Consider the following 105,238-nt stretch of genomic DNA (forward strand, 5'->3'; position numbering starts at 1 on the left):
AGGCAGATATCTGCCAAGGATCGGGACTGTGTCATTCAGCGGTCCCTTCTTTCCCATTGTCGCGGACCGCTTTCCTGGCCAGTTCATCCGCTGTTTTATTCTCACTGCTTGGAATCCATTTCATAAAGAAAAGGTCGAACTGCCTGGAGAGGCCCAGAGCTTTTTCCAGAAGACTGCTGTAAAGAGGGTTCTTGACGAATTCCTTCTCGACTGCTGCATTCACAAGCTGGGAATCTGTCCGAAAAGAAACGGTCCTGTAGCCACTTTGCAGGCAAATCTCCAGTGCGTGGATAAAAGCGTGATATTCTGCCTCATGATTGCTCATTTCACCGAGCGGTATGCTATGGCGTTCAACAGTGCCTCCAGCCTTGATGAAAATTCCGGCGCCGCTTGGTCCAGGGTTGCCGGCGCTTGCACCGTCAATATATACTTCGATCATCGCAAATCCTCCATTTAAAAGAATGAAACTTGCTTATCCCGCATGAGAACGGGTAACACTATATGTAAGTTTATCACAGAAACGGTTCTTTCTTATCACCGTGAATGCAAAAAAAGAGTGCCGAGGCACTCTCTTCATTCTATTGGTCGATGGATGTATTCGCCTTATTTGTTTTATGCATTTTCTTGGCAAGATAGCCAAAAGGCGTATCCAGGATGGCAACAAAGAACTTCAGCAGGTAAGTTGTAATGAATATCTGGATCCATTCATTGAAGGGAAAGACCCCTGCAAAAGCAATCCCGGTAAAAACAAGTGTATCAATAAACTGGCTGATGATCGTACTTCCGTTATTCCTGATCCAAAACTGATTGTCTTTGGGGAATTTCCTTTTCAGGAACTGAAAAATATAAACATCCAGGAATTGGCTTGCAAGATAAGCAGCAAGGCTTCCCAGCGCTATTTGCGGAAGAAACGAGAAAATCGTGCTTAATGCACCTTGTGCCATATCAATTTCATGCGGTTTGAAAAGCAGCACCATCTGCATGATCACTGTCATGGACAGAAGTGTCAAAAATCCAAGCCAGACCGCCTTTTTCGCTTCTTCTTTACCGTACTTTTCGTTCAGGATGTCCGTAACAAGGAAGGCGGTGCCATACATGGCATTTCCAAGTGTGGCGGTCATACCGAATATTTCAATTGTTTTTATAACCTGCAGATTGGCAAGTACAGTAGAAAGGCCAATCCAGACAAAAAGTCCGGTTTTGCCGAAAATGCGGTAAAATAATAGGACAAAAGCAAAATTAACTAAAGCAAAAATGAGGCCAAACCATTCGTTAAACATAAGATCCTCCTAGTTTTGATAGTGCGGGAAGTTGCGAACCGCCATATATTAAATTGTCCTTGACCATTATAGCGTGAATATAGAAGGAAAGACACATCTCAGGAGAAGTGAAAGTTTTAGCAATTTTGTGATACTTGTGCACGAACTGGAATAGGCTAAACAAATACTTGATACTGAAGCGAAAGGCGGATACTATGAAATACAAGTTAGAGTGGCTTTATAGGCTGAAAGGAACAGACGGAATCCGGTTCACCTCAGACTGGATGGACGGGGAAACTGCGCTTGAACTCGGCGGAGATCTAGAAAAGGGAGGAAAGGCCCTGGATCTTGAGTTTTTCGATGAGATGGGTACCGGCTGGTCACTGAAGGAAATGAGGAAGCTGCTGGCCGAAGTGGAAGCCGAGCCTCATGACATAACCGTGTACTTTGACGGCGGATTCAATAAAGATACCTATCAGGCAGGACTGGGAGCAGTTATTTATTATAAGCAGGGAAAAAAGAAGTTCCGCATCCGGGCAAATGAAAGAATCAGCGAAATGGAAACCAATAACGAAGCGGAATATGCTGCCATGCATTATGCTGTTACACTGCTGGAAGAAATGGGAGCTCATCATATGACATGCCGCTTCCTGGGTGATTCACAGGTCGTGCTTAAGCAGCTTGAAGGAGAATGGCCCTGTTATGAAGAGAGTTTGAACAGATGGCTTGACCGGATAGAAGAGAAAATAAAAAAACTTGGCCTTGAGCCGAAATATGAGCCTATACCGAGGTCCGAGAATAAAGAAGCGGATAAGCTGGCCAGCCAGGCGCTGGAAGGAAAGCTGATCAACAGCAGAATGCAGATTATATAAGAGCTGGAATATTGTTTTCTGAAGAGGAAAGGAAGGACAGAGTTGGAACGAAAGGATATCTATAAAGAAACAGAAGAGCTTATGGAACAGTACTGCAAAGGCTGCTTTCTCCACAAGTATCACAAAGAAGAAAAAGGGAAGAGGTTCGCTCACCGATTTTGCATTACTCAATGCACGATCGGGGAAAAAATAAAAAAATGCGGCAGCAGACTGTCTTAGAAACAGTCTGCTGCCGCTTTCATTTACCTATGTAAAAAAGGCTGGCAAAATGCCAGCCTTTTTTAATTGGTCTCCAATGGGCCAATATCTATAAGTGCTGATTAAAGTTTTACAACATTAGCTGCTTGAGGTCCGCGGTTTCCTTCAACGATTTCAAAAGAAACTTCCTGGCCTTCTTCCAAAGACTTGAAGCCGTCGCCTTGGATAGCAGTGAAGTGAACGAACACATCGTCTCCGCCTTCAACTTCAATAAAACCAAAACCTTTTTCGTTATTGAACCATTTAACTTTGCCGTTTTGCATGTGAACTTTTCCTCCTAAGCCTTTCAAGACACAGATTGTGTCGAAATAAATATTATCACTAGCAGAATAATTATCTAGTTCTGGAAAACTCAAAAATTATCCTGTTAAATGATGTCTATAATATACACGAAGGAAAATTTCCAGTCAAGGAATAATGCAGAATTTTTACAAAAATCTCTTAAATTTTTTGAATCTTTTGTATTTATGAAAAAAAGGACAAAAAATGATAGGTGGCGTTTCCTGTTTTTGTTAAAATTAAAGCTATAAAATAATTCTGGAGGCAGGGTGAGATGGTGAAAACCTTTAAGGAACCCGGCAGGGAGAAGCCTTTATCTTCAGCAGAAATCGATCGGCTCCTTTTCCAGCTGAAAAGAGACAGGCCAGGACCTCCTGCGTTTGCTTCAGGCTGCATAAGCGATGGAGGAGGCGGGAAGGATACTGCCGGGCTGATCGATCATGCGGTGGGGCAGGTGGAGGATATATTCGCTGGAGCAAGACTAGGGAAGGGTGTTGGAATAACTGCAATCAAAAAAGATATATTGCCTGTCATCCGGACACTTGCTGATATTCCCGGAGTGTCCCATGTTTTCCATCAGCTCGACCGAAAAGACAGATATACCTCGAGCCATGCCGTATGTGTCAGTATGATAGCCGGGATGATCGGACGCTGGCTTGGCATTGGCGGAGCACTGATGGAGGATTTGCTTCTTGGATCCATCCTTCACGATATCGGTAAAATTAAGATTCCGGATGAAATTCTATCAAAACCCGGAAAACTTACTCTATCAGAATATGAAGAAATGAAACTTCATTCTGTTTATGGATATGAAATGGTCAGGGATTTGGATGCTGTAAGCCCGAAAGCAGCCCTTATTGTTCTGCAGCATCATGAAAGAGAAGACGGAAGGGGATATCCGCTGGGCCTGAAAGGAAGGGAAATAGAGCATTTAGCAAAAATTACAGCCATTGCAGACGTTTTTCATGCCATGTCGTCTGCCCGCATTTACCATGAGGCCCTGCCATTTTACCAGGTCATGCGCAAGATGAAGGATGGCGCTTTCGGTTCATTTGAACCTGGTTTTATGCTTATTTTTATCCAAAACCTGATGAACAGCCTGGCCGGTTCTAGGGTCAGGCTGACAGACCAGTCAGAGGGCAGGATCCTGATGATTCACCCATATGATCCTTTATCCGCACTTGTGCAGACAGAAGACCGCCTCATTGATTTAAGATACAGCAGGGGGCTGCAAATCGAACGGATATTATGAATAGGAGAGATTGCTTGTCATTTTCAGCCCTTTTTCTCATAAATTATAAAACAGCCGGCTGCATCCTGAATAAAGTGCAGCCTGCTGAAAAACAAAGAAAAAGGTGAGAAGATGTTCAGGTTCTTGATAGGGAATGAGGAATGGATATTAAGATTTTCCCCGAATATCGAGCTGGATCCTGAAATCAAACAGGCTATCTTCAGTTCGCTCATACAGCTGGGCAAAACTTTTGTGCAAAGTTCTCACGGCGATTCCTTTTCTATCATAGATGAACAAATCGGCATGATCATTTTTACTCTCGAGAAAATTCCGTCCCTGATCCTTACTGTATCACATGTGATTCCAAAAGAAAGATGGTATACCCAGTGCAATCTGTCTATAAAGCCATATCAACCCTAAACCGGCGCAGCCGGTTTATTTTTTTTTATTAAATAGATTGACATATCTTACACTGAGGTTAAAATGTTTACCAAAGGAAACTTTTATGTTTTAGTTAAAAATTTATAGTCCTGTTTAAAAAGTGTGCACATCGCTAAAAGAGGTGCATACAATTTAGGACTGAGGATGAAGAAAAACAGAAGGAAGAGGTGTCGGGATTGAAAAAATGGATGATGTTAGCTTTTGCTTTTAGTCTGATTGTGCTGGGGGGATGCTCCGGGAAGACCGCTGAAAGTGAAGGGGATGGAAAGAAGCTTTATATCACCACAACGATCGGGCAGATAGCCGATGCTGTGAAAATAATAGCGGGGGATAAGGCGGAAGTGCACAGTTTGATGGGGCCGGGCACAGACCCCCATCTTTATAAAGCAACACAGGGTGATATGGAGAAGCTTCAGGAAGCGGATATCATTTTTTACAGCGGTCTGCACCTGGAGGGAAAGATGCTTGATATCTTTGAGAAAATGAATGAACAGAAACCCACATACGCCATAGCTGAATCTATAGAACCAGAGAAGCTTTTGGCTGCAGACGGCAGCAAAGCCTATGATCCCCACGTATGGTTCGATATCGATCTATGGAAAACCGCTCTCAAAAAGGCAGAAGAAGGACTGATTAAGGCAGATCCTGATAATGAACAATACTACCGGGAAAATGCAGATGCCTATTTTGCAGAAATGGATGAATTAAAACGATTTGCGGAAAAGGAAATGGCAGGGATTCCGGAAGAACAGCGTGTGCTGGTTACAGCCCATGATGCTTTTGGCTATTTCGGAAGAGCATACGATATGGAAGTGATGGGCCTTCAGGGATTGAGCACTGATGCCGAATACGGACTCGGCGATGTTCAGGCCCTTGTCGATACACTGGTCACGCGTAATATAAAGGCAGTTTTCGTTGAATCGAGCATCTCGGAAAGATCCATCAACGCGGTCATAGAAGGAGCAAAGGAAAAAGGCCATACCGTTTCTATCGGAGGAGAGCTGTTCTCTGACGCAATGGGAGAGGAAGGGACAGAGGAAGGAACTTATCTGGGGATGTATAGGCATAATGTCGATACCATCGCGAAAGCGCTGAAATAGGAGGAAAGGCCATGAATCCAGTAGAAATAAAAAATCTGACAGTCGCATATCAGAAGAAGCCTGTCCTGAGCGATGTAAGCTTTTCGGTCGGGGAAGGAAGCCTGGTAGGAATAATCGGGCCGAATGGAGCCGGAAAATCTACGCTTATTAAAGCCATACTGGGGCTGATTCCGAGAGCTTCGGGGGAGATAAAAGTATACGGCAGAGAATACCGGCCCAAAGACAGGCTCGTTGGGTATGTGCCGCAAAGGGGTACTGTAGACTGGGATTTCCCGACGAATGCGCTTGATGTTGTCCTTATGGGGCGATACGGCCATGTCGGCTGGTTCAAGCGTCCCAAAAGAGCCGATGTGGAAGCAGCAAGGGAATGCCTGCGCAAAGTAGGCATGGAAGCTTTTCAGCACAGGCAGATCAGCCAGCTGTCAGGAGGACAGCAGCAGAGGGTCTTCCTTGCAAGGGCACTTGCACAGGATGCAAGCGTCTATTTCATGGATGAACCATTTGTCGGGGTGGATGCCGCTACAGAAAGGGCAATCATCAGCCTGCTGAATGAATTGAAGGCCCAGGGGAAAACGGTGCTGGTTGTGCATCACGACCTGCAGACTGTAAAAGAATATTTTGATTCTGTCATCCTGCTCAATATGAGAACCATAGCCCACGGTCCGGCAGATAAAACATTTACAATGGAAAACCTGCACAAGACATATGGCGGCAAGCTGGCCTTCCTGGAAAAGGGCCAAGTGATGGTCGAGCAAAAGTGAGGTGTCTTATATGAATGAACTATTGCAAATGCTGGGCAACGCGAATACACAGTGGGTCCTGTTTGGAACAATGCTGCTGGGTGCAGCAAGCGGAGTGCTTGGAAGCATAGCCCTTCTGAGAAAGCAAAGCCTGATCGGGGATGCTGTTGCACATGCAGCATTGCCGGGGATATGCATTGCTTTTATGCTCACAGGTGAAAAATCTCTGCCTGCCCTCCTTATCGGAGCAGCAATTACCGGTCTGCTTGCCGCCTATTGTATCCAATTCATCACTTCCAGCTCAATTCTAAAAGAGGATAGCGCGATTTGCCTGGTATTGTCTGTATTTTTCGGATTCGGGATTGTCCTGCTGACAAAGATATCCCAATCGCCTGCAGGCAACAAGAGCGGGCTGGATGACTTTATTTTCGGGCAGGCTGCTTCCATGGTAGGGAGCGATGTAAAGCTGATGGCAGGTGCCTCTGCCGTTCTCATCGTGGTGACTTTGCTGTTCTTTAAAGAGCTGAAGGTCCTGACCTTCGATCCTGATTTTGCGAGGGGGCTCGGACTTCCTGCCGGCTGGCTGAACTTTATGTTTCTTACCCTTCTGGCTGGCACTGTTGTCATCGGTATCCAGGCGGTAGGCGTAATCCTTATGGCTGCAATGCTGATCACACCAAGCGTTGCTGCGAGGTATTGGACAGAGTCACTTGGGAAAATGGTCATCATTTCAGGAGGATTCGGGGCCTTATCAGGAATGGCCGGAACCCTTCTGAGCACGCTGGGGCAGGGGCTTGCAACTGGGCCGTTCATTGTTGTTACGGCTACTGGCTTATTTCTGTTCTCTGTCCTGGCTGCCCCGCAGAGAGGACTGCTGACAAAGCTGGCCAAAAGAATCGTCTTTAACAGGAAGACGAAGAGGAGCCAGGTGCTTAGGGCAATGTACAAACTGACAGAATCTGCTTACAGGGAGACAGGGAAGGAACAAATGATCATAGCTGAAAGCAGGATCTCCGATGAGCTCGCTTTCTCAAAATCACATACCATGAGGCTGATGAGCGACCTGTACAAGGAGCATTTAATTGCAAAAGATCCAGGAGGATGGATGCTCACGGACAAAGGCGTTCTCGAAGGTTATATCCTGACGCTGAAAGGACGCATAAATGAACTTTGCCTGATGCACAGTGAAGAATTTAATGAGGACCAGAGGGAAGCGCTGGCTGAAAAGCTGATGGTAAAACCGTCAGATCCGCTTGCCAAAAGAGCGGAGAAACTGCTCTGGCAATATAATATGATGCCGGTCCTTTCACCTTTTCCCCTTCCAGAAAGGAGAGAGAATCTATGAGCTATGAATTATGGATTTTGGCAGTAGGATCACTGGCCGGAATCACCTGTGCCATCACCGGATGCTTCCTGATATTGCGGAAGCTTTCCATGCTTGCCGATGCCATCAGCCATACCGTGCTCCTTGGAATCGTCCTTGCTTTTCTGATCAGCCAGAGCATGAACGGATTTTACATGCTCCTTGGAGCAGCAGCAACAGGTCTGGCAACGGCCTTCCTTGTCCAGACCTTTAACAGCAGCGGCGTTCAGGAGGATGCTTCAATCGGCGTAGTGTTCACCTTCCTGTTTGCTGTAGGAGTAATCCTGGTCTCGCTTTTTGCTGAAAATGTCCACCTGGATGTCGACCATGCATTGATGGGGGAGATTGCTTTTGTCCCTTGGGATGTCGTCCGGATTGGAATGCTTCCAGAAGTCCCGAAAGCCTTTCTGATGCTTGGGGGTGTCCTGCTGTTTAATCTGCTGCTGATTGGATTATTCTACAAGGAATTCAAAATTACATCTTTTGATCCCCAGATGGCAGCAGCGATAGGGATTCCGGTTCTGTTCATCCATTACCTGCTCATGGGAATGGTTTCGATTACAACTGTAGCTTCTTTTGACAGCGTCGGGGCAGTCCTTGTCGTTGCTATGCTGATTGCACCGGGAGCATCAGCATACCTGCTGACAGACAGGCTTGGGACCATGCTTATCTATAGTGCATTGATCGGAGCGGCTGCCGCTGTCGGCGGATATTTCGCTGCAAGCTGGCTGAATGCCTCGATATCCGGAAGCATGGCAGCTGCCAATGGAATACTATTTGCCCTTGTTTTCCTGTTTTCGCCTACTAAAGGGTATATAATGAAAAAACGGAACAGCATGCGGGTCCGTACAGCAGAATGATCATACTCTCTAGTCTTTTGGTTTGCAGGGAGCTTTAAAGAGAGAAAGTTTAATAGTATAATAGAAGAAGCGCCGGGAATGGCGCTTTTTTCTGCTGCCTCAAGCCATATGTACATCAGCAGCTACCCTCAAGCCATCCATCTCCCATAGAACCCCCCATTTATTCAATTCTGAAAAAAGTGCATGATCCCAATCTGACAGGAGCTAAAGGGTGCCTGAACAGCCTGGAATCATGTATAATCTTTTTTTCGGGCCCTGCTGCCATTGAGGTTAGCAGTAAAATAATCAAGTCGGACTTGCGCAGTCCCGAGCAAGGAGAATGAATATGAAACTGATTATTGCAGAGAAGCCTGATCAGGGAATGAAGCTTGCCGCCCCATTTTCATTCAAGAAAAAAGAAGGCTATCTGGAAATCGCTCCGAACCAACTGTTCCCTGATGGTGCTTTCATGACTTGGGCCATTGGCCATTTATGTGAACTGGTTCCTCCCGAGGAATATGATTCTAAATGGAAAAAGTGGTCACTGAGCACTCTGCCGATACTTCCGGAGCAATTTAAGCACCGTGTATCCAAGTCAAAGTGGAAGCAATTCAAAGTCATCAAAGAACTGGTCCACCATAAAGAAGTCAATGAAATCATCATTGCCGGTGATGCAGAAAGAGAAGGGGAAGCCATTATCCGAGTCATTCTGACTCAGTGCGGCAGCAGAAAGCCGATGAAGCGGCTATGGATTTCATCGCTCACCGCCAAATCTGTAACAAATGGCTTTGCCAATCTCCTTGATGAGTCTAAGACAAGAAATATTTATTATGAGGCGCTCAGCAGGGCATGTGCCGACTGGCTTGTCGGTATGAATGCTTCGAGGGCATACACCCTGCTGCTCCAGCAAAAAGGGATCCAGGATGTGTTTTCTACCGGAAGGGTCCAGACCCCGACCCTTGCACTGATTGTAAAAAGAGAAAAAGAAATCGAGAATTTTAAGTCAGAGCCTTTCTGGGAAGTCATGGCTACTTTCAATATGGAAGGAAAGACATATAAAGGGAAATGGCATAAAGATGGGAATTCCCGTCTCGATAATGAAGGGATGGCCAGGAAAATCCAGCAGTTTGCAGAAGGAAAGAACGCCAGGATTGAATCAATCGATAAAGACAGGAAGGAATTCCTGCCTCCTTATTTATTCAATCTCTCGTCCCTGCAGGCTGAAGCAAACAAACTTTACAAATATTCCCCGCAAAAAACATTGGAAATCGCCCAAAAGCTTTATGTGAAAGGAATTATTTCGTACCCTCGCTCTGACTCAAGCTTTGTCACGAAAGAGGAGGCGGCGGCATTTCCTGAAACACTGGAAAAGCTTTCGAAAATGGATGCTTTTAAAGCTTTTTTCCCGCTTCCTGTTTCATCCATACTGGATAATAAAAGATTTGTGAATGAAAAGAAAGTGACAGACCACTATGCCATCATTCCTACAGAACAGGCAGCCGACCCGGCTAAAATGGGTGCCGATGAAGCAAGGATTTATGAGCTGATTGTAAAAAGGCTGATTGCCGCCCATTATGAAAAAGCCATCTTCGATTATACAACCATCCATACATTGGCGGATGAGAGAGCTGCTTTCCTGTCAAAAGGGAAGGAAATGATTCAGGAAGGCTGGAGGAAGGTCCTGTTCAGCAACAAGAAGAGTGCTGCTAAAGATGAAGATGAGCAGGATCTCCCGTCCCTCGAATCCGGCGAAAGAGGGATTGTACAGGATACAGAGGTTAAAGAGAGCAAGACGCAGCCGCCTAAGCGGTATACCGAGGGGCAGCTTATCACCCTGATGAAAACTGCCGGGAAGCATTTGGAGGATTCTGATCTGGTCAAAGTGATGAATCAGACTGAAGGGCTTGGCACTGAAGCTACGCGTGCCGGGATCATTGGCATTCTTAAGGACCGGATGTATATTGATGTCCGCAAGAACCAGGTGTATGCGACGAACAAGGGAAAGCTTTTGATCGATTCAATCGGCGAAAGTGTGCTTGGATCCCCTGAAATGACCGCCAAATGGGAGCAGCGCCTGAATGAAATCGGTGAGGGGGCAGCATCGCCAAAAGAATTTATGGAGCAGGCGAAGAAGCTGTCAATCAAATTAATCAATGATGCGACAGAACAGAGTTCCCGGTGGAGCTTTGATGGATATGACCTGGAGGAATTCAAGGATAGAAGGCCGGGGAAAAAAGGCAAAAGGGGCGGTGCGGGCACGAAGGTCGGCAAATGTAAGCTGTGCGGCGGCGATGTTGTTGACAAAGGGACTTTTTATGGCTGTGCGAATTATAAAGCCTCTGACTGCCGTTTCACCATATCCAAAAAAGTGCTTGGGAAGACCATAAGCCAGGCAAATGTCCGCAAGCTTTTGAAAGATGGGCAGACAGATCTTATCAAAGGGTTCAAAAAAGGCGAAAAGGAATTTCAGGCCAGGCTAGAATGGGGAGAAGGCAGGCTTAACTTCGTCTTTGAAAACAGCATAAAGCAGCAATAAATGCAGGGGAGGGGCACAAGCTTCTTCCTGGTGTTTCGCTTGCCTGACTTGTTTGTCCTCCCCATCTATAGTAAAATTTTTATTGGACAATTTTTACGGGGCTGCATGGTGGAGCTTTCTGTTTGCAGGAAAGCAATGGGCCGGTGACGATTATTTAACAGGACACAGCAGTAAAGCTGAAACCGGATGTGTATTTCTGTCCGGCAAGAAGCTGGTTTTAATACTTAGGAGGTTATCGGATGCCTACTCCAAGCATGGAAGATTATATAGAACAAATATACATACTGATAGAAGATAAAGGTTATGCACGTGTATCCGATATCGCCGAAGCTTTGTCAGTCCATCCTTCTTCAGTTACTAAGATGGTGCAGAAGCTGGATAAAGACGAATATCTTGTTTATGAAAAATACAGAGGGCTGATCCTGACTCCAAAAGGCAAAAAGATCGGCAAAAGGCTTGTATACCGCCATGAACTTCTCGAACAGCTGTTAAGGATCATCGGCGTGAAGGAAGAGAATATTTATGAAGATGTGGAAGGCATAGAGCATCATTTAAGCTGGGATGCGATTGACCGGGTGGGTGACCTAGTCCAGTTCTTTGAAGAAGATCAGGGGAGAGTGGATTCTCTCCGCGAAATCGCCAGGAAAAATGAGCAGACTGAAGGATGAAGACAGAATAAAAAGCGGTAAGGCGTTAAAGGATGCCTTGCCGCTATTTATTATCACATTTTTAAAAGGGATCGAAGGGGTGGTGGTAATAAAGAACTGCCATTTAATTATTTGAGCCCTGTTGATTGGAGTGGAAGGCACGTAGACTCCTGCGGGATTGCAGCGGCAGAGCTGAGACCCCGCAGGAGGTACGACGAGGAGGCTCAGCGCCGCCCCGCGGAAAGCGAAGTGCCTGGAACGCAAATCAACAGACTACATTTGAAAGGCATACTTCATGAAACTTTCTTATTTCTTTTGCCAAAGGCATAGATGAATACGAATATTTCTTAATTTTACCTTAACGGTTATTAAGCCTCGTTTATACCCTTACCCAAAGCTCGGAAAATCCTCTAACAGATTCACCGTGTTAACATTGTTTTCCATCAGGCTGTGTTCCGCCTCTGCAAGCTCGATGAGTCCTTCTTCTGCTTCCATCATTGCTTTTCTGAACGATATGATCCGCCCTCCCGAGGTCTGGAAAGACATAATCTCTCCCAGGTGGTTTCTTTGGACAGCAATTAATTTTTCCGGCTGCATGTAAAGCCCCTCCTTTAATTTCCTTAGTACAAAGGATTACCAGCTGCCCTTATAGAAATACAAGAATGAAACTTTTTTAGAATATATCCGTAATAAAAGTGAGGGATCATCAGGATGGAATTTAATTGGGCCTCTGAAGCAGAAAGGCTTTGGGATGAGAAATCCGGCTCATGGAGCCGGCAGAGCAGGGAAATGTGGGAATCAGGCAGCCGGAAGGAAATTGCAGGCTTCTTCAATCAGCATGTCCCTGCAGGTTCTGCAGTCTGTGACCTTGGATGCGGAGATGGCTTTGGCACACTGAAACTCGCAAATGCCGGCTATAAAGTAACAGGGGCAGATGTTTCAGAGGAAATGATACATAAAGCCATTAAGGTGAATGAAGGAAATGATGCAAGATTTATTAAATCTGATATTGCATCTTTGGATGTTCCTGATCATGCCTTTGATGCAGTGCTTGCGATCAATTCCCTTGAGTGGACTGAGAGCCCACTTGCAGTCCTCAGGGAAATGCAGAGGGTGGTCAGGCCGGGAGGATTTGGATGCGTCGGCATTTTAGGCCCCACTGCGAAGCCGCGGGAAAACAGCTATGAAAGGCTTTACGGCAAGAAAGCTGTCTGCAATACAATGATGCCATGGGAGTTCGAAAGGCTAGCTGCTGAAAACGGATGGAGCAGGACAGCCGGGTTCGGTGTTTATAAAAGGAGTGCAGAACTGATTTCCAAAGGCTCCTTAACAGAAGAATTGCAGCAGGCATTATCGTTTATGTGGGTATTCATGATCAAAAATGATAAATAAGAGGAGGTAGTAGGGATGAGCAGATATTCAATCGAAGAATTCGTCAGCCAGACAAAACAGCAGGATAAAGGAGAAGGCCTGTTTGAGCTTGAAACACCAAGGATGCTTGAGATCAACCTGACAAATCAGATCTGGGCAAAAACCGGTGCCATGGTTTCCTACAGGGGAAACATAAAGTTTGAAAGAGAAGGGATCCTGGAGCACGGTCTCGGGAAAATGTTCAAAAAGGCGCTGACAGGGGAAGGGACGTCACTGATGAAAGCGACAGGGAATGGCAAACTCTATCTGGCAGACCAGGGGAAAAAGATATCAATCCTTAACCTTGGCGGTGAAGCGATTTTTGTGAACGGAAATGACTTGCTGGCATTCGAACCCGGCATCAGCTGGGATATCAAGCTGATGAAAAGGATCGCCGGCATGATGGCAGGCGGGCTCTTCAATGTCCGCCTTGAAGGGCGCGGCATGGTCGCCATCACTTCCCATTATGAGCCGCTGACACTGCTGGTCACACCGGATAATCCAGTGTACACAGATCCAAATGCTACAGTAGCCTGGTCAGGCAGCCTTCAGCCGGAGTTTGTGACTGATATATCCTTTAAGACCTTCCTTGGAAGAGGAAGCGGGGAATCAATCCAAATGAAATTCTCGGGCAACGGTTTTGTTGTAGTGCAGCCGTTTGAGGAAGTCTACTATAGCCAGCAAAGCTGATTGAATGGATGAAATGAAATGGCTGCCTCTAAGAGTGCAGCCATTTTGCCATTCTTTCAGAAGACAGGGCGTTACCATTCATATGGAGTTTCCTGGTATACATAATAGTTCAGCCAGTTTGAAAAAAGCAGATGCGCGTGAGACCTCCATCTGTTCTTTGGAGGCAGCATAGGGTTGTCTTCAGGGAAATAGTGCAATGGCAGGTCTGGCACAAGCCCCCTTGCTTTGTCCCTTTCATACTCATCAGCCAGTGTGAGTGCCTCATATTCCAGATGGCCGGTGACCATAATTCTTCTGCCGTCCTTTGAACTGATGATGAATGCGCCGGCCTCTTCTGATAAAGACAGAAGCTTCAGGGAAGGATGCTCGTTTATTTTTGCAATCGAAACGTCTGTATTCCTTGAATGAGGAGCAAGGAAATGGTCATCAAATCCTCTCAGCAGCTTTATGGAAGGGTCGCAAACGGTATGGGCGTATACCCCGGAGCATTTCCGCGAAAGGATCTCCTTGCCGATCCCATAATAATGATAAAGCGCAGCCTGGGCGCCCCAGCAAATATGCATGCTGGAGGTCACATTCTCTTTCGCCCAATCCATGATCCCAGTCAGTTCTTCCCAATAATCGACTTCCTCGAAATCCAGCATTTCAATCGGAGCCCCGGTTATGATCATCCCATCGAATTTATGATGCCTGATCTCTTGAAAAGTGGTATAAAACTGCTCAAGATGCAGTTCACTTGTATTTTTTGATTCATGTGTCGCTGTTTTAAGGAACGAAATATTTACCTGGAGCGGTGTGTTGCCAAGAAGCCTCAAAAGCTGTGCTTCTGTTTTTTCTTTTTCAGGCATGAGATTCAGGATGATGATATTAAGCGGACGGATGTCCTGCTGCCTTGCCCGGCTGTCATCCATGACAAAGATATTTTCTTTCTCCAGGATCTCACGGGCAGGCAGCAGAGGCGGAATACAAATGGGCACGGGCCTTCCTCCTTGTTTGAATATTCAATTATCTAATTATAAAAGCAAACGGCATGATCAGGCAATGCCGGGCAAAAGATTCATTATTTAAAATTCTATCACTTATTATTGGACGCGGTGGTACAATATAGAAGGAAACTTTGCATATTTCGGGGGGACAAGAATGAACGTGAAACCAAAGGTAAAGTCAGATATCGAAATCGCACAGGAATCAGAACTGAAACCGATCAAAGAAATTGGAGCCGGAATCGGGCTGGAAGAAGATGATTTAGAGCTTTACGGGAAGCACAAGGCCAAGCTCTCATATGAGGCCATGAAAAAGCTGCAGACAAAAGAGTCTGGAAAAGTCATTCTGGTTACAGCCATCAATCCAACTCCTGCAGGAGAAGGGAAGTCTACAGTGACTGTCGGTCTTGGTGATGCCCTGACAAGACTCGGGAAGAAAACCGTGATAGCGATGCGTGAACCTTCACTTGGCCCAACGATGGGAATCAAAGGGGGCGCCACCGGCGGCGGATATGCACAGGTACTGCCTATGGAGGATATCAATCTTCATTTCACGGGGGACCTGCATGCTATTACTTCAGCAAATAATGCGCTCTCTGCCTTGATTGATAACCATCTGCAGCAGGGAAATGAACTGGGTATCGACCAGCGGAGGATTGTCTGGAAGCGGGCAGTCGATCTGAATGACCGGGCCCTGAGAAAGGTGATCGTCGGTCTTGGCGGCCCTATGCAGGGAGTGCCAAGGGAAGATGGGTTTGATATTACGGTGGCCTCGGAAATCATGGCCGTTTTATGTCTGGCATCCGATCTGGCAGATTTGAAGCTGAGGCTTTCCAGGATGGTCATCGCCTATAATGATCAAAAGGAACCTGTAACAGCCGGAGATTTAGGTGCAGAAGGCGCGCTTGCCCTGCTTTTAAAGGATGCTATTAAGCCGAATCTGGTCCAGACGATTGAACATACACCAGCTTTGGTGCATGGAGGGCCATTTGCCAATATCGCCCATGGCTGCAACAGCGCTGCCGCGACAACAGCTGCCTCAAAGCTGGCCGATTATGTGGTTACAGAGGCCGGGTTCGGTGCAGATCTTGGAGCAGAGAAATTCCTTCATATTAAAACAAGAAATGCTGACATCCAGCCTGAAGCAGTGGTGATCGTGGCCACAATCAGGGCGCTTAAGATGCATGGCGGAGTAAAGAAAACAGATCTTGCAGAGGAAAATGCCGCTGCATTGGCAGAAGGATTCGCCAATCTGAAGAAGAACGCTGAAACGATTAAGAGCTTTGGCCTTCCGTTCACTGTTGCCATAAATAAATTTGTAACTGATACAGATCTGGAAGTGAGCACACTGCTTGGACTCTGCGAGAAAGAAGGCTTCCCTGCTGCCCTTACAGAAGTATGGGAAAAAGGCGGGGAAGGCGGACTTGCATTGGCAGAAACTGTCCTGAAGCTTATTGATAAAAAGGAAAGCAGTTTTGCTCCGTTATACAGCCTGTCAGATCCGCTTGAAGAGAAAATCAGGACTATCGTCCAGAAAGTATACGGGGGAGCCGAGGTAGAATTTGCGGGCAAAGCTAAAAAGCAGCTTGCTGATTTTGAGACCTTTGGCTGGGGAAGCCTTCCGGTGTGCATGGCCAAAACTCAGTATTCGCTGTCAGATGACCCTGCAAAGCTGGGCAGGCCTGAAGGATTCACTGTGACAGTCCGCGAGCTGAAGCCTTCCATCGGGGCAGGTTTCATCGTAGCCCTTACAGGAGATGTCATGACAATGCCGGGGCTTCCGAAATCGCCTGCTGCTTTGAAAATGGATGTGGATGAGAACGGAAATGCTGTTGGTCTATTTTAAAAGGGGTGTTCAGCTTGTTTGACCCTACTGCGTATGAAAATATGAAGATCGTCATGGAAGGCCTTCTGTATGATAAGGACCTTGCCGGTCAAATCAGCATAATTGACCGCAACGAGCTGATTAATACCGCCAAGCTTTCGAGGACATTTGAAATCACTTTTCAGGACAGGGAATCTGTCAAAGCTTCATGCACCTTCATCATGCAAGCGGCGCTCGAAAATCTGGCGGCTGAGCTGCATCCCGCCCTCCTGTCTGAAAAGCTCTCAGGCTGCATGATCAGCATCCGATTTTCCTTCAGCCAAAAGAATGAGCCGGAACAGACAGCCGGGATCGACAGGCTCATGAAGGCCATTTGGGGAGAAAATAGAAGCATCACCCAAACAGTTTCCTATGATCCATTACGCAAGCCGGACACTGTGCAGAATATAACGGAAATCACTTTTGGCAGACTCATTTATGAAGACCAGATTGATGATCTTGCCCTTCTGTCCGATCATATGGCCGAATGCCTGAGGAAGCTTGAGGATGTGCTTTTTTAACCAAGAGTTTAAACTGGCATTATAGACTGATCGTGATTACGATAATAGCAGGAGGTGCGATGATGTCTATATATCAATTTAATGCAATGAAAGCAGATGGCTCGGATGTCCCGCTAAGGGAGTTTGAGGGGGATGTGCTCCTCATTGTCAATACAGCCAGCAAATGCGGCTTTACACCACAGTTCAAGGAGCTGCAGGAAATCTATGAACAGCTCCACAGGGAAGGTCTTGAAATTCTCGGATTCCCCTGCAATCAATTCATGAATCAGGATCCGGGCAGCAACGAAGAAATCCAGCAGTTCTGCCAGCTGAACTATGGGGTGTCCTTCCCTATGTTCGCGAAGGTGGATGTGAACGGGAAAAATGCCGACCCTATTTTTCAATATTTAACAGAAGAAGCGCCTGGCATGCTTGGCATGAAGGCTGTCAAATGGAATTTCACCAAATTCCTTGTGAACAAAAAAGGAGAAGTCGTCAAGCGGTATTCTCCCAATACAAATCCCAAAGAAATCCTCGGCGATATTAAAGAAGAATTGGCAAGATAATGCATCCGGTCCTAAACTGGATGTAACAAAAGGCTCTGCTTTGGCAGGGCCTTTTTGCCTGCCATTTTTTCTGTTTTAAAAATTTAGAATTGTCTTTACTTTGATTCTTTAACCTAATACGATAAGAATGGGCGTGCCAAAATGTTCCACCAAGGGGGAACAAGGCAAATAACTGCCCTGATCGAAGGAGGAAATAAAGATGGACAAAGCAGGAAAAATACAAATTCAATGCACCGATAAGATGGAAGGCACGTAGTTAAGAATCGAGGAGGAAGAGACATGGAAAAAGTGATGAATAAGATACAGGTGGTCCCCTACCAGCCTGGATTGGCGGATGCAGTTGCAAAAATGTGGAATATGAGCCGCGATAGCTGGGGCGGCGACAACCGGGTGATGACAGGGGAGCAAGTGAAGACGAAAGAGGAAAACTCGGATAATATCGAACTGTATATCGCCCTGGATGGGGAAGAGGTCGTAGGCTATTGCGGACTTTCAGAATATAAGGAAGATGAAGGTGCGCTTTATATTCCTCTCCTGAATGTGCGGCCTGATTATCATGGCAGAAAAATCGGCAAGCTCCTTGTTCTTGAGGCACTTGGAAAGACTGTGGAGCTCGGGTGGCCGCGTCTGGACCTGTATACTTGGCCAGGCAATACGAAGGCTGTGCCATTGTATAAAAAATGCGGATTCTTTTGGGAAGACAGAGACGACTCCACTCACTTGATGAACTTTATTCCCGCTGTTCTGAATACGCCGCTTTTTAAGCCTGTTTTTGAAAAGCTGGACTGGTACAGTTCAAGCTCGAGGAAAATTGAAGTGAAACCTGATGGAAAAAACGAAAATGGCTTCACTTATTATGACTATGAGTGGGAAGATGAAGGAACTCATGCAAGAGTCCAATTTGAACGTTCAGGAAGGGGCATGCGCCTGATTGAGACAGATGAATTCCTGGCTGAACTTGTTTTAAACAGGCACCAGCTGATTGAGGGGCGGAAAGAGTCCATTTCCTTAAGGATTGTCAATAAATCCGGAAATCCGCTTGCGGTTGAAGCAGCCGGGAAGGACAGCGGGCGCGTGAAATGCAGCTTAACAGCGTCCCTAGTGGTCTCTGGCGAAGAGGTCATCGCAGGAGTGCTGGACATCAGAGAAGGGGAAGCGCCTGACTCCTGGAAGACACACCCATCTGCAGAAGTAGAATTGTCTATAAATGGAAGGAGCTGTTCACTGAAGCTGGGCCTCCATCCTAAAAAGCCGGCCGATGTTACTGCCTCGCTTCTTGGACATTTAAGCTACCAGGGAAAACAGGCAGAGGTTGCTTTCGAGGTTAAAAATAATCTGCCGGAAGATGTAAACGTGGAAATCCGGATTCCGGAAACAGAGAATCTCATTCCTGAATATAAAGAAATTATTCTTGATTTGAAACCGAAAGAGCGGAAAAGCATCTTCCTTCCAGCTGAGGTAAAGAAGCATGGTTTTTCTGAGCACCTGCTGCAGGTGGCTCTAACTGGTTCTAAAGGCGGCCAGTTCCAGTTTGAAAAGAAAGCCGGCATTGCACTGAAGGGTTTTGGCAGCCAATTTGGCGGCGAGACAGAGGAATACTGGCATATCTTCAATGGCAACAGCCAGGTGAATATCAGAAAGCGTGACTATACTGTGAAAGCCGGCCGAAGCGAGAAAATGGATCAGCCATTTGCGTTCTTCCAGCCGAAACTGGGGAAGCCATATACCTCAGAATTCACCAAAAAGAAGCCTGTATCTGCAGAGTGGTATAAAGATGGGGCAGCTATAACCCATAAGCTTGCATTTCTTTCGGAGAATTTGCCTGGAATCAAGCTTAGCATCTTTACATCCCTATATGCTGAAGGACTTGTAAAGAGGTGGATGGAATGTGAAAATGGCAGGGAAGAGCCTGTTGAACAGCTGTATATCTCTCAGTCGATGTACCATGAAGGCAGGGAGATGGTGTTTCCGCTGGACGGGGAAGCAGTTGCGTTTTCAGATATGAAGGAGCTTCTGTATGGAGATGTCAACTTCAGCTCTCTGTCAGGGAATTGGTATTTCGCAGGACAAAGAGGGGAACCGGTAGGGCTTGCCTGGCCGGAAAGCGCCAAGGCGGTGCCGGATAATTGGCAGCTTTCAATTGAATTCCAGACCGGTGAGATCCAGGCGAAAGAAAAGGCGGTCCTCGAACCTGTTTATCTATCAATTGGGGCCTTCCAGTCCTGGGAAGAATTCGCAGCATTTGCAACCAGCTCCCCTTTAGCTGATAAAAAAAGTACAGCCCCTGAGAAGGAGATGATCATCACTTCAGTATGCGGCCTTGATGAAAAATATGCGGCAGACCTGACTTTAATCAATCACAGGCTACAGCCAATTGAAGGGAAGCTCTCCATTTCGGCTGACGGCAGGGTCAAGGCAGCTGAAGAGATTAGGCTTGAGGGAGGAAAAGATTATAAAACCAGCGTTGCATTGGGGGAAAAAGCAGGAATCAGCATTGTGTCTGCAGTTCTTGAGGAAGGCAGCAGCTGCGAAAAAATCGATAGCATCGTTCTGATGCCTGGAGGAGAAGTGCAAATATCATGGGAAGAGAAAGCCGGATTAAAAGTGGCAAAAGCAGTAAACGGGCCAGTGGAAATCAAATCGGCTCCAGGCTTCTATCCTGGACTGTTCTCCATCTCTGTTAACGGAAGAAAATGGCTGGACCACTCTTTCCCTTCACTGCAGGCAAAAGGCTGGTGGAATCCCTGGGGCGGTGGAATGAAGACAATTCCTTCAAAACTGAATGTTTTCTCTATCCTCAAAGGCCAGACAGAGGCGGGGGCAGCTGCGGTCCGGGATAATTCAGGGGAATTGTGGCAGGGACTCAAGGTTACAACAAGGCTTGGAGAGCATCCTGTATGGCAGGGACTTACATTTGCACAATATTATCTCATGCTCCCAGGTGTACCATTGATCGGGTCATTTCTCAGAATAGAGGAAGCGGGCGGCAAGCTCCTTGCCGGTGAGTACGCTGTCACGGATGCTTTCCTGATGGGCGGAAAGCTTGAAGACCTTTCGATCAGGCCGGACGGAGCAGATGAGAATGGCTTTTATACAGCAGGAAAGGGCGAGAATGTTCTCTTTTTGGGGAATGGCTCATCCGTCTGCAGCACACATGCAGAAGAAAAGCTTTATATGGTAGCAAACAGCATGGCTGACCATAATGAGGCATATATGAACAAAGAGGCATGCCAGCTTATATCAAGGCAGCCATTCAGCTCCGGAGGGCGGGATAGCCAGACGAAACCGGTATTCATGCTGTTTGACAGAAGGGATTTATCCGGGAAGCTGCTGGATAGGCTGCAGAAAATCAGTTTCATCAATGAGGAGACAGAATGAAAATAATAGACGCACATATGCATTTTTCACAAATTAAATCTTTTCATGAAACAGCAAGAGACCTTTCGTTTGTTGATTATTCCTATAAAGGGATTTCTGCTGAGTACCGGGATGCAGGTGTCCTGCTCGGAATCGGCATGGGCCTTGAGGAAACAAACGGGATGGGTTTTCCGGACCATGATGCAAGGACGCCGATGATGCTGGACCTGGCTGAATCCCAGCCGGATATAATAGTAGCCTGCGCCGGCATAAATCCATTCAATATGGATTCTGAGGCGCTTGTAAGGCTGGAAGACGTGATTCAGCGCCCCGGGACTGTCGGATTTAAAATCTACCTGGGCTATTATCCTTTTTACGCTTATGACGAAGTATATGAACCAGTCTATAAACTTGCTGAGAAATACAGTGTGCCGGTTGTCTTTCATACTGGCGACACTTATTCAGAAAGAGGGCTGCTGAAGTACTCCCATCCTCTTGCCATCGATGAAGTGGCTGTCAGGCACCGGAATGTCAATTTCATGATGGCTCATTTCGGCGACCCCTGGACCCTGACGGGGGCTGAAATCATCTATAAGAATCCGAACGTATACGCTGATCTCTCAGGACTGATAGTGGGTACGGAAGAAGAACTGAAGAAAAGGAGCGGAGGGCGGTTCCTTGACCACCTTCGCCACGCGATTGAGTTTGCAGATTCATATGATAAATTGATCTTTGGGACCGATTGGCCCTTGATCCCTATAGCTCCATATATTGAGTTTATCAAGGATCTTATCCCTGAAGAGCATCATGAAAAGGTATTTTACTACAATGCCTTGAAACTATTTCCGAGGATCGCGGCTTTTCTGCCGGAAGAATAACAGTGTGCGGCTATCCTTTTTCCTGGGATAGCCGTTTATAAAAAAATATAGAAATACATAATTACCGCAAGGAGGAAACCTGATGGGAAAAGTGGCATGGGTTACCGACAGCACAGCATGCCTGGATGAGGAATTAGCGGCGCACCCGGATGTCTATGTTGTACCGATGACAATCATCATGGATGGCCAGGAGTATATAGAGGGGAGGACCATAAGCGCTGAAGACCTGTTCAGGCGGCTGAAGACACTTTCTTCGCCTCCAAAGACCTCACAGCCTTCTGTGGGCTCTTTTCAGGCTCTTTTTGAAGAGCTTGAAGAAAGCTATGATTCCATTGTGGCTGTCCTTGTATCTGCGAAGCTCAGCGGGACTGTTTCATCCAGCCAGCAGGCAGCACAGCTGGTGAACATACCTGTCTATACAGTCGATTCGGGTATCTTATCTTATCCATTGACGAGGCTGATAAAGGAAGGGATGCTTCTGACAGAATCAGGGATCGAGAGCAGCGAAGCAGCCCGCAGGATCGAGGAAATCGGATCCACATCGGAGACGTTAGTCCTTGTCGGGAGCCTCGAACAGCTTCATCGCAGCGGAAGGATGTCCGGGCTGCAATTCTATTTTGGCAGCCTATTGAGCATTAAGCCGATCATTGCCATTAGCGGCGGGGCACTCAGCATAAAAGAAAAGGCAAGGAGCATCAGGAAGGCCAGGGAACGGATGAAGGCCTTGCTCAAGGAAGCGTATGTACAGCATGGTTTCCGGGAGGTTTTCATTCTTTATGGCCTATATGACAGAGAGGCAAAAGAGTGGATGGCAGATCTAAGGGCCAGCTTTCAGGAAATCGAGTTCAGCGCCTTCCCTCTTGGAGCCACCATCGGGGTTCATGCCGGGGAAAATACCATTGGATTCAGCTGGTTCAACGGACTGAAATAAATCAGTAAGCGGAAAGCCTTGCACAGCAGCAAGGTTTTTTCTTTTGATGTTTTGCTCACATAAAAGGCAGATATAGCTGAGAAGAAACATCCTCCTCCTTTTCATGATAAAATAAGCATCAGCAGGAAAGAGGTGCGTGTTTAATGGAAAAAATAATCTCGCAGGCAGAGCGGTATGTCCGCGCTGAGCTTGGCCGGGATGCTTCAGGGCATGACTGGCATCACATAGATAGAGTCAGGAAAAATGCGTTATATATACAGAGGCAGGAGAAACGGGGAGATGCTTTCATTATTGAAATGGCAGCCCTTTTACATGATATACCCGATGCTAAGCTGAATGCCGATGAGGAAAAAGGATGGGACAGGCTCCGCAGCTTTTTTAGGGAGGCAGGGATTGAAACTGGACTGCAAAGGCAGCTGGAAGAGGTTATCGCCTCTGTTTCCTTCAAAGGGGGCTCCGGCATAAAGGCAGAATCTCCTGAGGCAAGGATTGTCCAGGATGCAGACAGGCTGGATGCCATTGGTGCAATCGGGATTGCCCGGGCATTTGCCTATGGCGGGATGAAAGGCCATGCCCTTTATGACCCGGCACTTTCAGCCAGGGAAGAAATGACACAGGAGGAATATAGGAATGGGCAAACCTCCTCCATCCATCATTTTTATGAAAAACTGCTGAAGCTCCGCGATCTTCTGAATACGGATACAGCTAAAGAGATGGCAAAACAGCGCCATGAATTTATGCAATTATACTTAAATGAATTTTACAGGGAATGGAATGGTCAGTCATGAAGATGATTTCAATTGAAAACTTATCAAAATCTTATGGGGAAAAGCAGCTCTTCCGGGATGTTTCTTTCACGATAGCTGAAAAAGAAAGAGTAGGACTGATCGGCGTCAACGGAACTGGAAAGTCTTCTTTGCTGAAGATCGTGGCTGGAGTGGATGTACCGGATTCAGGGGAGATTGTATGCCCGAAAGATTATAAAGTGTCTTACTCAGAACAGAAGCCTGAGCTGGATCCCCGACTGACAGTGCTTGAGCAGGTATTTGAAGGGGATGCGCCGATATTCCGCCTTTTGAGGGAATATGAACAGGTTATGGCGGGACTCGGAGCTTCGCCTGAGGATACCGGTCTCCAGGATAAGCTTTTTGCTCTTCAGAAAAGGATGGATGAGCTGGATGGCTGGGAAGCGGATGCCAGCGCGAAGGCAATCTTAAGCAGGCTCGGCATCGAGGAATACAGCAGGAAAATCGGGGAGCTTTCCGGAGGGCAGAAGAAGAGGGTTGCCCTTGCACAGGTGCTGATCCAGTCTCCGGATCTTCTAATTCTTGATGAGCCGACCAACCATCTTGATTATGAAACCGTCAAGTGGCTGGAAGAATATCTTAGCCGATTCAATGGCGCGCTCCTGCTGGTCACGCATGACCGTTATTTTCTCGACCGGGTCACAAACAGAATGTTTGAACTGGATGGAGGAAGTCTTTACAGCTATAAGGGCAATTATGCCGCTTTCCTTGAAGCGAAGGCCGTCAGGGAGGAAAACGAGGCTGCTACGATAGAAAAGCAGAAAAATCTTTTCCGCAGGGAACTTGAATGGATCAGAAGAGGTGCAAAAGCCAGGACCACCAAGCAAAAAGCAAGGATTCAGCGCTTTGATCAGCTGGAGGACACCCTGTCTGCTGTCAAAGCATCAGAAAAGCTCGATATGGCTTTATCCGGAAGCAGGCTCGGAAAGCAGGTCTTTGAGCTGAAGGATGCTTTCAAAGCGCTTGGCGGCACGGTTGTGCTTGATGATTTCAGCTTACTGGTCAAGCCGGGCGACAGAATCGGGATTATCGGCAGAAACGGGACAGGAAAGTCCACGCTCCTAAATATACTAGCCGGCAAAATCCCCCTGGATTCAGGGGATCGGATCATCGGCCAGACAGTAAAAGTTGCCTATTATACGCAGGAAAGCGAGGACATGGATGAAAATAAGAGAATGATCGAGTATTTGAAGGAGACAGCCGAGGTCGTGCATACCTCTGATGGCAAAACGATTTCGGCAGCGCAGATGCTAGAGCGGTTCCTTTTCCCGTCAAGCACCCATGGAACACCGATCAGGAAGCTTTCCGGCGGGGAAAAGAGAAGGCTTTATCTTTTGAAAATCCTTTTGTCGGAGCCGAATGTCCTTTTGCTGGATGAGCCGACAAATGATCTGGATACACAGACACTGACCGTGCTTGAAGACTATCTCGACGATTTTGCAGGGGTGGTCATAACTGTTTCTCATGACCGCTATTTTCTTGATAAAGTGGCAGAGCAGCTGCTCATCCTTGAAGGAGGAGGCAGAGTCGGCTCTTACTATGGAAACTATACAGAGTATATTGAGAGCCAGCCGCAGCAGGCAAAGCCAAAGAGCGTGAAGCAGGAACCTAAACCAAAGCAGGAGGCAAAGCCGAAGAAAAAGCGCATGTCCTACAATGAGCAAAGAGAGTGGGACAGCATCGACGGAAAGATTGCCGCGGCAGAAAAGCGCCTTGAGGAAATTGCCGGTGAGATGGCAGAAACGGGCAGCGATTTTATGAAGGCAAATGAACTTCTCGAGGAAGAAGCAAGTTTAAATGAGCAGCTTGAAGAGCTTATTGAAAGATGGAGCTATCTGGCCGAGCTCGCAGAGGGCTGAGAGCAAGCAGAGGGCCGGCAATGGGCTGGTCCCATATGTTAAGATGAAACAAATTCTATCGAATCATGAGGAGGAACCATCATTGAAAATAAAATCAATTGAGCCTACACCAAGCCCGAATACGATGAAAATCATCCTTGACGAAGAATTGCCTATGGGCAAAAGCAATAATTATAAAAAGGACAAGACAGATGGAGCGCCAAAGGTTGTTTTGGATATCCTTCAGATAGAAGGAATCAAAGGGGTATATCATGTAGCAGATTTCCTCGCGGTTGAACGAAATGCAAAATTTGACTGGAAAGAGCTTCTCCCTCAAGTCCGTAAGGCATTCGGAGAGGAAGCAGAAGAATCAGGCGGCGAGGCAGCCTTGAATGAGCATTATGGCGAGGTAAAAGTCCAGGTGCAGATGTACAAAGATATCCCGATGCAGATCAAACTGACTGATGGAACTGAAGAGAAGCGCTTTGGACTGCCGGAAGCTTACGTGCAGGCAGTGCGTGAAGTTCAGCAGCCTGATGATAATGTTGTTATGAGCAGAAAGTGGAAGGAATTTGGTGTCAGGTACGGGGATATGGACCAGGTCGGGCAGGATATTCTTGAAGAATTGCTGGCAGCCTACCCTGAAAGCAGGCTGAAGAGCCTTATCGAGCAAGGCAAGCATGGCGCAGCTGCAGACAGCAGGCCTGCTAGGACAAAAAGGAAGCTGTCGCCTGAGGATCTTGACAGCAGTGATTGGCGGATACGCTATCAGCTGATGGAACAGATGGAAGATCCGGGGGTGGAGGATTATCCTGTCCTCGAAAGGGCGCTTGAAGACGAAAAGGCTTCAATCCGCAGGCTGGCAGCCGTTTATCTCGGGATGATCGAAGACAAAAGTGTTCTTCCATATCTATATAAAGCTTTGAAGGATAAAAGTGTAACTGTAAGGAGAACGGCGGGTGACTGCTTATCAGATCTTGGTTTTCCTGAAGCAGAGGAAGCAATGATGGATGCCCTCCAGGATCCGAGCAAGCTTGTCCGCTGGCGTGCAGCCATGTTCCTGTATGAAGAAGGTACTGAAAAGTCGCTCCCGGCATTAAAGGATGCTGAAGAAGATCCTGAATTTGAAGTCAGCATGCAGATCAAGATGGCCATTGAGCGGATTGAACAGGGTGAAGAGGCCAAGGGTTCTGTGTGGAAGCAAATGACCGAAGCCAGGAACCAAAACAGCTGATCTTTAAACATACTTTAATAGATAAGATGAAAGGGTCCTGGACAAAACGTTCAGGATCCTTCTTCCTTATTTCCTGAGTTGTACTGTGTTGCTTTAGTGCTAATCTGCTTTTTAGCAATAAAAAATCATTAAATTTTGTGAAAATTATTGCAATTGCTGAAAAAGTCCTCTATATTGAAAAGAAAATCTTTCAGGAGGGCTCATAATTGGGAAGAGATCTTAGAATAAAAAGCCATGTAATCAGCGAGGATGAAAGGCGCGCACCAAACCGGGCGATGCTGCGGGCAGTAGGGTTCACGGATGAAGATTTCAAAAAGCCGATGATCGGCATTGCAAGCACATGGAGCGAAGTGACTCCGTGCAATATACATATCAATGAACTTGCTTTCAAGGCGAAGGACGGTGCCAGGGAAGCCGGGGGAGCTCCGCTTGTATTCAATACGATTACTGTTTCTGACGGAATCTCCATGGGAACAGAGGGGATGAGGTATTCCCTTCCGAGCCGCGACCTGATTGCTGATTCCATTGAAACGGTCGTTGGGGGTGAAAGCCTGGACGGCTTTGTTGCCATTGGAGGCTGCGATAAAAATATGCCCGGCTGCCTGATGGCCATCGCAAGGATGAACCTGCCTGCTGTTTTTGTGTATGGGGGCACAATCAAGCCTGGCAAGCTGCAGGGACAGGATATCGATATTGTGTCAGTATTTGAAGGGGTAGGACAGTTCAATGGCGGGGCCATTGATAAAGCTGGACTCAATGAGATCGAATGCCATGCTTGTCCGGGGGCCGGCTCCTGCGGCGGAATGTACACAGCCAATACGATGGCAAGCGCTATCGAGGCGCTGGGAATGAGCCTTCCGGGCAGTTCCTCCAATCCGGCAGAAACAGATGAAAAGCGGCAGGATTGCCATGAAGCAGGAAAGGCAGTCTACCGCCTTTTGGAGCAGGATATCAGGCCAAGGGATATTCTTACGAAGGAAGCGTTTGAGAATGCAATTACTGTCGTGATGGCTTTGGGCGGTTCCACAAATGCCATCCTCCATTTGATGGCCATCGCCCATTCTGCTGAAGTGGATCTGTCACTTGAGGACTTCAACCGCCTTCAGAAAACGGTCCCCCATATAGCCGATTTAAAGCCGAGCGGAAAATATGTCATGCAGAATCTCCATGAAGCAGGAGGAGTCAGTGCAGTTATGAAAATGCTGCTGAGTGAAGGGCTGCTTCACGGCGATTGTCTGACTGTGACGGGCAAGACGCTCGCTGAAAATCTGGAAGAAGCAGAAGATCTGAAAGCTGGCCAAAAGGTCATCTACCCGCTTAATGCCCCTCTTCGGGAAAACGGGCCGCTTGTAGTCCTGAAAGGCAATCTTGCCCCGGAAGGCGCCGTAGCGAAGGTATCCGGCCTGAAGGTCACCAGGCACACCGGGCCTGCCAAGGTGTTTGATGATGAGGAGTCTGCTACAGATGCTGTCCTGAAGGGTGACATTCAGGCTGGTGATGTACTGGTCATCAGGTACGAAGGGCCAAAAGGCGGGCCTGGCATGCCGGAAATGCTTTCTATTTCGGGCATCCTCGTAGGAAAAGGTCTTGGCGAAAGTGTGGCCCTGCTGACAGACGGGCGTTTCTCGGGAGGTACCCATGGCCTTGTGGTAGGACATATCGCTCCGGAAGCACAGGTCGGCGGACCGATTGCCCTAATACAGACAGGTGACAGGATTACTATTGACAGCACCGAACAGACACTTGAAGTGGATGTCTCTCCTGCTGAACTGGAAGAGAGGAAGAAATCCTGGGATCCGCCGCCGCTTTTAACCCGCGGAGCCCTGGCTAAGTATACAAGGCTCGTTTCCTCCGCTTCAAGGGGGGCTGTCACTGACCATTTTGAGGAAGAGCCTGCTGCCAGGCCGCTTAAAGTGTAGAGTGCCCTCCAATTGCAATCAGAGCTGATGTTATAGTATGCTATCATTGCAAACGTTTAAAGGAGGCAATCAAACATGTCTATGGCATATGAAGAATATATGAGGCAGATGGTAAAGCCGATGCGTGCAGAGCTTACACGCGCAGGCTTCAATGAGCTAACAACAGAAGATGAGGTTGAACAGTTTATGGAAAGTACAGAAGGGACAACGCTCGTGGTTGTTAACTCTGTCTGCGGATGTGCGGCCGGACTGGCGCGTCCTGCTGCGACCCAGGCTGTTATGCATGCTGAAAAGAAGCCTGATCACCTTGTCACTGTATTTGCCGGGCAGGATAAAGAAGCGACAGCAAAGATGCGTGAATATTTCGATGGGATTGAGCCTTCTTCACCAAGCATGGCTTTAATGAAGGGAAAGGAAGTTGTACACTTTATCCCGCGCCATGATATTGAAGGCTTCCCGATGGAGACCATCATGGAAAATCTTCTGGCTGCATTTGAGGAAAACTGCTGAACAACACAGAAAGGATGCCGTAAAAGGCATCCTTTCGCATTGTTTGCCTTTTCTCAAAAGAGAAATATCTTGGTGACAAAAAGAGATTATTACTATTCAGTCAGGAAGGTAGAAAAGATGTTTGTAACTACAGCGGGCAGGACAAGCCCTGGCATGATCCAGGCGGCAAAAGAAGCGGCAGCTGAACTTGGCGTCGCCTTTCATCCCCGAAAGAGCCATTCTGTCTCTTCACTGCAGGAGCAGTGGAAGGATGATTGCATCGTATATGGCAAAAACAGGCTCGAATTATTTTCATATGGAAAAAGCTCACCGTACTTCTTTCATCCGAATTCCGCAGCATTCAGGATAAAAAGGCTGATGAGAGGCGAGTCTGACCCTTTTTTTGAAGCAGCGAAAATCGAGCCCGGGGACACAGTGGCGGACTGCACGCTCGGCCTTGCTTCAGACAGCATCATCGCAAGCTATGCAGCCGGTCCTTCCGGTAAAGTGACCGGTGTGGAAGGTAATCCCTTCCTTGCTTATCTCGCAGAGAAGGGGCTTAAAACCTGGAAATCCGGAGTTCCGCAAATGGATGAGGCGATGGAGAGGGTCGAGGTCATCAGTGCTCTCTCCCTTGACTACTTGAAGGGCAGGCAGGACCAGTCCGCAGATATTGTATACTTTGACCCCATGTTCGAGGAAAAACTGTTGGACTCCGACGGAATCAAGGAACTGGCTAAGTTTGCTGTGTATGGGCTGTCCGGGGAGCTGATAGAAGAAGCCAAAAGGGTTTCGCGGAAGAGGGTCGTCCTGAAAGACCATTTCCGGAGCGAAAGATTCAGCACCTTCGGCTTTGAGGTTTACCGGCGGAAATCTTCCCGCTTTCACTTTGGAGTTCTGGAAAGAAAAAAATAAGCAAGCAAAATAAAAACCAAGGCACAGGGATTCCCCTGCGCCTTGGTTTTTATTTTGCATACATTTTAATCCGTTATCGACAGGAATACAAAATATCCCAGCACCATCAGGCTTACAGCAACAAAAACAATTTCCCACTCCATTATTATCCTCCTCGGACTATATATTCATTTACCATTAGTCTTATATTATCCCCAATATTTTCTCCCTTTAATCTCATTTTTCTAGGAAACTTTCTTTTTTTTCAAAAATTTTTCTCCCCAATTTTTCTTTTTTCCTAAAAAAAGAGTATAATATTTTCTAAGTAAGCATCAGGCTTTTAAGAATGCTGGAGGGTACTAGTATGAAGATATCCATGGCAGAGAGAATGGAAGCATTTGGGGAAAGTGTATTTGCAGAACTGTCCCGTATGAAGAAAGCGAAGATCTCAGCAGGTGAAGATGTGATCGATCTGAGCATCGGCAGCCTTGACCTGCCCCCTCCGTTATTTATCAGGGAGGCGATCGCTGAGGGAGCGCTGGACAGCACCCAGTACGGCTACTCCCTTGCAGGGACAGAAAGCTTTTTGCAATGCAGTCAGCTCTTATTACCAGAATAATCACGGTGTATACATAGATCCCAAGGAACAATGCTCCCTCCTTATGGGCTCCCAGGATGGTCTCGTCCATCTGCCGCTTGCTTTGTGCAGCCCGGGCGATTATATACTGATGCCCGATCCAGGATATACCGCATATGCAGCGGGTGCCGCCCTGGCAGGGGCAAAGATATATTCAATGCCTCTCATGAAAGAAAAGCAATTTCTCCCGGATTTCTCAGAAATACCGGAAGAAATAAGGAAAAAGGCGAGGATGATGATCTTGAACTTTCCCGGCAATCCTGTGCCAGGCCTTGCGACTGAAGCATTTTTCAGGGAGGCAATAGAGTTTGCCAAAAAATACGAGATTGTGATATTGCATGATTTTGCATACTCTGAGCTCTATTTCGAAGAAAAACCGGTAAGCTTTTTAGCTGTCGAAGGCGCATTTGAAACAGGGATAGAAATGAATTCCCTTTCTAAGAGCTTCAACATGGCAGGCTGCCGGATTGCCTATGCAGCTGGGAATGAAGACATCATCCGCATGATCTCAGACCTGAAATCCCATCTGGATTACGGTGTATTCCATCCCATCCAGACCGCGGCTGCCAGGGCTCTTGAGGATCAGTCGGGTTTCCTGGCCGAATCAAGAGAGGTCTACAGGAAACGCAGGGATGCCCTAGTAGAAAGCCTTCGGGAGGCAGGATGGGATATCGACAGCCCGAAAGGTTCGATGTTCCTCTGGGCAGAAATTCCAAACGGCACCAGCTCCAGGGAGTTCAGTATCCGCATGCTGGAGGAAGCTGGAGTGGCTGTTACACCGGGAAGCGCGTTCGGTGCGGCCGGCGAGGGATTCGTACGGATTGCACTCGTTCAGCCTGAAGGCAGGCTCCGGCAGGCCGCTCGGAAAATAAGCTCTTCCGGCATATTAAAAAAGAAATCTACCGCATGAAAATAGCCTTTTATGAGGAGGGATAAAAATGCCTAAGTGGCTGCGCAAATCGTTTGTGGTGATGGTAACCATCCTTACCTTTGGGCTGGTTACGCCATCACAGGCATTTTTGTATGATAATGCAAACCAGGACAGGTCCCCTAAGCGCGATGTCCTGGAGGCACAGGCAGAAGGACTGGACCTTGCTGCACCTGAGGAGGATGAGGAATCGATCAGGCAAAGGTTCATCCAGACTGCTGTCCAGGAGGCGGAGAACCAGTCTTATATTAAGTTCGGGGGAAAGATCAAACCCGTCATAGAAGATGAGTTCCGTGAAGTCATCCTGCCGAATATTGAAAAAGCAGTGGAGGAAACAGCTGCAAGGATACCAGGGAGCGACCTGGGCAATCTGGAAATTACCGAATGGCCAGGCGGGGGCAACTCGGAAAAAATCTTCCATATTGTCAACCGGCAATCCAATGAAGATGTCCTTCGTTTTCATGTCAGGAGGGACCATCCGCCCCAGGAGGGATACTGGTTCAACTTCCACTACCATACCTCTGAGGATGCCTTCCAAAAGCATCATGAGCTGGGCTCCATCTACTGGAATAAAAATACTCCGCCAAAATGGCTGAGCTGAGATTTGAAATGTAAGCAAAAATATGAAAAAATATGCTTGTAGTTTTGAAACTTTTTAAAGATTGAAACGTAAGCATACTATCACAATAATTGGAGGTAGAAAAAATGGCAGTTAGTTTATCAAAAGGACAGAAGGTAGATTTGACAAAATCCAATCCGGGCCTCACAAATGTAATCGTAGGGGTAGGCTGGGATGTAAATAAGTATGACGGAGGAGCAGACTTTGACCTTGATTCCTCGGTTTTCCTTCTTGGGGAAAACGGCAAGGTTACTTCTGAGGCGGATTTCGTTTTCTATAATAACACAACAGGCGGAAACGGCTCTGTCGTACATACCGGAGATAACCGGACAGGCGAAGGAGAAGGCGATGATGAGCAGGTAAAGGTTGAGCTCGGTGCTGTACCGGCAAATGTCCAGCGCATTACATTCACTATCACAATCCATGATGGCGAGGCGCGCAGCCAGAACTTCGGGCAGGTTTCCAATTCTTATGTCCGCATCCTTAACGGCGAAACAAATGAAGAGCTGATCCGCTATGACCTTGGAGAAGACTTCTCCATCGAGACAGCACTTGTTGTAGGCGAACTGTACAGGCACGGCGGAGAGTGGAAATTCAGCGCGATCGGGTCCGGCTATCAGGGCGGCCTTGGTGCACTTGCAACTGACTTTGGCCTGCAGATTGGATAATCCCTTTTTTATTATTGATCTTTGAGACTCGGCTCTGCCGGGTCTTTCGTTAGCACTTATATAAGGTAATGGAGGAACTTCAAGAGATGACAATTTTTCAAGGTTTTATAGATACATATGCCGCATTCTTTGACTGGCAGATGTGGGCGGAAGTTCTAAGCGACCCTGTTAGCTGGGGACTTATCGGAACACTCGTAATCCTGGAAGGACTGCTTTCAGCCGACAATGCACTTGTACTGGCTGTTATGGTAAAACACCTTCCGCCGGAGCAGCGGAAAAAGGCTCTATTCTACGGATTGCTTGGGGCATACCTCTTCCGTTTCATTGCAATTGGAATTGGGGTATTCCTGATTAAGCTGTGGTGGGTAAAGATTTTGGGAGCCGGCTACCTGGCATGGCTTGCTATTAAATATTTCATTGATAAGAAGAAAGGCGTCGGCGATGATGAGGAGCTTGAAGGCCTCAATCAAAGCGGTTTGCTGATCCGCCTGTTTGGTACTTTCTGGGGAACAGTAGCAGCGGTAGAACTTATGGATATAGCTTTCTCAGTTGACAGCGTCCTGGCGGCATTTGGAGTCAGTGATCAAATCTGGGTACTTCTTCTCGGCGGAATGCTAGGGGTCCTGATGATGCGTGGTGTAGCAGGAGTATTCCTTAAGCTGATCGATAAAGTGCCTGAGCTGGAAACAAGCGCATATGTGCTGATTTTGCTCATTGCTGTGAAGATGCTCCTTGGAGTATTCCATATCCACATTGATCATATCTATTTCTTCCTTCTGCTGATAGTAGTCTTCGGAGCGACTTTCATCGTCCACTTTATGAATAAAAAGAAGGCTGAGCAGGGCCAGAAAAGCAACTGACAGACGTATAGAAACAAGGAAAGGGAACTGACAATTGTCCGCTCCTTTTCTTTTTATCCTTTTTTGGCAGTTTGAAAGCTTCTTAGATTGGACAAATATGCTTAGGGGGATGCTTGAATAATCCTTTAAGACAAGCATTCCCCTCTTTTACTATGCATGAATAGGAGAATTAAAATGAAATTATTTGCTGATTTGGAAGACAGGGAAATTGACAGGCTCTTTTATAAAAAGCCGGGGTCCTTCTCTAAACGTTCCCCGAAAGAGCTGTTGTCCTATTGCTTAGGCGCAACGCTCTATATGCCTGCAACAAGGCCTAATATTCATCAGGATCTGCTCTCAAAGAAGCATTCTGGCCTTACTTCCATGGTGATCTGCCTGGAGGATGCCATTGGCGATTCAGAAGTGGAGCAGGCTGAAGAAAGCCTGCTGGCTGAACTTAAGCTCCTTCATCAAGAGCTGGGGAAGGGATATTTCCAGGAGGATGATCTGCCGCTTATTTTTATAAGGATCCGCAGCCATGGACAGCTGGAGCGGCTGTTTTCCAGGATGGGACAGGAAATAAGCATGCTGACAGGAGTCGTCATTCCTAAATTTGACCCTGTCGAAGGAGCAGAATCACTGGCAGAAATCAGCCGCAGGAATAGAGAAGGCCACGTTCTATATGCAATGCCGATTCTGGAAACAAAGAAAATCATCCAGAAAGAAACAAGAGTCGGAGAGCTTCTGGACATAAAAGCGCTTCTTGAACAATATAGGGATATTATTCTTAATGTCAGGATAGGGGCGACCGATTTTTCCGGTCTATACGGCATCAGGAGAAATTCGGATAACACGGTATATGATATTGCGGTCATACGGGACTGCATTGCTGATATTATAAATGTTTTTGTGCGTGCCGGCAGCCAGTTCACAGTATCAGGGCCGGTCTGGGAATATTTCTCCTCAAAAGATAGAATGCTAAAGCCCCAGCTGAGGCAGACGCCCTTCCTGGAGAAGTACGGGGAAGCAGGCATCAGGATGAGGACCGGACTGATCGATAAGCATATGGATGGCCTGATCCGTGAAATTATGATGGATATTGCCAATGGCCTGACAGGAAAGACGATCATCCACCCTACCCATATAAGGCCGGTGCAGGCTTTGAATGCCGTTACCCTTGAAGAGTACGAGGATGCCAGGAATATTGCTGCCAGTGCAGAAGGCAGCATTGGCGTCATGAAAAGCGCCTACTCTAACAAAATGAATGAAATCAAGCCGCATTTATATTGGGCGCAGAAAATTCTTTTAAAATCTGAAATATACGGGGTGCTTCATGAAGAATACTCATACATTGACCTGCTCGAAAAAGAAGTATTTGCTTCCAGTTATTGAGGGGCTGAACGTTGAACTTGACATAACTGAAAATCCATATAACATACCTGTTAATCATTTTTTTACAATGGCAGCCCGCATCAACAAGAAAAGGTCATTCCTTTTTGTGAGCAAATTGCTGGGGAAGCATCTCCCCATCCATCCGGAAAAAGGGCTGATCACGGGAGAGCTGCTGGCCGCACGTTATGCAGAATTAAAGGAAGGCTTGCCGCTGCCGGAAACCGAAGAGCTTCTGCAGGCCTTTTTGCTGGATCCGGGAGTAAGCAGGCCGTCCATTCCCTTTGTTGATAAAAAGTACAATCCGGTGATCATCGGCTTTGCAGAGACTGCAACCGCGCTTGGCCACAGCTTTTATAATGCTTTCAAGGCAGCAGGGTATTTTCATACTACAAGAGAAACACTTCCTGAAGCGGTTTCCATAATAGACTTCGAGGAAGAGCATTCTCATGCAACCTCCCATCGCTGCTACGCGGACAGGGAGCTTCTTGACAATCAGCGTGAAGTCATCCTGGTTGATGATGAAATGACCACAGGCAAAACGGCAGTCAATATCATCAGATCCATCCAGGCAGAATTCCCCCGCAGTGAATATACTGTCGCTTCCATATTGGATTGGCGTTCACAGGAAAATCAGGCAGCATTCCAGATGCTTGAAAAAGAACTCGGAATCACGATCAACAGTGTAAGCCTCTTAAAAGGGGAAATGCAGGCTGCAGGAGAACCTGTCATCCAAACGAATATAGAAGACAGAAAACGGGATGCAGGCGGCTCCAGCATAAGCTTCATCAATCTTAGTGAATCGGGGCTTTCTTTTGAAAAAGCCGGGAGTCCTTCAATCACGCTTGGAGGCGGGATCTGCAATATCCCCTATCTCAAAGGAACAGGCAGATTCGGGCTCCAAAAGGGAGCAGAAGAGCCTGAAAGGGACCTGGAGGCTGCAGCCGCACTCCTGGCTAAGAGCAGAAAAGGAGATCATACACTTGTCCTGGGAACAGGAGAGTTCATGTATATCCCTATGAAAGTGGCATCGCAAATGGGGGAAGGGGTCTTTTTTCAGTCCACCACACGAAGCCCTGTCCATGTTCTGGACCGGGAAGGGTACGGGGCAAGGGAAGGATTGTCATTTCCCAATCCTGAGGATGCTGATATCAGGCAATTTGTCTATAATATCACTCCCGGAGTTTATGATGACCTCTTTATCCTCTTTGAACGGGAACCGAATCGGGAAGCGCTTGTCCCATTGCTGGAAGAATTGAAGAAAACAGGGATCAAGGATATAAAAATCGTTTATTTTAATGGAGGGAACAACAATGGCTGAAACAGCAGCAGAAACTTTTGGCTCCTACAGCACGGAAGATGTCATCTTTCTGCTGAAGGACCTCAGTGCATATGAACTGGAAGGGGCAACTGAAAACAGGGAAAAAAAGATTCAGTCAGGCCAGCATTACAGTGAAACGCTTCCGATTGAATACATCCCTCCAGCCCACTATTTAGAGCTGTTCTGGAAAACACTTGAAGACTATAAGGAGAAGGTGGCGCTTTGCACTGCGGTGACATCGGAAAAGCTGCTCAGCAGAAGAGGGGACAAGATTGTCCTTGTTTCACTTGCAAGGGCCGGCACCCCGGTCGGGATCCTGATGAAGCGGTATATAAAGCAGATATACGGGACAACCCTTCCCCATTACAGCATTTCCATCATCCGTGACAGGGGCATTGATGAGAATGCCCTGAAATACATAATAGAAAAGCATCCTGGCTGCAAGATCCAGTTTGTCGATGGGTGGACAGGCAAAGGAGCTATCTCAATTGAATTGACGAAAGCATGCAGCAGCATGAATGAAAAATATGGCTGGAATCTTGATGACACCCTTGCCGTCCTCGCAGATCCAGGCTATTGCACCAGCCTGTATGGGACAAGGGAGGACTTCCTGATTCCAAGCGCCTGCCTGAATTCAACTGTTTCCGGACTTGTCAGCAGGACAGTGCTCAATGACTTAATCGGGCCTGAAGATTTCCACGGTGCCAAATATTACAGCAGCCTTGCAGAGGCGGATGTTTCCAATGAATATATCAGCATAATAGAGGAACAATTTGATTCCGTTATGGAAGAGGCGAAAAAAATCTGTGATGGCTATTCTGCTGAAGCTGAATCCGAACCTGATTTCAGGGGGATGGAGGAAGTAATGGCAATCAAAGAAGAATATGCTATTGAAAGCACGAATTTTGTTAAGCCCGGCGTTGGTGAAACAACACGTGTACTGTTAAGGAGAGTCCCCTGGAAAATTCTGATGAGGGACCCGGAAAGCCCTTATGTCAGGCATATTAAACTCTTGGCAGAAGAACGCGGGGTGGAGATCGTCCGGTACCCTGACATGAGCTATACATGCTGCGGACTGATCAAAAAGGTTGGCGGCCAGTCATGAATATGTTTGCAACAGATCTTGACAGAACAATGATTTATTCAAACAGAGCGCTTGAAGAGCTTGGCTTAGAGGAGGATCTCCAACTGTCAGCTGCCGAGATGAAGGAAGGGCAGCCTGCTGCATTCATGACTTCAAGGTCGCTTAACCTGTTAAGGGAACTTGCAGAAGAAGCACTTGTTGTGCCTGTTACAACCAGGACATATGAACAGTATAAAAGAGTAGGGATATTTGGAAAAGATATCCCTGTCTCTTATGAGGTCACTTCAAATGGAGCCCAAATCCATTATAAGGGGAAACTTCTGGCTGAGTGGACTGAGCTGGTATATAAGCGCCTTAAGGAAGAGTGCGCGCTTCAGGAGGAAATGGCTGAGTTTGCTGAAGGATGCAGATTTCCCGGAACTTTGAAAAAAGCAGGGGATTCTTTCTTTTACTATATCCTCCAGGAGCGCATCAGCCTTCAGGAAAAGAAAAAACTCGAAGAGGATGTCCGCCGTCTCGGGTGGCGTATATCCCTGCAAGGCAGGAAGCTTTACTTTATTCCTATTCCTGTCTGCAAGGGAGAGGCGGTTAAATTCATCAGCAAAAGAGAGGGAGCAGATATTCTTGCCGGTGCGGGAGATTCCCTTCTCGATTATGATTTCCTGAAGGTATGCCACCATGCTTTTGTCCCGGATCATGGAGAGCTTTCTATGGAGATGCCTCATGGATTCACCTGCAATTTTTCGGAGAACAGGGGAATACTTGCCGGAGAAGAAATCCTCCTGAAGGCATTCAGGCTGCTTCTTGGCCGGGAAGCTGCCTTCAGCGGTAATCCTGCCTCCGGCCGGACTGCCCTTTTATAAAGAAATGAAGCAATAACAGGAGCAGGCTCCCAAATGCATAAAAAGCAAGAAAAACCGCAAGCGCATAAGACGGTGAGTGATGAAGCGGGTATGTCATGATGGCGAGCACGGCTGACCAGAGCAGGAGGTCAATGAATTGGTAAGCGCCGGAAGTCATGATCTGGCGGACAGCTTCCAGTTCATTCCTGCAGCTTTCATAGGAGGGCCTTTTAATCAGGAAGCGCAAGGGATCACCTTCTTTAATTATTTGTACTCAACTATATGCAGGGATAAGCCCGTTGGTGATTGTGCAGGGGAAGAGTGAATATAACTTGTTTTAATCATATTAATATTGAAACTTTTTTCAGCCTGATCCGTATATTCTAATAGAGCTAAAAGCCAGTGCTGAAGGCTATCGTTGTTAAAACATGCACCTGATATGATATGATGAAAGAAATTTACATAAGCCATTAGGGCTAAATCTTTCGCTCCTAGAGGGAAGGGATAATCATGTATCCAACTTATAATAGATTAAAGGTCAATCTGCTGCCTGTGTCTGCGGACAATTGGCTGTCTGCCATTAAAAAGCGCAGCTCAGACCGCCCGCAGTACCAGGCAGGCGACGGCATTATCCAGATCAGCCAGGTTGCTGCAAGGTTTCTGGGCATTCCTGCGGATGAAGATGAATACTATAATCAGCTTTATGATTATATACACTCACCAGATAATGGACTTATCCTTTTAAGCAGCGATACTCTTGATAAAACGATCGACAACCAGCATTTTCAGGCCATTCAAAAGGTATTGAACATCAACAGGGAGCAGAAGCTTTCAATCAACCGCTTCATCGCCTTCCTTGATGGTGAGCAGCTGCTCCTGAAGCCTGATAATCCCCTTGTCCACAGAAAGGTAAGGGAGGCATTCACTAAAGTCATTGAGATGTTTGCCGGGGGGGAAAAAGAAGGCCTTGAAAGCCCTGATTTCCGAAGGGTGCTTGTAGATCTTGTGAAATGGTCTTTTAACCATCTCTCCCAGCCTCTAAGCAGCAGCAATCCGGAAGAAAGCATGCCGAAATTTCTTTGGTATGGAGAAGCAAGCAAGAGCCAGCAATATTTCCTGTCATTCATCTTTTTTCTCGGCTGCGATCTCGCGGCTTTCAGCCCGGACGGCCAGGATGTCCTTGCGCTCGCAGATCCGGGGAAAGAAGAAACATTTGTTCAGCAGTATCCTGAACAGAAGGCAGCTGAACCTTTTCCCGTGGAGAAAAGGAGAAGGAAATCAACGGTGGCTTATAAAGCCTCAAGAGAAATCGAAACCATTCTTAACCACGAAGGCTCTGGCCTTTATAAGCCATGGCAGCTGAGGGACTACAAACCTTCTGCTGTAACGCTCAAAACAACTTATGATGAACTGTTCATCCTTGCCAAAGAAAAAGCGATGATCAGGCCGAATTTTGAAGTCAGCGGCGGAGAAGTGAAAATCCCTTCCATCTTTTCGAAAATCAACGGAGTGAGCAAAAGCCGGAAGGAATATTGGGACCGCTTGCATGCTCTTGCCGAGAATGACTGCAGCTTTCTGATCAGGCAGTTCCCTTTTTCAAACCCCCTGACAAGCGACTTCCGCTTTCATTACAGAAATGCGCTTGGAAAAGACGGGAAGCTGGATCCTGACATTGTCATGGGCTCGCACTACTGGAAATACGGCCATCTTCCTGGGGGCCTCCAGAAAGGGATTTCCCATGCAATCAGAAATCTTTGCGCAAAGCCGGAGTTAAAGCCGAGCCATAATGAGAGTCAGGAAGAAATCAGCATCTATTTATTTACACAGGCAATGCAGATGCCGGCCAGCATCCTGAAGCTTCTGCAGAAGTTTGACTACTCTCAGGATGTGCCCAAGCTGATCCTCTATAACAATGAAATGAATGGTACGATGACAAGGAGCGATGCAGCCCTCCTGCTCCTCCTGAACCAATTTGGAGTTGATATCATCGTGTATAATCCTCCGGGACACAATGACCTTGAAAACTATGTCAATGAAGATGTCTTTGATTCGCACTGGCTGGAAGAAGTGGTCTTTGACCAGGACTATAAAGAGCCTTCACTGATCAAGAAAGTGTTTCTGCAAGGGCTGCTGAAAAATTTGAAAGGAGACTGAACCATGAATGATCCGCAACAAGCTAGTGCAGGACTGGTTACCCAGGATCCCGCTGATATGCTTACAGAAACGAAGGTGCCGGAAATAAAACTGGCGCTGAGGCAGGAAGCGGAAGTGCAGAACCTCGCCAGATCGATCGATGAACGCGATCAGATTCAAATACTGGAATTCGGGAAAGAACCAGCGCAGCAGATCTCCCGTTTCTCTGACCAGATTCTCGGCAATATGAGGGCTACCAAGGTGGAAGACTCCGGTGTCCTCCTGAAGCAGCTGGGGAAGATAATGGACAGGTTCGACAAGAAGGATTTTGAACAGACTTCAGGCGGATTGTTCGGAAAGCTGTTCAAGCGCGGGGAAAAAATGATTGAAAAGCTCTTTGGGAAATATCAGACAATGGGCAAAGAGATTGACAAGGTGTATGTCGAGATCTCCAAGTATCAGAGTGAAATGGTGGACTCCACCAATATGCTTGAGCAGATGTATGATCAAAACTATCAATACTATCTCACACTTGAAAAATATGCAGTTGCAGGCGAGATGAAGGCAGAGGAGCTTAAAAGCACACAGCTTCCGCAGCTGGAGTCAAAAGCAGCATCCGGGGACCAGATTGCCTCCATGCAGGCAGATACGCTCCGCAATAGCATCGATCTGCTAGAGCAGCGTGTCTATGACCTGGAAATGGCAAAGATGGTGGCCCTGCAGACAGCTCCCCAGATCCGCCTTCTCCAAAGAGGGAACACCAAGCTGATCGGGAAAATCAATTCAGCGTTCGTTACAACCATACCGATATTTAAAAATGGTCTGATCCAGGCGGTTGCGGCAAAGCGCCAGAAGCTGGTTGCCGATTCCATGAGCGAACTTGACCGCAGAACCAATGAGATGCTCGTCCGCAATGCCCAGAATATTTCAAATCAAAGTGCAGAAATAGCCAGGCTTGCCGGAGGTCCGAGCATCAAGATTGAAACGATTGAAGAATCGTGGAACATCATCATGAAGGGGATGCAGGAAACGAAATCGATTGAAGATGAAAACAGGCGACTGAGGGAAGAAGGGACCAAGAGGCTCGAACAGCTCCAGGAAAACTTCAAAAATATGAAAAATCAAGGCTGATGGCGCTTTTTTCAGCCTGACACAGGGCTGTTAAATATAAATAATACAGAAAAGTAAATTTATGAGGTGAAATGAATGGCGATTAATTTGCAAAAAGGACAAAGAGTAGATCTGACAAAAGGAAATCCGGGATTATCGAAAATTATGGTCGGCCTCGGGTGGGATCCTGTTGAAAGCAAAGGGGGAGGCGGACTTCTCGGCTCTCTTTTCGGCGGCGGCGGAGGCGCCAATGTCGACTGTGATGCTTCAGTCATCATGCTTGGGGAGAATGATAAATTAAGGAATAACAGCGATGTCATCTATTTCGGTAACCTGAAGAGTTCAGATGGCAGCGTACAGCATACCGGCGATAATCTGACTGGAGAAGGAGATGGAGATGATGAGCAGATCAATGTGGATCTTAGCCGTGTCCCTTCCCACGTGCAGAAGCTTGTTTTTGTAGTGAATATCTATGATGCGGTTAAACGCAAGCAGCATTTCGGCATGATCCGCAATGCGTATATCCGCATTGTGAATCCAATGGGCAGGGAAGAGCTCATCCATTATAACCTTACTGACGATTACAGCGGCAAGACAAGCCTGGTAGTCGGAGAATTATACAGGCATGGAACTGATTGGAAATTTGCCGCAGTCGGAACAGGCACCAATGCACCAGGGCTGTCTGATGTGGTTCGTTCTTATACTTAATAAGCTGGATGGTTTGTTATAATAGAAAACTTTTAACAGAGGTGAAGAAAATATGAGCATCAACCTTTCTAAGGGACAGCGCATTGATTTGACTAAAAGCAATCCGGGTTTGACAAAAGTAATCATCGGGCTTGGCTGGGACACAAACCGCTATTCCGGGGGCGGCGACTTTGACCTTGATGCGTCTGCATTCCTGGCAGATGAAAACGGGAAAGTCGTCCAGGACCATGATTTTATTTTTTATAACAATCTTGTCCATCCAAGCGGCTCTGTGGAGCATACAGGGGACAACCGGACAGGGGAAGGCGAGGGCGATGATGAGCAGATCAAAATCGACTTCAGCAAGGTCCCGGCCCATGTCCACCGCATTGCCATCACTGTCACAATCCATGATGCGGAGAGCCGCAGCCAGAATTTTGGCCAGGTATCCAATTCTTTTGCCCGTGTAGTGAATGAAGACACAAACCAGGAAGTGCTCCGTTTTGATCTGGGAGAGGATTTCTCCGTTGAAACGGCCGTTGTCATCTGTGAGCTGTACAGGCATGGAGGCGAATGGAAATTCAATGCTGTCGGAAGCGGATTTTCGGGCGGGCTGGCTGCACTGTGCAAAAATTTCGGCCTTGCCGTTTAATTCTATATACCCGAAAGCCCGGCATACTGCCGGGCTTTTACTTTTGGAAAAATTGAGAAATAACGCTTGTTATGAAACTGGTTTCATGCTTTATGATTTTCTTATGAAGAAAAGGGCGCTGCTTATCATCAGCCGGCGTGACGCTTTAGGCGGCGTAACGGCATTAGTGAGCAGAAAGCTCTTTTCTCTAGAAATGAAAGAATTGCATTGACAATATAAAAGGTACTGGAATATAATTCATTTAATCATTTTTATGAATCCATTAAGCTGGGAAAAGGACATGAATCATTTCCGCTGCTTCTGACAGAGAAAAGGGCCGCCGGCTGAAAGCCCTTAGGAGAAAGAAATGAATTTACCGCCTCGGAGCTATCATGGGGAAAGGCTGGATGTCAGCTAACCATGGTCGGGAGACCGTTATCTTTTTGAGCGCCGCATGCGATGCATGAGGCGGAATTAGGGTGGAACCACAGCCGCAATTGTCCCTTGTACAGGGAGGATTGCGGCTTTTTGTGTTATAAACAAATATAATATTGCGAAGAAAAGGACATGAATCATTTCCGCTGCTTCTGACAGAGAAAAGGGCCGCCGGCTGAAAGCCCTTAGGAGAAAGAGATGAATTTACCGCCTTGGAGCAATCATGGGGAAAAGCTGTGTGTCAGCTAACCATGATCGGGAAACCGTTATCTTGTTTGAGCGCCGAATGTTATGCAGGAGGCGGAATTAGGGTGGAACCACAGCCGCAATTGTCCCTTGGTACAGGGAGAATTGCGGCTTTTTTTATTCAAAAAATTTTTGGGAGGAATTAAAATGTCAATTAAAGCAGAAGCAGAAAAGAGAAATCACAGAAAGCTGGGGGCTGAGCTAGAATTATTCATGTTCAGGGAAGAAGCACCAGGGATGCCGTTTTATCTTCCAAAGGGAATGCAGGTAAGAAATATACTGGAAGACCTTTGGAAACAAAAGCACCATAAAGCTGGCTATCATGAGGTCAAGACACCAATCATGATGAAGCAGGCATTATGGGAGCAGTCAGGGCACTGGGACCACTATCATGAGAATATGTATTTTTCAAAAGTTGATGAATATGATTATGCGATTAAGCCAATGAGCTGTCCAGGTGCTGTATTGATTTACAGCAGCAAGAGAAGGAGCTACCGTGAACTGCCGCTCCGCTATGCAGAACTTGGTCTTGTTCACCGCCATGAGCTCTCGGGATCCTTAAACGGGCTTTTGCGGGTGCGTTCCTTTACACAGGATGATGCACACCTGTTTGTAAGGGAAGATCAAATAAAAGAAGAAGCCGCAAAGGTGCTGGAGCTGGTACACGAATTTTATTCGCTGTTCGGCTTTGAATATAAGGTCGAGCTGTCTACTAGGCCGGAAGAATTCATGGGTTCGGAAGAAACTTGGAACCTGGCAGAAGCCTCTTTGGAATCGGTCCTGCAGGAAAGGGGCATTCCTTTTGAAATCAATTCCGGGGACGGAGCATTTTATGGGCCGAAAATTGACTTCCATATTACTGATTCACTGGGAAGAAGCTGGCAATGCGGCACTGTCCAGCTTGATTTTCAAATGCCGGAGCAATTCGGCTGCCAGTATATCGGCGAAGACAATCTGGCTCACAGGCCAATCATGATCCACCGTGCCATCTACGGTTCGATTGAAAGGTTCCTGGCCATTTTAATCGAGCATTATGCAGGGGATTTTCCTTTCTGGCTTTCACCGGTCCAGGCCATGGTGCTTCCGGTTTCTGAAGCACATATCGGCTATGCACTTGAAGTCAAAGCCCGACTTGAGGAGGCTGGCTGCCGGATTGACATTGACAGCAGGGCAGAGAAGCTCGGCCTCAAAATCAGGGAAGCCGAGCTTCAGAAGGTTCCTTATATGATCATCATCGGTGAGAAGGAAATAGAGCAGGGAGGAGCTGCCTTGAGGAAAAAAGGGGCAGGAAACCTGGGAGTATTACACCTGCAGGAACTGCTCGACAGGTTTAGGGATGAAGACAGACCAGGAGGTAAGTAAGAGGTAAGACGGGGTCTTCCAGGCCCCTTTTTTAAAAAGTCTCAGATGAAGTTGAGAAAAAATTAATGGCGCATTCATTCAGCTAAGCTGAAAGCCCTGAAAATACCCTTCCTGCCGCACAACTTTAAAACTTCCTGAAATTGCCCATGAATCGCGGCCTTTTTACCCGATATGATATGCTATAATATTTTCATATATACATAGATAGCAGGCAGCAAACGGGGCTGGAAGCGTCTGAGAATGGACAGAAGGTGATAGCATGAGAATCAGGCTTTTTTTTCTGCTTATTGTAGTAGCTTCCCTGGCGCTTATGGGCAATTCCCAGGCGGCAATGGGAGGTATAAAACTGAAAGATTTCCCTGGCAACTCAGAGCTTGTCAAGTCCCTGTCACTGCATTCGGGACAAGATCTGGGCAGGATTATTATTCTTCCTTTAGAGGAGTTCGATCAGAAGGAAGCTGCAAGGATGATAGAAAGACTGGATCATCTCCCCTTATCATTGCTGTCTAAAATCAGGCAGGAAGGCATCTCGCTTAAGCTTTTTACAGGGCAGCTCACAGATAATCCCACAGCAAGCCATCTGGCAGGCTTGACACCCAGGGGTTATCAGAATAAAGAAACGACCTGGGATGATGTACCCGGAATAGGCGGGGGACGGACTGTGCTTGTAAAGATTGGCTATAGCGGCAAAGGCATGGGGCATGGATCGGTCAACCTGGAGCTTCATGAGCTGGCACATTCGGTTGACCGCTTTGTCTTGAGCGAGATTCGCTTTAATAGAAAGTTCCAGGGTATATGGAAAGAGGAGAAGGCAAAGCTGTTTCCAGGCCAGCCTTACTTCCTTACATTCCCTGAAGAATATTTTGCTGAAACGTTCGCCATGTATTATATGGGAGGAGAAGAGCGCCTGCGCTTAAAAGAAAAAGCTCCGCTCACCTGGCAATTTTTCAGTACACTTAATTAATAGATTCATATGAGGAGGTCAATGGAATGGAGCAGTATTTACAGCTTTGCAGGCATGTCCTGGAAAAGGGTACAATCAAAGAAGACAGGACGGGAACCGGCACAATCAGCACTTTCGGGTATCAGATGCGATTCGATCTGAAGGAAGGCTTCCCATTGGTCACCACAAAGAAGCTGCATCTCAGGTCGATCATCCATGAGCTTCTTTGGTTTCTGAATGGAGACACCAATGTGAAATATCTTCAGGAAAACGGGGTCAGGATCTGGAATGAGTGGGCCGATGAGGAAGGGAATCTCGGACCTGTATATGGCCATCAATGGAGATCATGGACCGGTGCGGATGGTAAAACGGTTGACCAGATCAGTGAGCTGATCAGCTCAATCAAGAGTAATCCTGATTCTAGAAGGCTGATTGTCAATGCGTGGAATGTGTCTGAAATCGGCAATATGGCGCTGCCTCCCTGTCATTGCCTTTTCCAGTTCTATGTAGCGGACGGCAAGCTGTCCTGCCAGCTTTATCAGCGGTCTGCTGATGTGTTCCTGGGGGTGCCGTTCAATATAGCATCTTATGCCCTCCTGACACATATGGTCGCCCATGTGTGTGATCTGGAGCCGGGTGAATTCATCCATTCGTTCGGGGATGTCCATATTTACCGTAATCATCTGGAACAGGTGAATCTGCAGCTTTCAAGAGAGCCGTTCAAGCTGCCCCAGCTGAAGTTCGCCCGCAAGGTTGAGGATATCTTCAGCTTTAAATATGAAGATTTTATCCTGGAAGGCTATGAATCACATCCTCATATTAAAGGAGTTGTCAGTGTTTGATTTCACTGCTATGGGCCATGGACGAAAATTCGGCCATCGGGAAAAATAATGATCTGCCCTGGCGCCTGCCGGAGGACCTGAAATACTTCAAACGTGTTACGATGGGCCACTCGATTGCCATGGGAAGGAAAACCTGGGATTCGATAGGCCGCCCTTTGCCTGGCCGGGAAAACATCGTGCTGACGCGGGATCGTGGGTTCACCTGCGAGGGCTGCACCGTTTTCTATTCTTTTGATGATTTTCTTGCAGAATGCAGCCAAAAAAACGATCAGGAAATTTTCATCATTGGAGGGGCAGAAATTTTCAAAATGGCCCTTCCATCTGCCGACAGGCTTTATCTGACAATGATCCATCAAAAGTTTGAAGCTGATACTTTCTTTCCGGAAGTTGATTGGAAGGAATGGCAATTGGAGAGCCGGGAAAATGGGAAGAGCGATGAAAAGAATCCCTACGACTACGAATTTTTGGTTTACACAAGAAAAGAACAGCCATAAGGCTGTTCTTTTCTTTAGATTTCTTCCAGCTGTTCCAGCATGCTGCGGAATTGGCTTGGATCACAGAAATCCTCTTCGCGGAAATTGTTTTTCACCCATTGAAGCAAGTCTGCTCTATTATTGAAAACTTCACCGCTTGTATCGGCCTTCCTGATCATATAGCGGCCATTATCTTCATCGGCCGTTACTTCCACAGGCAGCCTGCTGTCAAAGCTGCAGAGCGAAAATTCCATTGTGTCCGCCCTCCTTTGGCTTTTTAATTCTATATTCCCTTAATCAAGAAATAATGACCAGCTCGGCAATCTTTTCAATAGTATATGCATAATAAGGACGCCGACTCTTTTTTTTGAAATATAAAAAAGGTAAATTTTTTGACTATTCTGTTGATTAATGATTCTGCCGTGGTATAATGTACAAATTATAACGGCAGAAATGAGGGTAGGATATGGAACAGAAATTAATGAAGAAAAAATGGGTGCAGCTGGAGGATATACTGATTGCATACCAGCAGCTTAAGGATATCGTTGCCCATACGCCGCTGCAGAAAAATGACCGGCTGTCAGAAAAATATAATTGCAATGTGTATTTAAAAAGGGAAGATCTCCAGCATGTAAGAAGCTTCAAACTGCGGGGTGCCTACTACAGCATGAAATCACTGGGAGAAGAGAAGCTTGCTAAAGGGGTTGTTTGTGCGAGTGCGGGCAATCACGCCCAGGGTGTCGCTTTTTCCTGCAGGCAGCTTGGGATCAAAGGGAAAATTTTTATGCCGGCTACAACTCCCCGGCAAAAGGTGAGCCAGGTTGAATTGTTTGGAAGGGGCCATGTGGATATCATTTTGACAGGGGATACTTTTGATGACTCTTATAAAGAGGCCGTAAAATGCGCAGAGGATGAGCAGATGGCTTTCGTCCATCCCTTTGATGATGAGAAGATCATTGCCGGACAAGGCACTGCTGCTGTTGAGATACTGAATGACTGTGAAGAGCCGATCGATTTTGTTTTTGCCAGCATAGGCGGCGGCGGATTGATGGCCGGCCTCAGTACATATTTCAACAGCGTCTCGCCCCTGACAAAGATGATCGGGGTTGAGCCTGCCGGAGCAGCTTCCATGAAGGAGTCCTGCCTTTACGGCTCTGTGACCCCGCTTGCTGATATCGATAAATTTATTGACGGTGCAGCAGTTAAAAGTGTCGGGGAAAAAACCTTTGATATTTGCAGCGAGCTGGTGGAAGATATTGTATTGGTCCCTGAAGGTAAGGTCTGCACCTCGATTTTGGAGCTGTATAATGAGCATGCAATCGTAGCAGAGCCTGCAGGCGCCATGCCGATTGCCGCCCTTGATCTGTATCGTGAGGAGATAGCCGGCAAGACAGTTGTATGTGTTGTGAGCGGCGGAAATAATGATATCGGGCGGATGCAGGAGATCAAGGAAAGATCCCTTCTATATGAAGGGCTTCTGTGCTATTTTATCGTAAATTTCCCCCAGCGGGCTGGTGCACTGCGGGAATTCCTCGATGAGGTCCTCGGGCCTACCGATGATATTACAAGATTTGAGTACACAAAGAAAAACAATAAAGAAAACGGGCCGGCACTGGTCGGCATTGAACTAAAGGATAAAGAAGACTATGCCGGCCTGATAAAAAGGATGAACAAAAAAGCCTTCGCATTTACAGAAATCAATAAAGACAGCAATCTTTTCCACCTGCTGATTTAAATGCAGACCCCGTGCACTGCGGGGTTTTTAAATTTGCAGAAACGTTCTTTATAAAGTACAATTTTGTTATCGGAAAAGTTTGGAAGTTTCTTCTTTTGGAGAATGGGAGATTATGATAATAAATCAAGAAGGATAGGAAGCGGTGAGTCCATGAGGGGTATATACATCTATTTAGGGATATTGAACGCGCTGGATGCACTGGCCACCTGTCTGGGGCTGAATGCAGGGCTGATAGAGGAAGCAAATCCGGTGATGGGGGGATTGTATGAAAAAGGGCCGCTTCTCTTCCTCCTGGTCAAAATATCATTCAGCGCGCTGCTGGGCTGCTTTGCTTATATAAAATATTTGCCTGAAACGAAATTACTGAAAAACCTGCTGCTGCTCTCTTCTTTTTTATATACCGCTGTATGCCTTCTCCACTTATATTGGATAGCAAGCCATATATGATGAGGAACCTGCTGCCCTTTTTGAAAAATATCAGGAACAGCGCATATTTAGACACACTTCGGGACCATGATGAGGTATAATATAACAAACGGGTGAAAAAGAGGATTGATATTTTGCTATTCAAAAGCCTAGAGTTCAAAAATGCTGTTGGACAGAAGGTTAAGGTCATTGAAATTCCAGTATTGGAGGAAGATAGCCCAAATTTCTTTATGATCCAATTCCGTTTAAAAACATTCATCTCGGCCGTTCACAAAGACACCAGCAGGAGAAGTGTGTACTCATTCAGGGAGTATTTGAAAAGAGTCCTGAAATGGAAGGATTATGAACACCTGTTTAATGTAGTTGAATTAAAAAATAATGCTTAATTCCTTGCGCCGGTTTTTCCGGCGTTTTTATTTTGCCCGAATCACTGCATCAAAGAAACTTCAGCTGGCATTTTAACCGCTTTCTATTTTATTTGCTGTCCAAATCCATGTATAATAACATTCATAAGTGCATTGTTGGGAAGTGATATTTTGGCAAAGGTAAAGATAGTGACAGATTCAACAGCAGACCTGCCGGCAGCACTTGCAGCCGAGCTTGGCATTGAAGTGGTGCCCCTGTCGATTACTATAGATGGCGAAACCTATCTGGACAGGATTGATATAACCCCTTCTGAATTTATGAAAAAAATGAAAACTTCTGCAGAACTGCCAAAAAGTTCGCAGCCGCCTCCGGGAAAGTTCGTTGAGCTTTATGACCGTTTTGGGGCAGAAGGCTATGAAGTATTGTCGATACATATGACAGGCGGGATGAGCGGCACTGTTCAATCAGCAGAAAGTGCTGCAAAGATGTCTTCCGCAAAGGTAACAGTAATTGATTCCCGATTCATTTCAAAAGCACTTTCTTTTCAGGTAACAGAGGCTGCAAAGATGGCCGGCGAAGGGCTTGGTCTGGAAGAAATAATAGACAAGATTGCAAAGATAAGAGAGAAAACTCATTTATATGTTGTCGTGGATACTCTTGAAAATCTTGTTAAGGGCGGGAGAATAGGCAAAGGTAAAGCGCTCATTGGCTCCCTGCTGAATATCAAACCGATCGCATCGCTGGAAGGTGGAGTTTATACACCTGTAACGAAGGTAAGAAGCTATACACAGGTAGCTAAATATCTTGTAAAGCAATTTGCTGAAGATGTTAAAGGCAGGACAATAAAAGGGGTAGGCATCTGCCATGCAGAAGGCCTTGACCTTGCAATGAAGGTCAAAGAGGGGCTCGTTGAATTGACAGGCTATGAAAATGTCGAAATAGAGGAAACGACCCCAATTATCAGCACGCATACAGGTCCGGGTGCAATTGGCTTTATGTATTATTATGACTGAAGAAAAGCTGGATATCTCCAGCTTTTTTTCTATTTTGGACAGCACTTCAGCTTACTCTTTTAATAAACCCTTCAAAAAAATGCCATTATAGACAGGTGGCTGCAATATCTTAGATAGGGGGGAGATGCAATGGCCAAAAATAAAAATGTCCTGTTTTTCAGTGACTTTGGAATAGATGATTTTGTGGCAGCTATTTATGCACTGTTTTCTGAGGAAGTCAATATCGTTGGAATTGTTGCAGACTATGGCAATATCTCCAGACTTGATGCGCTGAGAAATGCAGCTTATCTGCGTGAGGTCACCGGCATTGCTGATATTCCTGTGTTCAGCGGTGCAGAGCTGCCGCTGACAGGAGAGAACCCTGTCTATTATCCTGATGTCCATGGACTGGAAGGCCTCGGCCCGATTACGCTGCCTGAATATGAAGTGAAAGGGGAATTTTTTGAGAACTTTGATGGCATTAAAGAAATAATAGCCAAGTACGAGGACGACATTATCATAGTGAATGTGGGAAGGCTTTCTTCCCTTGCTACCGCATTTATTTTATATCCCTCTTACATGTCCAGGGTGAAGGACTTCTATATTATGGGCGGGGCCTTTAATGTTCCCGGTAATGTCAGCCCGGTGGCAGAAGCCAATTTCTACGGTGATCCTTATGCAGCCAATATTGTTATCAGGCAGGCCCCTAAGCAGATTCATATATTTCCGCTTGATGTGACCATGTCAGCTATCGTGACTCCTATGCTTATAGACCGGCTGGATGAATACTACCAGGAGATAAACAGCAAGCCGGGATTGCTTGTAAAGCCGATGGTTGACTATTATTATGAATTTTATAAAAAAAGAGACCCTGAATTAAGCGGAAGCCCGCTTCATGATGTTTTTACGCTTTGGGCACTGACTGACGGCGCTGTGATAGAGTATAAGGATTTGCCTGTCATCATCCAGGTTGATCAAGGGGAAGGCCAGGGGCAGAGCATTGGAGATTTCCGCAAATATATAGAAAAAGCAGAATACCCTGTGCACAAAGTTGCCATTTCCTTTGATTATGCAAGATTCATCACCAGCTTCTACACGACGATGAAAAATCACTATAGCGATCAGCCGCAATCATAGAAATATAGCAGTTTACAAAGCCAGCCTCTATTCTATAGGGCCGGCTTTTTTTCTATTTCAGGCCCTTTTCCTGTTTGGCTGGAACAGCTTTCAATGTCATGCTGATATTTTACCTTTATTGGGAAATGCTATAAAAAAATAAAAAAGGTGTTCATTATGTTCAGAAGCAGACGAGGAAAAAACATTATAAAAGATCAGAAACAGATCCGCTCTCATTCATTGACAATCGATGAGCTGCAAAATGAACTCAGCCGGGAACTGAATGAAAGCCCTGATTTGCATGTCCGCATGCTGCGGAAGGAAGAGCAGAAAATAGCAGTGATATTTATAAAATCGCTGACAGATTCATTAATTTTAGATGAAAGGATCCTTTTGCCGCTTCAAAAAGCAAAAGGTCCTTTAGACCCTGAGGATATATCCAACCTTCTCCCGATAGGGGAGCTGAGCTCCGCAAACCTACTGAAAGAAATCTCAGCGGCTTTATTGAACGGCAATACCTATATCTATATAGAAGGCCAGCCATTTGGAAGCCTTGCTGGCACCGGCAAGACGGCAGAAAGATCAATTGAGAAGGCCGAGACAGAATCTCTTGTCTATGGCCCGAAGATCTCTTTTACGGAATCACTTGAATCGAATGTCAATATCATCAGGCGGAATCTGAATGGTGCAAATCTATGCATTGAGGATTTAAATGTGGGCGGGAGGAGCAAGCTCAAAGCAAAGCTCTTCTATATCAAGGATATAGCAGACGAAGACAATGTACGGACCTTCCGGCAGCGTATCAGTGACTTGGAGTCCGACTATGTTCCGGATACTACTGTTCTTGCCCAGTATATTGAGGATAACAGCTGGTCGGTCTTCCCCCAGATTCTGACAACGGAACTGCCTGACAGATTCTGCATTTCGCTCATCAAGGGACAGGTGGGAGTCCTTCTTGACCGGAGCCCGAGCGCCTTATATGGGCCGACCACTTTTTTCAGCTTTTTTGAAACGACCGAGGATCTTTATATGCGCTGGAATATGGGGACGTTCCTGCGCCTGCTGCGCTTTTTGTCCATCTTTCTTTCAGTCCTTTTGACACCGGCTTATGTGGCTGTATTGACTTACCATTATGAGGTCATTCCTTCGCCATTGCTTGTTTCTTTGGGACAGTCAAGGTCAAACGTACCATTTCCTCCTGTATTTGAGGCCCTGCTTCTTGAGTTTATCATTGAGCTCTTAAGGGAAGCCGGTGCTAGGCTGCCGACGAAGGTCGGCCAGACTATGGGTATCGTAGGAGGTATTGTCATCGGGCAGGCTGCGGTTGAAGCGGGTTTTACAAGCAATATATTGATTATTATCATTGCCCTAAGTGCCCTTGGATCCTTTACAGTCCCAAGTTATTCAATGGGAACAGCCATCAGGATCATCCGCTTCCCCATTATCATCATGGCCGGCTTATGGGGCGGAATCGGGATTATGATTTCTTTCTGCTTCCTGCTGATTCATCTCTTGAAATTATCGGCTATCGGCAGGCCGTATCTGGCGCCCATTTACCCGCTGAGATGGAAAGATGTCCGCTACAGCATGGTTCGCTTCCCGCTTCAGTATTTGTCAAAAAGGCCAGAGATGAATATGACTGAAGATCAATCAAGATATCCGTCGCGCAAAGCATCGAAAACAAAAGATGTGGATGAGTAGGGAGGTGTGAAGGTGAAGCCCCAGGTCAATATAAAGCCAAAAGAAAATCTCCTATTTGACGCTTTTTTTATGTTTTTCCTTATCCATACCATCCAAACAGGGGTAGGGATTGCAGGGCTTCCGAGGATTGTCTATCTTGCTGCCGGTCATGATGGCTGGATATCCATCATAATAGCCGGCCTGCTTGTCTCAGCGGTCATCTTTCTTTCTGTCATGATGCTGAAGCAGTATGAAAGCGCAGATCTGTTCGGAATACATTACGATGTATTTGGCATCTTTTTAGGAAGGCTTGTTAATATCCTCTATACCTTTTATCTTATTTCGGGCATCTATGTTATCGTGATGAATTATGTTGAAATAGTCCAGGCATGGGTTTTTCCTGATCTGTCCACCTGGTTCCTGGCGATGATTCTTTTGCTTTTGTCCATGTATGCAGTGATGGGCGGGGTCCGCATTGCTGTCGGCTTTTCCTTCATGTCATTCCTGCTCACGTTCTGGATTGTACTGATTATCATCATACCAGCGAGAGATTTCGATTATACCCACTTATTGCCCATCCTGAATAAGGGCTATGCAGAGATTTTAAAAGGGGTCTACAAAACATCTCTTTCCATAATTGGATTTGAGATGCTCCTTTTCCTGTACCCTTTTATCAAAAATAAAAAAAGGGCCCATTTATATACACAGCTTGGCGGCTTGTATACAACACTGCTATTTGTCCTTGTTACAGTCATTTCCATTGGCTTCTTTGGGGAAAAAGGGCTTGAAAAGACAATTTGGCCGGTGCTCTCCATGTTCAAAATCGTCCGTCTCCCCAATCTTGAACGTTTTGAATTCATCGCTGTTTCCTTTTGGATGCTGATCATACTTCCCAATATCTGTTTATATCTCTGGGCAGCTTCAAGAGGGATGAAAAGGGTATTTCCCGGTATGAAACAAAAAACCTTTATTGTCCTGATCGCAATCCTGGTGTGGAGCTGCAGTTTCCTTGTTAAGGCGAGATACCAGATGAATATTGTATCCGATTATATAGGCATGGCTGGATTTTATATAGGGATCTGCTATCCCGCATTGCTCTCGATGCTTGTTCTGCTCAAAAAGAAACTGACAGGGAGGAGGAAGCAAAATGAAAATGGTGCGTAGGCTCCTGATAGCAGCTGCCCTCCTCCTCCCAATTGCCGGGTGCGTGAAGACAAAGCAGCTTGAAAGACTTGGGCTCATCACAGCAGTTGGCTATGACGATAAGGGGGATATTATTGAAGGGACCGTGGTGCTGCATACCTTTGAGTCCAAGGAGGAAAATGTCACGCAGATCATTTCAGCTTCCGGCAACACGAGCAAGGGCATTCGCCAGAAGCAAAATATTAAAACCTCACACAATCTTGTATCAGGACAGCTGAGGGTTGCGGTGTACAGTGAGGAAACAGCGGGAAAAGGGCTCATCCAGCTCGTGGACACATTGAATCGCGATGCCACAATCGGAAACCTGGTTTACTTGACGGTCAGCAAAGGGACAGCAAAAAACCTGCTGAAAAAGGCAGGGGAAAAAGAGAAGACCAATCTTGGCACCTATCTGTATAATTTAATCAAACAGAACATAAAAGACGAGTTAATCATCTCGCCAACGCTCCATGAATTTAATCACAGCTTTTTTGACCCGGGAAAGGACCCTGTCCTCCCTATCTTGAAGCTGGAGGAAGATAAAGTGATTATTTCAGGGATGGCTGCCTTTAAAGATGATCGGATGGCAGGAGAGATTGATATTGAAAAGTTATTCTACCTGAAGACATTAGAAGACAACTATGAGTCAGGGAATCTTGAGCTTGAGATTCCGAAGGAGAAACTAAAGGAGTATATTATTCCTTTAAGCAGCGAAACGGAAGAACAAAAAGACGACCCGCTGTTCATTACGATCGATGATATCAGATCGTCAAAGAAAATACGTCTGAAGGACATGGAAGATGTTACATTTGCCATTGATGTAAAGCTGGATTCCCGGATACTTGAGGTGTCAAGCGATATGGATCTGGGCAATCCCCACGTAATCAAGGCGCTGGAAAAGGAAACAGCAGTTAAAATCAAGCAGGAGATGGAATCGATGCTGAAAAGGCTCCAAAACATGGAGTCCGATCCCATCGGCTTCGGAAATATTTACAGTGCCCATCTTCAACGTGAAAAGCGTATGACAAAAGGTGAATGGCGGAACCTATACAAAAAGGCAGAATTTGAAGTCAATGTGGAGAACACAATCATCAGGACCGGCGTTATCGATTGAGCAGGAGCTGCAAAATGAGTTCACTGATTTGTCAAATCTTTTTCTTTCTTCTTTCTAATTCGTCTGCTAGAATTATGGCTATCTGATGAAGAGCAGGTGATCATATATGAAAAAAAAGCGGGTGTCGATATTCACCCTCGGTCTGATGCTGCTGATCATTCTTTCAGCCTGTGGCCAGAAGGGTATCGAAAATCCTTATAATTGGACGGTTCAAGACTTTACATACACCAACCAGGCTGGGGAACAGACAGGACTTGCTGACTTGAAGGGAAAGGTATGGATTGCAGATTTTATTTTTACAAGCTGTGAGGATGTCTGCCTTCCAATGACCTTCAATATGTCGAAGCTTCAGGATAAGGCAAAGGAAGAGGGCATTGAAAATCTTCAGTTTGTTTCCTTCAGTGTCGATCCTGCCGTTGATACGCCGGAAACCTTGAAGGCATATGGGGACAATTTTGAAGCAGACTATGACAATTGGAGCTTTCTGACGGGCTATGGACAGCAGGAAATCGAGGATTTTGCGAAGGAAAGCTTTAAGACGCTTGTCGTGAAACCGGAATCGGATGACCAGGTGATCCATGGGACCGAATTTTATCTGATAAACCAGGAAGGCAAAGTCCTTAAATCTTATACAGGGCTGAAGGATATACCTTATGAGGAAATCATTAAGGATATTAAATCGATTCAATAAGCGAAGAGGCGGCCCCTGCTGCCTCTTTTTCTGTCCCGGTGAAGCTTCCAGCCCTGATTGGTTTCGATTGAAAGCAAACGTGTTATAATAATTATACTAGAAAAGGCAGGTGATTAGATGAAAAAGACATTCACCTTACTTGTTTTGGCCGCTCTCCTTCTTTCCTCCTGCAGCGGGGCAGGAAACTCATCCCCTAAAAATCTGGGAATGAAGGATATTAGCATTGTTGAAAAGGAAATGGTGCCCAATGACTTTATTCCCCGTGATATTCATGTGGTCTCAGTTGGGGATTCGCTGACAGAGGGTGTTGGCGACAGCACTGGAAGGGGAGGCTATCTGCCTTACCTCGAAGAACAGCTGGAACAGGAAAAAGGAGTCTCGCAGACTGAGTTCCTTAATTTTGGAGTTAAAGGAAACCGGACAGACCAATTGCTGAAAAAGCTCAAATCATCGGAAGTCCGATCTGCCATTTCGGAAGCAGACCTGGTCATTATCACGATCGGCGGAAATGATGTCATGAAAGTTGTAAGGCAGAATTTCTCCAATTTGAATGTCAGCGATTTTACGGGCCAGAAAGCCCAGTATGAAAAAAATCTTAAGGAAATCATCGATACAGTACGGAGTGAGAATTCCGAAACCCAGATTGCACTGATTGGACTATACAATCCATTTTATAAATGGTTTTCGGATATAACGGAAATATCTGATATTATGGACAACTGGAATGAAGCCAGCAGGGAGATTCTTTCCCGCTATGATTATACTTATTTTGTTGATATAAAGGATATATTTGAAAATAAGGCAGAGGATTTGCTGTACACAGATTATTTCCATCCGAACGACAAAGGGTATGAGCTTATTGCTGACAGAGTCTACAGGCAGATTGGCCGGGAGGCGCTCGAGGTGATTGCTGAGCAGTAGAAATATACAGTTAGGAATGAGGAGAATTGACTTGAACAAAAAAAACAAATGGAAGGTCCTGTTTTTCCTCTTATTGGGGATTGTGATTGCCTTCATAGCCCTGTTTTTCGTTATGATTAATCTACCGGCAAAAGATGAAGCGATTAATACCACAGAGGTGGATGAAGACGGGTATGTTCCATTTCACCTTCAGACTAATAAAAGAGACCTCAACAGAATCATTGCCCACTATATTGCCAAGGAGGGGCTGGACGGCCCCATTGACTATGAAGTGATTCTTGATGATGAGGTTGAGCTTTATGGGAATCTCCCGGTTTTCAGTCAAAACCTGGAAATGAAACTGACTTTCGAGCCTGAAGCACTGGACAACGGCGATGTTGTCCTTAGCCAGAAATCCATTGCTGTCGGCCAGCTGAACCTTCCGGTATCTTATGTGCTGAAATTTGTCCGCGACAGATATCAGCTGCCAGAAGGAGTTGTCATCCAGCCAGATAAAGAGCAGATATATGTCTCCCTTCAGGATATGAAACTGAAGAGTGATCTGAAAGTTAAGGTGGATGAGTTTGACTTAAAAAAGGATGATATCCGCGTTACCTTATATGTTCCTACTAAATAAAAAAACTGGCTGATTTTTCAGCCAGTTTTTTCGTTCCAATAAGAGATTGATAGCTGCAAGGCAATATAACCGTGCTGGCAATGGCCGGCAGGGTTTCAATAATGGCAGGACATGGGTTTTGGTCATCCCTCAATAATAAGGGCTTCAAGCGGCGGTTCCCCGGCTGCTGTACCCACTGCAAGGATGGTGTACACTTTATTCGGCTGCAGCTTGACACCGGGAAGGGAAAGGACTGTATTGCTGGAACCTGCAACCCTGACTTCGAGATCGACTGTCATCGGAGTCAGCCCTAAATATTGAGTCGCCTGCCTGAAAGAGATGTTCGGGAAAATGACATCTCCTTTTTTGACGGCAATATCGACAGCCGGTGCGTCCGGTGAAAGGTGAATGAATCTGGCTTTTGTTTCGCCGGCCGGTACAGAAGGCTGATCTTCGAATGCCAGCAGCTTCAATTTGGCAGCCGGTCCTGCTGCTGCCAGCGTGTAGGATTTTCCGCCTTCCACAGTGACTTTTTTACTGAGAACGGTTGAAACCATATCACCGGCAGGATAGATATCTATCTGGTATTTTCCGGCCGGAAGGGATAAATAGCCGCTGACATCTTTGTAAGGGAAATCCTTCAATATCCTGTTGCCATTTACATAAATATCGACGTTGGGTGCATCAGGGGAAGCATGCACAACCCGGACCATAGCTGGCTGCCGCATGCTTCCATAAGACTGGGAGGCTTCCATTCGCATGCTTTGTACGGCCCTTCTAATATATTTCAGATGCTGATAATAATAGGCAACATGCAAAGCAGGATCACTGTACTTATAATACTTGGCAAGAAGATCGTATTTACTTGCCTTGGCAAAATCATCATGATGATCTCTGTTAAAAGACATACCTTTCCGCTCCTATCCTCAAATATTCTCAGAGTATGATATGCCTCCAAGGATAGGTGTGTGCCTAGCGGAATTTTCAGAAAGGTGTTTACAGCCGATGATAAAAAGAATATAATGGTAACAAATACAAGCGAAAGCGGGTGAAGTGCTATGGGAAAATTATTATTTGCAAGAAATGAGATTGTATTTTCAATGAGCACGGCCCGGAGAGTAGCTGTATAAACCTGAGAATAGTTCTATTCTTTTTTTATGCTGACTAAAACCATGGGCTGTGTGCCAATGGTTTTTTATTATGTCAAAAAACAAATAAAACGGTCAGCATGGAGGAAATAATGAATACAAACTTAAAACAAATCGGCTTTGATGCACATTTTGAAACAGAGTTTCATAATCTCGCAACGGAAGGGCTTATTCCCGGCAGGGTGGCTCTTGAGCATAAAAGGATGTATCGTGTATGGACTGAAGAAGGAGAGCTGCTTTGCGAGGTTTCAGGCAAATATGCCTTTGCTGCAGGCAGCAGGGAAGATTACCCCGCAGTCGGTGATTGGGTGGCTGTGAAGCCAAGAATAGGAGAGCAAAAAGGGACCATACAGGCCCTATTGCCGCGGATAGGCAAGTTTTCCCGTAAAATGGCTGGAAATACAACTGAAGAGCAAATTGTGGCAGCCAATGTTTCAACCATCTTTCTTGTCAATTCGCTGAATGACGACCTGAACCTCCGGAGGATCGAACGTTATTTGCTTCTGGCATGGGAGTCAGGTGCAAATCCCGTCATCATCCTAACCAAAGCAGATCTATGTCAAGATGCGGATGAGAAAAAGTCGCTCGTTGAATCAGTCAGCATGGGAGTGCCTGTGATTCCGGTCAGTGTTATGTCTGAATCGGGGATTGCAGAGCTCCGTCCCTATATCGGCCATGGATCAACAGTTGCCCTGCTTGGCTCTTCTGGTGTAGGCAAATCAACACTTACCAACTATCTCATGGGAAAAGAAGTGCAAAAGGTGCAGGAGATACGCATGGATGATGATAAAGGAAAACATACGACAACACATAGGGAGCTGTTCCTTCTTCCTGACGGAGGTGTACTTATCGATACACCGGGCATGAGGGAGCTTCAGCTCTGGAATAGTGAAAATGGGCTGTCCGAAAGTTTTACTGATATTGAAGCACTCGCGGATTCCTGCCGGTTCAGGGACTGTTCACATGAGGATGAGCCAGGCTGCGCTGTCCTGGGCAGCATACAGGATGGAGCATTGGAAGAAAGCAGGCTTGCCAGCTATAAAAAGCTTCAGCGTGAGCTGGCATACCTCGACAGAAGGATGGATAAAAAAGCCCAGTCGGATGAAAAGAAAAAATGGAAGAGCATCCATAAGCAAGTAAAGCATAGAACCAGGCATTAACTTTAGAATGGCCGATGCTATTCCGGTCAGCTGCATATACCCGATATTGAAAGCCTCCTGAGTTCAGGTGGCTTTTTCCAATTGCGGCTTAATGTTTAAATTAGAGCAAAACAGCTGCCTGTCGCCAGATCAGTGCAAAGCGCTTGCACTCACCCGGCATAATCGGATAATCTAGGGAGGATAGCTTTAAAACCCTGTTTTAAAGGGAATAAGAGTAAGGTGAATGTAACGCTGGAAAGAGGTGTCTTCAAGTGAATGAGAAGAAATTCGAAAAGGCTGTTTTTGCCGGAGGCTGTTTCTGGTGCATGGTCAAACCATTTGACCAGGAGCCCGGAATTGAAAAAGTAGTTTCCGGATATACAGGAGGTACGGTGGAAAACCCAACCTACAGGGAAGTTTGCTCCGAAACGACAGGGCACTATGAAGCTGTTGAAATCACTTACGATCCTGAGGTCTACTCTTACAGCAGACTGCTTGATGTCTACTGGCAGCAGATTGATCCAACCGACCCTGGCGGCCAGTTCTTTGACAGAGGCCAGTCCTACCAGACTGCCATCTTCTATTATAATGATGAACAGAAGGAGCTTGCAGAGGAATCAAAGAAGCAGCTTCAGGAGAGCGGCCGGTTCAATAAGCCGATTGCGACAAAGATACTGCCCGGCAAGGAATTCTACCCTGCTGAGGACTATCATCAGGACTATTATAAGAAGAACCCGGACAGATACGAATCATATCGCGTCGGCTCGGGACGAGATGCGTTCATCCGCAACAACTGGAGGGACATAAAATGAAGAATAAAGAAAACCTTGAAAAGAATCTGACTCCGATGCAGTATGAAGTGACGCAGAACAATGGCACAGAACCGCCGTTCCGGAATGAATACTGGAACGAATTTAATGACGGTATCTATGTGGACATCGTTTCCGGCAAGCCGCTGTTCAGCTCAAGAGATAAATATGATGCAGGGTGCGGCTGGCCGAGCTTCACCAAACCGATTCAGGATGAAGAAATCATTGAAAAAGCGGATATGAGCCATTTCATGGTCCGGACGGAAGTGCGGAGCAAGGAAGCTGATTCCCATCTTGGCCATGTGTTTGATGACGGCCCCGGGCCAAATGGGCTCCGCTATTGCATCAATTCTGCTGCGATGCGGTTCATCCCGAAGGAAAAGCTCGCAGAAGAAGGATATAAAGAGTATGAAAAGCTTTTTGGCGAGGACGAGAAAAAATAATTGGCGGTGTTTGAATGTTCAAGAAATTATTTGGTAAAAAAGAAGAAATTACCGAGGTAGTGCTGAAGGCGCCATTGACAGGGAAGGCGGTTGATTTGGCCGAAGTGCCGGATCCTGTATTCTCAGAAAAAATGATGGGAGACGGACTGGCAATTGAACCTTCTGAAGGCACTGTCGTTTCACCTGTGGATGGGGAGGTTGTACAAGTGTTCCCGACAAAGCATGCGATCGGTTTAAGAGCTGAAAATGGAGCGGAAATTCTGATCCATATCGGTCTTGAAACGGTATCAATGAAAGGGGAAGGCTTTGAAACCCACATTTCCGAAGGCTCAAAAGTGAAAACCGGGGACAAGCTAGTAAGCTTTGATATTGATCTGGTTAAAGAAAAGGCTAAAAGCACGGTCACTCCTATAATCATTACCAATGGAGATGCTCTTTCTTCCATTGAAAAGAAACCTTTAGGAGCCGTAAATCGCGGGGAGACTCCTGTTATCACTGTTATTAAATAATGAAAAAGAAGCCGTTGGAAGACGGCTTTTTTCTATTCAGAAGCATTTCCCTTATGGGTGGCCATGCCTCCGGATAAGATGAATTTCATCGCATCCTCCGGCTTTACATCAATGATCTCTACCTTGTCCTTTGGAATCAGGAATGTGAAGCCTGCCACCTGAAATGTCTGCGGGATATAGACAGCAATATCATTTTTCAAAGGCTCATAGAAATGTTCCAGATTTTCTGCTGTTATGAAACCGATGCTTTTCATGCCGGTGCCTGGTATGGTGACAATAGCCACTTTGGAAAAGGCACGCTTTTCACCTAGAAAAGAATTGATTGTATCTTTAATGACAGAGTAGATGGTCTTAACCAGCGGAATCCGATCCAGTATCCTGTCAATGAACCTGATCACGCTGCCGGTAATGAATTTGGTTGACAGCCAGCCCAATATCGTAATGGCTGCAGCTGTAGCCAGCAGTCCCACACCGGGAATATAATCTTCCTTCAAATAGGGCTTCAGGGTGCTGCCCAGAAGATTATCCAGGAACATGAATAATTTGTATATGACGAATATCACCAGAATGATTGGTACAATTGTCAGAATACCATTAATAAAATTTTTCAGAAGGCTTTTCATTTTATTTTCTCCTTTACAATTGTTTCCTCCGCAAAAAAAAACTGCCGCATGGCAGCCCAGTGCTCTTTATTGTTTTTCCGGCACGATTATCGAGGATATGCTGACAGACGAGTAGGTCAATAGACTCTGGAGGCTCTGTTCGCCCTTCACGACAAATCTAATGGTATGCGGTCCGTCAGGCAGCCCGCTTGCTGCATATAGCGCCCTTTTTCTCTCAAATGGCCACCAGGTGGAAAGGGTGGTATAATACTGGCCGTCTATAAAGACATCCAGCATGCCGCCTTCGTTACTCCTCAATACATTTACACCCACAAAGGTGCCTTTAAATTCATATTCCAGGAAACTGCCCTTCGCTGAGCTTTTCAGAAATCCGTTTTGATACCGGAAATCCCCTTCCATCTTTCGGGCATAGCTTTTTCTGTCCATGGAAAAATCGGCAGCATCGTGGATGGGTGATACCAGTGAAGCAATAGCAGGGTTGGCTTCTGTAAGTGAGCTGATGACAGTAAAAAGCTCTTCAGCATAAAATTTATAGCCTATTCCATTTGGATGGATCAGATCTTTGGTCAATTGTTCATCTGCGAGACCTGACTTTTTAAATACATCTCTCATATTCACATTTTTTGCGTGATAATGGTCCGATATTCTCTTGATTTCATTCGTAAAAAGTTCGTTGTCCAGCGGACTTTCCGTAATGGTAATTATTTCGCTTGCGGGATATTTCGTTTTCGCTTTTCTGAGAAGCATTTCATAAAAATAGGAAAAATCCTGTTCTGTCATATACTTGCGGTCATTTTCCCCGAATACAAGAAAAATCAGGTCGATGCTTCCCTGATGTTCTGTATGCTGCAGCTTGTATATACCTTCAAAAGCAGTTGCACCGCTTTGGACGACTGAAACTCTTTTATAATCATTGTGGAACTTTGCCTTTAGCAGCTCCTCAAGCTGGGCAAACCAGGTAAGCTCCTTCTTTTCGGCTCCTGAGCCCCTGCCGATGCTGTCTCCGATGATCATATAACGGATATCTTCATTTTGTGCCAATTTTTCATAGACTGTCGCCTCTGCTTCGTCCGCCCTTGAGAAAATCTGCAGACTCCAAAGAGAGACTGCCGCCAAAATCAGTGAGATAACAGCCATTAATCTTCTTTTCTTCTTCATCGGTGTCTCAAGTTCCCCCTGATGGTCGATTTTACTTTTTCATACTATCCTGCTCCGGCTGGCCCCGTGTGTCCTATGCTTATACGTGAGCAAGCGCCCTCCACTTTTCTTTTTATAATAACTCAATGAATGTTATCTTAAAAGAGTTTTTAAGCAGGTTTGGGCATGGAGAGTTAGTTTTATGAATAATATGGGCGAATGCACATACGGGTCAAGTACCTAATACATATGGTGTATGGAAAGAGAAACAGAGAAAACGAGGAGTGATTCGAAATGAATTATGGGTACTCAGGCTACGGGTGCGATCCATGCTATAGCGGAGGATATGGATATCCGGCATATCCGGTTGCAGGCGCGCAAGGCGGCTATGCAGGGTTTGCGTTAATAGTTGTTCTGTTCATTCTGTTGATTATCATCGGCGCAAGCTGCTACGGTAAATGGTAAAAAGGAAAGGATTGCCTCTGCGGCAATCCTTTTCTTTTCGCATATTCAGATTTTGAATTTAGAGACCAAAGCCCTCAGCTGCTCTGCCTGCCTTGACAGCTGTTCCGAGGAGCCGGCTATCTGGGACATTGCAGCAGAACCTTCCTCAGCTGCAGCAGCGGAAGAGTCAGTGCTGGCTGCTGTTTCCCTGGCAATCGCTGAAACTGAATCAAATGCGGCTGTGACTTCTTCTGCCAGGCTTCGGGAAGCAGTTATCTCAGAAGCCATCTTTTCAATATGTCCGGCTGTTTCCTCAGCCTTGACCCTGATTTTCTTAAGCGAAGTATTCGTTGACTCGGAAATGATGACGCCCTGTTTTACTTCCTCTGCACCTTGCTGATTTCCGGCAATGATCTTTGCGATTTCCTCCTGGATGGAACCGACGATAAGCGTTACTTGCTTGCCCGCCTGCTGGGACTGCTCGGCCAGCTTCCTGACTTCATCGGCTACCACAGCAAATCCTTTGCCTGATTCTCCGGCCCGGGCAGCTTCAATGGCTGCATTGAGTGAAAGGAGGCCTGTCTGATCGGCGATATCTGAAATTGTGCTGATAATGGAATTGATATCAGCCGATTTTCTTCCAAGTGCTTCGATCAGCACTGTATTCTGCTGCATCCTCTTTTCAATCAATCTGATTTTGTCAGAAGCGAGCTGGACATTCTGCTGCCCCTCGTCTGCAGCCATCTGCATGGATTGAGAAGCTGAACTGACCGAATCCGCACTCTCCTGGAGGGATGCTGATGCCTGATTGAGCTTTTCCATTGCGATAAGGGAAGCAGACATTTTACTATTGGTTTCTTCTGAACCGCTGGCTATCTGGCCTGCACTGGCAGCGATCTGTGAAATTGTTTTGGATGTTTCCTCGCTGGAAGCATACAGCTCCTGGCTGCTGGATGAAACATTGTCGGCCAGGGAGGATACTTCCCTTACCAGCCCCGCAATTCCTTCTATCAGCATATTGGCATCAGAAGCCAGCTTTGCCAGCTCATCTTTGGACTTTACCTCGATCCTTTTCGTCAGATCTCCGCCAGCCTGGGCGATCTCAATCATGGATAAGCTGATTGCACTTGAGCTCCGTTTAATATTTCTGGATAAAGTAAATCCAAACAGTGCCGAAAGCAGAAGTGCCGCAACGGCAAGTACCATGGTGCCAGTCTGTGCAGCTGACACCTGGCTGTTCAGATGAGCAATCCTTTCTTCAGAAGCCTTCAGCTCATCTTCCTCAAAAGACTGAATCTGGCTCTTCAGCTTATCCATTGTTTCTTTGCCCTTTGCTGATTCAACAAGCTGGGAAGCCTCTTCTTTTGAAAAATCCCTGCGTGTTTCAATCACAGTATCAATCCAGACGAGCCATTCTTTGTATGTATTTTCAATTTCAGTGATCTTTTTCATTCTTGCTTTGCTGCCGGCACTCAATTCCTTGAGCGTCTTCAGATTGTTATCAACCATATTTTTGCCATTTCCATATGAAGCAAGAAACGACTCCGAGCCTGTGATAACAAAACCGCGTTCCCCTGTTTCAATATCTGAGTAGGCTTTGGACATTTGCTGGAGCTGTTTGTGGAATTCCATATCATGCCCGATGATATAATTCGTTTCTTTTTTCAGATTGTGAATGCTAAAAATAGACCCTGCAGATAGCGCAGCAATGACGACCAGCAATATTCCAAAGGATAGATTGACCTTCCCTCTGATCGTTTTAAAATATGAAATCACTTTTTTCATGATGAACGCTCCCCTCTAGGTAAAAAGACCTTTTCAGGCTCATAGATCAAAAGACTGCCAATATAGAAAATTATAGCAGGTTTTAGAGGGGGACTCTGCAAAAATTAGCGAAATTCAGAAAAAAATCTGCAGCAGGTTTTTTTCTCTTATTTCATAGTGAGCTGAAGTCTTTCTTGTTTGCCATCCAGATTGATCAGAACGGTAAAATTCTCTTCAATGTCAGCAGGGAATTTGACGTGTTCAAAAACATGTTCTACAGATGATTCTTCTTTGCTTGAAAAATCGGTTTGATAGGCTGCTTTAGAATGGCCGGGAAGTGAAACCCAAAAGACAAGCTCTTTTTCTTCCTGGATTTCTTTACCGTCATACATCAGTTTAAGAGTGATTGTGGCCTCGCTGATTGTTTCATCTGCCTTTATTTCCATCTCGCCGTCCCAGTTCTTGCTTTTCCCCTCATATGTGTAATAGGAAGGTGTTCCGCATCCCGCAATCAAGAATAGAAATAAACTGGCTGCAATCATGACTTTTTCCAGGCCCATTTCAATTCCTCCTTTGTATCTGAACACTGTAATCTTTTTCTATTCTTACCCCCGATGGAGAATTTAAATGACATGTCCATCCTGAAATTAAAAATAAATAAAGAAGCCATGCACTTAACATGGCTTCCTGTTTACATCTCAATCGGGCATGATTGTCACAATCTGTGCAATTCTGATAAAAAAGATTTCATCTCCAGACTTAACAGCTATATGATCCGGCTTTACATCCATCAGTCTTCCCCGCAATGTATCTTTCACCGTTTCGACAACGAGATTCCTGCCCAATACACTTTGAAGCGTCTGATAAACATAAGGGTCAAAATGAAAAACGGGGGCGGGCGACTGCATTTGCTGACCCATCATATTTACATCTGCAGGAATGTTTCTATGATACTGCATTTTTACATCTCCTCCTGTTCAGTTAACAATATGCACTGGCCAGGCATCCGGTGCCCGGAATGATGCATGAGAGTGGTGATCGGGGAATTTATTCAGAAAGATTTCCGGTGGACATTCATATAATGAAGCGAGCGGGGCAGCACACGCGAGACCAGTGAGTGAATGGGGGAAGCGACATTGAATCAGCCGTCGTTTTTGATAAAACCTATGCTGGATGCCGATTATCCAACGATTGAACGGGGCAGAGGCATCTACTTATATGACAATGAAGGCAAGAAATATCTGGATGCCTGTTCAGGAGCCGTGACAGCGAACATCGGTCACGGAAACGAAGAAGTGATCCAGGCAATGATGGAACAGGCTAAAAAGGTTTCATTTGTATACAGATCCCAATTCACCAGCGAAGCAGCTGAGAACCTTGCCGGGAAAATAGCAGAAACTTTGCCGGGTGATCTGAATTGGTCATTTTTTGTGAACAGCGGCTCAGAAGCCACAGAAACTGCGATGAAAATAGCCATCCAATACTGGCAGGAAAAAGGGATAAGAACAAAGACAAAAATTTTATCCCGATGGGTCAGCTATCACGGCATCACATTAGGAGCGCTTTCCATGTCAGGCCATCCGGGGAGGAGGGCAAGATTTGTCCCTCTCCTGGAGGATTTTCCTTCCGTTCATCCGCCATACTGCTACCGCTGTCCATATGGACTGGAGGCGCCTCAATGCGGACATCTGTGCGCAGCAGAACTCGAAACGGCGATTAAACGCATTGGAGCCGATCGGATTGCAGCTTTCATTGCAGAGCCGGTCATCGGGGCAGCGGGAGGAGCAATTTCCCCTCCAGACGGCTACTATAAAGTCATAAAAGAAATCTGCGAGAAACATGATGTTTTATTCATAGCCGATGAAGTGATGACAGGATTTGGACGGACCGGTACGATGCTCGCCTGTGAGAGCTGGGGGATCCAGCCTGATATAGCGGCTTTTGGCAAAGGCATGGGAGCAGGCTATGCACCGATAGCAGCTGCTGTAGTCTCCGACAAAATAATGGAGCCTATTATGGCAGGAACAAAGTCAATCATGAGCGGACATACATTGAGCGCCAATCCGCAATCTTGCGCTGTTTCTCTGGCAGTGCTTGAATATCTGGAAAAAGAGCAAATCATCCCAGAGGTGGTCAGGAAGGGTAAGTACCTGAGTGACCATCTCCGAAGACTGGAGAAGAAGTACAGCTTCATTGGCGACATCAGGGGGAAGGGACTGCTTCTTGGTGTAGAACTGGTTAAGGACAAAGTGTCAAAGGATCCATTCAGCCGGTCCCTGATGGCAGGACAAAAGCTGGTCAGTGCTGCCCAGGAGCAGGGCATCCTGCTGTACCCCGCCGGTTCAGGGATAGATGGCATACATGGGGATGCGGTCATCATTGCACCTCCTTTGAACATCACCATGGAGGAGCTGGACGAATTGGCAGCACTCCTAGACAGGGCTTTGTCTGAATTCCACAGAATCATTGAACAGGAAAGCCTGAAGGGAGGGGGCTCATGAACAGCTCCTTTAATAAAATTGTGACTGCAGCAAAGGCAATGAATGATTTTCATGATGGCCTGTCCATAATCGCAGGAGGATTCGGAGGAATTGGCACGCCGCCGACCCTCATAGAGGAATTGATAGAAAAAGGGACAAAAAATATCACCCTTATCTGCAATGATGCCGGATTTCCCCACATAGGCGCAGGAAGGCTTGTTACATTGGGGAGGGTCAAAAAATTGATTGCCTCGCATATAGGCTCCAACCCGGAGGCTGGCCGCCTGATGAATGAAGGCAAGCTCGAAGTGGAGTTCTCACCCCAGGGAACGCTTGCTGAAAGGATCAGGGCTGGAGGTGCCGGCATTGCCGGAATATTGACAGATATCGGCATATCAAACGAGATGGTTTCAGCAGGGAAGGCAACTCATACTATCAGCGGGACAGAATATCTAATTGAAACGGCAATCACAGCTGACGTCTCAATTGTGTATGCAAAAAAGGCGGATCCGTTCGGCAATCTTATATATGACAAAAGTGCACGGAATACAAACCCCCTGGCAGCCATGGCAGGGAATAAGACGATTGCCGAGGTGGAGGAAATCGTCCCTTTAGGCGCTATTGATCCGGATGAGGTCATGACGCCAGGAGTATTTGTGGATTATATTGTTCCTTCAAAGGGAGTGAACTGGAAATGGGCATGGGAATAGATAAACGCAAAAAAATGGCCAGGAGGGCAGCGGAAGAAATCAGAGACGGAATGATTGTCAATTTAGGAATCGGCATTCCTTCCCTTGTGCCTGATTTTCTGCCGGAATCCATAAGTGTTATGTTTCATGCAGAAAACGGCATAACAGGGATGGGCCCAAGCCCTGTTAAGGGTCAGGAAGATCCCCATCTCTGCAATGCGGGCGGCTTTCCGGTGACCAGCGTTAAGGGGGCTTCATATTGCGACAGTACCATAGCTTTTGGGATGATCAGGCGCGGGAGGGTTGATTTGACTATTCTCGGCTCACTGCAGGTCAGCGGGAAGGGAGATCTGGCCAACTGGATCGTTCCCGGCAGGAAAGTACCTGGGATGGGAGGGGCGATGGAGCTTGCACAGAAAGCGAAGAGAGTCATTGTTGTTATGAATCAGACGGATAAAAATGGCATGCCGAAAATCCTTGAGCATTGTACACTCCCGCTGACATCGCCTTCCTGTGCATCGCTCGTCATAACTGAAATGGCCGTGTTTGAAATTAAGGGAACAGGAATGGTCCTGAAGGAGCTGTTTGCTCCCTATTCAATAGAGGAAGTGAAGAGCAAGACAGGCTGCAGGCTGCAGGTGGCAGAGGATTTGAGAATAATAGTTTAGCAGGCGGGGGAGGCGGTTTTATTGAGTGAGAGTGATGGAAGCGTAAAAGAGTGGCTGAGCAAAAACAGGTCTAAAGGAATCAGGCTTCTCCAAAGGCTTGTCCAGGAACCAAGTACTAGGGGAAATGAGGCCGGTGCCCAGGCTGTGATCATTGAGAAGTGCCGGGAAATGGGGCTCGAGCTGGATATATGGGAAATCGGCAAAGATGAGCTGCCCGCACATCCCCTATTCTGTTCTGACAGAAAGGACTTCAGCGGCAACCCGAATGTAGTGGGAGTCTGGAAGGGGACCGGTGGAGGCAGGAGCATCATTTTGAATGGCCATATCGATGTGGTTCCTGAGGGCAGCAGGGATGATTGGAAATATGACCCCTACAGCGGACAAATAAAGGATGGGAGGCTTTATGGCAGGGGGGCGACCGACATGAAGGGCGGAACAGTATCCCTGCTGCTGGCGCTTGAGTACTTGATAGCGGCGGGGAAGGAATTGAAGGGAGATGTCATTTTTCAGAGTGTTATAGAAGAAGAAAGCGGAGGGGCCGGGACGCTTGCCGCTGTGATCAGGGGTTATAAAGCAGATGGAGCGATCATCCCTGAACCGACAAATATGAAGCTTTTTCCAAAGCAGCAGGGCTCTATGTGGTTCAGGATTACAGTCAAGGGCCGTGCTGCACATGGCGGCACCCGCTATGAGGGTATCAGTGCGATTGAAAAGGCCATTGCAGTGATAGCTTCTCTCCAGGAACTCGAGAAAACGAGAAATGAGCGGGTTGCAGATCCTTTATACAAGGGAATACCTATCCCGATTCCGATCAATATCGGAAAAATCACGAGCGGGGAGTGGCCATCCTCTGTACCGGATACCGCCGTCATTGAGGGAAGGATAGGGGTTGCTCCTGAAGAAGATATGAAGATGGCAGAAAAAGAGCTGGAAACGGTATTAAACTCCTTATCTGAAAAAGATGGCTGGTTCATTGAAAATCCCTGCAAGGTCGAGTGGTTTGGAGGAAGATGGCAGCCTGGGAATCTGGACATTGGCCATCCCCTGATGAGCGTGCTGTCAGCCAGTTTTGAAAAAGTGGCAGGGGAGAAGCCCAAAATAGAAGCATCTCCATGGGGTACAGACGGCGGGATCCTTTCCGGGGCCGGCGGGACGCCTGTTATCGTATTCGGTCCGGGAACTACAGAGGCAGCCCATGATGCGGATGAATCCATCTCCCTGGATGATATGTTCAATGCTGCGGAGATCATTGCCGAGTGCATCATGGAGTGGTGCAGCTGACATTAGTCTACAGAGGAAGCCGATTGATGGGATTTTTCAGCTCAAGAATTTATACTTAAGCTACATTGTCTTTAGGAGGTAATGATATGAAGCAGGATTTATGGATCAATGGCAGTTTTGAACCGGGAAGTGAATACAGGGAGCTTAGAAGCCCTTATAATCAGGAGAAGCTGGCAGATGTGGCGGCGGCTGGAAGCGAAGAAATAGAGGCAGCCATTGCTTCTGCAGAGAAAGCATCAAAATTGATGGCCGCAATGCCTGCGCATAAAAGGGCTGAAATTCTTGAGAATGCAGTCCAAATACTCAAGGATGAAAAAGAAGAGTGTGCAAGGATTATTTCGCGGGAGGCCGCGAAGCCGATAAAAGCAGCACGGACAGAGGTGGAAAGGACTATCACAACATATGCATTTGCAGCACAGGAAGCCAGAAGGCTGTACGGTGAAACCATCCCGATGGATGCGGCGCCTGGAGGTGAGGGGAGGCTCGCCTACACGGTAAAAGAGCCGCTGGGGGTCATTGGTGCGATTACACCCTTCAATTTCCCGATGAATCTTGTTGCCCATAAAGTCGGACCGGCGATTGCGGCTGGCAACACAGTTGTCCTGAAGCCGGCGAGCCAGACGCCTTTAAGCGCGTATAAGATTGCTGATATTTTCCATCGTGCAGGGCTGCCTGCAGGTGGACTGAATGTAATTTCCGGCAGCGGAAAAACGATCGGCGACAGCTTCCTCTCAGACAAGAGGATCAAGATGATCACTTTTACGGGAAGCCCTGAAGTAGGCACTTATATCAGGGAAAACGCCGGGCTGAAAAAGGTGACCCTCGAGCTGGGTTCAAATTCAGCCGTCATTGTGGATAAAGATACCGACCTTGATAAGGCAGTCCCGCGAATTGTATCAGGAGCGTATGCCTTTCAGGGCCAGGTCTGCATTTCTGTGCAGCGGATCTATGTCCATGAGGCCATTTTTGAAGAATTTACTGAAAGGTTTGTCCATGAAGCAGGCAGACTCCAGGCAGGGGACCCGCTTGATGAGACGACCGATGTATCTGCCATGATCTCCCTCGATGATGCAGAACGGGCAGAATCGTGGGTGAAAACCGCTGTGGACGGGGGAGCAAAGCTAGCTCTCGGCGGAAGCGGGGAAGGTTCTGTTTTCCAGCCGACAGTTCTGCTGGACGTTGATAAAGAACAGAAAATCTCCTGTGAAGAGGCATTTGCCCCTGTTGTCCATATTAACCGCTTCTCAGGTATAGATGAAGCGATCGGTTATGTGAATGATTCCCAGTATGGGCTCCAAGCAGGCATTTTCACAAAGGATATCAATGCAGCGCTGAAGGCCGCACGCGAGCTTGAAGTCGGCGGCGTGATGATCAATGATTTTCCAACCTTCCGTGTGGATCATATGCCATACGGCGGCGTCAAACTGAGCGGGACCGGCCGGGAAGGAATTAAATATGCAGTCGAAGAAATGACAGAGCTTAAGCTTGTCAGCATTAAATATGAATAACCGTCAAACATGGACGGCTGTTAAGAAAAGGGGCGCTCGGTCAGAGGGTCCCCTTTCTGTAAAGGAGGAGGAATATGGAGCAGTCATCAGTAAGAATTATCAGGCAGGACAACTTTTCTCTCGAGGTTTTCATTGACCCGTATAATAAGAGAATCAGAGTGGATGACTGCCTTGGAAACCGTAAAAGTGCGCTTTCGTTCGCATACGGTTTAAGAGAGGAGATCCAGGCAGAAAAAATGATAATTAAAGCCAGGGCAGAGGAGACAGATTTTTATCTGGAGAACGGCTTCCAGGCTGAAGGCAAGATCGACGGCTATTTTTTAGGCTCTGACGCTTTTTTCATGTCCAAGTATTATAAGAGCAGCAGGAGAAACAATCCGCACTGGGCTGATGAGGATGAGGTCGCAGAGAAAGTGCGCAGCCTCGAAAGAACCGGCAATGATTCCAGTCTTCAGCCTCCATTCCGGCTTGTACGCTTCAAGCCGGCAGATGCCCGTGAACTGGCTGAGCTGTATAAGTCGGTATTTCAAATTTACCCCGTTCCCATGGATGACCCCCGGTATATCGAAAAGTCGATGGAAAACGGCACAATGTTCCTGGGAGTGAAACACGAGGGGAAAATCGTGAGCGCTGCCTCCGCAGAAATCAATTCTTTCTACCGAAATGCAGAATTGACAGACTGTGCCACATTGCCTGAATTCCGAAAGCATGGATTGATGAAAATACTGATTGGCAAACTTGAGGAAGAGCTGGCCTGCCAGGGAATCTTTTGCGCTTATTCCATCGCCAGAAGCCTTTCATATGGAATGAATGCAGCTCTTCATCAGCTTGGGTACAGCTACAGGGGCAGGCTGGCCAATAATTGCTATATCTTTGATAAGCTTGAGGATATGAATATCTGGGTGAAAAATCTTGCCATGATGCCAAAAATCCGGCACTAGACTGACAATTTTCCGGCACCTTTTCATATAGATGAATAAGGGGGTTGGACGTATGAAAGAACAAGTGCTTACAGCGATTTTGAAGGGGATTGACGAAGGCATTCATGCTGTGGATATAAACGGGATTACTATTTTTTATAATGAAGTTGCTGCTTTGCATGATGGCATGGGTATGGATGAGGTGCTTGGAAAGCCGCTGCTTGAAAGCTTTCCATCTCTGAGCTTGAAGTCAAGCACCCTGCTCCAGGTAATGAAAACAAAACAGCCGATATACGATCAGTCCCAAAGCTATATCAACCTCCATGGCAAGAGGATTGAAACACTGAACACCACGCTTCCCATTTTTGTGGAAGGAGAGCTAGTAGGGGCTGTGGAAATTGCTAAAGATTATTCCCGGCTGAAGATATTGTCCGAAAGGCTCCTGGATCTTCAGAAAGCAAGCGTGCCAAGTGAAAAAAACCTGCGGCCGGCAGGAAGCACAGTATATACCCTGGATGATCTGCTGACTGGAAATGGGCTCTTCAAAGAGCTGAAAATGGAAGCCTTAAAGCTTGCTGCCTCTTCTTCTCCCATCCTCGTATTTGGGGAAAGCGGATGCGGCAAGGAGCTGTTTGTCCAGGGAATCCACCATGCATCAGCCAGAAGGGAGAAACCATTCATAGCACAGAATTGTGCTGCTATCCCTGAGACGCTCCTTGAAGGAATCCTTTTCGGTACAGCGAAAGGGAGTTATACGGGAGCCGTTGAAAGACCCGGGCTGTTTGAACTGGCAGATGGGGGGACGCTGTTCCTCGATGAACTCCATACAATGCCGGCGCTGCTGCAGGCAAAGCTTTTGAGGGTGCTTGAGGACGGTGCTGTCCGGCGTGTCGGCGGATCCAGAAACATAGCCACTGATGTCCGGATCATCGCGGCCATGAATATACACCCGCATGAGGCTATGGAGCAGGGGATCCTCCGGCATGACCTTTACTACAGGCTCAATGTGTTTACATTCGAACTGATCCCTCTGCGAAAGAGGCCTGAAGATATCGGGCTTTTGGCGTCCCATTTCCTTAATTCCTTTAACCGTAAGCTCGGGAAAAATGTAAAAGTGATCGGCAGTACAGCAGCAAAGTTCTTCAGCAGCTACCACTGGCCGGGAAATGTAAGAGAATTAAAGCATACGATTGAGTATATGGTCAATGTTTCTAAGGGAAGCGAGCTTACTGAAGAGGATCTGCCAGCCATGCTGAAACAGATGAGGAGCAAAAGCGGAAGCAGGACAGTGGCATTATCCTTAAAAGAGCGTGTGCAGGCAGCAGAAAAAGAGATCATTGAGGCTGCAATAGCCGGGACAGGAGGGAATATCCTGCAGGCTGCCAGGCTCCTGAATATCCCGAGGCAGACGCTTCAATATAAGCTTCATAAGCATCAACTGGGAAATGCCGAATAACCGGCATTTCTTTTTATTGTTCTCCCGCTCGTGCTGCTGTGCATAAGGATTAACAACTGGCATGGAAATTGCATGTAATACAGTATAAGGAAGCTGCAAACTTTACCATTAGCTGGGAGGAATTGAAAATGAAGCTGGACTTATATAAAGCAGAACGCCATTGGAAGGATATAGAGCTTTGGAAGGATGTAACAGAAGAGCAATGGAATGACTGGCTTTGGCAGCTCACCAACACGATAAGAAACCTGGAGGATTTGAAAAAAGTCATCAATCTGACGCCCGAGGAAGAAGAGGGCGTAAAGATTTCCACTAAAACAATCCCATTGAATATTACACCATATTATGCATCCCTGATGAATCCGGATGATCCCCGCTGTCCTGTCAGGATGCAGTCTGTCCCGATTTCTCAGGAAATCCATAAAACAAAATATGACCTGGAAGACCCCCTCCATGAAGACGAAGATTCACCTGTGCCCGGATTGACGCACCGCTATCCTGACCGGGTGCTGTTCCTTGTCACCAATCAATGCTCCATGTACTGCCGCTATTGTACAAGGCGAAGGTTTTCCGGCCAGATCGGCATGGGTGTTCCTAAAAAGCAGCTGGACGATGCGATAGCTTATATCAGGAACACACCTGAAGTCCGAGATGTGCTCATCTCAGGAGGAGATGGACTGTTAATCAATGATAAAATCCTGGAATATATATTGAAAAACCTGAGGGAAATCGATCATGTGGAAATCATCAGGATCGGTACCAGGGCTCCGGTCGTTTTTCCCCAAAGAATAACAGAGAATCTGTGCAATATCTTAAAGAAATACCATCCGATCTGGCTGAACACTCACTTCAATACGAGCATTGAAATTACCGAAGAAGCTAAAAAGGCCTGCGAAATGCTCGCCGATGCGGGAGTGCCTGTCGGCAACCAGGCAGTCATTCTGGCGGGCATCAATGACAGTGTCCCGATCATGAAAAAACTGATGCACGACCTTGTTAAGATCAGGGTGCGTCCTTACTATATCTATCAGTGCGATTTATCAGAAGGCATCGGCCATTTCAGGGCGCCTGTTTCAAAAGGACTGGAGATTATAGAAGGACTGAGGGGGCATACATCTGGCTATGCTGTACCTACTTTTGTGGTCGATGCACCTGGGGGCGGCGGGAAGATTGCACTGCAGCCGAATTATTTGATATCCCAAAGCGCTGAAAAGACAGTGCTCCGCAATTTTGAGGGAGTCATAACCACTTATCCTGAGCCCGAGAATTATGTCCCGGGCAGAGCAGAGGACTATTTTAAAAGAATTTATCCTGATATGGACCAGAAGAATAGCCATACAGGAATATCGGCACTCATGAATGATTCACAGTTCAATCTTGTTCCTGAAGGCCTGAGGAGGCTGGACCGCAGGGAAGAGTACCAGCAGGATCCGGGGCACCATTCCCTCAAGGATAAACGGGAAAAGCGCGATGAATTAAAAGATAAGAAATTTGAAGCGCAGATGAAGAAGTGGGGACAGCAGGAGAAGGGAGAGGAACCATCATGAATTGTGATTGGTGCTCATCTGATGAAACGGCAAGGCAGACAGCTTCGGTCTTTTGGGAACTGCCTGATGGAACAAAAGGGATTGAGATAAGAGAAACACCCTGCATTGTCTGCAGTGGGTGCGGAATGGTATATCACGAAGAAAAGATCATAGAGGAGATCGAGGACCAGCTCTTTTTAATAGATACTAAAAAGCTTGAAAAATCGCTTACTTTTGAAGAATTGATGGCTAAACCGAGGTTTCTTAAAAGAAATTATTTCAAATTTGATTAAGAAGAGAGGAAAAGGCCCGGGATGACCGGGCCTTTTGGACTTTAGAATTGCTTTTGTTAAAGCAGCGAAACGGTGGCCTTTGCTGTTATTGAAATGCCTGCAGCTGTTTATTGCTTTTCTTCAAGCATTTTGTACATGATCCCGTCCCTGACCGTTTTATCGCAATAAACGAAATGGGGAGACCGGACAGTTTCCATCATCTGGCTTACAATCCCAATGGCTGGGAGAATGATATCTCTTCTTTTTTTGGACAACCCCTTTACTTTTGAACGCTCATCTACATTCAAGGAGGAAAGCTCAGAGAAGATGCTGCTGATTTCATGGAGCTTCAATTCAGCACCTCCAAATTTCGCGTTATGTATTCTGGACAGGTTTTTTGCGCTTCCGCCGATTCCGATAATGGGGAGGCCGGCGTTTTTCAGCCAGGGAAGGGTCTGGATGCTGTCCAAAATATAGCGGCGCAATTGAGTTAATTGATTCTCAGTCACTCTTTTTCCCTTAGTATAGGCTTCATGAAGATTGACAGCACCAAACTGAAAACTGTGATAATGAACCATTTCCCTGTTTCTGAAAAGGGTAATTTCCGTGCTTCCGCCGCCGATATCAAGAGTGATCCCCTCAACCGCATTCATTGAATTAACCACACCTAGATAGCCGTAGCGGGCTTCTTCATATCCGCTTATCACAGAAATGGCAATGTCCGTCCGGGCAGCGATTTCAGCCAGAATCTCTTCTTGATTAAGTGAATTGCGGATAACAGCAGTAGCATAGCCGGTGATGCGACCTGTCCCGTATTTTTCAGCTCTCTTCTGGAATTCCTTAAAGATGGTGATGATAAGCTGGATGCCTTCCTCTGTCAAAAAGCCCTGCTCATTTAAATGATTGATAAGCCTTGCTGCGACCTTGACCCGCTCTACTTCATGAAATATCCGAAGATCCTCATTGACATTGTAAATGGCCATTTGAATGGAATTGGACCCTAAATCGATCAGGGCTATTGTCTGGTTGTTCAAAAAAAGGACACTCCTTTGATGACTTTTATACATTCAATTTTATATGAAAACACTTAAGTCGAATGTAAAGCTATTGTAAATATACAGTACTGCAGTAGCTTAAACAGCAAAAGGCAGAGTGTAGTCTTTAAAACCAGGATATTTAAGACGCAGCCTATCTTGAGACATTAAATGTGAAAGCATGAATGTATAATTTACAAAACTTAACACTATCACTCTAGTTATTTACATCCTTATTTGCTAATTTTATCCTTGTCGAAGATTGCAGAAGGGGATGTAGAACCATGTGCATAAACCATGAGAAACCTGATATTTCTAATTTGGATAATCCTTCCTATTACAATAATCGCGAGCTGAGCTGGCTGGATTTTAATAATAGAGTGCTGGAAGAAGCAGAAGATAATCAAAATGCGTTATTGGAACGATATAAATTCCTTTCTATATTCAGCTCAAATCTGGATGAGTTTTTCATGGTCAGGGTAGCTGGTCTGCTGGATCAGGTAAAAGCCGGTTTCAATAAACCCGAAAACAAAGCTGGGCTGACCCCAAAAGAACAGCTGAGCGCCATTTCTGAAAAAACACATACCCTTGTTAAAAAGCAAGATGAAATATATTGTAATGAGCTTACTCCCCTTTTAACAAAAGAACAGATAGAAATATCCAGAATTAAAGATGTCCCATCAAAGGACTTGGCTTTTCTTGAAAACTTCTTTGAGGCATATGTTTATCCTGTTCTGACTCCCATGGCGATAGATGCTTACCGCCCTTTCCCGATGCTGTTAAACAAATCATTGAATTTAGCTGTGATCATAGAAGAAAAATCGCCGGATAAAAAGAAGCATCTGAGCCTGGATGGAAATCTGGTCATCGTACAGGTACCGTCTGTAATCGACCGCCTGGTGGAGCTGCCTCAGAAAGGGCAGGCCAGGAAGTTTGTGCTCTTGGAAGAGGTTATTATTTATTGCATCCACAAACTGTTTACGGGATATAAAGTGCGCTCTGCCACTCCATTCAGAATTACCCGCAATGCCGATCTCGCCATTCATGAAGACGAAGCGGAAGACCTGCTGCAGGAAATTGAAGAAGAGCTTAAGAAACGGAAAAGAGGTGCAGCGGTCCGGCTGGAATATCAGCAGGCTGAAAACAGCAGTCAGGTCATTGAATTCCTAAGGAAAGAGCTGGAAATACACGGGAAGGATATCTATCCTGTCGAAGCCCCCCTGGATCTGACTTTTCTTTTTTCATTTTGTAAAAAAATCCAGGCAAGCCATGAGCATTTGGCGGCGCAGTCCTTTATTCCCCAGCCTCCGCAGGATTTAGAGGGTGAGGGTGGAATATTTGAGAAAATCCGGAAAAGGGATGCTCTGCTGCATCATCCTTATGAATCTTTTGAACCTGTGGTAGATTTCATGAGGGAAGCCGCAGATGATAAAGATGTACTGGCAATTAAGCAGACTCTTTATCGTGTCAGCGGAGATTCACCGATCATTGAAAGCCTGAAGCGTGCGGCCGAAAATGGGAAGCAGGTGACGGTGCTTGTGGAGCTGAAGGCCCGCTTTGACGAAGAAAATAATGTCCAGTGGGCAAAGGAGCTGGAACAGGCAGGCTGTCATGTCATTTATGGCATGACACTTCTGAAAACGCACAGCAAAATTACATTGGTAATCCGAAGGGAAAAAGGAAATATCCAGAGATATGTCCATTTGGGGACAGGAAACTATAATGATGCGACCGCAAGGATTTATACAGACATGGGGCTGCTTACTTGCAATCATCAGCTTGGAGAAGATGCTATTAACTTTTTCAATTATCTGAGCGGCTATATGGAGAGGCCATCCTATCAACAGTTATCTGTTTCACCTTTCGGCATCAGAGATACTTTCATCAGGCTCATTGATCAGGAGATAGAATTTCACAGGAACTATCAGAATGGAAGAATCATAGCAAAAATGAATTCTCTGACTGACAAGAAAATCATTAAAAAATTGTATGAAGCCTCGATAGCCGGGGTTAAGATAGATCTTATCATCAGGGGGGTCTGCTGCTTAAGGCCCGGCATTGCGGGTGTCAGTGAAAACATCAAGGTCCTTAGCATTGTGGGTACATTCCTTGAACACACCAGAATCTTTTATTTCAATCATCAGCAAGCTAAAAGGGTTTACCTTTCTTCGGCAGACTGGATGACCCGTAATATGGAAAACCGTGTTGAGATTCTTTTTCCCATTCTGGAGGAGCGGCTTAAAGCAAGGATTTATAGTGTACTTGAGGTTATGCTGAAAGATAATTGCAAAGCAAGGGAACAGGACCATGATGGCCGTTATCGCTATGTGGACCGGAAAAGCGGCGAAAACCGTATAAACAGCCAGCAGCTGTTATGTGAAGAAGCTGTCCAGTTTAAGCTTTCGTCGAAGACTGCAGACAGCTATCCACCTGCACATCGTCCACGACCGGCTTCACTTGCAGAATCTTACTTACTGAAGCTGAAGGAGTTTATTCCATTGCTTAACAGATAGAAAAGATTCACCATTCATACATGAATAAGGCAGTCGTTTCCCCCTCAGGGTCCTATAATAAAGATGGAAAAAACTTTCAGCGGGGGGATTTTTATGCGTTATGCTTTGCTGATTATGCTTGTGTCTTCCATGTCTGTCCTTTTCATTTGCGGTTATTTCACAGCAGTCATAAAAGTGAAGTACGGGAAAAGCTGGCTTCATGCCGTACCTGCAGCAGTGGCTGTCCTGATGTTCAATATCATTTTTGCACTGGTTGAAATGGCAAAGGCGGGCAGATGGGAGTGAATAGCGAGATTGTCTTACGGGGGCCCGGCCTTTTTGGCACTTGGGCAACATCTATCCTGTAAGCAAGTCTGTCTTTGTGGACGAACCGGCAGGCATCCTTTATAGTAGACGGTATAAATGTTGAAATTGCGTGCGGCTGTTCAGCCGGCGCTTATTATACCAGAGAAGAAAGGGAGTACCATGTCGAAATCCTTTTATCATTTCCTGATGAAATACCGTCATCCTGAGCCAAAGGACAGCATCAGCTCTTTTGCCAATTCCGCGTTTGAAGACCATAGCTTCCCAAAGACATCATTTGATTATGATGAACTCAGCAGCTATCTGGAAATGAATGGCCACTATCTGGACAGCATGGCCATCTTTGATGAAGCCTGGGAGCTTTATCTGGTGTCCGAAACAAAGAGATAAGTTTATTCTTACTGCAAGGGGCTGCTTGATAAGCGGCTCCTTTTCTTATTTTTGAACTTGGCGGCATATGGGCAATTTTGGGACCGAATATCTTCTTCCTGCATATGATATCGTAATTAATACTCACGACGATCATTGAGAGGATGGAGGATATGGAAAAGAAGAAAAAGCCAAGATTTAATATCGGTGATACAGTCGTGATCACGATGTATGGAACAGTCGGCAAAATAACAGATGTTAAATGGCTGGACGGAATGCATGTATATGAAGTGAATAAAAGCGAGGGCCTGTTTATGGAATCCAGCCTTCAGATGCTTTCTGAGTATGAAGGAAATATAATGGAGAAAGAGCATATAGATATTGAATATAAATTTTTGTTCGGCGATCTGGTGCAGGTGAAAGGCTATGGTTCAGACCTGTTTAAGGTGGTGGGGTTCCGGACTGAAATCTGGCGCTATAAGGAGGATGCCTGGGAGGATGTCATTTATGAGCTTTCCAGGATCAATGACGGCGAATGGCTGGAGGCCGGGGAAGAAGAGCTGACCCTGCTTGCGGATGCAGAAAGCGCCGACACTTTCATCCAGAAGCTTGGGCTCCTTTATCTAATCAACAAGCAGCAGAAGCCTGTTAATCTGAAGAAGCAGCAGGGTTCTGTGAAACAGATGGAAAAAGAGTTCCTGGAAAGCCGCAAAGAGAAAAAGCAAATGATTGATGGCCTGCTTGATATTTACAATGATTACCGGATCCTCTTCCAGCTGTTCGGCGACGATGAATACAGGCATATCATGCAGGTGATCTTGCGGAAGCTTAAGCATCTGACCGGTGCTGACGGAAAAAAGCATGCCTAGCACTACAAGCCGGAAGCGAGGTATAAATAAGCAAGATAGGGAAGCCCTCCTGCCAGAAGGATCAGGAACATAGATGAGAGTATTTTTTCAAAGAGATTTACAATCATGCTGTTTTCCTGGTTAACATCTTCTTTTACATCATCCACAAACGTTCTGAGCCTATTCATGCCATCCGCCTCCCGACTTTCTGATATAACATTGTATGGCTTGTCCCTGGGAGATATGCTCACAGGTGATAGAATAAAAGTTTTTCTCATATTGTGCATGAAAGTAGGAAAAGCATCATACATTCTGAAAAAGGGGGCGTTGCTGTGAGAGAAATCGAAGTTTTTATAGATACGGAGGAAATAGCAGAGTTTTTCTTTCATGAGCTTGTTAAAAGGGGATACGTTCCTGAGGAGATGGAGCTTGAGGATCTGGCGGATATAACCTTCGAGTATTTGCTGGATAAGTGCATCATTGATGAGGAAATTGAAGAATAATAGATGACGATAAGAGTGGAAGCTGGCGCCGGATAGAGCGCCAGTTTTCTTTATTATGCAGCGATATCCAGAGGTGTTAAGGGATTACTTGATGGGCAATCAAGTCTGCAGCTGAAAGTAAGGCATGCTGCTTTAGAAGCTTCCGCGTTAAATCATAGTCCTTGGTTTCCGGCAAGGCATCCAAATGATAGAGGCAGCTTTCCTGCTCTTTTATAAACCAGTCTGTTTTCCTGGTGAAATAATGCTTCTTGTCCTTCCATGCCTGATCCAGGGCAGGACTGTATAGCATTCCGGATTCTTTACTGGCAGAATATCTGCTGCTCCAATAGTCGGACCGTGAAGCAGTATGGGGAGTTCCCAGGGCGAATTCTTTTATCTTTCTGTGGTGTTTTTTATGGAAAAGGATCTGGTATAGAGATTTGCCTGTGGTTATGCGGGCATCAGCAGATCTGAAATCCACTACAGAGACCCCGAGCAATGCAGAGGTATTTGCCTTCTTCAGCGGGAATACAACTGTTGTGAAACCGAGTTTTTCCTGAAGAAGGAAAGGCAGATCATCCAGTATGCTGGAACCTGAAGTCCTGATGACCCTGTCTTCCAGCATTTTTTGTTCGTTCACGATCATCGCTGCTGTAATCACAGCAGAAGAGCCATGCTCATAAAAATGATCCCAAAAAGGCTTCATCCAGCCTGATACATGAAATTTGGGGAGCAGGTGAAACAGAGGGATTCCCATTCTCCTGCTGTATTCTAAAAGCAGCAGCTGCGGGTACGCATCCTGGAAAATATAAGCATTGCAGCGCTCAAGAAAAAGAAAGTAACGCTCCCGGTCTTCTTCCGTGAGAAAACTGTCCAGATAAGAGCTCTTTATGTCTGTCATATAAAAGCCGCCGTTCCTTGATACCATATGGGCAAGGAATGCCCAGTGGAGATCGGGGTTTCGCCTGTAAAACAAAAGATAGGCTTGTGTTCTCGTAATATTATTGCGGTTATATTTTTCCGTTTCTCTAGAAATAGCCGCTGCAACCTTCTTTTCTTTTTCTGTCAAAATATAAATCGGCGTATCTGTTTTGGCCTGGCGGATTAGTGCCTGTTCAATGCTGGCCATCTCCCGTCCGCTAAGCAAAGTTTTCTCAGGAATGGCAGGCCCGCTGCGGCGATTCAACATATTTCTCAGCCATGCAGGATAAAATTCAGCAAATATTTTCATTTTGCCTCCCCGGATATGAAACTTTATGATCAGCCATACGTATTAAAAAATCATCAGGCTGAAATGAACGCATATCGTTATATTAAATGTATTAAAGTACTTTCGGCTTCATGTATGCAGCTTCAGCAGTCTAATTGAAATAGGGGGAAATAAGATGTCATTCTTTAACAAAGTGCTGGCAAGTGTAGGTGTAGGTTCTGCTTCTGTTGATACGAAATTGGAGCGGGACTCCTTTTATCCGGGTGAAATGGCCAAGGGTGTTATTGAAATCAGGGGAGGGAAGACAGAGCAGAAAATCGACCAGATTTACCTGGCTCTGAATACAACTTATATTAGAGAGGCAGATGATAAGAAATATACAGCTGCAGGTGTGATCGATAAATACAGGATTGCTGAGACACTGGTGATCCAGCCGAATGAAACGCGGGAAATTCCTTTCTCTATTCAAATCCCTGAGGATTCACCTCTGACATTGGGAAGAACGAAGGTATGGATTTCAACTGGCCTGGACATTAAAAATGCGGTAGATCCCGGCGACAAAGATTATATATCCATTAAGCCGAACAGGCTCATGGACGGTGTGTTCCAGGCAGTTTCCGATCTTGGCTTCAGGCTCCGGGAAGCAGAATGTGAAGAAGCGCCACGCAGGCTGCGCGGCAGGCTTCCATTCATACAGGAATTTGAGTTCGTTCCGGTTTCAGGGCCCTTCAGGGGCAAGCTTGATGAGCTTGAACTGGTATTCCGTCCTGCCGGCGGCGGCCAGATGGAGCTGATGCTGCAGGTTGACAGGAAAGCAAGGGGGCTCGGAGGTTTCCTTTCAGAAGCACTGGAAATGGATGAAACCAATGTGAGGCTGAGAGTTTCAGATTATGATCTCGCTGGCATCAGACAGCAATTGGAAAGTACCATTGTACGGTATTGCTGAAGAAGAGCTGAGAGGGATCAGAGCTGTTATCCCGTATTGAAGGAAACAATGAGTCACCAGAATTTTTGACGTCATACCGTTAAAAAAAGATTGAAAAGGTATTAGAAACGAAAATAGTCCTTTTGTACAACCAAAGTTTAAAAACCAGTTGATTGGAGTGCACGGCACGCAGACTCTTCATAAAATGCATGTGCATTTTCTTCATTCGATGTTCAATTCGGAGAAGAGGATTCAACTTCCCGCGGGAAGCAGCCGCAGGGCTGAGAACCCGCATGAGCGAAGCGAAGAGAGGCTCAGCGCCGCCCCGCGGAAAGCGAAGTGCCTGGAACGGAAATCAACAGCCCTATTAACATCAAAAAAAGATGGCAACTTAAACAATATTCCTGCAGTATTTGACGATGGAAAACCATCGTCTTTTTTATGCAGGAAAACCTTCAATTCTGCTCATGGGTCTACAAAAGAAAAGAGCCGTTCAAAAGTGCTGGCGTATTGTAAGGAACTGTCTGGATAAAGGTCAGAAATGATGCCGTTGACCTTCAGGCGCTGCATGGCTGCAAATTGCTGCTCCTGAGTGACCGTCCACGAATTGACTTTGTACCCAAATGATTTTGCCTGTGTGACAAAGGACTTAGATAAGAATGCATGATGAACAGACAAGAAATCGGCAAAACTTCTGTATGAAGCAAGCTGGAACATATCGAGCGGCTTGCTGACCAGTATTCCTGCCTTAACTTTCGGGGAAAGGGTGCTGAATGTCCGGATATCAGCAATATTGAAAGACTGCACCATTAAGAGATCAGGATCGACGCCTTCCTCAAGTGTTTGGTTCAGCAAGACAGCAACCTCTTTTGCCAGGTTTGCTTCACTTCCTGCCCCCTTCATTTCGATAAGAAGACCGATCTTCCCTCCGAAACGCTTTACCACTTCTTTCAGCAGAGGGATTTTTTCACCTTTATACTGATCGCTGAACCAGGAACCTGCGTCAAGCTCCTTCAGCTGGCTGGCAGACAGCTGTGTTACGAGTCCTTCTCCTCCTGTTGTCCTGCCGACATCTCCATCATGGATGACCACTGGCTGATGGTCGCTGCTAAGCCATACATCCAGCTCAATAAAATCAAAACCTAGTTCATAGGCTTTTTCAAAGGCTGCCATCGTATTTTCAGGAGCAATTTGGACAGCGCCCCGGTGGGCAATGGACTGAAAAGGGGCAAGCGGCTGGAATGCAAAGCTCAGGAAGGATACAAGGATGCCGAGAAGCAGGGATCCTGCAAGTGTGTTTTTTTTACGAAAAGGATAGAAGCATAACTCTTTGCGGTAAAGCCGTTCAAAGGCACTTGATGCCGGCAGATGAAAGAAAATAATGAATAAAAAGTTCCAGAATCGGGAGAAGCAGAAGCAGATTCTTCCTGGAAGGGCAGTTTTCATTGCAATATGGCCCCTCATATCATTTCCCCCTTCGGCAGGCTGGTTTATATATAATATGCGGAAGCAAGCTTGTACGGAAATGGTTTACGACAGAATTTTCTGAAAAACGATAAAAAAAGAAAATGTTCTTTGAAGGAATCGACAGGACGAAAATGTAATAACAGAAGTAGAAAATATAGAGCTGCTGACGAAAAGGATGGGTCTGGCATAGGGAATTAATAAAGGAGGCTTGCTTCATGCTGAAGGAATTAACGTTGCCGATGTTAAAGCAGAAGGATTATGATGTGACGATTTTCCAGACACCGGAGTTCCGGCAAAAGAAAGGGTATAAGCAGGTGTACAGGCTGCCTATAAAGGGTGCGTCACATGAGGAGTGTCTTGATCACGCTTTCAGGAGTTTCAATGTTCCCGATCGCATGCCGGCTGACTTCAGCGGACGATTTCTGTCAACAGGGGATATTGTCTTTATTGATGAGGGCAGAAGGGGTCAGTTCTACTACCAGCTCAAACCCGGCGGCTGGGCGCAGGTGAACCGGGTGCATATCAGATAGAAAAAAGGATGAGCAGCAGGAGAAAGTCCCCTGCTGCTTTTGCTTTTTATTTTTTTCGTCTTTCGGCAGAATTCTCTTTGCCATGGGCCTCATGTTCAGCCACGATAGCTTCAGGCGGGATATGATTGTTTTTCTTTGGTGAATTGATGCGGCTGCGGTGTTTTTTTCCCACTGGCGCTTCTCCTCCTCTGATATCACATGAACTATTGTTTATGCTTCCTCCGGACTGTTTTGGAGGTATGCGGTTCAGTATTCGAACGTGAAGATGGATTGGTTTCATTCGCGTGCTGGACAGCCTGTCTCAGCTTTTTGCTCATCGGTTCTTGCGGCATGTTTATCCCTCCTTAGGAAAGACTAATATTAGGTTGCCCGGGGCAGAAAAAAACATGCTGGCATCACTTGGTTTTCCAGCATCAGCGGAAATATGGTATAGTGTGATGTGAAAGCAGTTGCAAACCATGCTTCAGAAAAACATTGGAGGTACAAAACATGAGTGTACATATCGGTGCAGAAGAAAATCAGATTGCAGAGACGGTTCTGCTGCCAGGAGACCCTTTGCGTGCAAAATATATAGCGGAAACATTCCTTGAAGATGCTGAATGCTACAATGAAGTCCGGAACATGTTTGGATATACCGGAACTTATAAAGGAAAAAGGATTTCTGTCCAGGGGACCGGAATGGGGGTTCCTTCCATATCCATTTATATTAATGAACTGATGAACAGCTATAATGTCCAAAACCTGATCAGGGTAGGTACATGCGGCGCCATCCAGAAGGATGTAAAAGTAAGGGATGTTATCCTGGCTATGAGCGCTTCAACTGATTCACAGATGAACCGCCTTACCTTTGGAGGCGTGGATTATGCTCCAACCGCTGATTTTGACCTTTTAAAAAGAGCCTATGATGCAGGTGAAAAAAAAGGCCTGAACCTTAAGGTTGGCAATGTTTTCACAGCAGATATGTTCTATAACGACAATTCAGAGCTGGAAAAATGGGCGAAATACCAAATTCTTGCAATAGAGATGGAGACAGCTGCCCTCTATACCCTTGCAGCAAAATTTGACAGAAAGGCATTGTCAGTCCTTACAGTCAGTGATCATATCCTTACTGGTGAAGAAACTACTTCACAGGAAAGACAGACAACTTTCAACGAAATGATCGAGGTTGCACTGGAAGCTGCGATTAAATAATGGTTAAATACGATGCCCCATGCCGGGCATCTTCTTTTTTTGCTGATATCAATACTATCTATGCTTTCGGATGCAGTGCAAAAAGTGTTAAGATAAACATATTGTGAAATACTAACATTGGTACAACAATAGGACAGGTGAAAGAAATGAAGAAAATAGTGATCATCGCAGCAGCTGTTTTTATCCTCGGGGGATGCAGCAGAATGGAGCCTTTTGTCAGCAAGATTCCCTTTTGGCCTGAAGGCGGGCAGGCTGCGGACAGCCCTTCTGATAAAAACAAAGAAACCAGTGAGGCAGCACCGTCAACGGATGATGGACAGGCTGCAGCTGAGGAGGAAGAAAAGTCTGTCCCGGACGGCCCTGTTCTGGAAGCAGCCTTTTTCAATCAGATAACCGAAACAGAAGGTAAAAAAGTGATTCAAAATCCTGCCAATATCATGGCGCTTGTAAATAAAGAGTTTATGCTGCCCGGCAGCTATATTCCGGAAGATCTTGTCCGTCCAAAAGTTCCATTTTCTTTCGGGGAACAGGATATTGAAAAGAGCTATATCCGCAAGGATGCTGCAGCTCATATGGAAAAGATGTTTGCTGCAGCAAAGCAATCCGGGATTGAATTGTTTGCCGTTTCCGGCTACCGTTCATATGAAAGGCAGGCAGTGATATTGGATGCTGAAATCCAGCGGGCCGGGGAAGAAAAGGCTGTCCAGGCTGTAGCCATGCCCGGCAGCAGCGAACACCAATCCGGCCTGGCGATGGATATATCCAGCAGAAGCGCAAAATTGGAGCTCTCTGAAGCGTTCGGCAACACTGCAGAAGGAAAGTGGCTTGCTGAAAACGCCCATAAATTCGGATTTATCCTACGTTATCCGAAAGGAAAGGAAAGTATAACAGGCTATCAGTACGAGCCTTGGCATTTCCGCTATGTCGGTCCGGCAGCGGAGGAGATTTATGAGAAAAACCTCACTCTCGAAGAGTATTTCAGCATTGTAAAGAAAATATGATCATCACTCCCTGTTTTTACTTGCCCTGATTGGGGAATAGAATGACTGCAGTACTGACAGAGGGAGGAAGAAAATAATGAATAGAACAACGATGACTGTACCTGAAATGACATGCGATCATTGTGAAGAATCCATAAAGAACGCCCTCCTTTCACTTGACGGAGTTGCCGGGGTGTCAATAGCACTTCAGGGAAAAACAGTAGAGGTCGACTATAATCCTGAGCAGACATCGGAATCTTTAATCAAGGAAGCAATTGAAAATGAAGGGTATGGAATTGCCTGATTGGTTTTTGGGGATGGCATGGAAGCAGGCCATCCCCTTTTAATTGGCCTGTTCAAAAAAGCCATCTTTTATTCATAAATTTTTCCGTTTTTGTACATATTTCTTTGTTAATTTACTTTATAAAATGTTATTCTAATTTTTAAGGGTCTAAGGACTTCCTTATGGAGACGAAAGTGGTGAACAGCTTGGATAATAATCATTTAGACCAGGAAAATTCAGACAAGCAGCCTGATTCCGGATACATCCGGATGAAGAAGTTTCACTTTGTCATGCTGCTGTTTTTCATAGTGTTCCTGGCAGCGGGGATTACAACCTTCGCGCTGGCATTCGGAGATGAAAAAGCTGTCAGCATCGGCAATGAACGAAACGAATTTGATAAGCTGTATTCTGCTTATGATACATTGAAAGGCAGCTACTACAAAGATGTGGAGCAGAATACGCTCATAAACGGGGCTATTAACGGGATGGTTGAGTCCCTGGAAGATCCCTATTCAGACTATATGAATGAAGAAGAAGCAGCAAGCTTCCACCAGAGCATCTCTTCTTCATTTGAAGGCATAGGTGCAGAGATTCAGGAGCAAAACGGGCAGATCATCATTGTTTCCCCGCTCAAAGGCTCCCCGGCAGAAAAGGCTGGCTTGAAGCCCAATGACAAAGTCCTTTCTGTAGATGGGAAAAGCCTCCAGGGCAAGAGCTCAACAGAAGCAGTAACACTGATACGCGGCAAGAAAGGTACCAAAGTGGAGCTTGAAATCCAGCGCGCAGGTGCTGATGAAGCTACGAAAATAAGCATCACCAGGGATACTATCCCGCTTGAGACCGTTTATGGGGAAATGATGGAGGATGGAATTGCAAAAGTCCAGATCACCACTTTCTCTGATAACACATCGAAAGAACTCATAGATGTATTGAACGATCTTCAGAAGCAGGGAATGAAAGGCCTTGTCCTTGATTTAAGGCAGAATCCGGGCGGATTGCTGAACCAGGCGATCAGTATTTCCAGCCTGTTTGTGCCGGAAGGAGAAATATTATTCCAGATCGAAGACAGGGAAGGCAATCGGGAAGTGGTAAAATCCAATTCTGAAGGCAGCCCTGACATCCCGCTTGTGGTGGTAATCGACAAAGGCAGTGCGAGTGCTTCGGAAATACTGGCAGCGGCTGTGCACGAGTCTGCAGGTGTCCCTCTTGTTGGTGAGAAGTCATTCGGAAAAGGCACAGTACAGCGTGCAGAAGATTTCACGGATGGATCCAATATGAAATTCACAACGGAGAAATGGCTGACGCCGGAAGCGAACTGGATCCACGAAAAAGGAATCGAGCCTGATTATAAAGCAGAGCTTCCTTCTTATGCATCGCTTCCGTTTATCAATCCTGAAAGCGAACTGAAGGTGTCTTCTTCTTCCGCTGAAGTGAAGGCTGCACAGGAAATGCTCAAGGCACTTGGCTTTGAACCGGGCAGGACAGACGGATTCTTTGATGAAAAAACAAAGCAGGCAGTCATCCAGCTCCAAAAAGCCCATAAACTTGAGCAGACGGGTGTCATTACAGGAGATACCACCGTAAAGATGATGGATCTCTTAAGAGAAAAGCTTCTTAAAAACGATACGCAGATTCAAAAAGCAGTAGAAGTGCTTAAGAAAGAACTGCAGTAAAATATTAAATGGAAAGGACCGGCCTGCTGGCCGGTCCTTTTCATGCTGCTTAGACGAGCCGGAATTTTACAAATATTAACCAGGAGGTATAGGGCTGCCCTCCGATGCCCGAGAATGAAAGTAAACGAAAATGGAGGCAGGCCAGTGAGGAAAAAACTATTGCTTATCATATGCGTCACCATCCAATTGACTGCATGCTCCTTGCCCTTTGACAATGGAGCCGACGAGGCAGCCCCCGGCATACCGGGGACAAGCGGAAAAGAAGATACAGTAAATGGACAAGGTGCAACAGACACTACATTCCTCCTGATAGGAATAGACAGCAGGGGAGAAGCACACTCAAGGTCTGATGCAATCATAGCGGCAAGATATATGCCTAAAGAGAAGGAAATCAAGCTGATTTCTTTAATGAGGGACAGCTATGTGGAAATACCGGGCACCGGAAGGCGCACCAAACTTAATCATGCCTATTATGAAGGCGGGAAAGAATTGCTTAAAGAGACAGTTGAGGCGAATTTCGGGCTGAAAATCGACTATACTGCCATCATAGATTTCAAGGGCTTCATTGCTGCAGCAGATCTGATTGCTCCTGAAGGGCTGGAGCTTGAGGTTTCAAAGGAAATGGCAGAGGATATGAAGCTGGATATGCAGCCGGGGAAGCAAACCCTTCATGGAGAAGAAATTTTGTCATATGTCCGCTTCAGACATGACGGAGAAAGTGATTTCGGCCGGGTTGAGCGGCAGCAGGAGGTCTTAGCTGCCCTTAAAAATAAGCTAACTGAAAGATTCAGCAGTATAGAGGGAGTCCTTGATTTCCCGGCGGTCGTTCTTGAGGCAGCCCAGTATATAGAAACGGATATGGATGCCGATGAGGCAGTCCCCTTGGCCGTATCCTATCTGCTCAATTCCGCGGAGAATGTTCAGACATTGAGGATTCCAGTCAGTGACAGCTTTGAAAATAAACTTGTCGATGAAGCAGGAGCAGTGCTTGAAATGGATTTTGAAGAAAATAAACAGGCAATCCAGCAGTTTATTGGAGAAAAACAATAAAGGGCAAGATAATAGACGAGCCATGCCCTTTATACATATCCTGGGTAATCTGCAAGCTAAAATAAGCCTTAACAGCTTTTTTGCTTTCAAACAGGGCAAAGTTTAGGTAACATATGATTGGAGCGTTAACCAATTTTGTCAGGAAGTGAACATGCTGAAATGGTAAATAAAACAGAAGTATATATATTATCGGGATTCCTCGGCAGCGGAAAGACCACTTTATTGAAAAGGCTGCTGCTGCAGGAAAAAAAGGATGGCCGGAAGACAGCTGTTATGATGAATGAGCTTGGAAAGGTATCCATTGATTCGGAAGCAGTTGACGGGGAGGTCCCGTTGAAAGAACTGCTTGGCGGATGCATCTGCTGCAGCATCCAGGATAAACTGGAATCCCAGCTGCAGTCGCTGCTTTTGGATGAAAAACCTGAAGTGATTTATATTGAAACGACCGGCGCTGCCCATCCTGTGGAAGTGCTTGATGCAGTGCTGTCGCCGCTGTTCGCAGATAAACTGCTGGTTAAAGGCATCATGACTGCGATTGACGGGATGAGATGGCTTGCCCGGAAGTCGCTGAGCCCGCAAGTTCAGCAGCTGCTCATAGAGCAGGTGCGGCATGCCGACCTGATCCTGGTGAATAAATCAGATGAAATGAGCAGTTCAGAACAAGCCTCTGCAGTCATGGATATCCAGTCTTTCAACCAGCATGCGGTGCCTATTCTTACCACCTACTCCAAGGTTTCCGCCGACGCGGTACGGGGGCTTAAGACGAATAGGAAGACTGGGGCTGAGAAAGCCTCCCTCAAGGATCTGAACCTTGGATCCTATGTCCACACCTTCAAGGGCCCGGTCAGCCAGGAAGCATTCGAATCTTTTTTGAGAGAGCTTCCTGATTCGGTCTTTAGAATAAAGGGATATATTAAGTTTTCGGCTGAGAGCTATCCTTTCCTGTTCCAATTTTCTTATGGAATGCCTTTATATATGAAGGAATATATGAATATGCCCCTAAACATGGTATTTATCGGCGAAAATATAGACTGGGAGCAGATCAGCCGGAAATTAAAGGATATGGAGTAAATGATATAATATCACTGAAAGATCATTTAGGCCATATAGGGAAAGGACGATTTTCTTTGAAACAAGCAGCAGAACTGGAAAGAGCATTCCGGACTGTTTTTCGGACTTTAAGGCAGGAAGTGAATAAGCTGATGGGCGATGAAGTCACCAGCAATGAATTCACTGTGCTGAAACTAATAGCAGACGGACCTAAGATGGCTTCTGCCATTTCTAAAGAGCTGAATGTATCGGCAAGCCACATTACGAGTGTAACTGATTCTCTTGTCAGGAAAGGCTATATGACCAGAAGCCGTTCCGAAAACGACCGGAGAGTGGTGGAATTGGTGCTTACAGGAACCGGCCAGGAACTTGTTGAAAAACTGGAGGAAAAAAAATCTGCCTATTTGCAGGCAAAGTTCCGCTCTTTTACTGAAGAAGAGCTGGATCAGCTGGTAAAGCTGTTTCAAAAACTTATGTAATGATTGATAAGAGCCCTGCGCGCGCCCGCCAGGCTCTTTTTTTGTTTCATTTTAAACTGTCAGGATGCGGCGCCGCGCATAAAAGGAGGCTTGTGTGGGACACTTTTCATTGAGGGCCGCATGACCCATCCTACAAAGAGAGAAATCGAGTGATGATGATGAAGTTCTTAAAACAGCCGGCAGTCCTTATTCTCGCCAGCTTTCTTCTTCAGGGATCCATTTTTTATGCTGATGCATCCGGCAGGCCAGCTCCACTGGATTGGTCAGAAGTCAATGAGCTGCTTCCAAGATTCAGCACATTTACTGTTGAGGATGTTGAAACGGGAAAGAAATTTAAAGTGCAGCGAAGGGCAGGAAGCCGCCACGCAGATGTCCAGCCCTTGACGGCGAAGGATACAGCCGTGATGAAGGAAATTTATGATGGAAAGTGGAGCTGGAGGCGGAGAGCCATCATTGTAAAATCCGGAAAATTGAGAATAGCGGCTTCAATGCATGGGATGCCCCATGGAGCCGGGGCACTTGCCAATAATTTTCCCGGCCACTTCTGCATTCATTTTAACGGAAGCACCACTCATCGAAGAGATGAGATGGACTTATCTCATAAATTGATGATTTTGAAGTCTGCAGGCGAACTGGAGGCATACACCGGAAATGCAGGACCGGAAGAAGCAGCTTCAGCATTCATTGCAGGTCTGAAGCAGCAGGACGAAGATATTGCGGGCATGCTTTCTCTGCAAAAGCTGCCATGGAAAAAAATCCTCCCGGCTATTGAAAATGTTCAGCTGGAAAGTGCTTCCGGCGGCTTCAGCATGGAAGAAAAGCAGAACCAGCTTGTGGATGTTTCCGTTGAAGTTGACTGGTATATAAAAAATGAAGGAAAAAGGCATTACAAAGGAAAAATCGAAATGATAAAAATGTCAGCTTTCGACGGCTGGAAAGTAAACGCGCAAAAATTCCTGGAAGAAAACCGCCTATTCGAAAGATAAGCGGTTTTCTCTTTCCGCAGCAATAAAAGCAAAAAGGGATGCTATGGCATCCCCCATTCTTATTTCATCTCTCCAAACTTCGCAAATGTCTTCTCATCCTCTACCAGCCCGCAGGCTGCGCACTGCACCCTGACTTCAGGCCCTTTATAAGCCATATGGAAAGGGCTCAGCTGTTCTTCAGCGTATTCTTCCAAGACAATGCCCGAGCCGGGATCAAGCTTTACTGGCTGTGCTACCTGCCTGATGATATTGAATCTGCTTCTATTGGTTTTGCAGTTCGGGCAGCGGTAAGGTGTCCCCATGAACATCCTCCTTTCATTCTTCCTGCAGATTTGCCGGTGAACGTATTTTTTGCCATTGCAGTCTTCTTTATGCATATATAGTAGGGGTATACTAGAAACGATGGTAAGACAAAGGCAAGGAGAGATAGAAGATGAATAATGATTATGCTTATTTGCTTGGCCAGTACAGGCAGCTTTGGAACAACCGCAGGCTTGAAGGTACCGGCTCAGCGGAGGATATCTTAAAGGAAGCAATCCGGAGAGAGCTGAAAGATGAAAATGCCCATCCGCGTGCCAGAAAGCGGGTGGCGGAAAAGTTCTACCTGGCAGTTAAGAGGCTAACTGACTCTGATATGCCCAATGAAGATAAACTTTTTCTGATAGACATTCATTGTCAGGTGTATGAACAGATCAGATCTTAAGTTTTTTAGCGGCATATGCCCTGCTGTCGAGAATGATCTAAAAATATGATCAATAACTTTTCACAAATATTTCACAGTACAAGGATATAATCTTCTTATACATAGCAGAAAAGGGGAACAATCATGAGGGCAATTGCACTTACGCTGGGATATGCGTGCATGCTGCTGATGCTGGCAGCCTGCAGCTCTGAACAATATCCGCCAATTGCAAAGGACAAAATGGTGGCGGCAACCGTCAACATTAAAGATATGTCTTTGACCTTCATTGATTTGGATATATTGGATGAAGCGGCGACATGGGATTTACAGAAGCCTTATACGGGCGGCTTAATCCTCCCTGATGGAGATTCCTTGTTATTGTACGGCAAACAGCTGGACACCGTTGATTTATATTCATTAGAAAAAGGGGAAAAGATCGGTGAATGGCCGGCAGGTACCGGGATAGTCAATGGCAGGCTCCTTGCAGGCAGGCAGGAAATTGCTTTTGCAGACCAGGAAAAAGATCAAGTCAGGTTCTATGATTTGAATGGCAAGGAAACAGGAGCTGTTAAGACAGAAGCCGATCCCTTGACCATCCTCGAAGAAAAGGAAAAAGGGAAACTATTTGTCTCAAGCTTCAAGCAGGAAATCATGACTGTCATAGATATAAATCAAGGCAGAAAGATATCATCTTTCAAAATCCATCCTTCTGCAGCAGGAGCCCTGATCAGGGAAGAAGAGGGAGAACTTTGGATAGGCGGCCATGGAGAAGGGGCAGAAGCTGAGAAAGACATCCATGTTTACAGTCTGGAAACAGGCAGGCTGGCAAAAACGATTCCTGCCCCAACGATGCCGGTAGGCTTTGCAGAGCTGAAAGGATCTATTTTTGCTCTCAGCCACGGCTCCAGTACACTTTATAAGGTGGACGGCGGCGGTAAGGAGGCAGGCAGCATCCAGGTCGGAGCCAATCCTTTTGAAATGCTTCCTTTCGGAGAGTATCTGATTATTGCGGGCTATGACAGCAATGATGTCCATCTGATTGATCCGGGGCCGCTTCAGGTCATAAAGACGATCAAAACAGGAGAAGGGCCATTCCAGATCATACTCCGGGGGGATGTTGGAAATGAATGATTTAGAAATATTGATTGTGGATGATGAAGAAGATATGCGTCACCTGATCGGGATGTATTTGGAAAATGCCGGCTTCAGCTGCCGTTATGCTGCAGGAGGAAAAGAAACGCTGGAAGAAATACAAAAAAATCTTCCTGACCTCATTCTTTTGGATATCATGATGCCAGGTGAAGATGGATTCTCAGTGTGTGAGAGGGTGCGTGCCCAATATGAAGTACCTGTCATTTTTTTATCTGCAAAAGGGGAAGAGTGGGATAAGGTCAAAGGACTGCAGATCGGGGGAGATGATTATATCGTCAAGCCTTTCAGCCCTGGGGAACTGACTGCCCGCATACATGCAGTCCTGAGGAGGAGCGGCAGCATCAGCGGCGCAGATTCAAATATAACCTCCGCCGGAAAAATAACGATAGACAAAAAGGCGCGGAGCGTGAAGGTGGAAGGCAGCTATATCATGCTCACACTCAAAGAATATGAACTGCTGATGTTCTTTATCGGCCACCAGTCCCATGCGCTGAGCAGGGAACAGCTTTTAGAGCAGATATGGGGAATGGATTATCTGGGGAGCTTAAGGACGGTGGATACCCACATTAAAACACTAAGAATGAAGCTTGGTGCAGGAGATTATATAAAGACGGTCTGGGGAATCGGCTATAAGTTTGAGGTGCCCCTCGAATGAAATACTTCTCAGGCAGCCTGGCAAGGAAAATCTGGCTGGCGATCATGGCCGCCATTGTCATCACCATCGTTTACTCATATTTTTTGTCCTATTTGTTTTATGAAAACCTTTATGTCTCACATATTGAGGAAGAGCTGCTGCAAGAGGGCGGGCGCCTGGCCTCGCAGTACAGTTCAGGCCCGATTACCGAACAATATAAAGAAAAAGTGGAATGGTATAACCAGGTATCTGATGCGGAAGTGTTTGCTGTCAGCAATCCGAGGGAGCTGAGCGCCTGCCTCCCATTTGATATTGATTATGACACGCTGATCGGCCCTGAAGAAAGAGAACGGCTTCTTAAAGGAGACCATATCCTTAAAACCGGGTATGAGGAGCGGTTCGGCAGAAGAATCATGGGAGTTATTATTCCCTTGCTTGACGAAAACAGACTTGAAGGTATTTTATACTTATATATCCCGGTGGAAAATATCTCAGAAGTCACAAAGGATTTTGCCTACTGGTGGGTAGCGGCTGCTTTGCTGTTTCTTGGAGCTGCCTTCATCTTCGGGACAAAAATAATCAGTAAGCTGACACACCCGCTTGCAGATATAAAAAAGGCAGCGGAAAGAGTGTCTTCAGGAGATTATTCAAGCAGGGTCCAGATTCAATCCGAAGACGAAATAGGGCGCCTTGCCAGGGCATTCAATCAGATGTCATCCTCCATCCAGAAGGAAGATGAAAGAAAGAAGGAGTTTCTGGCTGATATTTCTCATGAGCTCAGGACACCTATCAGCTATATTAAGGGCTATAGTGATGCAATATTAAAAGGGATTGCGGATAAAGATGATAAGTATCTTCATCTTATCAATAGAGAATCGGTCCGGATGGAAAGGCTTGTCGGAGACCTGCTTGATTTATCGAGGCTGGACACCGATGAGTACCAGCTGTTCAGAATGCCTCTTCCCCTTGCTCAGGTCATTGAAGATAGCCTGGTGCGGTATACCCCAGCTTTGAGGGAAAAGAAAGTAGAGCTGCGGACAATGCTTGATCCGGACATCATTATAATGGGTGATGAAGGAAGAATCGGGCAGATCGTGCAGAATATCATGGACAATAGCATCCGATATACAGGTAAAGGCTACATTGAAATTACCCTGAAAGCTTCCAATAGGGACTGCATTCTTACAATAATTGATACAGGAAGCGGAATCCCGCCGGAAGATCTTGAAAGTATCAAGCAGAGGTTCTACCGGGTCAATAAAGCCCGAACCCGGGATGATGGCGGCACTGGACTCGGCCTTGCCATTGCAGAAAAGCTCATCCAGCTGCATCATGGATCCATATCAATAGCGAGCAGTCCAGGAGAAGGGACAACGGTAACCATAAAATTGCCAATGCTAAAGGATTAAATTGGAAACCCGGGATATTTCCGGGTTTTTTCAATTTAAATCATACGAATTTCTTTTCACATTTGTCATTCCAGTGTAATAAAAGTAAACAAAGGATGACCCCTGAAAATGTGTCAATAAGACTTCTTTATCATATGTTTGGAAAAAAGATATGTTCACTTCCACTTTACCAATTATTATCCATACAATAATATTCCAGCCATTAACCCTAAGATATCTTGATATAACAGGCTTTTCCTGCTTAATTAGTCCCAAAGTCAGTATGCGCAGCCTATGGATGCACTTACAAACTGCTAATATGTAAAATCCTCCCTCTAATATTACAAAAATCGTATGCTATGATATTACTGCAAGCAAGAGAGCAACAAAAAACAAACTACGATTATCAGGGAGGATTTCATACATGAATAAAAAAGTGATCTTTTCAGTAGCAGCGGCAGCAGCATTGCTTGTATCACCAGGATTGAATAAAGCAGATGCAGCATCTAATTGCCCGACTCCACAGCAAGTGAAAGTAAATTACTCTGGAAACCTGAATAACGAGCAGATTAACAGCCTGCTTCAAAAATATATGAAACAATACAATATTAACTGGGAAAGCGTACAGGTAAACAAGCAGCCGGCCAAAGCAGAACAGCCGAAACAGGAAGCACCTGCACCAGCCAAAACAGAACAGCCAAAACAGGAAACTCCTGCACCGGCAAAAGCAGAACAGCCTAAGCAGGAAGCACCTGCACCTGCACCAGCTAAACAGCCTGCACAAGCAGAAAAACAGCCTAAAGCTGCACCATCAGCATCACAAGTAAGTGCGTTTGAGCAAAAGGTAGTCGAACTGACTAACCAGGAACGCGCAAAAAATGGTGTGCCTGCCCTTAAGCTTGATACAGAGCTCAGCAAGGTTGCACGCGAAAAGTCTAATGACATGAAAACAAAAGGCTACTTTGACCATAACAGCCCAACTTACGGTTCTCCGTTTGATATGATGAAGAAATTCGGCATCTCTTACAGAACAGCCGGTGAGAACATTGCAATGGGCCAGCGTTCACCTGAAGAAGTAGTAAAAGCATGGATGAACAGTGAAGGCCACCGCAAGAACATCATGAACGCCAACTTCACACACATCGGTGTAGGCCATGTGGCAGAAGGCAACTATTGGACTCAAATGTTCATTGGAAAATAATATAGCATTCAAAAAAAGGAGACAGCACCTGCTGTCTCTTTTTTTTGAACAGTTTTAGACTTTCCTAGGGAATGACTGTCTTATACGTCTTAATCTCACTCATGCTGCGGCCCGAAAGGTTTAACAGTAAATGCGGGTGCTTTTCCTTCATGATTTTTCCGAAAAAGGATACAATACAACCTAGAGTTAATATAGATAGGGGATTTCTATGGATATCAGAAAAGCAGAACCAAAAGATATAAGCAAAATAATGGGAATCGTAAAGAAAACAGTAGAAATTATGAGGCAGGAAAATAATGATCAATGGACAGATGAATATCCTGCAGAAACTGATTTCCTTAATGATATCAAGAACGGAACAATGTTTACAGCAGTGATGGATGGAGAACCCGCCGGTGCTATAACATGCGATCAGGTCCAGGCAGAGCAATACCGCCAGGTTTCCTGGCAAAAGGCCGCTGGTGAATGCTATGTGTTCCACCGCCTCGTTGTAGATCCTGAAATCAGGGGAGCCGGGATTGCCAGCCGTCTCATTTCATTTGCTGAACAGCATGCTGTTCAGCAGAATGTGCCATATATGAGAACTGATACATATTCACTTAACAAGAAGGCCCAAAGACTGTTTGAGAAAAACGGATACAAAAAAGCCGGTGAAATCTATATGGACAGGGAGCATCCGTTCTTTTGCTACGACAAACTTCTTTAAGCATGCCGGAAGTTCAAGTATCCATCTGGAAAGGAATATCTACAGCTTCCTCATCCTCATGTATGGGTATGATAATGACAAGAAGACCTTCTTCAAAAGAGGTTTTGATCTCTTGCCGTATGACCTGATATGGAATGGATAATTTCTTCTCAAACTTCAGGCTGGGGCGCTCTTTTATCAAATATTCCCGGTTGGGGAGAAGAGTCATATATTTACCTTGAATAATGATTTCCCCCTTAGCCAGTTGAACCTTGAAATTCTCCCTTTCAATGCCTGGAAGTTCTGCTTCAACAATGATGGTGTTTCCGGATTTGTAGACATCACATCGGGGAACGGATCCCTGCTGGCCGAAAAATAAAGAGCCGGGATTGGATGGCACAATCTGCCCCTCCGGATTCTTTTTGCTCAGACTGCCCAACAGCGGATCATTCTGGACCTGGGTGCTCCATTCCAGAAGATGCCTGAATTGTTCCAAAGACATAGCTTGTAACCTCCTTTAATGAATGGGAGCTCAGAGCTAAAAGGAAAAGGTTAAAGGATTTCAGTTACTTCAATCTCAGAAAACTGCATATCAATATTCTTGGGTATCCTGACTTCCAGCATGCTGTCTTTGAAGCTCGCAGAAGAGCCTTTCCTTTTTACAATGGCAGGAAGGGTAATCGTATGCTTATTTTCAAACTCAGGAATATGCTCCAGGATGATCTGGTTTGAAGTATGATAAAGCTTCAGCTGTTTGAGCCAGGATTCATCTTTTATTCCGATCCTGACAAAAACATAATCATGTGTTTCGTAGACAGAGGTATCGAGTTTGGAAGAGCCGGGAGGAGAGGGATCAGGGTTCCCTTGCTGAAATGGGCTGAATCCCTGCATCATATTCTGTGGCCCTCCCATTCCCTGCGTCGATTGGGGAAAAAGCTGGCCCATCATATTCTGAACATATTTGTCAATCTCGTCAGGCTTGAGCTGCTGCATCGTTTTTTTCATGTCTTTGTTAAACGGGAAAAGGTTCCAGGGAAACATATGATACATCCTTTCCTAGTGAGGCGTATATGCCCCATGTTCGGTATATGCTGATGTATTATATGCAGGCAGCAGCCTAATCGTTAATTTTCACGCATACAGCAAACCAGCTGCCAGTCCAATTGCATATATTTTCTGCCAGCCTCTTTTTATTTGCATATCTCAAGGGTTCTTCATAGTATAGTGATTAAGAGAGCAGAAAAAAATATTGCGGGGTATGTATCTTGGTGAATGTAAAGACGGCTTTAATAACCGGCGGAGCGGCCGGCATCGGAAAAAGGACAGCCATTGAACTGGCAGCTAATGGGGTTTCGCTTGCAATCAATTACCGCAGCAGCCGGGAAAAAGCTGAGCTGCTCGCAGAAGAATTGACTGAAAAATATGGGACGCAAAATATTGTTGTCCAGGGTGATATCGCTTCTGCAGAAGACTGCCTGCGCATTGCTGAGAAGGCACTGGATTATTTCGGCTCAATCGATATCCTTGTCCATAATGCCGGGCCATACATACATGAACGAAAAAGAATGGCTGATTATTCCCTTGAAGATTGGAGCTATCTGATGAATGGAAATGTAAACGCAGTCTTTTGGCTGACAAAGCTCCTTCTGCCGGCGATGAGAGAAAAAGGCTGGGGAAGAGTCATTACCATTGGATTTGATAGAGTCGAAACGGCGCCAGGGTGGATTTACAGATCAGCTTTTGCTGCAGCAAAAACAGCGGCGGCATCCCTCACAAGGACTCTTGCCCTGGAAGAGTCTGAGAACGGGATTACAGCCAATATGGTCTGCCCCGGTGATATCGTAGGTGAATGGAAAGAGAAGGAAATCATTCAGGCAAGAGAATTGATCGGAGATTTGCCCGAAAATGAAAGAGATGCAACCGGAGAGGATATTGCACGGGTCATTTCGTTTTTAAGTGATGATAATTCCGCCTTTATAAATGGGAGCATTATTCCTGTCACAGGCGGAAGGGATATACTGGGAAAAGCATACAGGCTTGATGGCTAAGAAGGGCACATTGCTGAAGGCAATGTGCTTTTTGCTGCAATATTTGTGCCAATAAAAGAGAAAGTTTGAGAAAACCTGCTGCAGAAACGAGTACATATAGTTTTGAAGGTGGAAGGATGATAAAATAGTAGGAAATAACTATAAATTTGATGCAGGTGCTGTGGCATATGGACATATATAACAGGTTTCTTAAAAAACTTCTAATCAATTACATATTCGGCTCTTTGATTGCAGTGCTGGCAATCGGTGCAACCTTTATCTTTACAACCATTGATGCCAGGGGATATGACAAAGCCCTAATATGGCTGATTCTGGCAGGGTCAATGGTCATCATGTTTTTTACGGAGGGCTTTTTCTTCAGGCAGCATATCAGGCCCATTCGAGCTGTGTTTCTTTCAGATGGAATGGATGCGGAGTCTGTCAGAAAAGCTATCCTGAGGCTGAAGCAGTTTCCAGTCCTAACGGTCAAGCGGATTATGCTGCCGCATCTGCTTGGACTGACGATACCGGCAGCATCTGCTTCACTTTATCTGATCTCAGCCGGAGAGCTCAAGCTCTCCTATTATATGGTGCTTTATGCCGCCATTGCCGCTTTTCTTGTTGCCAGCATGCACGCCCTAGTAGAATTCTACTTGACGCTTAGGGCGATCAAGCCGGTGCTGGCCCATTTCAAGGCGGCCAATAAAAGCGGGTGGCTTGTTCAAGAAACTCCGTCCACCATTCCTATCAAAAAGAAATTCCGTTTAACAGTCCTTGTGATCGGTGTCCTTCCTGTCCTGATTTTCATGGTAGCTGCCCAAATCAAGCTGGAAGGAATGGGGATGGAAACGGCCGTTTTTTGGCAGTGGGCGGCTGTTGTGATCTTCATTACAGTTTGCTATGCCATGCTGACCGCGAAGTATATGGCGGAGGATATTGAAGAGCCGATTTCACGCCTTCAAACGCTGATGTCCGAGGCGGAAAATCAGAACTTTGCCTACTTGAAGGATAATGTGTATACAGACGAATTCTCTGAGGTATTCACAGGTTTCAATATTATGATAGCAGCCCTGAAGCAAAGGGAAGAGACGAACCGGCAGCTGCTTGAAAGCTTCATGACTGTCCTGTCTGCAGCACTTGATGCGAGGGATCCATATACTTCCGGCCACTCAATGAGGGTGGCATCATTCTCCCGCGACATAGGGAAGAGACTTGGTCTTCATGATGAGGAACTGAAGCAGCTTTATCAGACTGCTCTTCTCCATGATATTGGAAAAATCGGTGTCCCGGATGGTGTTCTGCAAAAAGAAGGCAAGCTGAGTGACGAAGAATTCGAGTACATAAAGGCCCATCCGGTTATAGGTGAAACGATTTTAAAGCAGGTACAGCCGGCAGGCGAGGTGGCTTCATTGCTCCCCGGGATCCGTTCCCATCATGAAAGAATCGATGGAAAAGGCTATCCTGATGGACTTCAGGGGGAAGAGATACCTTATTTTGGCCGGATCATCGCCGTAGCAGATTCTTATGATGCCATGACTTCTGACAGACCTTACCGCAAAGGGATGCCGCCGGAAAAAGCATTGCATATACTTGAAAGTGGAAAAGGCACACAGTGGGATCCACAGGTGGCAGACGCTTTTATTGAGCTGGCCAGAAAGATGGTGCAGACTGAGGCATCCTGATCTTTCAGGTTCTCTATGGGCTATATAAATAACCCTTAAGGTCCTTCATACATGACAAAGGCCGCACCAGATTGGTGCGGCTTTATTGATGCACGCATATTCTTCCCGCATAATGAAAGAATTTATGATGAACGCAGCAATGCCTGCTCTTCCTGAATAATTCCGCTTCCGGACTGTACCCCCTCTGATTGGACCACCAGAGTCCGTGTAGGGAAAGCCATGCTGACTCCTTCCTCTTCCAGGATTAGCAAGATCCTGAAATTAACGTCTTCTTTGATGGAAAGATAATCTGCAAAAGACGTCACATTCGTGAAAAAGTACAGGTAAAGATCCAGGCTGGAATCATTGAAGCGGTCAAAGCGAACTATGATTGTATCGTTATGGATTTCCTCATGCTCAATGAGCATCAGCTCAATCCGCCTTGCGATTGCCTGGAGCTTTTCTCTTGAAGTGGAATACGTAACTCCCAGATGAAAGGCAATCTGCCTTTTTCCCATTTTAGACCAGTTAATGATCGGCTCGTTGGCAAGGGTCGAATTGGGAACCGTCACAAGAGCCTGGGCAAAAGTACGTATCTTCGTGCTTCTAAAGGTAATATCCTCTACTGTTCCCTCGACGCTGGGAGTCTTAATCCAATCGCCTATTGTGAATGGCTTCTCGGTTACGATTACTATCCCTCCAAAAAGGTTGGAAACTGTTTCTTTTGCAGCCAGGGCAAAAGCCAGGCCTCCAAGACCCAACCCGGCAATGAAGCCGTTGATATTGAAACCCCATTCTTCAGCAATCATACTTCCGCCAAGAACAATGACAAGAGTCTTAGCCATCTTAGAAACAAAAGGGACGACCAGCTTATCGACATTAATGTCGAGTTTGCTCATCAGTTTAGGGAAGAGCACCGTAGTCATGCTGCTTAAATTGAAAAGGCCCCAGGCTGCAATCACAACGAAAACTGACCGGAACAGCTTTTTTTCTGCTGTATCGCTGATCAGGTCATAAGGGAAAAACTGCAAAGCCAGCTGAAGCCCGATAACGACAAACAGCCATCTGACAGGCTTTTGGAACGAATTTAGGATGGAAGAGGCTGTGGTGATGCCTTTTTTATCAGTATAATCAATAATCAGCTTGAAGATATATCTTGTAAACACTTTTCGGAGCAGCAAAAATAAAATCAGGATTCCGGCAGAAAGGGCAAACTTTGCCCAAAAATCATCGGTTAACAGGTAAGTCATCATTTTCCTCCTTGATGTAAAACTAAGCAGTGATAAACATTAGAACACTTTACCACTAACTGCGGAAAAATTTAATAGGTTGAAAGACGTAACTTTTAATAAGGCTCTTTACGCATTGATTGTTGCTTTATTGCCATTCTTATAAGAGGTGAAAAATTACATTTACAGGAAGGGAAATGCTGCTGGTGCTTGCCAGAATTTAAAGTCATACAACGTCAATTTTATACGTGAGGTATAAAAACCGCTATTTCTGGATCATTCAAGAAAATCTATTTAGGAACAATCGCGACCAGCCATAAAGAGCGGACCTTACAGGACCTGAATGAGGGAATCGGGGACAGGCTGAAAAATAAGCGGAGAAATTCCCCCTGATTTCAAAGAAACTCTAAAAACAGCTGCAATAGTCGGAGAAATTCCGGCGATCGATTAAAAAACAGAAAA

General features: G+C 46.0%; 111 protein-coding genes and 1 pseudogene (1 of these 112 cut by a window edge). 88 read left to right on the top strand and 24 right to left on the bottom strand.

Annotation, left to right across the window (positions count from 1 at the left end):
• From ABU165_RS03755 to ABU165_RS03765, 3 genes are all read right to left on the bottom strand, one after another.
• On the bottom strand, positions 1–35 hold the 5' portion of the coding sequence (locus ABU165_RS03755) for a DMT family transporter (protein ID WP_311224697.1). 889 nt of this gene lie to the left of the window's left edge; only the first 35 of its 924 coding nucleotides appear in the window; the start codon lies at positions 33–35; its stop codon lies off the left edge, out of view.
• Positions 32–439 (bottom strand): reverse transcriptase-like protein, encoded by a 408-nt coding sequence (locus ABU165_RS03760; protein WP_094767189.1) that lies wholly within the window; start codon positions 437–439, stop codon positions 32–34. The genes ABU165_RS03755 and ABU165_RS03760 overlap by 4 nt, the downstream gene beginning before the upstream one ends.
• A 139-nt stretch (positions 440–578) precedes the next feature.
• Positions 579–1,280, bottom strand: a complete 702-nt coding sequence (locus ABU165_RS03765) for a queuosine precursor transporter (RefSeq protein WP_101550135.1) — start codon at positions 1,278–1,280, stop codon at positions 579–581.
• 194 nt (positions 1,281–1,474) lie between these two features.
• Between ABU165_RS03765 and ABU165_RS03770 the strand changes: the two genes are divergently transcribed.
• Positions 1,475–2,131 carry a ribonuclease H family protein gene (locus tag ABU165_RS03770; RefSeq protein WP_022544110.1) on the top strand — a complete coding sequence of 219 codons (657 nt, stop codon included), beginning with the start codon at positions 1,475–1,477 and terminating at the stop codon, positions 2,129–2,131.
• A 42-nt stretch (positions 2,132–2,173) separates the two neighbouring features.
• Entirely contained in the window at positions 2,174–2,350 is a 177-nt protein-coding gene (locus ABU165_RS03775; RefSeq protein ID WP_009791750.1) for a zinc-finger domain-containing protein, read from the top strand.
• Positions 2,351–2,451: 101 nt separating this feature from the next.
• Here ABU165_RS03775 and cspD read toward each other — a convergent pair whose 3' ends face one another.
• Positions 2,452–2,652 (bottom strand): cold-shock protein CspD, encoded by a 201-nt coding sequence (gene cspD / locus ABU165_RS03780; protein ID WP_009791749.1) that lies wholly within the window; start codon positions 2,650–2,652, stop codon positions 2,452–2,454.
• 290 nt (positions 2,653–2,942) lie between these two features.
• Between cspD and ABU165_RS03785 the strand changes: the two genes are divergently transcribed.
• The 8 genes from ABU165_RS03785 to mntR all read left to right on the top strand — a co-directional run bounded on the left by ABU165_RS03785 (position 2,943) and on the right by mntR (position 11,586).
• Positions 2,943–3,920, top strand: coding sequence for an HD-GYP domain-containing protein (locus tag ABU165_RS03785; protein WP_009791747.1), 978 nt, complete (start codon positions 2,943–2,945; stop codon positions 3,918–3,920).
• Positions 3,921–4,031: 111 nt separating this feature from the next.
• A complete protein-coding gene (locus ABU165_RS03790) occupies positions 4,032–4,319 on the top strand; it encodes a hypothetical protein (RefSeq protein WP_009791745.1) in 288 nt (95 codons plus the stop codon).
• Between the two features lie 197 nt (positions 4,320–4,516).
• The gene (locus ABU165_RS03795) at positions 4,517–5,440 is read left to right on the top strand and encodes a metal ABC transporter solute-binding protein, Zn/Mn family (protein ID WP_101550133.1); all 924 of its coding nucleotides are present in this window, start codon (positions 4,517–4,519) and stop codon (positions 5,438–5,440) included.
• 11 nt (positions 5,441–5,451) lie between these two features.
• Complete coding sequence (locus ABU165_RS03800) at positions 5,452–6,201, top strand: metal ABC transporter ATP-binding protein (RefSeq protein WP_009791617.1); 750 nt, start codon at positions 5,452–5,454, stop codon at positions 6,199–6,201.
• A gap of 10 nt (positions 6,202–6,211) precedes the next feature.
• Positions 6,212–7,525, top strand: coding sequence for a metal ABC transporter permease (locus ABU165_RS03805; protein WP_022544107.1), 1,314 nt, complete (start codon positions 6,212–6,214; stop codon positions 7,523–7,525).
• Complete coding sequence (locus ABU165_RS03810; protein ID WP_101550132.1) at positions 7,522–8,403, top strand: metal ABC transporter permease; 882 nt, start codon at positions 7,522–7,524, stop codon at positions 8,401–8,403. Before ABU165_RS03805 ends, ABU165_RS03810 begins: the two co-directional genes overlap by 4 nt.
• A gap of 325 nt (positions 8,404–8,728) precedes the next feature.
• Entirely contained in the window at positions 8,729–10,918 is a 2,190-nt protein-coding gene (locus ABU165_RS03815) for a DNA topoisomerase III (protein ID WP_101550131.1), read from the top strand.
• A 239-nt stretch (positions 10,919–11,157) separates the two neighbouring features.
• The gene (gene mntR / locus ABU165_RS03820) at positions 11,158–11,586 is read left to right on the top strand and encodes a transcriptional regulator MntR (protein ID WP_009791612.1); all 429 of its coding nucleotides are present in this window, start codon (positions 11,158–11,160) and stop codon (positions 11,584–11,586) included.
• A gap of 366 nt (positions 11,587–11,952) precedes the next feature.
• Here mntR and ABU165_RS03825 read toward each other — a convergent pair whose 3' ends face one another.
• On the bottom strand, positions 11,953–12,162 hold the full coding sequence (locus ABU165_RS03825) for a manganese transport transcriptional regulator (RefSeq protein ID WP_009791610.1): 210 nt from the start codon (positions 12,160–12,162) through the stop codon (positions 11,953–11,955).
• A gap of 114 nt (positions 12,163–12,276) precedes the next feature.
• On the opposite strand from ABU165_RS03825, the gene ABU165_RS03830 reads away from it, so the two are divergent.
• Both ABU165_RS03830 and ABU165_RS03835 read left to right on the top strand, forming a co-directional pair.
• Positions 12,277–12,957 (top strand): class I SAM-dependent methyltransferase, encoded by a 681-nt coding sequence (locus ABU165_RS03830; protein WP_009791609.1) that lies wholly within the window; start codon positions 12,277–12,279, stop codon positions 12,955–12,957.
• A gap of 15 nt (positions 12,958–12,972) precedes the next feature.
• Positions 12,973–13,665: an AIM24 family protein gene (locus ABU165_RS03835; protein WP_009791608.1), complete on the top strand. Its 693-nt coding sequence runs from the start codon at positions 12,973–12,975 to the stop codon at positions 13,663–13,665.
• Between the two features lie 71 nt (positions 13,666–13,736).
• Here ABU165_RS03835 and metA read toward each other — a convergent pair whose 3' ends face one another.
• Positions 13,737–14,642 (bottom strand): homoserine O-acetyltransferase MetA, encoded by a 906-nt coding sequence (gene metA / locus ABU165_RS03840; protein ID WP_009791607.1) that lies wholly within the window; start codon positions 14,640–14,642, stop codon positions 13,737–13,739.
• A gap of 163 nt (positions 14,643–14,805) precedes the next feature.
• Between metA and ABU165_RS03845 the strand changes: the two genes are divergently transcribed.
• The 20 genes and pseudogenes from ABU165_RS03845 (at position 14,806) to ABU165_RS03940 (ending at position 38,272) form a co-directional block, all read left to right on the top strand.
• Positions 14,806–16,494 (top strand): formate--tetrahydrofolate ligase, encoded by a 1,689-nt coding sequence (locus tag ABU165_RS03845; protein WP_318059488.1) that lies wholly within the window; start codon positions 14,806–14,808, stop codon positions 16,492–16,494.
• A gap of 14 nt (positions 16,495–16,508) precedes the next feature.
• Positions 16,509–17,033, top strand: coding sequence for a hypothetical protein (locus ABU165_RS03850; RefSeq protein ID WP_022544105.1), 525 nt, complete (start codon positions 16,509–16,511; stop codon positions 17,031–17,033).
• A 62-nt stretch (positions 17,034–17,095) separates the two neighbouring features.
• Entirely contained in the window at positions 17,096–17,578 is a 483-nt protein-coding gene (locus ABU165_RS03855; protein WP_022544104.1) for a glutathione peroxidase, read from the top strand.
• A 279-nt stretch (positions 17,579–17,857) separates the two neighbouring features.
• Positions 17,858–20,956, top strand: a complete 3,099-nt coding sequence (locus tag ABU165_RS03860) for a GNAT family N-acetyltransferase (protein ID WP_318059487.1) — start codon at positions 17,858–17,860, stop codon at positions 20,954–20,956.
• Entirely contained in the window at positions 20,953–21,813 is an 861-nt protein-coding gene (locus tag ABU165_RS03865) for an amidohydrolase family protein (RefSeq protein WP_009795668.1), read from the top strand. The genes ABU165_RS03860 and ABU165_RS03865 overlap by 4 nt, the downstream gene beginning before the upstream one ends.
• Before the next feature lie 82 nt (positions 21,814–21,895).
• On the top strand, positions 21,896–22,744 hold the full coding sequence (locus tag ABU165_RS03870; RefSeq protein WP_101549790.1) for a DegV family protein: 849 nt from the start codon (positions 21,896–21,898) through the stop codon (positions 22,742–22,744).
• A gap of 143 nt (positions 22,745–22,887) precedes the next feature.
• Positions 22,888–23,532, top strand: a complete 645-nt coding sequence (locus tag ABU165_RS03875; RefSeq protein ID WP_094767200.1) for an HD domain-containing protein — start codon at positions 22,888–22,890, stop codon at positions 23,530–23,532.
• Positions 23,529–25,409, top strand: a complete 1,881-nt coding sequence (abc-f, locus tag ABU165_RS03880; RefSeq protein ID WP_101549787.1) for a ribosomal protection-like ABC-F family protein — start codon at positions 23,529–23,531, stop codon at positions 25,407–25,409. Before ABU165_RS03875 ends, abc-f begins: the two co-directional genes overlap by 4 nt.
• 82 nt (positions 25,410–25,491) lie before the next feature.
• Positions 25,492–26,622, top strand: a complete 1,131-nt coding sequence (locus ABU165_RS03885) for a conserved virulence factor C family protein (RefSeq protein WP_022544103.1) — start codon at positions 25,492–25,494, stop codon at positions 26,620–26,622.
• A gap of 206 nt (positions 26,623–26,828) precedes the next feature.
• A complete protein-coding gene (ilvD, locus tag ABU165_RS03890; RefSeq protein ID WP_101549785.1) occupies positions 26,829–28,541 on the top strand; it encodes a dihydroxy-acid dehydratase in 1,713 nt (570 codons plus the stop codon).
• 75 nt (positions 28,542–28,616) lie between these two features.
• Entirely contained in the window at positions 28,617–29,051 is a 435-nt protein-coding gene (locus tag ABU165_RS03895; protein ID WP_022544102.1) for a BrxA/BrxB family bacilliredoxin, read from the top strand.
• Positions 29,052–29,168: 117 nt separating this feature from the next.
• Positions 29,169–29,945 (top strand): class I SAM-dependent methyltransferase, encoded by a 777-nt coding sequence (locus ABU165_RS03900; RefSeq protein ID WP_318059630.1) that lies wholly within the window; start codon positions 29,169–29,171, stop codon positions 29,943–29,945.
• A 343-nt stretch (positions 29,946–30,288) separates the two neighbouring features.
• Positions 30,289–31,471 (top strand): annotated as a pseudogene (locus tag ABU165_RS03905) (LL-diaminopimelate aminotransferase).
• A gap of 28 nt (positions 31,472–31,499) precedes the next feature.
• Positions 31,500–32,090, top strand: coding sequence for a YpjP family protein (locus tag ABU165_RS03910; RefSeq protein WP_094767205.1), 591 nt, complete (start codon positions 31,500–31,502; stop codon positions 32,088–32,090).
• A 104-nt stretch (positions 32,091–32,194) separates the two neighbouring features.
• Positions 32,195–32,776, top strand: a complete 582-nt coding sequence (locus tag ABU165_RS03915) for a TerD family protein (protein WP_009795629.1) — start codon at positions 32,195–32,197, stop codon at positions 32,774–32,776.
• Positions 32,777–32,862: 86 nt separating this feature from the next.
• A complete protein-coding gene (locus ABU165_RS03920) occupies positions 32,863–33,636 on the top strand; it encodes a TerC family protein (RefSeq protein WP_022544100.1) in 774 nt (257 codons plus the stop codon).
• 174 nt (positions 33,637–33,810) lie between these two features.
• Positions 33,811–35,007, top strand: coding sequence for an HpcH/HpaI aldolase/citrate lyase family protein (locus ABU165_RS03925; RefSeq protein WP_009795631.1), 1,197 nt, complete (start codon positions 33,811–33,813; stop codon positions 35,005–35,007).
• Positions 34,949–36,325, top strand: a complete 1,377-nt coding sequence (locus tag ABU165_RS03930) for a phosphoribosyltransferase family protein (protein WP_318059486.1) — start codon at positions 34,949–34,951, stop codon at positions 36,323–36,325. The genes ABU165_RS03925 and ABU165_RS03930 overlap by 59 nt, the downstream gene beginning before the upstream one ends.
• On the top strand, positions 36,318–37,430 hold the full coding sequence (locus tag ABU165_RS03935; RefSeq protein ID WP_318059485.1) for a cysteine protease StiP family protein: 1,113 nt from the start codon (positions 36,318–36,320) through the stop codon (positions 37,428–37,430). The genes ABU165_RS03930 and ABU165_RS03935 overlap by 8 nt, the downstream gene beginning before the upstream one ends.
• Positions 37,427–38,272, top strand: a complete 846-nt coding sequence (locus ABU165_RS03940) for an HAD family hydrolase (protein ID WP_148949169.1) — start codon at positions 37,427–37,429, stop codon at positions 38,270–38,272. The genes ABU165_RS03935 and ABU165_RS03940 overlap by 4 nt, the downstream gene beginning before the upstream one ends.
• Here the strand turns inward: ABU165_RS03940 and ABU165_RS03945 are convergent.
• The gene (locus ABU165_RS03945; protein ID WP_094767208.1) at positions 38,232–38,498 is read right to left on the bottom strand and encodes a hypothetical protein; all 267 of its coding nucleotides are present in this window, start codon (positions 38,496–38,498) and stop codon (positions 38,232–38,234) included. The two genes, ABU165_RS03940 and ABU165_RS03945, sit on opposite strands and share 41 nt — an antisense overlap.
• 263 nt (positions 38,499–38,761) lie before the next feature.
• Between ABU165_RS03945 and ABU165_RS03950 the strand changes: the two genes are divergently transcribed.
• The 8 genes from ABU165_RS03950 to ABU165_RS03985 all read left to right on the top strand — a co-directional run bounded on the left by ABU165_RS03950 (position 38,762) and on the right by ABU165_RS03985 (position 47,134).
• A complete protein-coding gene (locus tag ABU165_RS03950) occupies positions 38,762–40,405 on the top strand; it encodes a YceG family protein (RefSeq protein ID WP_094767209.1) in 1,644 nt (547 codons plus the stop codon).
• 57 nt (positions 40,406–40,462) lie between these two features.
• On the top strand, positions 40,463–41,515 hold the full coding sequence (locus tag ABU165_RS03955) for a toxic anion resistance protein (RefSeq protein WP_371931546.1): 1,053 nt from the start codon (positions 40,463–40,465) through the stop codon (positions 41,513–41,515).
• Positions 41,516–41,590: 75 nt separating this feature from the next.
• Positions 41,591–42,202: a TerD family protein gene (locus ABU165_RS03960; protein ID WP_009795638.1), complete on the top strand. Its 612-nt coding sequence runs from the start codon at positions 41,591–41,593 to the stop codon at positions 42,200–42,202.
• 52 nt (positions 42,203–42,254) lie between these two features.
• Complete coding sequence (locus ABU165_RS03965; RefSeq protein WP_009795639.1) at positions 42,255–42,833, top strand: TerD family protein; 579 nt, start codon at positions 42,255–42,257, stop codon at positions 42,831–42,833.
• Between the two features lie 807 nt (positions 42,834–43,640).
• The gene (thrS, locus tag ABU165_RS03970) at positions 43,641–44,855 is read left to right on the top strand and encodes a threonine--tRNA ligase (protein WP_094767211.1); all 1,215 of its coding nucleotides are present in this window, start codon (positions 43,641–43,643) and stop codon (positions 44,853–44,855) included.
• Positions 44,856–45,114: 259 nt separating this feature from the next.
• On the top strand, positions 45,115–45,819 hold the full coding sequence (locus ABU165_RS03975; RefSeq protein WP_101549780.1) for an anthrax toxin lethal factor-related metalloendopeptidase: 705 nt from the start codon (positions 45,115–45,117) through the stop codon (positions 45,817–45,819).
• A gap of 26 nt (positions 45,820–45,845) precedes the next feature.
• Positions 45,846–46,640 carry a thymidylate synthase gene (locus ABU165_RS03980; RefSeq protein WP_101549778.1) on the top strand — a complete coding sequence of 265 codons (795 nt, stop codon included), beginning with the start codon at positions 45,846–45,848 and terminating at the stop codon, positions 46,638–46,640.
• The gene (locus tag ABU165_RS03985; protein WP_009795644.1) at positions 46,637–47,134 is read left to right on the top strand and encodes a dihydrofolate reductase; all 498 of its coding nucleotides are present in this window, start codon (positions 46,637–46,639) and stop codon (positions 47,132–47,134) included. Before ABU165_RS03980 ends, ABU165_RS03985 begins: the two co-directional genes overlap by 4 nt.
• Before the next feature lie 14 nt (positions 47,135–47,148).
• Here the strand turns inward: ABU165_RS03985 and ABU165_RS03990 are convergent, their stop codons facing one another.
• The gene (locus ABU165_RS03990) at positions 47,149–47,367 is read right to left on the bottom strand and encodes a hypothetical protein (protein WP_009795645.1); all 219 of its coding nucleotides are present in this window, start codon (positions 47,365–47,367) and stop codon (positions 47,149–47,151) included.
• Positions 47,368–47,579: 212 nt separating this feature from the next.
• Here ABU165_RS03990 and ilvA point away from each other — a divergent pair, with 212 nt between their 5' ends.
• From ilvA to ABU165_RS04045, 11 genes are all read left to right on the top strand, one after another.
• Complete coding sequence (ilvA, locus tag ABU165_RS03995) at positions 47,580–48,848, top strand: threonine ammonia-lyase IlvA (RefSeq protein ID WP_129611955.1); 1,269 nt, start codon at positions 47,580–47,582, stop codon at positions 48,846–48,848.
• A 150-nt stretch (positions 48,849–48,998) separates the two neighbouring features.
• Positions 48,999–49,295: a DUF5658 family protein gene (locus ABU165_RS04000; protein ID WP_148949172.1), complete on the top strand. Its 297-nt coding sequence runs from the start codon at positions 48,999–49,001 to the stop codon at positions 49,293–49,295.
• 113 nt (positions 49,296–49,408) lie between these two features.
• The gene (locus ABU165_RS04005) at positions 49,409–49,660 is read left to right on the top strand and encodes a YpmP family protein (protein ID WP_022544097.1); all 252 of its coding nucleotides are present in this window, start codon (positions 49,409–49,411) and stop codon (positions 49,658–49,660) included.
• A gap of 150 nt (positions 49,661–49,810) precedes the next feature.
• Entirely contained in the window at positions 49,811–50,653 is an 843-nt protein-coding gene (locus ABU165_RS04010; RefSeq protein WP_022544096.1) for a DegV family protein, read from the top strand.
• A 129-nt stretch (positions 50,654–50,782) separates the two neighbouring features.
• Positions 50,783–51,769 (top strand): nucleoside hydrolase, encoded by a 987-nt coding sequence (locus tag ABU165_RS04015; RefSeq protein ID WP_009795651.1) that lies wholly within the window; start codon positions 50,783–50,785, stop codon positions 51,767–51,769.
• Positions 51,770–51,925: 156 nt separating this feature from the next.
• Positions 51,926–53,449, top strand: a complete 1,524-nt coding sequence (locus tag ABU165_RS04020) for a spore germination protein (RefSeq protein WP_101549775.1) — start codon at positions 51,926–51,928, stop codon at positions 53,447–53,449.
• 12 nt (positions 53,450–53,461) lie between these two features.
• On the top strand, positions 53,462–54,592 hold the full coding sequence (locus ABU165_RS04025) for a GerAB/ArcD/ProY family transporter (RefSeq protein WP_257964223.1): 1,131 nt from the start codon (positions 53,462–53,464) through the stop codon (positions 54,590–54,592).
• Positions 54,576–55,724, top strand: coding sequence for a Ger(x)C family spore germination protein (locus ABU165_RS04030; protein WP_318059484.1), 1,149 nt, complete (start codon positions 54,576–54,578; stop codon positions 55,722–55,724). The genes ABU165_RS04025 and ABU165_RS04030 overlap by 17 nt, the downstream gene beginning before the upstream one ends.
• A 106-nt stretch (positions 55,725–55,830) precedes the next feature.
• Entirely contained in the window at positions 55,831–56,415 is a 585-nt protein-coding gene (locus tag ABU165_RS04035; protein WP_094767213.1) for an SCO family protein, read from the top strand.
• Positions 56,416–56,532: 117 nt separating this feature from the next.
• On the top strand, positions 56,533–57,336 hold the full coding sequence (locus ABU165_RS04040; protein ID WP_318059483.1) for an SGNH/GDSL hydrolase family protein: 804 nt from the start codon (positions 56,533–56,535) through the stop codon (positions 57,334–57,336).
• 31 nt (positions 57,337–57,367) lie between these two features.
• On the top strand, positions 57,368–57,952 hold the full coding sequence (locus ABU165_RS04045) for a YpmS family protein (RefSeq protein ID WP_022544094.1): 585 nt from the start codon (positions 57,368–57,370) through the stop codon (positions 57,950–57,952).
• 122 nt (positions 57,953–58,074) lie between these two features.
• Here the strand turns inward: ABU165_RS04045 and ABU165_RS04050 are convergent, their stop codons facing one another.
• Positions 58,075–58,839, bottom strand: coding sequence for a DUF4397 domain-containing protein (locus ABU165_RS04050; protein WP_009795660.1), 765 nt, complete (start codon positions 58,837–58,839; stop codon positions 58,075–58,077).
• A 320-nt stretch (positions 58,840–59,159) separates the two neighbouring features.
• Here ABU165_RS04050 and rsgA point away from each other — a divergent pair, with 320 nt between their 5' ends.
• The 4 genes from rsgA to ABU165_RS04070 all read left to right on the top strand — a co-directional run bounded on the left by rsgA (position 59,160) and on the right by ABU165_RS04070 (position 61,979).
• Positions 59,160–60,239 carry a ribosome small subunit-dependent GTPase A gene (gene rsgA, locus ABU165_RS04055; RefSeq protein ID WP_101549772.1) on the top strand — a complete coding sequence of 360 codons (1,080 nt, stop codon included), beginning with the start codon at positions 59,160–59,162 and terminating at the stop codon, positions 60,237–60,239.
• A 251-nt stretch (positions 60,240–60,490) separates the two neighbouring features.
• The gene (msrA, locus tag ABU165_RS04060; protein ID WP_101549770.1) at positions 60,491–61,030 is read left to right on the top strand and encodes a peptide-methionine (S)-S-oxide reductase MsrA; all 540 of its coding nucleotides are present in this window, start codon (positions 60,491–60,493) and stop codon (positions 61,028–61,030) included.
• Positions 61,027–61,470, top strand: coding sequence for a peptide-methionine (R)-S-oxide reductase MsrB (msrB, locus tag ABU165_RS04065; RefSeq protein WP_009795663.1), 444 nt, complete (start codon positions 61,027–61,029; stop codon positions 61,468–61,470). Before msrA ends, msrB begins: the two co-directional genes overlap by 4 nt.
• Before the next feature lie 14 nt (positions 61,471–61,484).
• Positions 61,485–61,979, top strand: a complete 495-nt coding sequence (locus tag ABU165_RS04070) for a PTS sugar transporter subunit IIA (RefSeq protein ID WP_148949173.1) — start codon at positions 61,485–61,487, stop codon at positions 61,977–61,979.
• A 32-nt stretch (positions 61,980–62,011) separates the two neighbouring features.
• On the opposite strand, the gene ABU165_RS04075 is transcribed toward ABU165_RS04070, so the two are convergent.
• Together ABU165_RS04075 and ABU165_RS04080 are read right to left on the bottom strand one after the other, a co-directional pair.
• On the bottom strand, positions 62,012–62,602 hold the full coding sequence (locus tag ABU165_RS04075; protein ID WP_009795665.1) for a DUF502 domain-containing protein: 591 nt from the start codon (positions 62,600–62,602) through the stop codon (positions 62,012–62,014).
• Positions 62,603–62,668: 66 nt separating this feature from the next.
• The gene (locus ABU165_RS04080; protein ID WP_224952013.1) at positions 62,669–63,760 is read right to left on the bottom strand and encodes an SGNH/GDSL hydrolase family protein; all 1,092 of its coding nucleotides are present in this window, start codon (positions 63,758–63,760) and stop codon (positions 62,669–62,671) included.
• A gap of 273 nt (positions 63,761–64,033) precedes the next feature.
• Here ABU165_RS04080 and ABU165_RS04085 point away from each other — a divergent pair, with 273 nt between their 5' ends.
• Positions 64,034–64,204: a YjcZ family sporulation protein gene (locus ABU165_RS04085; protein WP_009795448.1), complete on the top strand. Its 171-nt coding sequence runs from the start codon at positions 64,034–64,036 to the stop codon at positions 64,202–64,204.
• A gap of 45 nt (positions 64,205–64,249) precedes the next feature.
• On the opposite strand, the gene ABU165_RS04090 is transcribed toward ABU165_RS04085, so the two are convergent.
• The 3 genes from ABU165_RS04090 to ABU165_RS04100 form a co-directional block, all read right to left on the bottom strand.
• Positions 64,250–65,968: a methyl-accepting chemotaxis protein gene (locus ABU165_RS04090; protein WP_318059482.1), complete on the bottom strand. Its 1,719-nt coding sequence runs from the start codon at positions 65,966–65,968 to the stop codon at positions 64,250–64,252.
• Positions 65,969–66,114: 146 nt separating this feature from the next.
• On the bottom strand, positions 66,115–66,507 hold the full coding sequence (locus ABU165_RS04095) for a hypothetical protein (RefSeq protein ID WP_022544091.1): 393 nt from the start codon (positions 66,505–66,507) through the stop codon (positions 66,115–66,117).
• Positions 66,508–66,645: 138 nt separating this feature from the next.
• Positions 66,646–66,906 carry a YuzF family protein gene (locus ABU165_RS04100; protein WP_396349953.1) on the bottom strand — a complete coding sequence of 87 codons (261 nt, stop codon included), beginning with the start codon at positions 66,904–66,906 and terminating at the stop codon, positions 66,646–66,648.
• Between the two features lie 162 nt (positions 66,907–67,068).
• On the opposite strand from ABU165_RS04100, the gene ABU165_RS04105 reads away from it, so the two are divergent.
• From ABU165_RS04105 to ABU165_RS04145, 9 genes are all read left to right on the top strand, one after another.
• A complete protein-coding gene (locus ABU165_RS04105; protein WP_129611950.1) occupies positions 67,069–68,448 on the top strand; it encodes an aspartate aminotransferase family protein in 1,380 nt (459 codons plus the stop codon).
• A complete protein-coding gene (locus ABU165_RS04110) occupies positions 68,445–69,137 on the top strand; it encodes a CoA transferase subunit A (RefSeq protein WP_094767218.1) in 693 nt (230 codons plus the stop codon). Before ABU165_RS04105 ends, ABU165_RS04110 begins: the two co-directional genes overlap by 4 nt.
• Positions 69,122–69,784: a 3-oxoacid CoA-transferase subunit B gene (locus ABU165_RS04115; RefSeq protein WP_009795454.1), complete on the top strand. Its 663-nt coding sequence runs from the start codon at positions 69,122–69,124 to the stop codon at positions 69,782–69,784. The genes ABU165_RS04110 and ABU165_RS04115 overlap by 16 nt, the downstream gene beginning before the upstream one ends.
• Before the next feature lie 21 nt (positions 69,785–69,805).
• Complete coding sequence (locus tag ABU165_RS04120) at positions 69,806–71,065, top strand: peptidase (protein ID WP_101549761.1); 1,260 nt, start codon at positions 69,806–69,808, stop codon at positions 71,063–71,065.
• An 86-nt stretch (positions 71,066–71,151) separates the two neighbouring features.
• Positions 71,152–72,573 (top strand): aldehyde dehydrogenase family protein, encoded by a 1,422-nt coding sequence (locus tag ABU165_RS04125; protein ID WP_129611949.1) that lies wholly within the window; start codon positions 71,152–71,154, stop codon positions 72,571–72,573.
• Between the two features lie 74 nt (positions 72,574–72,647).
• Positions 72,648–73,514, top strand: coding sequence for a putative beta-lysine N-acetyltransferase (gene ablB / locus ABU165_RS04130; protein ID WP_318059481.1), 867 nt, complete (start codon positions 72,648–72,650; stop codon positions 73,512–73,514).
• A 52-nt stretch (positions 73,515–73,566) separates the two neighbouring features.
• Complete coding sequence (locus tag ABU165_RS04135; RefSeq protein ID WP_318059480.1) at positions 73,567–74,949, top strand: sigma-54 interaction domain-containing protein; 1,383 nt, start codon at positions 73,567–73,569, stop codon at positions 74,947–74,949.
• A 128-nt stretch (positions 74,950–75,077) separates the two neighbouring features.
• Positions 75,078–76,493, top strand: coding sequence for a lysine 2,3-aminomutase (kamA, locus tag ABU165_RS04140; protein ID WP_022544089.1), 1,416 nt, complete (start codon positions 75,078–75,080; stop codon positions 76,491–76,493).
• Positions 76,490–76,765: a YokU family protein gene (locus ABU165_RS04145; protein ID WP_009795460.1), complete on the top strand. Its 276-nt coding sequence runs from the start codon at positions 76,490–76,492 to the stop codon at positions 76,763–76,765. Before kamA ends, ABU165_RS04145 begins: the two co-directional genes overlap by 4 nt.
• A 107-nt stretch (positions 76,766–76,872) precedes the next feature.
• Here the strand turns inward: ABU165_RS04145 and ABU165_RS04150 are convergent, their stop codons facing one another.
• The gene (locus tag ABU165_RS04150; protein WP_022544088.1) at positions 76,873–77,778 is read right to left on the bottom strand and encodes a Ppx/GppA phosphatase family protein; all 906 of its coding nucleotides are present in this window, start codon (positions 77,776–77,778) and stop codon (positions 76,873–76,875) included.
• 284 nt (positions 77,779–78,062) lie between these two features.
• Here ABU165_RS04150 and ABU165_RS04155 point away from each other — a divergent pair, with 284 nt between their 5' ends.
• The 4 genes from ABU165_RS04155 to ABU165_RS04170 all read left to right on the top strand — a co-directional run bounded on the left by ABU165_RS04155 (position 78,063) and on the right by ABU165_RS04170 (position 81,832).
• The gene (locus tag ABU165_RS04155) at positions 78,063–80,291 is read left to right on the top strand and encodes an RNA degradosome polyphosphate kinase (protein ID WP_276319929.1); all 2,229 of its coding nucleotides are present in this window, start codon (positions 78,063–78,065) and stop codon (positions 80,289–80,291) included.
• A gap of 93 nt (positions 80,292–80,384) precedes the next feature.
• Complete coding sequence (locus tag ABU165_RS04160; protein ID WP_035403356.1) at positions 80,385–80,576, top strand: hypothetical protein; 192 nt, start codon at positions 80,385–80,387, stop codon at positions 80,574–80,576.
• Between the two features lie 180 nt (positions 80,577–80,756).
• The gene (locus ABU165_RS04165; protein WP_022544087.1) at positions 80,757–80,984 is read left to right on the top strand and encodes a YozE family protein; all 228 of its coding nucleotides are present in this window, start codon (positions 80,757–80,759) and stop codon (positions 80,982–80,984) included.
• A gap of 152 nt (positions 80,985–81,136) precedes the next feature.
• Entirely contained in the window at positions 81,137–81,832 is a 696-nt protein-coding gene (locus ABU165_RS04170) for a hypothetical protein (RefSeq protein WP_022544086.1), read from the top strand.
• A 2-nt stretch (positions 81,833–81,834) separates the two neighbouring features.
• Here the strand turns inward: ABU165_RS04170 and ABU165_RS04175 are convergent, their stop codons facing one another.
• Positions 81,835–81,999 (bottom strand): hypothetical protein, encoded by a 165-nt coding sequence (locus ABU165_RS04175; RefSeq protein WP_022544085.1) that lies wholly within the window; start codon positions 81,997–81,999, stop codon positions 81,835–81,837.
• Positions 82,000–82,143: 144 nt separating this feature from the next.
• Between ABU165_RS04175 and ABU165_RS04180 the strand changes: the two genes are divergently transcribed.
• Positions 82,144–82,314, top strand: coding sequence for a YozD family protein (locus ABU165_RS04180; RefSeq protein ID WP_009795467.1), 171 nt, complete (start codon positions 82,144–82,146; stop codon positions 82,312–82,314).
• Between the two features lie 76 nt (positions 82,315–82,390).
• Here the strand turns inward: ABU165_RS04180 and ABU165_RS04185 are convergent, their stop codons facing one another.
• Positions 82,391–83,524 carry a DUF2515 domain-containing protein gene (locus ABU165_RS04185; RefSeq protein WP_094767221.1) on the bottom strand — a complete coding sequence of 378 codons (1,134 nt, stop codon included), beginning with the start codon at positions 83,522–83,524 and terminating at the stop codon, positions 82,391–82,393.
• 154 nt (positions 83,525–83,678) lie between these two features.
• Between ABU165_RS04185 and ABU165_RS04190 the strand changes: the two genes are divergently transcribed.
• The gene (locus tag ABU165_RS04190) at positions 83,679–84,449 is read left to right on the top strand and encodes a sporulation protein (protein ID WP_094767222.1); all 771 of its coding nucleotides are present in this window, start codon (positions 83,679–83,681) and stop codon (positions 84,447–84,449) included.
• Between the two features lie 444 nt (positions 84,450–84,893).
• Here ABU165_RS04190 and ABU165_RS04195 read toward each other — a convergent pair whose 3' ends face one another.
• Positions 84,894–85,892, bottom strand: a complete 999-nt coding sequence (locus ABU165_RS04195) for a glycerophosphodiester phosphodiesterase (protein WP_094767224.1) — start codon at positions 85,890–85,892, stop codon at positions 84,894–84,896.
• A gap of 218 nt (positions 85,893–86,110) precedes the next feature.
• Between ABU165_RS04195 and ABU165_RS04200 the strand changes: the two genes are divergently transcribed.
• Entirely contained in the window at positions 86,111–86,425 is a 315-nt protein-coding gene (locus ABU165_RS04200) for a YodL domain-containing protein (RefSeq protein ID WP_009795472.1), read from the top strand.
• A 46-nt stretch (positions 86,426–86,471) separates the two neighbouring features.
• Here ABU165_RS04200 and ABU165_RS04205 read toward each other — a convergent pair whose 3' ends face one another.
• Both ABU165_RS04205 and ABU165_RS04210 read right to left on the bottom strand, forming a co-directional pair.
• Positions 86,472–86,597 (bottom strand): hypothetical protein, encoded by a 126-nt coding sequence (locus ABU165_RS04205; protein WP_009795473.1) that lies wholly within the window; start codon positions 86,595–86,597, stop codon positions 86,472–86,474.
• Positions 86,598–86,628: 31 nt separating this feature from the next.
• Positions 86,629–86,757: a hypothetical protein gene (locus tag ABU165_RS04210; protein ID WP_009795474.1), complete on the bottom strand. Its 129-nt coding sequence runs from the start codon at positions 86,755–86,757 to the stop codon at positions 86,629–86,631.
• A 157-nt stretch (positions 86,758–86,914) separates the two neighbouring features.
• Between ABU165_RS04210 and deoD the strand changes: the two genes are divergently transcribed.
• From deoD to ABU165_RS04250, 8 genes are all read left to right on the top strand, one after another.
• Positions 86,915–87,616 carry a purine-nucleoside phosphorylase gene (deoD, locus tag ABU165_RS04215; protein ID WP_009795475.1) on the top strand — a complete coding sequence of 234 codons (702 nt, stop codon included), beginning with the start codon at positions 86,915–86,917 and terminating at the stop codon, positions 87,614–87,616.
• A 146-nt stretch (positions 87,617–87,762) separates the two neighbouring features.
• Complete coding sequence (locus ABU165_RS04220) at positions 87,763–88,617, top strand: M15 family metallopeptidase (protein ID WP_022544083.1); 855 nt, start codon at positions 87,763–87,765, stop codon at positions 88,615–88,617.
• 76 nt (positions 88,618–88,693) lie between these two features.
• Complete coding sequence (locus ABU165_RS04225) at positions 88,694–88,900, top strand: heavy-metal-associated domain-containing protein (RefSeq protein ID WP_022544082.1); 207 nt, start codon at positions 88,694–88,696, stop codon at positions 88,898–88,900.
• A 248-nt stretch (positions 88,901–89,148) separates the two neighbouring features.
• Positions 89,149–90,552, top strand: a complete 1,404-nt coding sequence (locus ABU165_RS04230) for a lmo1851 family serine protease (protein ID WP_198018101.1) — start codon at positions 89,149–89,151, stop codon at positions 90,550–90,552.
• A gap of 144 nt (positions 90,553–90,696) precedes the next feature.
• Positions 90,697–91,602, top strand: a complete 906-nt coding sequence (locus ABU165_RS04235; RefSeq protein ID WP_318059479.1) for an LCP family protein — start codon at positions 90,697–90,699, stop codon at positions 91,600–91,602.
• Positions 91,603–91,761: 159 nt separating this feature from the next.
• Positions 91,762–92,673, top strand: coding sequence for a CobW family GTP-binding protein (locus tag ABU165_RS04240; protein WP_318059478.1), 912 nt, complete (start codon positions 91,762–91,764; stop codon positions 92,671–92,673).
• 56 nt (positions 92,674–92,729) lie between these two features.
• Positions 92,730–93,131 (top strand): MarR family winged helix-turn-helix transcriptional regulator, encoded by a 402-nt coding sequence (locus ABU165_RS04245; RefSeq protein ID WP_009795483.1) that lies wholly within the window; start codon positions 92,730–92,732, stop codon positions 93,129–93,131.
• A gap of 152 nt (positions 93,132–93,283) precedes the next feature.
• Positions 93,284–94,117: a hypothetical protein gene (locus ABU165_RS04250; RefSeq protein WP_009795484.1), complete on the top strand. Its 834-nt coding sequence runs from the start codon at positions 93,284–93,286 to the stop codon at positions 94,115–94,117.
• 59 nt (positions 94,118–94,176) lie between these two features.
• Here ABU165_RS04250 and ABU165_RS04255 read toward each other — a convergent pair whose 3' ends face one another.
• Positions 94,177–94,419, bottom strand: a complete 243-nt coding sequence (locus ABU165_RS04255) for a hypothetical protein (protein WP_022544079.1) — start codon at positions 94,417–94,419, stop codon at positions 94,177–94,179.
• A 131-nt stretch (positions 94,420–94,550) separates the two neighbouring features.
• Here ABU165_RS04255 and ABU165_RS04260 point away from each other — a divergent pair, with 131 nt between their 5' ends.
• From ABU165_RS04260 to ABU165_RS04285, 6 genes are all read left to right on the top strand, one after another.
• On the top strand, positions 94,551–94,820 hold the full coding sequence (locus ABU165_RS04260) for an NUDIX hydrolase (RefSeq protein ID WP_224952003.1): 270 nt from the start codon (positions 94,551–94,553) through the stop codon (positions 94,818–94,820).
• Between the two features lie 123 nt (positions 94,821–94,943).
• Entirely contained in the window at positions 94,944–95,930 is a 987-nt protein-coding gene (locus ABU165_RS04265) for a YncE family protein (RefSeq protein WP_224952002.1), read from the top strand.
• Positions 95,923–96,606 carry a response regulator transcription factor gene (locus ABU165_RS04270; RefSeq protein ID WP_022544077.1) on the top strand — a complete coding sequence of 228 codons (684 nt, stop codon included), beginning with the start codon at positions 95,923–95,925 and terminating at the stop codon, positions 96,604–96,606. Before ABU165_RS04265 ends, ABU165_RS04270 begins: the two co-directional genes overlap by 8 nt.
• Positions 96,603–97,994 carry a sensor histidine kinase gene (locus ABU165_RS04275; protein ID WP_094767229.1) on the top strand — a complete coding sequence of 464 codons (1,392 nt, stop codon included), beginning with the start codon at positions 96,603–96,605 and terminating at the stop codon, positions 97,992–97,994. Before ABU165_RS04270 ends, ABU165_RS04275 begins: the two co-directional genes overlap by 4 nt.
• Positions 97,995–98,397: 403 nt before the next feature.
• Positions 98,398–99,174 carry a CAP domain-containing protein gene (locus ABU165_RS04280; RefSeq protein ID WP_009795491.1) on the top strand — a complete coding sequence of 259 codons (777 nt, stop codon included), beginning with the start codon at positions 98,398–98,400 and terminating at the stop codon, positions 99,172–99,174.
• A gap of 208 nt (positions 99,175–99,382) precedes the next feature.
• Positions 99,383–99,880 carry a GNAT family N-acetyltransferase gene (locus ABU165_RS04285; RefSeq protein WP_318059477.1) on the top strand — a complete coding sequence of 166 codons (498 nt, stop codon included), beginning with the start codon at positions 99,383–99,385 and terminating at the stop codon, positions 99,878–99,880.
• Between the two features lie 13 nt (positions 99,881–99,893).
• Here ABU165_RS04285 and ABU165_RS04290 read toward each other — a convergent pair whose 3' ends face one another.
• Together ABU165_RS04290 and ABU165_RS04295 are read right to left on the bottom strand one after the other, a co-directional pair.
• Positions 99,894–100,361 (bottom strand): Hsp20/alpha crystallin family protein, encoded by a 468-nt coding sequence (locus tag ABU165_RS04290; RefSeq protein ID WP_009795493.1) that lies wholly within the window; start codon positions 100,359–100,361, stop codon positions 99,894–99,896.
• Positions 100,362–100,411: 50 nt separating this feature from the next.
• A complete protein-coding gene (locus ABU165_RS04295; protein ID WP_022544076.1) occupies positions 100,412–100,900 on the bottom strand; it encodes an Hsp20/alpha crystallin family protein in 489 nt (162 codons plus the stop codon).
• Between the two features lie 227 nt (positions 100,901–101,127).
• Between ABU165_RS04295 and ABU165_RS04300 the strand changes: the two genes are divergently transcribed.
• Together ABU165_RS04300 and ABU165_RS04305 are read left to right on the top strand one after the other, a co-directional pair.
• Positions 101,128–101,907, top strand: a complete 780-nt coding sequence (locus ABU165_RS04300; protein WP_035403376.1) for an SDR family oxidoreductase — start codon at positions 101,128–101,130, stop codon at positions 101,905–101,907.
• Between the two features lie 167 nt (positions 101,908–102,074).
• Positions 102,075–103,568, top strand: a complete 1,494-nt coding sequence (locus ABU165_RS04305) for an HD-GYP domain-containing protein (protein WP_035403379.1) — start codon at positions 102,075–102,077, stop codon at positions 103,566–103,568.
• A gap of 122 nt (positions 103,569–103,690) precedes the next feature.
• Here the strand turns inward: ABU165_RS04305 and ABU165_RS04310 are convergent, their stop codons facing one another.
• Positions 103,691–104,800 carry a mechanosensitive ion channel family protein gene (locus ABU165_RS04310; protein ID WP_009795497.1) on the bottom strand — a complete coding sequence of 370 codons (1,110 nt, stop codon included), beginning with the start codon at positions 104,798–104,800 and terminating at the stop codon, positions 103,691–103,693.
• Positions 104,801–105,238 lie beyond the last annotated feature (438 nt).

Origin of the sequence: Cytobacillus sp. T106 (genome assembly GCF_040492155.1) — a bacterium.
GTDB lineage: Bacteria > Bacillota > Bacilli > Bacillales > Cytobacillaceae > Bacillus_AB > Bacillus_AB infantis.

Excerpts from the sequence above, each read along its gene's own strand:
- ilvA (WP_129611955.1), top strand. The coding sequence starts at position 47,580 with ATGGAACAGAAATTAATGAAGAAAAAATGGGTGCAGCTGGAGGATATA.
- ABU165_RS04165 (WP_022544087.1), top strand. The coding sequence starts at position 80,757 with ATGTCGAAATCCTTTTATCATTTCCTGATGAAATACCGTCATCCTGAG.
- ABU165_RS03870 (WP_101549790.1), top strand. The coding sequence starts at position 21,896 with ATGGGAAAAGTGGCATGGGTTACCGACAGCACAGCATGCCTGGATGAG.
- msrB (WP_009795663.1), top strand. The coding sequence starts at position 61,027 with ATGAAGAATAAAGAAAACCTTGAAAAGAATCTGACTCCGATGCAGTAT.
- ABU165_RS03810 (WP_101550132.1), top strand. The coding sequence starts at position 7,522 with ATGAGCTATGAATTATGGATTTTGGCAGTAGGATCACTGGCCGGAATC.
- ABU165_RS04125 (WP_129611949.1), top strand. The coding sequence starts at position 71,152 with ATGAAGCAGGATTTATGGATCAATGGCAGTTTTGAACCGGGAAGTGAA.
- ABU165_RS04290 (WP_009795493.1), bottom strand. The coding sequence starts at position 100,361 with ATGTCTTTGGAACAATTCAGGCATCTTCTGGAATGGAGCACCCAGGTC.
- ABU165_RS04230 (WP_198018101.1), top strand. The coding sequence starts at position 89,149 with ATGAAGAAGTTTCACTTTGTCATGCTGCTGTTTTTCATAGTGTTCCTG.
- ABU165_RS03930 (WP_318059486.1), top strand. The coding sequence starts at position 34,949 with ATGAAGAATACTCATACATTGACCTGCTCGAAAAAGAAGTATTTGCTT.
- ABU165_RS04040 (WP_318059483.1), top strand. The coding sequence starts at position 56,533 with ATGAAAAAGACATTCACCTTACTTGTTTTGGCCGCTCTCCTTCTTTCC.
- ABU165_RS04295 (WP_022544076.1), bottom strand. The coding sequence starts at position 100,900 with ATGTTTCCCTGGAACCTTTTCCCGTTTAACAAAGACATGAAAAAAACG.
- ABU165_RS04220 (WP_022544083.1), top strand. The coding sequence starts at position 87,763 with ATGAAGAAAATAGTGATCATCGCAGCAGCTGTTTTTATCCTCGGGGGA.
- ABU165_RS04135 (WP_318059480.1), top strand. The coding sequence starts at position 73,567 with ATGAAAGAACAAGTGCTTACAGCGATTTTGAAGGGGATTGACGAAGGC.
- ABU165_RS03865 (WP_009795668.1), top strand. The coding sequence starts at position 20,953 with ATGAAAATAATAGACGCACATATGCATTTTTCACAAATTAAATCTTTT.
- ABU165_RS03825 (WP_009791610.1), bottom strand. The coding sequence starts at position 12,162 with ATGCAGCCGGAAAAATTAATTGCTGTCCAAAGAAACCACCTGGGAGAG.
- ABU165_RS03785 (WP_009791747.1), top strand. The coding sequence starts at position 2,943 with ATGGTGAAAACCTTTAAGGAACCCGGCAGGGAGAAGCCTTTATCTTCA.
- kamA (WP_022544089.1), top strand. The coding sequence starts at position 75,078 with ATGAAGCTGGACTTATATAAAGCAGAACGCCATTGGAAGGATATAGAG.
- ABU165_RS03935 (WP_318059485.1), top strand. The coding sequence starts at position 36,318 with ATGGCTGAAACAGCAGCAGAAACTTTTGGCTCCTACAGCACGGAAGAT.
- abc-f (WP_101549787.1), top strand. The coding sequence starts at position 23,529 with ATGAAGATGATTTCAATTGAAAACTTATCAAAATCTTATGGGGAAAAG.
- ABU165_RS03965 (WP_009795639.1), top strand. The coding sequence starts at position 42,255 with ATGAGCATCAACCTTTCTAAGGGACAGCGCATTGATTTGACTAAAAGC.
- ABU165_RS03875 (WP_094767200.1), top strand. The coding sequence starts at position 22,888 with ATGGAAAAAATAATCTCGCAGGCAGAGCGGTATGTCCGCGCTGAGCTT.
- ABU165_RS04105 (WP_129611950.1), top strand. The coding sequence starts at position 67,069 with ATGGGGGAAGCGACATTGAATCAGCCGTCGTTTTTGATAAAACCTATG.
- ABU165_RS03830 (WP_009791609.1), top strand. The coding sequence starts at position 12,277 with ATGGAATTTAATTGGGCCTCTGAAGCAGAAAGGCTTTGGGATGAGAAA.
- rsgA (WP_101549772.1), top strand. The coding sequence starts at position 59,160 with ATGGAGGAAATAATGAATACAAACTTAAAACAAATCGGCTTTGATGCA.
- ABU165_RS03925 (WP_009795631.1), top strand. The coding sequence starts at position 33,811 with ATGAAATTATTTGCTGATTTGGAAGACAGGGAAATTGACAGGCTCTTT.
- cspD (WP_009791749.1), bottom strand. The coding sequence starts at position 2,652 with ATGCAAAACGGCAAAGTTAAATGGTTCAATAACGAAAAAGGTTTTGGT.
- ABU165_RS04110 (WP_094767218.1), top strand. The coding sequence starts at position 68,445 with ATGAACAGCTCCTTTAATAAAATTGTGACTGCAGCAAAGGCAATGAAT.
- ABU165_RS03950 (WP_094767209.1), top strand. The coding sequence starts at position 38,762 with ATGTATCCAACTTATAATAGATTAAAGGTCAATCTGCTGCCTGTGTCT.
- ABU165_RS04225 (WP_022544082.1), top strand. The coding sequence starts at position 88,694 with ATGAATAGAACAACGATGACTGTACCTGAAATGACATGCGATCATTGT.
- ABU165_RS04260 (WP_224952003.1), top strand. The coding sequence starts at position 94,551 with ATGAATAATGATTATGCTTATTTGCTTGGCCAGTACAGGCAGCTTTGG.
- ABU165_RS04085 (WP_009795448.1), top strand. The coding sequence starts at position 64,034 with ATGAATTATGGGTACTCAGGCTACGGGTGCGATCCATGCTATAGCGGA.
- ABU165_RS03940 (WP_148949169.1), top strand. The coding sequence starts at position 37,427 with ATGAATATGTTTGCAACAGATCTTGACAGAACAATGATTTATTCAAAC.
- ABU165_RS04160 (WP_035403356.1), top strand. The coding sequence starts at position 80,385 with ATGCGTTATGCTTTGCTGATTATGCTTGTGTCTTCCATGTCTGTCCTT.
- ABU165_RS04155 (WP_276319929.1), top strand. The coding sequence starts at position 78,063 with ATGTGCATAAACCATGAGAAACCTGATATTTCTAATTTGGATAATCCT.
- deoD (WP_009795475.1), top strand. The coding sequence starts at position 86,915 with ATGAGTGTACATATCGGTGCAGAAGAAAATCAGATTGCAGAGACGGTT.
- ABU165_RS04070 (WP_148949173.1), top strand. The coding sequence starts at position 61,485 with ATGTTCAAGAAATTATTTGGTAAAAAAGAAGAAATTACCGAGGTAGTG.
- ABU165_RS03860 (WP_318059487.1), top strand. The coding sequence starts at position 17,858 with ATGGAAAAAGTGATGAATAAGATACAGGTGGTCCCCTACCAGCCTGGA.
- ABU165_RS04310 (WP_009795497.1), bottom strand. The coding sequence starts at position 104,800 with ATGATGACTTACCTGTTAACCGATGATTTTTGGGCAAAGTTTGCCCTT.
- ABU165_RS03790 (WP_009791745.1), top strand. The coding sequence starts at position 4,032 with ATGTTCAGGTTCTTGATAGGGAATGAGGAATGGATATTAAGATTTTCC.
- ABU165_RS03910 (WP_094767205.1), top strand. The coding sequence starts at position 31,500 with ATGCCTAAGTGGCTGCGCAAATCGTTTGTGGTGATGGTAACCATCCTT.
- ABU165_RS03900 (WP_318059630.1), top strand. The coding sequence starts at position 29,169 with ATGTTTGTAACTACAGCGGGCAGGACAAGCCCTGGCATGATCCAGGCG.
- ABU165_RS04185 (WP_094767221.1), bottom strand. The coding sequence starts at position 83,524 with ATGAAAATATTTGCTGAATTTTATCCTGCATGGCTGAGAAATATGTTG.
- ABU165_RS03765 (WP_101550135.1), bottom strand. The coding sequence starts at position 1,280 with ATGTTTAACGAATGGTTTGGCCTCATTTTTGCTTTAGTTAATTTTGCT.
- ABU165_RS04030 (WP_318059484.1), top strand. The coding sequence starts at position 54,576 with ATGAAAATGGTGCGTAGGCTCCTGATAGCAGCTGCCCTCCTCCTCCCA.
- ABU165_RS04080 (WP_224952013.1), bottom strand. The coding sequence starts at position 63,760 with ATGAAGAAGAAAAGAAGATTAATGGCTGTTATCTCACTGATTTTGGCG.
- ABU165_RS03920 (WP_022544100.1), top strand. The coding sequence starts at position 32,863 with ATGACAATTTTTCAAGGTTTTATAGATACATATGCCGCATTCTTTGAC.
- ABU165_RS03845 (WP_318059488.1), top strand. The coding sequence starts at position 14,806 with ATGAACGTGAAACCAAAGGTAAAGTCAGATATCGAAATCGCACAGGAA.
- ABU165_RS04075 (WP_009795665.1), bottom strand. The coding sequence starts at position 62,602 with ATGAAAAGCCTTCTGAAAAATTTTATTAATGGTATTCTGACAATTGTA.
- ABU165_RS04100 (WP_396349953.1), bottom strand. The coding sequence starts at position 66,906 with ATGCAGTATCATAGAAACATTCCTGCAGATGTAAATATGATGGGTCAG.
- ABU165_RS04145 (WP_009795460.1), top strand. The coding sequence starts at position 76,490 with ATGAATTGTGATTGGTGCTCATCTGATGAAACGGCAAGGCAGACAGCT.
- ABU165_RS03895 (WP_022544102.1), top strand. The coding sequence starts at position 28,617 with ATGTCTATGGCATATGAAGAATATATGAGGCAGATGGTAAAGCCGATG.
- ABU165_RS03915 (WP_009795629.1), top strand. The coding sequence starts at position 32,195 with ATGGCAGTTAGTTTATCAAAAGGACAGAAGGTAGATTTGACAAAATCC.
- ABU165_RS04095 (WP_022544091.1), bottom strand. The coding sequence starts at position 66,507 with ATGGGCCTGGAAAAAGTCATGATTGCAGCCAGTTTATTTCTATTCTTG.
- ABU165_RS04050 (WP_009795660.1), bottom strand. The coding sequence starts at position 58,839 with ATGTCTTTTAACAGAGATCATCATGATGATTTTGCCAAGGCAAGTAAA.
- ABU165_RS03760 (WP_094767189.1), bottom strand. The coding sequence starts at position 439 with ATGATCGAAGTATATATTGACGGTGCAAGCGCCGGCAACCCTGGACCA.
- ABU165_RS03835 (WP_009791608.1), top strand. The coding sequence starts at position 12,973 with ATGAGCAGATATTCAATCGAAGAATTCGTCAGCCAGACAAAACAGCAG.
- ABU165_RS03975 (WP_101549780.1), top strand. The coding sequence starts at position 45,115 with ATGAGAATCAGGCTTTTTTTTCTGCTTATTGTAGTAGCTTCCCTGGCG.
- ABU165_RS04190 (WP_094767222.1), top strand. The coding sequence starts at position 83,679 with ATGTCATTCTTTAACAAAGTGCTGGCAAGTGTAGGTGTAGGTTCTGCT.
- ABU165_RS03800 (WP_009791617.1), top strand. The coding sequence starts at position 5,452 with ATGAATCCAGTAGAAATAAAAAATCTGACAGTCGCATATCAGAAGAAG.
- ABU165_RS04210 (WP_009795474.1), bottom strand. The coding sequence starts at position 86,757 with ATGCCGCAAGAACCGATGAGCAAAAAGCTGAGACAGGCTGTCCAGCAC.
- ABU165_RS04255 (WP_022544079.1), bottom strand. The coding sequence starts at position 94,419 with ATGGGGACACCTTACCGCTGCCCGAACTGCAAAACCAATAGAAGCAGA.
- ABU165_RS03960 (WP_009795638.1), top strand. The coding sequence starts at position 41,591 with ATGGCGATTAATTTGCAAAAAGGACAAAGAGTAGATCTGACAAAAGGA.
- ABU165_RS04170 (WP_022544086.1), top strand. The coding sequence starts at position 81,137 with ATGGAAAAGAAGAAAAAGCCAAGATTTAATATCGGTGATACAGTCGTG.
- ABU165_RS04175 (WP_022544085.1), bottom strand. The coding sequence starts at position 81,999 with ATGAATAGGCTCAGAACGTTTGTGGATGATGTAAAAGAAGATGTTAAC.
- ABU165_RS04035 (WP_094767213.1), top strand. The coding sequence starts at position 55,831 with ATGAAAAAAAAGCGGGTGTCGATATTCACCCTCGGTCTGATGCTGCTG.
- ABU165_RS04275 (WP_094767229.1), top strand. The coding sequence starts at position 96,603 with ATGAAATACTTCTCAGGCAGCCTGGCAAGGAAAATCTGGCTGGCGATC.
- ablB (WP_318059481.1), top strand. The coding sequence starts at position 72,648 with ATGGAGCAGTCATCAGTAAGAATTATCAGGCAGGACAACTTTTCTCTC.
- ABU165_RS04240 (WP_318059478.1), top strand. The coding sequence starts at position 91,762 with ATGGTAAATAAAACAGAAGTATATATATTATCGGGATTCCTCGGCAGC.
- ABU165_RS04305 (WP_035403379.1), top strand. The coding sequence starts at position 102,075 with ATGGACATATATAACAGGTTTCTTAAAAAACTTCTAATCAATTACATA.
- ABU165_RS03815 (WP_101550131.1), top strand. The coding sequence starts at position 8,729 with ATGAAACTGATTATTGCAGAGAAGCCTGATCAGGGAATGAAGCTTGCC.
- ABU165_RS04250 (WP_009795484.1), top strand. The coding sequence starts at position 93,284 with ATGATGATGAAGTTCTTAAAACAGCCGGCAGTCCTTATTCTCGCCAGC.
- ABU165_RS04280 (WP_009795491.1), top strand. The coding sequence starts at position 98,398 with ATGAATAAAAAAGTGATCTTTTCAGTAGCAGCGGCAGCAGCATTGCTT.
- ABU165_RS04265 (WP_224952002.1), top strand. The coding sequence starts at position 94,944 with ATGAGGGCAATTGCACTTACGCTGGGATATGCGTGCATGCTGCTGATG.
- ABU165_RS04285 (WP_318059477.1), top strand. The coding sequence starts at position 99,383 with ATGGATATCAGAAAAGCAGAACCAAAAGATATAAGCAAAATAATGGGA.
- ABU165_RS03980 (WP_101549778.1), top strand. The coding sequence starts at position 45,846 with ATGGAGCAGTATTTACAGCTTTGCAGGCATGTCCTGGAAAAGGGTACA.
- ABU165_RS04020 (WP_101549775.1), top strand. The coding sequence starts at position 51,926 with ATGTTCAGAAGCAGACGAGGAAAAAACATTATAAAAGATCAGAAACAG.
- ABU165_RS04115 (WP_009795454.1), top strand. The coding sequence starts at position 69,122 with ATGGGCATGGGAATAGATAAACGCAAAAAAATGGCCAGGAGGGCAGCG.
- ABU165_RS03805 (WP_022544107.1), top strand. The coding sequence starts at position 6,212 with ATGAATGAACTATTGCAAATGCTGGGCAACGCGAATACACAGTGGGTC.
- ABU165_RS04270 (WP_022544077.1), top strand. The coding sequence starts at position 95,923 with ATGAATGATTTAGAAATATTGATTGTGGATGATGAAGAAGATATGCGT.
- ABU165_RS04000 (WP_148949172.1), top strand. The coding sequence starts at position 48,999 with ATGAGGGGTATATACATCTATTTAGGGATATTGAACGCGCTGGATGCA.
- ABU165_RS03990 (WP_009795645.1), bottom strand. The coding sequence starts at position 47,367 with ATGGAATTTTCGCTCTGCAGCTTTGACAGCAGGCTGCCTGTGGAAGTA.
- ABU165_RS04015 (WP_009795651.1), top strand. The coding sequence starts at position 50,783 with ATGGCCAAAAATAAAAATGTCCTGTTTTTCAGTGACTTTGGAATAGAT.
- ABU165_RS04200 (WP_009795472.1), top strand. The coding sequence starts at position 86,111 with ATGCTGAAGGAATTAACGTTGCCGATGTTAAAGCAGAAGGATTATGAT.
- ABU165_RS04090 (WP_318059482.1), bottom strand. The coding sequence starts at position 65,968 with ATGAAAAAAGTGATTTCATATTTTAAAACGATCAGAGGGAAGGTCAAT.
- ABU165_RS03955 (WP_371931546.1), top strand. The coding sequence starts at position 40,463 with ATGCTTACAGAAACGAAGGTGCCGGAAATAAAACTGGCGCTGAGGCAG.
- ABU165_RS04195 (WP_094767224.1), bottom strand. The coding sequence starts at position 85,892 with ATGAGGGGCCATATTGCAATGAAAACTGCCCTTCCAGGAAGAATCTGC.
- mntR (WP_009791612.1), top strand. The coding sequence starts at position 11,158 with ATGCCTACTCCAAGCATGGAAGATTATATAGAACAAATATACATACTG.
- ABU165_RS03770 (WP_022544110.1), top strand. The coding sequence starts at position 1,475 with ATGAAATACAAGTTAGAGTGGCTTTATAGGCTGAAAGGAACAGACGGA.
- thrS (WP_094767211.1), top strand. The coding sequence starts at position 43,641 with ATGTCAATTAAAGCAGAAGCAGAAAAGAGAAATCACAGAAAGCTGGGG.
- ABU165_RS03855 (WP_022544104.1), top strand. The coding sequence starts at position 17,096 with ATGTCTATATATCAATTTAATGCAATGAAAGCAGATGGCTCGGATGTC.